Here is a 115,343-nt window from a genome sequence, read left to right as displayed (position 1 = left end):
TTAAGCATCTTCTTAAGGCCAGTCGTAATGAAGCCTGAAGAATCTGCAACGCCAACACCTAGCATAGCAACAAGTACGATGCCTAGAGGTGCGAAGCCTGTGAACGTAGTAACCATATTCGCTAGGAAGCTAGCAAGCGCTTCACCAGTAAGTAGGTTGTTAACTTCAAGAGCAGCACCCGTTTGAGGGTTGATGAGGTCGAATGAAAAGTTCGACAAAAGTGCAGATGCTACCCATACAATAACTAGAGCCCAGAAGAACAGGATTGCTGGATCTGGAATTTTGTTGCCGGCGCGTTCAATGAAGTTTAGAAAGCGGTCCATTCCACTGATTTTCTCAGTCGATGGTGCTTTTTTTACGGCTTGGTTACTCATTGTAACTCCATATGTGATGTTGTTTTGTTTAGGCCTAATATAAGTTTTGACCACGGCCTATTGGTACAGCACATATTCTATTAAAGTCGTTATTAAAAAGCACAAGATTCCATCTAATTTTCCATAAATGGAGACATATTTTGCAAAAATACCATACAACCACAACAATATAAAAACACAAAAAACACCATTTCATATACAGAGTTTTAACTAGCACGCAAACAATGTCCGAGGAGTGAAAATTATCAGTAAAAGGAGTGGCGCAAGCCTTGGCATGCAGTAAACGTTTGCTTAGGGGTCAGTCAAACTCACTGTATTTGGAGAGCATAGTTTCGAGATAAATACTTTGCGCGCGGTTCATACGATCTTGCCATGCAATTGTGACAACAATGTTTTTGAGGGCGCCAGATAAGGCTCCGCTCGCATTAGTGACTTCACATGTCATCGAATATACAGAACCAGATAAACCGGATAGGGGATCTGAACTCGCGATGTTGAGACAGTAACTCGACTGATTTAGTTCCTCAAAAGGAATAAGCCCTACCGCGCCACTAACATTGAGCGCGCGAGTTCGATAATGCTCCATCTGCCTTTCTGCAAAATGCAAAGCTTCGACACTCTGGAGCGCATGATCCGACTTTTGTTCCGCATACACCTGTAATTTAACCAGCCCTAACGACGCAACGCCAATCAGCAGAAAAGAGATAAGTACCTCTAGTAAACTGAAGCCAGAACTCTTAGAAATCATTCCACGAACCTCGCTGCCATTGGTACGTTGAAGGTGGGTCACTTGGGTTCGAATCCGCACGAAAATCCATGTCCATATCGCCCACTATGGTCGTCACTCCCGAGGGGGAATCAAAAATAAGACCACCAGAAGGTAAACCAGAGGCAAACTGAATCCCGACACTTTTTTTGACGACACTGGCCTCATCAATATCTTTGATAAAAGGCGCAAACACGTTATTAGCAGCGAGCGCATTCCAGAAACCATCGACTCGATTTTTCACGTGGCTCTTTTGATAATCGACCAAATGATAAATCACTCCGTTGTAAGCCATGGCTCCATTCAGGGCCAACACACCATCTTGCACAACCAACAGCTGTGACGGATTGATTGTGGCCGCAACCGCAGCGTTGATATGGCAGTTGCCTTCAATCCACAGCCCCTTGGTTTGCCCTGCAGTGAAGTGGTCCATGATCTCAGTGCCGCACTCAGTCGCATTCAATAGCTGAACATGTTTAAACAAATCCGTATCTTGTGATAAATCGACAATGTTTTGATCAGTTTTAGCAACACCAAAAAAGGTGTAAAACGGATTCATATTCGGATCTGGATTAAAGTCTTTTTGGAAAGGCGGTGGATTAGTACCTTGATAGTAATCAGGGGCATAGATTGAATGAGTGCTACCGGAAGCACCTTTCGGGATCTCCGTTTTATAATCACTATGGCATATACCATCAAAGCCAGAAAATGGACCATCAGCACTAGGATCGAGAACCTCTAACCCCAATGCCTGTCCTGAATTACTATGAGTTTCGTTATATTGATAGGTGAACAGGTCAGCAAAAGAGACACTGACACACTCATATTCATTGCCGCTAATTGGGTCTTCTTTTACTGTCGGCTTCAAGCTTAAGGTACCAATAAGCTCAATAGGCCCCGTCGACTGAATCGCCCCACTGCCGAACTGAGATCTTTCTTTTATTGTCTTAAAAAGTGACTGTGCGTTTGAGGATGACGTTACGATGTAAGCACTAGAAATTGCACTATCGGAGATCTCGATTTCTGGCTGATTTTGATAAGGAGAGCACCAATCTGCAAAATCCGCCGGGCGAGCACTCACGTCTTTGATATCAGCAATAGTCTTGTCTAATTCAAGTAAGTAAGAATAAGTACATTCTAGCCCCCCTTCCGAACGCCAATGTTCTTGCCTGCCTTGAACCTCGTTTTGAGCAACTTTGATCTGATGAAAAACACTGCGATACGTGCCTAGCGTCACCACTAAAGCTCCAACTAAAAGAACCGATGTCACCAGCAAGGTCACCACGCCGCGCTGCTTTCTATATATCATCATTGCCAGTTCCTTTGTTTAACGGAAACCGAAACCGATTTGGAAACACCTGCGGTTGGAATTGAGGCTGTGATACTGATGTCAGTAAATGTGCTCTTGATAGAGTTCTGCTCTAATACTTGGGAATTAATGCTGAACTCATCAACATCAATGAGGTTGTCATCGAAAAGTGAGTAACATCCAGTAACCTCATGAAATGTAGGAATTGCCTCCGATACAGTGGTGCCCTTCTCACATATTTGCAGTTTGGGTCCATTTTTTTTGTAAACGATATTTCGATGATCTTTACTTGCGCTCGAACCCTCTCGGAAGTAAACAAAACCAACGGCAACACCACCGCTCACTTGAATGGTATCCGTCGCGCCAGACAACTTGATTGAATAACCATTAGATCCATCGTAGCCCGCTCGTTGAATATCTTCTTTCATCACTTGCATTGTGCTGGTTAGGTTTTGTAGTAGCAGTAACTCGATACCTTTGTCTTTAGCTGTTCTCTGACCGGCGATAAAAACACTGCCCATGATCGAGATCGCGAAGATACCAATCACAGACGCCACCATTAACTCAATCAATGATGTGCCTCGTTGCTTGCTAGGCGCAGCCACAATCGGCTTAACACGCATAATAGCCATATAGAGCGCTCGACTCGCCGCAAACCTTAATTCGCCCTGGGGGACTAGATAACTTAATCAATAAACGGTCGGTTGAAGATGCATTAGGAGAAAGATAGATCGTGCCCCTGGCAGGTCTCCCCCTGACACTCTCAAAGCTGATTCTCGCCCCCGTATAGTTGTGAGAAAACGACACATCTCGAAACGGTTGACCCGATAACATCACCAGCGTTTCGCCAGAGAGATCTTCGGTCGGCTTCAACAACAGACTCCATTCCCCTGTTGATTGCTCCTCATTTTTATCCATAGAAAAATGCACCCAAAGATCTTGATTCCTTTTAACCGATTCAGACTTGGCCTGAATAAGAAAGCCATTCAACTCTCCGGCGAGTCGCTGCATCTTGACGGTTTCAGTAACCGAACTAAAACTCGGGGCAGCCGCAGCTATCAGTATCGACAGCACCGATACCGTTACTAACAGCTCTAATAAAGTAAACCCGCGAGTCATTTCCCAAATTCCTATGTAATTCAGTGCGTAACCGTATTTAATCTTGCAGCGATGCTACCACCAGAGAAGAATGGACAGAGTTATGAAAGGAAACTACTCGCGATGATTCGAAGAAATATATGCAACAGCAACAACATAAGCATAAGAGGGATGACATTGATCGAGTTATTGCTGGCTGTGGTAATCGTGGGGATACTCGGTGCCATTGCCTATCCAAGTTATACCAACCATGTTACCAAGGCTCATCGAGTTACAGCGATGGCCGACATGACCAAAATACAACTGGAGATAGAAACCCTATACACGGGAAACTATGCGTCGGCAGCAGTGAATATTATTTCTGGAGGAACATGCTTGTTTTGTGATACCGATTCTAGCCGATACACGCTCGCTATCTCAGCAAGCAGCAGCACCTATTCAATTCAGGCTGAGCCGCATGCACCACAGACAAGTGATGACTGTTTAGATTCGACGACTGATTTTTTGGAATTGCACCACTCAGGTATCTCAGAGCCAGAAGCGTGTTGGAAATAATGAGGTAAGCCAATCAATCTCATGCGTTACCCTTTTACCCTTTCTACAGGCACAAAAAAGCCTGCACACTGGCAGGCTTTAAAATTTTCAAATCACTATCTAATTACTTAGTTAGGTCATCGAAGAAGTTTTTCACGCCGCTGAAGAAACCTTCAGATTTTGGCTTGTGCTTGCTTGCCGCTTCGCCACAACATGTTTCTTCGAATTCACGTAGTAGTTCTTTCTGACGAGAGCTTAGCTTAACTGGCGTTTCTACCACTAGCTTAACGATTAGGTCACCCACACCGCCGCCACGAACACCTTTCACGCCTTTGCCACGCATACGGAACATACGGCCCGTTTGTGTTTCTTCTGGCACTTTAAGGTTTACACGACCATCTAGTGTTGGAACTTCAACTTCACCGCCTAGAGCAGCCATAGAGAAGCTTACTGGAACTTCACAGTAAAGGTTGTTGCCGTCACGCTCAAAGATGTTGTGCTCTTTTACGTGTACTTGTACGTACAGGTCGCCAGCTGGAGCACCTTGCTCTCCCGCTTCGCCTTCGCCAGATAGGCGAATACGATCGCCAGTATCAACACCAGCAGGGATCTTAACGTTAAGTGTTTTCGTCTTCTGCTTGCGACCTTGACCATGACATGAGTTACATGGGTCTTTGATGATCTTGCCTTTACCGTTACACGTAGGACAAGTCTGTTGAACCGCAAAGAAACCTTGGCGCATTTGTACTTGGCCGTGGCCATGACAAGTGCCACACGTTTGTGCAGAAGAACCCGCTTTCGCGCCGCTGCCGTCACAAGTATCACACTCTACAAGTGTTGGTACTTCAATTTCTTTAGAAACACCACGAACCGCTTCTTCTAAAGAAAGTTCCATGTTGTAACGTAGATCTGAACCACGTTGTGCACGCTGTTGACCGCCACCACGACGACCACCGCCGAAGATGTCGCCAAATACGTCACCGAAGATATCGCCGAAGTCACCTTGGCCACCGCCGCCGAAACCGCCGCCGCCCATGCCGCCTTGTTCAAAAGCTGCGTGGCCGTATTGGTCGTAAGCTGCTTTCTTTTGAGAGTCAGTTAGGATCTCGTACGCTACTTTTACTTCTTTAAACTTATCTGCTGCGGTCTCGTCACCCTGGTTACGGTCCGGGTGGAATTTCATCGCTAAGCGTTTGTACGCTTTTTTAATATCGCGCTCTGATGCATCGCGGCTTACGCCTAATACTTCGTAAAAATCACGTTTTGACATGTTCTAGGTCACCAAAATAATTGCTACTACCGAATGATCACTTCAGTAGTCTGTGTATCAATCTAGATAAAAGTTCTGCCGGCTGAAACGCCGAATAAAGCTATTATCTAGATCGACAAGTCTAAATACAAATTTACGGGCGTGAGAGTTACCTCTGACGCCCGTATATTTAGAAATCGAAAAACGACTTTTCTAAGCTAAAACACGTTAGTTCAAGGAGAAGGCACGGAGCTTACGGATGTAAGTGAGTACCTTCGACGTAGAAATCACGTGTTATAGCGACGAAAAATTACTTTTTGTCGTCTTTAACTTCTTCAAACTCCGCGTCTACCACGTCGTCGTCTTGCTTAGGTTGTTCACCAGCGTCAGCACCAGCTTGTTCAGCTTGAGCTTTCTGTTGAGCAATTTCCATTAGCTTTTGAGCTGCTTGCATAAGTTCTTGAACTTTAGCGTCGATAGCTTCTTTGTCGTTACCAGACTTAACTTCTTCTAGTGCCGTGATAGCCGCTTCGATTTTAGCTTTCTCGTCTGCAGGTAGAGCTTCACCAGCTTCTTCTACTTGCTTCTTAGTGCCGTGAATCATTTGGTCAGCTTGGTTACGTGCAGTTACTAGCTCTTCGAACTTTTTGTCCGCTTCTTTGTTAGCTTCTGCTTCTTGTACCATTGCTTCGATCTCTTCCTCAGACAGGCCGCCTGATGCTTGGATAGTGATCTTCTGCTCTTTACCCGTCGCTTTATCTTTAGCAGATACGTTCAGGATACCATCAGCATCTAGGTCGAATGTTACTTCGATTTGTGGCATGCCACGTGGTGCTGGTTGGATACCTTCTAGGTTGAACTGACCAAGAGACTTGTTGTAAGTCGCTTGCTTACGCTCACCTTGAAGAACGTGGATAGTTACTGCGTTTTGGTTGTCTTCAGCTGTAGAGAACACTTGATCCGCTTTAGTAGGGATAGTTGTGTTTTTCTCGATAAGCTTAGTCATCACGCCGCCCATCGTTTCGATACCGAAAGATAGAGGAGTAACGTCTAGTAGTAGAACGTCTTTAACGTCACCAGCTAGTACACCACCTTGAACAGCAGCACCCATCGCAACAGCTTCGTCAGGGTTCACGTCTTTACGTGGCTCTTTACCGAAGAATTCAGTTACTTTAGCTTGAACCATAGGCATACGAGTTTGACCACCAACTAGGATAACGTCAGTGATTTCGCCTACAGATAGGTCAGCATCTGCTAGAGCAACTTTTAGTGGCTCAAGAGAACGTTGAACTAGGTCTTCAACTAGAGACTCAAGCTTCGCACGAGTCACTTTGATGTTCATGTGCTTAGGGCCAGTCGCATCAGCAGTAACGTAAGGTAGGTTTACGTCAGTTTGAGTAGTAGAAGAAAGCTCGATTTTCGCTTTTTCTGCTGCTTCTTTAACACGCTGCATTGCTAGTGGATCAGCTTTAAGGTCGATACCTTGCTCTTTCTTGAACTCATCTACTAGGTAGTTGATCATGCGGTTATCGAAATCTTCACCACCAAGGTGAGTGTCACCGTTAGTTGAAAGAACTTCGAAAGTCTTCTCGCCTTCTACTTCATCGATTTCGATGATAGAGATATCGAATGTACCACCACCAAGGTCGTATACAGCGATAGTGCGATCACCACCTTGCTTATCTAGGCCGTAAGCTAGAGCAGCAGCAGTTGGTTCGTTGATGATACGTTTAACATCTAGACCTGCGATACGGCCAGCATCTTTAGTTGCTTGACGTTGAGCATCGTTGAAGTAAGCAGGAACAGTAACAACTGCGCCAGTTACTTCTTCGCCTAGGAAGTCTTCAGCTGTTTTCTTCATTTTCTTAAGAACTTCAGCAGATACTTGAGGAGCAGCCATTTTTTGGCCTTGCGCTTCAACCCATGCATCACCGTTATCAGCTTTAACAATGTTAAAAGGCATGATTTCGATATCGCGTTGAACTTCTTCATCTTCAAAACGACGACCGATTAGACGCTTAATTGCGTATAGCGTGTTTTGAGGGTTAGTAACTGCTTGACGTTTCGCAGGTTGACCAACTAGCGTCTCGCCGTCAGTGTATGCGATTACCGATGCTGTTGTGCGTTCGCCTTCAGCATTTTCTAGTACGCGTGGTTTGTCGCCGTCTAAAACAGCAACACAAGAGTTAGTAGTACCTAAATCAATACCAATGATTCGACCCATCAGGCTATCTCCGAAATATAATCTATATTAGTTTTTGCTATACCCACATATGTGGGGGGCGGTAATCAGGGATTCAACCCTAATACACAAAATTTAAGTGCAAATGTAATTTGCTTTCGTATGCACCATAGATAAGGGCTCACGAAGCCTTTTCAAGGGTGAAAAGGGATTTTTTTACATTTATTTTAATAAAAGGAATGATTAGGCACGAATACATATCATTACCGCCTATATAAGTCCCATAACTGGGTTTATTCACCCTCTACTATCCTTTTTTGTAGCAAAGTCTTATTTCTGTAAACTGACTCTCAAAGAGGCTCCCCTCACACAGCAATTCAGACTGCACTATCGTTTGTTGAGTAAAAATAGATAAGGTGACCTTCTCACTCAATAAAAAACGGAGCCACTTGGGCTCCGTTTATCTACTCAGGGTTTCAGCTCAGATTAAATCTATAGCGGAAAGAATCTCTGAATTAAGCTTCTGCTTTTTGTAACTCAGCTTCTTCATTAGCTTCAACGCCAATTTCGTTTTCAGATTTAGCAACGATAGTGTTCACCGCTGTATCACCAACTACGTTTGAAGAAGTACAGAACATGTCACAGATACGGTCAACAGCAGCAACGATTGCTAGACCTTCTGGTGGTAAACCTAGTTGGTGCAATAGAACACCTACCATCACAACACCGCCACCAGGAACACCACCAGCACCGATAGACAATAGCAGGATAGTTAGACCTAGAGTGAAGATATCAGCAGTGTTGATTGGCTGACCAAACGCGTTTGCTACGAACATAGTTGCTAGCGCGATGTAGATAGATACACCAGACATGTTCATTGTTGCACCTAGTGGTACACCGAAACCCGCTACTGACTTAGATACGTTTAGTTTGTCAGTTAGAGTGCGCATTGTTACTGGGATTGTTGCATTCGAACTTGCTGTAGATAGTGAGAATAGAACTTGCTCACGAGTTGCACGTAGGAACTGCTTTGGAGAAATACCTGTGAATGAACCCACCATCATTGGGTAGAAGAAGAAAATCCAGAACACAAGCATTGCAACCACAAGTGCCACATAGCCAGCAACTGACATTAGCGTGTCTGCATCCAGTGTTGCGCCCAGTTGAATCATCAGAGCAAATACACCGTAAGGCGCCAAGCTCATTACTAGGCCGATAAGCTTCATCATGATTTCGTTAGCCATCTTGAATGTCTTGATAGCTGGACCACCACGAGAATCAAGCGCTTGAATAGCAAGACCTGTCAAAATTGCCATGAAGATGATTTGTAGCATATCGCCGCTTGCGAAAGCTTCTACAGGGTTGCTAGGAACGATGTTAACAACAAGAGAGAAGATGTCTGGCGTTTCAGTTGTTGTAAGCGCAATTGTCTCAGAAACCGTACCGGCTAAATTCGCACCTGCACCTGGTTGGAAAATAAGACCAATCGTTAGCGCTGCTGAAATCGCGATGATGGTGTTAATAATGTAAAGACCAAAGGTTTTACCACCAAGACGACCAAATGAACGAATATCTTTTAGCTCAACAATACCGCAAACAATAGATACGTATACAAGAGGAACTACAAGCAATTTGATAAGTGATACGAACATACCACCAGCACCTTCGGCAGCACCAAGTAGATACGTATCAAAAATAGCAATACCGCTGAATAGGTACTGAATAGCAGTACCAATAAGTAGACCGGCGAACAAGCCTACAAAAATTTTACTTGAGAGCGATTTATCCATCGTTCTTCTCCAGTTTGTTGTGTTTAAAATTTATACTTTTATAGTTATATATGCGACCAAAATCGCTATATGGCAGTGGATTTTACATACAAAGATAACAATTAAAAGTATTTATTTACAAAAATATCACAAATGTGACATCAAAACATTCACTCAATCACAACAAGTTTCATAACACAAAACTCTAAATCGCTGATCTGAATGAAATAAAAAGAACGACATTCTTAATGCGGTTTTGATGCTTATTTACGTGGACTCTCAGGCTATAGACATAAAAAAAGAGAGGCATATGCCTCTCTTTTCATTTCACGTAAACCAGTGATTTATTTTGCCGCCACGACTTATTCAGTCAATGCGCCAGTCAATTCAGTTGGTAACGTAATAAGTCATTACTTAGCAACCATAACCATCGCTGGGCGAACCACACGACCGTTTAGTTCGTAGCCTTTTTGCATCACAAACATAACCGTGTTTGATTCATGATCTGGGCTTTCTTGGATAGACATTGCTTGGTGGAATTCAGGGTTGAACGCTTCACCTTCAGGGTTGATCTCTTTAAGACCAAACTTAGCAACTGTATCTACGAACGTCTTGTGCGTTAGCTCAACACCTTCAAACAGTGGCTTAACCACTTCGTTTTCAGCGTCTGCCGCTTGCATTGCACGCTCTAGGTTGTCGATTACAGGAAGTAGACCTTCAGCAAACTTGTTCAAAGCGAATTTACGCGCTTTATCAATTTCTTGTTCGCTACGGCGACGCATGTTTTCAACTTCAGCTTTCGCGCGAAGAACAGAATCTTGCTGCTCTTTCACTTTAGATTCGCTAGAAAGCAGTGCAGCTTCCAGTTGAGCGATTTTTGCTTCCTGCTCATCAGCAGCGTCTTCATTCAGCTCAGCTTCTTCAACTTTCTCAGCTTCAGCGATGATCTGATCTAGCTCTTCTTCGGTTACTTTGTTTTCTTCGTTGCTCATGATATCTCCAGAATTCGTTTTCAATGCAAGTGACAGGCGTGTTTGCGCCCCAAATTGATATAAAACACTCGCATAGACGTTCAACTTGCCTTTATTATGGGGATGAAGAATTTTGATTCAAGCCTAATTCGTTTGGAAACGTTATGAAAAAGCCATTTGAAGTCATCGCCATTATTGGTAAACCTCGAGATCAGCAAGCAATTCAGACTCATAGAGAGCTCTATCAGTGGTTAAGTGCTGAGGGTTATCAAGTGTTTGTTGATGACAGACTCGCCACTATTTTAGACGACATCCCAAAAGAACATTTTTCTAGCCTGATTGAATTAGGTAAACGCGCCGATCTCGCCATTGTGGTCGGTGGCGACGGAAATATGCTCGGTGCCGCTCGAATCTTGTCACGTTTCGACATTTCAGTGATTGGTGTTAACCGAGGCAACCTTGGTTTCCTAACCGATCTCAACCCTGAAAACTTCCAGAGTGCGCTTACTGATGTTCTCAAAGGCGAGTTCATGGAAGAGGAACGCTTCCTGCTTGAAACGGAAATTCACCGTCACGGCCAAATAAAAAGCCATAATGCAGCACTAAACGAAGCGGTACTTCACCCAGGTCAAGTTGCACACATGATCGAGTTTGAAGTCTATATCGACGACAGCTTCGCTTTCTCGCAGCGTTCTGATGGTTTAATCGTGTCGACGCCAACAGGTTCTACCGCCTACTCACTTTCTGGTGGCGGCCCTATCCTGTCATCAAGCCTAAATGCGATCTCACTAGTACCAATGTTCCCACACACCCTTTCAAGTCGACCACTTGTGGTGGATGGCAAGCGTCGTATCAAGCTGATCGTATCGCCTGATAACCGCGGAACTCAGGAAGTGAGCTGTGATGGTCAAATCTCGCTGCCTGTTTCCCCTGGCGATGAGATCCACATTTACCAAAGCCCAAATGTACTCAAACTGATCCATCCTAAGGACTACAATTACTACCACGTTCTACGTAACAAACTAGGCTGGTCGAGTAAGCTGTTCTAAGTAAAAGTGAATAATTTTGAAAGGCTGACGACATTCGTCAGCCTTTTTTATTGCCGATTAAAAGCCCACCATCTCGTCTTTACGCCAATCCACCACATCGTCATTCCCAAGAGGAAGGAACGACCGAGTTGGGAATCTATAGCGGTTTCAGTGGTCTACAGACAAGCTTAATTCTGAGAGCTGTCGCAAAAAATTTTCACCTGCCGACTTTACTGTATAAAGAAACAGTATATACTGAGCTTATATACAGTATTGTTCAGTTATACAGGTAAATAAAAATGCTGGCTCATTTAAGTGTTAATAATTTCGCTATTGTTAAGTCTTTACAGCTAGAACTCTCTAAAGGCATGACAACAATCACCGGTGAAACTGGTGCGGGTAAATCTATCGCTATCGATGCTTTAGGCTTGTGCCTTGGAGGAAGATCCGATGCAGGAATGGTTCGACAAGGTGAAGAAAAAACCGAAGTCAGTGCCGCTTTTTTACTTGAGAACAATCTGCATGCAACCCGCTGGTTAGAAGACAACGAATTGCTTGATGGCAGTGAGTGCATCCTGCGCAGAACCATCTCAAAAGAAGGTCGTTCTCGTGCATTCATCAACGGTAGCCCTGTCCCTCTTTCACAATTGAAATCGCTAGGGCAACTATTGATCAACATTCATGGTCAACATGCGCATCACCAGTTGATGAAAAGCGATTACCAAATGGCCATGCTTGATCAATACGCAGGCCACTTGAATCTATTGAAATCAACACGTAATGCTTACCAAGCGTGGCGACAAGCGGATAACCACTTAAAAGAGTTACGTGAAAATAGCCAGCAAAACCAAGCTCAAAAACAACTTCTTGAATACCAAATCAAAGAGTTAAATGAGCTGTCTATTGGGGAGGAAGAATATGAAGACCTCGAACAAGAGCATAAGCGCCTCTCCAATAGCGGAGAACTGGCCACAACCTGTCAGCAAGCTATCGAGCTTATTTATGAAGGCGAAGAAGTTAATGCGCTTGGTATTCTGCAATCGGCCAATAACTCCTTAATTCAGTTAGCTGAGCTCGATGAAAGATTGGCCGAGTTACCGAACTTGCTTTCTGAAGCCATTATTCAGATTGAAGAAACCAACAACGAGTTAAGAACATACCTAGACAGCATTGATGTTGATCCCGGTCGTATGGCTTACGTTGAAGAACGCTTCTCAAAAGTGATGTCAATGTCTCGTAAACACCACGTGTTGCCAGAAGAGCTATATAAGCACCATCAAGATTTATTACAACAAGTTGAAGCGCTTGATTGCTCAGATGAAAAGTTGGAAGAATTAGCAAACGAGGTAGAAAACCAATACCAATCGTTCGTGGCTAAATCAGAGAAGCTTCATAAATCTCGAACTCGTTACGCAAAAGAGCTCAACAAGCTGATCACGCAAAGCATGCACGAACTGAGCATGGAAAAAGCGCAGTTTGCCATTGAAGTGAACAACACCAACACACACCCTTCTCCATTGGGTATGGATAACGTGACCTTCATTGTTTCGACCAACCCAGGCCAGCCAATGCAGCCGATTGCGAAAGTGGCCTCTGGTGGTGAGTTATCACGAATCTCACTAGCGATTCAAGTAATCACAGCGCAAAAAGTGGACACACCAAGCCTGATTTTCGATGAAGTCGATGTGGGTATCAGTGGACCAACCGCTGCGGTTGTCGGAAAAATGCTTCGCAAGCTGGGCGAATCTACGCAGGTGATGTGTGTGACTCACTTACCTCAAGTGGCCGGTTGCGGTCACCAACAGCTGTTTGTAGCGAAGAACACGAAATCGGGCAAAACAGAGACTCAAATGCACACGCTTGATGAGCAACAACGTGTTTCAGAGCTTGCTCGACTGCTTGGTGGCAGCCAAATTACCGAATCGACGCTTGCCAACGCAAAAGAGCTATTAATCGCAGCTTAGGTTACATATTCAGCAACTTTCTGATAATTTACCGAAAATTCTTGGCAATTTTGCAACTTAATTCAAAATTGCCAGTCATAACAAGCTCAAAGCGCAAGGAGCTTTTTACTTCTTGCTGGAGCTTGTTTATTATCAGGCAGTATTTTAGCGAAGAAAGATCTCAAACTATGCGAATTAAAAAGTGGTTAGTTGCAGTTCCACTTGCACTAACAATGTTGACCGGTTGCTCTCTATTAGAGAAGTTGGTTTATCGAATTGACATCAATCAGGGTAACTATGTTGAACAAGAAGCTGTCGACCAGCTCAAGTTTGGCATGACAAAAACACAAGTTCGTTACGTTATGGGCTCACCTATGCTTATCGAAAATGGCTACCCAGATACGTGGTACTACATTTACCACCACCAGAAAGGTCACAACGACCCTATTCAGAAAAACCTTGTCGTAAACTTTGATGCTACGGGCACTCTAGTAACGATCAATGGTGATTTTGAAGCCAGTGATGAGTTCTTCGAAAGCCTTCGCTAGCTTTCCAGTCAACAAAACCCTCAGCCGATAAAGCTATCAGTCGACAAAGCAAGAATCGCAAAAGCCTGCTCATATGAGCAGGCTTTTTAACATCTGCTAACAAATTAGCTGCTGTGTCTAACTAACAGGCACAAAAAAGCTCGCAGATGCGAGCTCTCTTCTAACTTAAATTTGTTTAGCATTACGATTTAGCTGCGGCCGCTTTTGCTTGTTCAGCACGCTTGCGACGAATCTCTTTTGGATCTGCCAATAGCGCACGGTAGATTTCGATACGGTCTTTATCACGAACCGTCGCATCAAGCTTCACGTTACGGCTGAATACACCAACCTTATTTTTCGCTAAGTCGATCTCTGGATACAATTCCAAAACACCAGACTGCGCAATGATCTCTTCAACGGTCGCGTGCTTGTTCACTACCAAAGTAAACACACGCTGTTCATGCGGAAGTGCAAACACAACCTCTACGTGGATCATATCCGATTCAATAGTCATGGCTTAGTAAACCTGTTTCGCGCGTTGAGTAAAAGCACTGACCATATTACTCGTCAGCTCATTGAAAATCTTACCAAATGCCATTTCAATCATTCGGCTAGAGAACTCAAACTCTAGCTTAAGTTCAACCTTACAAGCTTGCTCATCAAGCGGAGTAAAGTACCAACCACCCTGCAGCTTCTTGAACGGGCCGTCCACCAGCTCCATCAAAATCTCTGCACCATCCGCTAAACGGTTCGATGTAGTAAATGTTTTGCTGATACCAGCTTTAGAGACATCAACCGAAGCCACCATAGTTGAATCTGAAGATTCGATCACACGTGAACCAGAACACCCTGGCAAAAACTCATGATAACGAGCAACATCATTGACCAAGCTGAACATCTGGTCGGCACTAAACGACACTAATGCTGAACGAGTAACCTTTGGCATATAGACTCCTGTTAAAGACAGCGTTACATTAACACAAACTGCAATTTTAATTGTATTGGGCCAGAGCGCAAATAAAAAGGATTCCCCAACTAGGGCGCAATCCGTATAATGAGGCCATTATGGCAAAGAATAAATCAAAATCAAAAGCCGGTAGTAATACCATTGCGCTTAACAAGAAAGCTCGCCACGAATATTTCATCGATGATGAGATAGAAGCGGGGCTTGAGCTACAAGGCTGGGAAGTAAAATCCCTACGTGAAGGCAAAACCAATATCGCAGAAAGCTACGTTTACATCCGAGATGGCGAAGCATTCATCAGTGGTATGACGATTACTCCGCTAACTCAAGCGAGTACTCATATCGTGGCGAACCCAACACGTATTCGTAAACTCCTTATGTCGAGAAAAGAACTCGACAACCTTATCGGTCGTATTAACCGTGAAGGCATGACACTTGTCGCAACCGCACTTTACTGGTCTCGCTCTTGGGCGAAGATTAAAGTTGGCGTTGCGAAAGGTAAAAAGCTGCACGATAAACGTACTGATATGAAAGAAAAAGATTGGGCGAGAGATAAAGCACGAATTATGAAGAGTAATTTGCGTTAATTTTAAGCACTTAAACGCACAGTGCTAGACAGGGTAAGCTTTTCTGGTACTATGCAAATAACACTTGGGGCTGATTTAGGATTCGACAGGAATTTTGAAGTCTGAGGTGCATGCCGTGGGGCGGTTGGCCACGTTAAAAGCCGCAAAAAAATAGTCGCAAACGACGAAAACTACGCACTAGCAGCTTAATAACCTGCTCAGAGCTCTCTTACCCTAGCTTCCGCTCGTAAGACGGGGACCAATAAGAGATCAAACCCAAACTAGCTAGCGCGGATTCTCCCACCTGAGAGGAAAAGCGCGAATTATAATTCAGGTTAGCCTTTAACTAGCGTGTCGGTTCGCAGGTTGCTGGTGAAATTAAAGATCGACTAAGCATGTAGTACCAATGATGAATGATTTTTGGACGCGGGTTCAACTCCCGCCAGCTCCACCAAACGTTTGGAAAGGGCCAACTCGAAAGAGTTGGCCCTTTTTTTATGTCTCAATTAAGGGTGTCTTTTTACATTAGTGAACGTACGCACTATATGATTAGATTTTGTGCATTTCCTCTAAGCCACTCTTTATGCTCTTTATAGTCGGGCATGACTCGTTCAACTTCTTTCCAGAACTGTGGCGAATGGTCATGGTGGATTAGATGACAAAGCTCATGCACCACTACGTAATCAACAACCCTGTTGGGAGCCATGACAATCACCCAGTTAAATTCTAAATCACCGTAAGGGGTACAACTGCCCCATCTACTCTTAAACTCTTTAGTGCGAACAACTCCCGTTTCAACGCCCACCAACGACTCGTAACGCCTTACCTTCTCACGAATCTTCTTATCAGCATGACGCTTATACCAATTCGTTAAAGCTCGGCGAATATAGTGCGTTTGTGTGGATGGTTCGGGAACGGTGACCGTAATACGTCCATTAAGCAGTTTTGTTGGCGCTAAGTCGCCTTTAAGCACTTTTAAGCGGTAATTACGCCCCAAGTATGGCAATGACTCACCTGACACATACTCTCGCATTGTCGCAGGGCTGGCGGTTTGGTATTGCGCTATCTTTTCGACTATCCATTGATGTTTGCTCGCTAAGAGCTTATCTATTTTGTCACGCTCCAGCAGCTTAGGGACAACGATGATCACTTCGCCTTCTTCAACTTTGATTGAAGCGGTTTTTCTACGTGAAGTACGTTCCACCAGCACACTATAACCTTCAGTATGAATCAGCTCAGGTTCACGCTTGTTCATTGCTTTTTGCTTACTCACTTATTACCAAACTTATGCTTAGCGAGATCCATAAAACGTTCTTGTAGCGCATTCACTAGCGCTTTATCACCAAACGGCTGATCGAGCACAGCACGCTTAATCTCTTTCTTCATACGCTTAACTTCATCTTGCTTAGCGAAGAAATCAATAATCTCTGTTGCTTCATCCAGCATCGCGACTAAGGTTTGAGTTGTCTGTTTTATTGATTCATGAAGCGATTCATCAATCACATCGCCATCACTGACATGCGTAACTTCTGAGATAAGAATATTGTAGAAAGCAAATTCCGTTTCCGACAAACCAACATCTTGTGCCGCTTGCTGGTGGGCATTGCCAATATCGTCAGTCATATCTAGTAGTAGCTCTAACTGAAGTGACCATTGACCTGCTGTTTTTTCAATGACATCACGCAGGCGTAAACTCAACGAACGGTAATATTCAGGGTCTTCATCGAGGTTAATGGTAATGTGGTGCTTAATTGCACTCTCAATCTCAGACGCTTTCGATTCATCCGACTTGGTTGGTTTTATCGTCTCTTTGAAGTTCGCCGCGAGTAAATCTACAGGGGGGATTTTCGGGTCTACCCCTGTACTTAGAATATGCTCATCCACCAGCTGGCGAACCTTTTCACCTATTTCTTTCATATCTAAGCCAGCATCACGGTACTTGTTCTTTGACGCATTATGCACCTTACCCAGTAACTTCATATCCGGAATGAAAGGTGCGGCACTGGCGTCAGGCAAAATCACGTTAAGTTGCTTGGCGAACAACTTAAAAGCAAGGTCGAACTGAGCACGGGTCGTTTCATCTTTTAGCGCCAACACGTAATCATCAATATCGTCACTTGGCTCACCGTCTTTAAGAACCTTATTGAAGAAAGACATTGCTCTCGTGTGTTTCGCTTTTAGCTTAGGAATTTCATCTTTCAGGCTTTGGTATGTGCCTTCTACATCATCGCTGCTGAACAAGTCTAACGCTTCAGTAAGATGAGTAGCTAACCCGTGATAATCCACCACATAGCCACAATTCTTACCCTTGTAGGTACGGTTCACACGGGCAATGGCTTGCATCAGTGTGTGGTCTTGTAACTTACGGTCGATATACATGACTTGAGCGATTGGGGCATCGAAACCCGTTAACAGCATATCTTTCACAATAAGAAACGCCGTGTTATCAAACTTTTTGTTCTTCTCTTCGGTTCCCGCTTTATCGATACCAAAAGGCTTTTTGAAATTCTCAATCGCTTTCTTTTGATGCGCTTTGTCGGTGTACTTAGCGATATACGTTTTGTCGTTGTGACCACCTGAAATTATCACCTCAGAAGAAGGCGCACCCAGCTCATCGAGTGTCTTTTTAAAAATAGCGGCAGCATGACGGCTACCCACCACTATCATCGCTTTAAAACCATCGGGGCGAATGTGTTCTTTATAGTGCTTGAGTAAATCTAAACATACCCAACGGATGCGAGCCGGCGCTTCACGAACTGCACGCTCTACCCCGTACTTTTTCTTTATTTCTCGTTGTTCGTCTTCGGTGTATTCTCCAAAGTATTCTTCAAACAGCTTATCAAGTGAATCTCCAGCCACTTCAGACTTAACCTCTCGACCTTCATACAGAAGGCGTACAGTCGCCCCGTCTTCTACAGCTTGGTTGATTTTGTACTCGTCAATATAGCCGCCGAATGCTTGCCCCATCTTCTGGGTTTTAAGCAGGGGTGTCCCTGTAAAGCCTACTTTAGGCGCGTTCGGTAGCGCAGCATTGATGGTCATGGCTAGCCCACCAAACTGTGTGCGGTGAGCTTCATCAGCAAGAACAATTATTTTGTCACTCGGGTTTAGGTCTACAAAGCCTTCCGCTACTGTCGATTGTTTCTCTTGCTCCTTTTCAAGATCGGAGAACTTTTGCACCATCGCAGTCACAAGATCTGAGCTGTCTTTCTTTAAGAGCTCTTTTAATTCAGCCACAGAGCCAGCGTTATAAACGGTTTCACCTTGGGCATCACGGAAGGTATTGGAAAGCTGCTCATCCAGTTGTGTTCTATCGGTAATAAACACCAGTTTGTACTGCTGTAATTCTGGGTCACGGCGCATCTTCACGGCAAGCATAACCATAGTGAGTGATTTACCACTGCCTTGGGTATGCCAAACCACACCACTTCTTTCTTTACGAGAAAGGGCTTTGCGATCTTTGCCTCCCTTCAAGCGTTCGATGACTTTATTCACCGCTCGATATTGCTGATAGCGAGCCACTTTCTTGATGATTTTGCCATCATCAGTTTCATAGATGATGAAGTTTTGCAGAATATCGAGGAAGTTATCTAAGCTAAACATACCTGCTAGCAAACGTTGCTGAGCCGTCACATGGGTCAAAACCTCATAACTGGCTTTGGGCTCTGCTGCTTGCATAAGTTCGACTTGGCTTTCTATATTAGCTTCACTAACAGAGTCATCATCTAATACATCATCAGGGTATTGAACCTCCACCGCAGAACGAAACGTCACCACGTTATCTTGTAGCGACTGGTTCGCTAACGCTTCATCACTGAATGGGTAAGCGTCTTTCCAATCACCATAGTGCTGGCTGCTCGAGCTAATGGTGCCGACTTTGGCTTGGTCACGACAGGTAGAAACCATCAGTTGGTTATACCAAAACAGCTTTTCTGCCCCTTCACCGTCTTGCTGTTCACGTAAATCTGCATAACGGCGAAGCTGGTCAATACCATGGCTCATTGGGTCTGAAATGTATGGCGATTTACATTCAATTACCGCAAGGGGAATGCCGTTCACAAAGCAGATAATATCGGGGATAATTTTCTGGTTAACCCCTTCCACTTTGAACTGGTTGGTGACTAGAAATTCGTTATTGGAAGGCGTATCGAAGTCGATAAGTTTAACGGTTTGCCCTTTGCGCCCTTTACCTAGATCTTGCTCAACCGATAGGTAATTCACCATGGTTTGGTAGAAGGCGTGGTTGTACTCCATTAAGGCAGCAAAGCTAGGGTGAGTCACGTCCCTTGATACTTTGCGTAGGTTCTCGTCGCTTATCCAAGGGTTGATGCGTTTAATCGCCGCTTCTAAGCGCTTCACCAGTATTACGTCACGTAGATAGGCACGCTCTTGGTTCGAATGTTCTGGGGAAAGTGATTTACCTTGCACATAAGTCCAACCGAGCTTCACCAGCTGAGCAATGGCGGGGGCTTCTACTTTATCGAATTCGTTGTTTTTCATATCATTCCTAGCTAAAGCGATGCGACGGGCTCTACCTGTTTGGTTTCTTCGAGGCGCTCTTGAATTCTAGCCGTGATCGCTTCAACACCTTCCTCTGTTAGTAGGCTCTCTAAAGGGACTTCGAAACCATATTTTAAAAAGAGGTTGTCTTGCTCAATCTCAACGGAATCACAGTAGTTAGGGTAGCTGCCTGCCTCCCATTGTTGATAAAAATCGCCCTCTTTTTCAGCCACAGCTCGATAAATCGCTACCCTTAGAACACTTGCCGCTTCACTTACAGGGATTTTCAATTTTAATGCGTCTGGCTGTGCTTGATACTCTTCATCATTCACACCCGAGTCATTAATAACAATAAATTCAACAATGTAATCATTGAGCGTGACGGCGCCGTAGCTACTGAACTGCTTAAACACATAGCGCGTATTGGTGGCGGGTAATAAATCCCACTGCCATTTTTTAAACGGATTTTTCCCCGGCTTATCAAAACGAACAGGATGCCAAAAATAGAACTCTGTATTAACGCTATGCGCTATTTGTTCAAGAGTCGGCAGTAAGCGCTGATAATAGGCCGCCAGCAAACGGTGCGCAGTTCTGACTTGGGTGAACAGATCTTCTGGTTGTGAGTTATTCATGGGAGTTCCTAGGCCAAACCGACAGGGTATCTAAACTGACGGGGGTAAAGTTATGATTGATAAGACGAGGTTCAGACTGAAATACACAGGCAGAAACAAGCTCTTGCTTGATGCTATGTTCAGAAAGTAATGAGTGTTGAAGTGACAATGCGTTAAAACCGTGACAGATAAGATCATGCCACTCAAAGCTATTCGTTTTTAACCCATACAAAGCTAATGCTTCTAACATATCGGTAAGCACTCGTCTGTCTGTGGGGCTTATGCCATCACCTTCGATTAACTTAACCAAGTTGTCCGTTACGGCTTGCCACTTAGTTGCACTAACTGTTTTAAGGCAATCATAGCGTTCGTGAAGTAACTCAGCCCATTGGGTCGCGTTGCTTGCTTCAATACGCCCAATCGCAAGAAAGTGTAGCGGTAGCTCGTTGTGCTCATCCGACTGAATAAAAGAAGCAACCTCTCTTTGCCACTGTTCATAGTATTGGTCACCACCTTCTGGTGGTTTTACTTCAACAATCAAATTACACAGTTCAAAGCGAATCACCAGATCAGGTTCAACTTGGCGAGATTCACCGCCTTCACTTAGCTCGTACCTCGGCCAATAGTCGATAGATTGAAATGCACCAAATTTCGCCTGAAAATCATCAGGCGACAAAGAAAAACAACTCGCTAGGATTTGAGTTTGAACATCATCAGATAGGTAAGCAAAGCGCTCAAAAAAAGTAGACGTGAGCAAATCTTCACGGGCTTTAAACAAACTCGACCAACTGACCGACTCATCCTTGTTGTACTCAATACGCCCCGCTTTTCCGTGAAGAATTGCTTTTAGCATTAGCTGTCTACCTTGACGCGAACTTTGCCTGTGAGGAGATCTTGCATTAGTGCTTTTTTTAAATCTTCAAGTTTTCTAAGCTTTGCTTCTTTTACAGATAACAAGGTATCTATTTTAGATATCGAATCGCCGATAACAATTTGCTCGTTCAATGGAGGTAGCGCAATGAAGTAGCCTTTGATATCTGCTTGGCTAATGTTCTTCTGCCCACTAGAACCACCCCAGCTCAATTCAATTTGTTTACGTACCTGTCTAGAATTGAAATAGTGCAGCAAATATGTTGAATGGATTCTATCGTTATAGTTCAGCCTAAGAATCTTATCAGACATCATCAAGTTTGCCTTTGGAGTCTCATGCACCATGACGCATTTACCAACCAAATCAGCAACACCATTAGCCCGTGTTAATAAAATATCACCACGTTTTATTTGAGCATGTGGCTTAGGCTCTAGATTATTGGGTAACGTTTTTGACTCTTGTTCAAGAAAGCGTCCCCTAGTTACAGCACTGACTTTAATTACCCCCCATTCTCCAGTCGCTGGCGGCGTTTCGACACATGCAGGACTCCAACCTGAGTCAATCTTAGATAGCGATTGAGATAGAGCAACAACATCCCACCCCTTAGGAATCCTACCCACTGGAGAGTCTTTAAATTCCGTATGCGGCTTACCATCTACACCGACACCACGAGTGAGCAGCTCTTGCATCATGCCTGTTTTTAGGTCTTTGAGCTTGTCGATTTGCGCCTGCGTTTTTTCAATCACATCATCGACAGAGGTGAGGATAGCAGCGATTTTCTTTTGTTCTGGAAGCGGGGGGATCAACAGTTCCTGCTCATTAATAATTGTTAAGTTCAATCCAGCCCTACCACTTCCTCCCGAAACGCCTCTAAGTTCATCATATCGACTATCCAAGTTATGATACACAAAGTCAGGTGATACGTTTTTAGCGGTTACTGATATCCCCGCAATAGATTGATTGGTTGTTAACTCTATTTCACTAATAGCGACTGTACCGCGAGTTTTACCCTGCCCAGCAAGAGCCATTAATATTGTCTTTGGTGGGAATAACTTTGCGCTACTATTGCCGTAACCAGACTGTGTTATACGGCCATCAACAGCAAACACTCGCTTCTTATGAACTTCCCCTGAAGACATCCAAGGAATATCCCCCCCTTCCCAATATTCTTGAATTTGAGTACTAGGAGTTCCTCCCGCAGAAGTTTTTGCAAAGTCGCCTATGGACAGTATTTTCCATTTTTCAGGAAGTTTACTCATAGCCCAGCTCCTTCAAATAACCTTGCATTACTTGCTCTGCGCCCGTTACTTGTTCATCTAGTTCATGAAGTGAGACTTGGTATTTATCCCACCAGCGTTCTAGTTGGCTTATTGTTAGGGGAAGAACCTTCGCATCCGCATCCGCTTTCTCTATCACTTCTCGAATCTGCTCTTTGCTTTCAATACTTGGCTTGAAGACGTAGTACTCTTGATCGGCTGAAGGTTCTGCATCTTTCTTCTCGAAGACAACCGACAGGTCAAAACCTTGAATGATCTCTTCTTGAATGTATTCACTCTCCACTTCACGCACTGGCACGCCGCCATGAAGAATGGCGCGCACATCGAAGATTTCTGCTGGAGGTGAAGTATCGGCATAACGGCGAATATTGAGGTTAAAATCGTTCTCGGCAATTTCTGAAAAGTTCACCACTTTTGCGTAGCGTTTAATATCGCATTTGCTTTCAAACGAATGGTTTTCGAAGGTTTCGACAATCTTAGTGATGTCTTGCTCGCGCAGTTTGTTCTGGTTTTTACCCTCTTCAAACTCAAGCTCTGAGTTAATGAACAGGACTTTGCCCTTACGAGCTGCGGCTTTGTTCTTGTTGATGATAAGTAGGCATGCAGGAATGCCCGTACCATAGAACAAACCCGATGGCAGACCAATCACCGCTTCTAGCAAATCATCTTCCAAAATACCTTGGCGAATCGCTTTTTCACTTGAACCACGGAATAGCACACCATGAGGCATAACCACACCGACCATACCTTCGTTGTTGGTGCTGGCGATCATATGTTGAACAAAGGCCAAATCACCCGCATCTTTCGGTGGTGTGCCATAAGGGAAACGACCAAACCCATCACTATCACACTCGTCTTTACCCCACTTTTTCAGCGAGAACGGCGGGTTAGCGATTACGCGGTCAAAGCTCATTAGCTCACCGCCTTCGGTATGCTTAGGCTCACGTAGGGTGTCACCTTTACGGATGTCGGCACTTTGCACGCCATGTAAGAACATGTTCATCTTACAAATTGCCCACGTATTTAGGTTCATCTCTTGCCCAAATAGCGATAGGTTTGATGCGTTCTCACCATTTTTAGCAAGGTGGTTACGAGTTTGAACCAGCATACCGCCTGAACCTGTGGTTGGATCGTAAATACGCATGCCCGCATGAGGCTTTAACAGTGCCACCAGCAGTTGTACCACTTCGCTAGGGGTGTAGAACTCACCGCCCTTTTTACCTGCGCTGTCGGCAAACATCTTGATTAGGTATTCGTAAGCCGTTCCCAGCATATCTGGACGTTCAAAATCTTCATTACGCAGACGGTGCTGGCTAAAGTGAGAAAGCAAGTCACGCAACTTAGCATCAGTCAGTTTGTTCTTAATGTTGAAGTCAATCGTTACCAACACGCCTTCAAGCGCAGAGTTGTGTTCTTCAATCGCTTCGGTGGCTTTATTCAGGCTTTCACCGATGTTGTGCTTTAAATCTTTCAACGCAGACCAACGAGAACTTTCAGGCATGTAAAAAGTATCGTCGTACTCATCTTCATCATTTGCCAGATCGATAGCTTGTTCTTGTGTTTTCCCTTTCCCTAGGTAGTAGGCAATGACTTTCTCTTGCTCTTCTTCAAACGCATCCGACATGCGCTTTAGGAACATCATGCCAAAGATGTAGTCTTTAAATTCAGAAGCATCCATGTTGCCACGAAGAATGTCAGCGGTTTCCCATAGGAAAGATTCAAGCTGTTGAAGGGAGAGTTTGTTGGTCATTAATGTTACCTACAGAATATGAGGTGGTCTCGTACAAAGGTGTACGTTGTCGTATTGGTACGAACAGATATTGACGCGAATTTTACGGGGAAGTGGCTGGTGGGGCAATGAAAGAGTGCAAACATAACAAATCATCGATGCAATCCATGATTTGCATAACATTTCATATGAATATCTATTTTTTATGCAATTAAATACCCGTGATATATGTAAAATATCTATTACGTAAACAAATCATGAGCAGAGCACTATCAACAACGATACCCCGAAGCCCAAATTGGCTACGCCCTCTTTAAAACACTATTTACAGCAGGCTGATTGGACATTAAGTCGCTTGCTAGGATTTATTTTAAAAGCGTTAATTTACATTTTCCTCGTCAGTATGAGTATTACAGTCATCAGTTTTGAATTACTCAATATTTTTGAATATCAAGATGGGTTATCTGATGTATCAACCATCGAGATTATCTTTTTTATCTCATTTCTTGTGTTGCTAAAACGCTATTGGGTATATACAAAACAAACCTCACTTCGCTGGTGGCATATCATTAGCACCCCGTTTTTATGGCACGGAAAATTCATTACGGCTGCGCTACTTTGTGCCAGTACGATTGTTTTTATTGACCTATTCGAAGGTACCGAGCAATTTAAAAACCTGTTATTGCTAGAGCAAAGTTACGACCAAATCTTTTCTTTCAGCATTATATTACTGTGCTTGTATATTGCAGTCCCAAGCAAGGATCTGATTCTAAACCCAGGCTCAGACACCCCATTAGAAACCCCAAATAACGACAACGATACTAAACAAGCACAAACGGACGCTGAGGTAACAAATGCTCAATAAAAAACACGCCATGCTTGCTATTGCACTAGCGATCTTACCAATGGTTTCCAATGCTAAAAAACTCTCTCTGGTCGATAGCTGTGTTGAACTTATCAATATTTATGACTCCAAAAGTTCGAAACGATTGTTAGCGGCACAAACCACATCGCTATCAGAAAGTTTACGCGCTGGATACTGCTTGGGAGTGATTGACCAATATGAAAAATCCGAATATGGCTGCCGTTCAGATTGGTATGAGCGAGCACAGTTTATTGCACGCGAGTCATTAAAAGATAAGCCGTTGCCAGAGCGAAAACTATTGGAGCTATCGTGTGAAATCTAACGATAGCTACACCTCAACCGATAGCTACATCTCAACGCCTGATGCAATTAAGAAGCTATTCAACATAAAGCTAGCCGAACATAAATCATTCAAAGATTTGGTGTACCCACTAGTAAGAAGCAAAGGTTTCTTTGAGGTTAGAAAAGAGCCTATGGCGCTGGGCTCAACAAAGAATAACTTGCTCATTGCAAGTAATAGCCTAACCAAACTCCATAATGCCGTTTTGCTACAAGGATTCTTTGCTGATAGTAAACGAGTCAAAGATATCTTTTCTCATTCTAAAAAACGCATAGAAGCGGCGGACTTTTTAGAAACAGTCGTCATGGGTAGACAATCTATTCTCGCGGTTGGCATTCAAACGACTGCGCTGTCAGAGCTGATCGTAAAATTAAAATCAGAACACATCGACCTGAGTAAGGAAAAGTTACCAAACCCTTTTCAAGAGTTACCGCAACTTTCTCTCAATGGCGTAACCAGTGTAATGCAGGCTCTATTGGCTCAAAGCGCCTTGCTGACACAAGGTGAATCAATGATCATGCACTTTTTCAATCAGGATATAGAAAAAGCCTACCTTGCAGCATGCTCTCTAGGAAATACAACTCCTGCGCTGGCTCAATACCAAACCCTTATCAAGCAGAAATACCTCGAAGCCGTCGAGTTCGATGACCTATTAAATAATTTATTAAATTAGTTGTTGCGAGTGCAGTGCACTCAATCATTCTTGCTATCAGTTCATCAGGGAGAGCAAGAATGACTTCAACTAAACAGCTTATTGATACATTCCAATCTCAACTTCCTTCATGCTATGCAGAGCGAGCTTTCAGTATTGAAGCCCAACTCCGAGCTGGAGCTTTATACCCAAACTTAGGGGGTAAGAAGATCCGCTCTTGTCCGACCTATATTAGGTTTAAGTTGGGTAGAGGGTTCCGGTTTGTTTGGCGTGTTGCTCCTGATGGGCTTTACCCTAAAGCAATCACAACTAGGCAAGGATTTGAGCGAATCATTAAACAAATCCGCAAGGCTAGTTATTAAACAAGGAAATTGACAATGGCTAAGAAAATCACACCAGCAGACAATGCAGCAAACATCCCTAATGCCAACAAGGGAACAAGCGGCACTAACCGTCAGCATGACCAGAATCAAGGTAACCGTGGCAAGCAAATAAACCCGAACCAACAAGGGAAGAAATAGTATGCCGGACTCAAGTGACATGTCTCAAGATGAGCTAGACGTTTGGTCAGACATTAACAACCCAAACAACGATGCTGATATGGATGATTGGTCTGATACACATAACCCAAATAATGATGATTATTTAGGTGATGACTAAGTAATAAGCGGCTCTCTAAGGAGCCGCTTTTTTTAACTTATTCACAAGGTATTAATGGTTAGCCGTTTAGGCTCTCAATAAAAAACCACACATCCCATTACTGAAATGTGTGGCTGTTTAGAACTGTTCTGATACGAACTTAGATAAGTTTAGGCATTACTCCATATCACCTAGCAAGTAATCTTCATCGCTACTCACTACCGCGCCGTGTTTCAGGAAGTTCTTACCTAGGATCATGCTGTATTCGAAACGAGAGCGGTCTTGAAGGTTCACTCTCACCTCTTTCTCTAGGTCGCCTAACTTCACCTTCATTTCTACGACAGGGCGAATGTTCACCTTTTCGCCTTTCTTGGCTTTAATACGCATTACATCAATCACGGGCTTGGTAAAGTCTTGCTTATCGCCTTGGTTGTTTTGATAAGTAAAGCTCACCATGTCTTGACCATCTTTCTTAAATCGTTTGATGTTGACTGCGTTCATTGAGCTCACATCCGCGCCAGTGTCGAGCTTGGCCGGGAACTTCATGCCGTTCACTTCAACGACTTCGATGTGCCCTACTTTAAACAGCGGCTCAGCTTTCAAAAGGTAGTCAGAGCGAGTGTTCACATACACACCGTCTTTTGCCATCTTCTTGCCTAAAATAAAGTACGCTTCTTTCTCATTCGTATTGAGCACATCGATGGCAAACTCTTGCGTACGAACGTTTCCAGACACCGCAAACTCACCACTGACAACCGGACGAGTATCATCACCGACTTTAAGCTTCTTAATAATTGGCTTGGTCACCTTCTGCTTCTCACCATTTACATCCGTAAGATAAAATTCAACGGAAGCATCTTTGCCTTTACCTGTCATTTCAAAACTGTCGACCTTCAACAGAGGCGTGTTGACAGTGAAAGAGGCAACGGCCTTGAGTGGGAAGTCATCAAGGGTGATGTCCTCTTCTGGAGAAATAACCAAAGGTTCACTCTTTTTAGCAACATCACTAAAGCTCTCTGAACCTTCAGAAAGAATATTTTCTGCATTGGTGTCAATCATGAAAAGTTCACTGGCAGTGCTGGTACCAAATCTCAACTGCGACTCACTACTCGAGCGCTCACGTAGGTACACCAGAACGTCTTTGGTTGTGTTTTCATCGAGTTGAACCGGCACATACACCAAAGGCCTTTTCTTACCACTTACGCTTAACATACGAACTAATGGCAGTGTCATCTCTTTCTGCTTGCCATCGTTGTCGAACATATCAAACGTCACTTCACTGTTCTTCTTATCTACATCGATGTCTTTTGCATGCAAAATGCTGTAGCGGTTCTTTAAAGAGAAGGTCGCATTCATCGCCATTCCCGAGATAGAAACCACCTCTTTACGGCCAACCACCGTTGCGTTCTCTTGCTCTTGTAAGTAGTCGTAGCCCGCAAACACTAAAGCGTTATCTGCAAGGAAGGTTTTGCCGATCAATACTGGCGCAGAGAAGTGACTTCTGTCGGTCAGGTTAACGTCTGTTTTTAGCTCTTGGTCTGCAATGGTAAGCGACATTTTTACGGTAGGACGAAGTAAAGGCGTGCTGCTAGTGCGGCTGCGTATCATGCTGACACGCTCTAAAGGCGCTTCGATTAATACCATGTCTCCCGTGCGTGGGTTTTGGACCTTAAAAGACACCACAGCTTCATATTTCGCAAAGGTGCTGCCATCCCAATCATCGTAATCAACATCAGAATTGTTCAACAGGTCTTCGGTTAACGCCGCCATCAACTCTTTGTCTTTGAGGTTTTGGTAATCGGGATTAGAGCTCTTCACATGAATGTCTTCAGCATGCATAGAAGTGGTTTCTGCACCGGTATCAATTTTACCAATGAAAGGAACGTCTTTTAGCCCTTGAACGCTAGATAGGTACACGTTCTCAGTACGGCCTAATACCGACTTACCATCGAGTTCGTAAGTAGGATTTTGAGTGGTGTGTGAAGTATCAGTAGCCAAAGTGTATTGTGAAAAAAGTAGAGTGCTTAAAAGAGTTAGAGCCAAAGGTATCTTTTTCATTAGTTGGTCCGTTGTGATCAGTTCACTAATAATACTGGCGTTTCAGCGAAGAGTTCCCCCACCAGTAATGGTTCTCACAAAACGTTAACGCTATGAGTTTTTCAATGACAAACCGATGACTTTGCGCTGCATTCGCTTATCGATTATTGACTAATGGATACCCAATAACCTTTTCAATGCTCGGTGTTCTATTGGAGAAATGAATACAAAAAAGGCCAACGACAAGCGCTGACCTTAGCTATTCAAAACACACCTGAAGCGAGTTTAACTTGCTAAAACACAAACGGTTCTAGATAAACATAGCACTAAAAAGTCCCGACTGTTTTCTTTGCACAGATAGCCCGAGCTTTTTCTGCGTCCTCACCTTTATTTTTGAGATAGCACTGTCGATAAGATTCGACGTAGCGCTCAAATAACACCTTGGCTTCAGGTTGTGGTTTAGAGAGCAGTTGGTTAACAAACTTTCTTGAGCCGACCTCAAAATGCTGAGTATCGATTGGGCTATTCCAATCCCCTCCCCAGATCATAAATCCGTGATGGGCAAAAAGCTCAACCACATCTTCAGCCATGCCGCGGCGTTCTATTTCATCACGCGCACGAAAGCGAGTACGGTTCACATAACTTGTCGCAGATTGTGAAGGCTTTACCGTGATCTTTCCGTTGCTATCGAACGCTAAGAAAGGATTTTGAACTGGGTTGATGTCTATCGCCACACCATAAGCATGCTTCGACCAACCACCTCCACCTATAATAGGACGAGCATTAAACGCACTGCTGTTGTTCGCGTCCATTGAGGCGTTATCGTCACCTCTGAATTCACGCATTAGGCGAGCGGAATGAAGAGGAAAATTGCGCTGTTTGAGCTCCGAAAAAATTTGTTCAACAGCAGGTGCAACCACATCAAGCACGATCATATTGCCCTGTTGCGTTTCCCCTTTGAAATTAATGAAATCGAAATCCACTTTGGATAGTCGCTCACAACCGACAGGCGCACCACTACTCAAGACATTGTTCTTTTTCATCATGTCGCATTGCCATTGAGATATAGGGGCAACTTGGGCGTTACTCACAGCACTGAGCACAGTGGCCAGATAGCCGACAATAAAACGTTTCATATCAGAGACTCAAAAAAATAGGAGTGGAAATCAACAGGGATTGAAAAATAACACATTAAACAAAACTAAACGCACGCTTTGTTAGCGCGTTTTGTCCCAATAGACAATCTCTCGAACTCGTCCGTTCTGATCCTTATCCGCCTTTCCGCCAATATCAGAAAATTCAGGCAAGCACGACAATGTTGGAGCGTGATACGCAATCAACATCAATATGAATGCGTCATAAATATCGTCTATCGCAACGTCTTTACGCTTGGTATTTGAAACGGCCAACGACAAGCCGTCACACCATTGAGGGGCGAGTTGCTGAATAATAGAAAGCCGTTCCTCTTTGCCTTCTTGCGTTCGTTTGGAAAACGTCAGCGGTTCACCTTTCAATGCTGCAAACACCACCTCAGGATGTGATTCCCTTATCGAAAGGCTTGAGTGAGATTCAATGAGTTCATCAAGCTCGCGAATCTTGGGCACAATTCCCCAAGTCTGTTTAGAAAACTTCTTATCAAGCTGCTCAACATTAGCACTGCACGCCGCAATGTAATCGGTTTGGTAAACCGCCTCTCGACACGGAACAGGAAACACGGAAGAGCCACGTTTGCTGGTGAGGAAACGTCTTGCTGCTTTATCGCATAATCTATCTGGAGTCAGTGAATCGCTAAAGCCAATCGGCATATCGATTAATGTTGTTGATCCCGTAAGATCATCAACCAGCTCTTCGAGGGTCTTCACCACCTTGAACTCAGGTGTTTCATTGCCAGAGACAATCCAAGCGATCCAACCCGCCTTGCAGCCATCAATTCCGATGTATTTCATTGTTTACTCTACCGTTACTCAAAGGATTAAATTAGAGGGTAAATTGCGATCAGTGCCACTCATTGATTAATAGTCGGCTTTTCACACCGCGTACCTGCAAACCCATAGCGTCAAACACCTCTTCGAAATCTCGACACTGTGGTGGAATATTGGGTAAAGAAAGAGCCGCTTCCGAAAAGAACTGTTGTTCAAAATGAGCGGAATCGTTCCACGCCAATTGCCACCATTCGAGAATACGAGGCTTAGACGCACGAAGTTTTTCAGCGGTAGGAACTTTGTCACTTTTGCTTAGATTCTCTTTGCTTGTGGTGGGAAAGAGGTTCCACTTGTCGTTATTCGGCCAATAAGCAAAAGGCAGACAGTGATCAACGTGATACTCGTTTTTTAATGATTTTCCACTCCAAACACTGACAATGTCTGCCTGATCAGCTCTAAGCTGTTCAACTCTTTTGCGTACATCACGAGTATCATGGTTTCGGTCAATCCAGACTAAACAGTCGTGATAGGTCTGTAGTGATATGTTGCGCTGTCGATTTAACTCAAAACGCTGCATCTCCATCACCCATTGATTCACCACCAGCGGTTCAATCCAAGAGTGGTAAATTCTAAAGCACTCCCACAGGCTTTCATCGAGAGTGAAATAGCCAAAGCTTTCTAGGAACTCACTATCAATGACCAGCGATTCTCGGCTCTTACGTCGCTGCTGAGGTGGGAGTATCTCAAACAGCTTATTCTCTTTAGAGCCATGATAAATAAAGGTCACTGGACCCGATTTAATAGTACTGATCGTTTGTGAAAACAGCTTCTGCAATGCTTTGGCTTCCTCGCCTAAAAACATAGTACCAATAGCTAGATCATCGGCACTAAGATGCTTTAGTTTGTTCCAACCATCCGTTTTTACAAATCCGAGGCCTTTACTCGTGTTGCTATTTTGCTGAATCCCAGCGCCTTCTATATCGATATCAATCAAGCGCTTAAACTGCCTAACCCAATACAGAGCGACCAAGCCCAATGGTAGAGAAATTTTCCCATCAGTTCGATCAATCACAGCGCCTGAATGAGCATCCGCAATTCGCAGTAATGTTCTCAACAAAGCCAACTTGTATGTGGCCGACTTGTTGTCATTCACAATAATGTGGCGCACCTTGTTCAAGTCACCGGAGCCATCGTCTGGCAATGTCATCACCACGGTTTGCCACCACACTTCATTGCGGTTCAACCTATCTTGGCTATCATCAACATGACGAACCAACAAGGCGCTGTTTTTTGATAAACGCTCGAGCTCTTCAACTGAGACTTCATAGCCTTGTCGACTGTCTTGAAACTCCCCATGACGCAGAGTGATCACCAGCTTGCCATTTGGAGCTAGCAAGTTAGACAATTTTCTAAATGCACGCTCTCGATGAGACGGAGCGAGATGCATCCAAACCGCACTCACCAATATCAACTCAAAACGCATTCCGAGGTTTTCAGTGCGGCTAAGCGAGGGGAGTGAATCATCAATCCAGGTAACACTTGGGCCTGTATATTTCGAGCCTTGTTCGCGTAATGAAGCACTTGGTTCTATCGCAATAACATCAGCTCCGGCTTTGTGCATCCATAGCGCATCACGACCGCTCCCTGCACCGATATCTAGTACTTTATCGCCCTCTAAAGGCCAGTAAGCTTGCCAGCTTTTATGTACCGTCTCGAACGTAACTGAGTTGTACTGCTGGCAAAGTGTGTGAGCATTTTTATCGTAAAATGGAATCGATGAGGACATATGCGTTATTGGAGTAAGGAGTCTATCTCAATAGTAATGGGGAGCTTGGGCGATTGCTAGCAGCTCATGTAAGTTCAGCCACACCAATCAACATTTATCGTTAGTGACTGTTTTATATCAATATCTACCTAATGAGCTCATCAGGCGAGTCACATCATGAATCAGTTTCGTCAGCACAACAAAAACAAACAAGGTGCAAGCTGACGTGCGAACAGAGATAATTGTTTGAAGATGATTAACTCGCCTAAAGCACCTAGCCGATAAAGACTAATGAACACATACTCACACATAGATACCCCGTTCAACCTGCGCCACACCTGTTGGTTTTGTGGTGAACCTTCCAGTAACCTTGTTGAATTTCCTAAGACAGCGCAGGCTGTTGCCAAGATTGGCCATTCACCGATAGCACTGCCGGCTTGTAATGAGTGTGCGAGAATTAACTATTCAAAGAATCTGACCTCAATTTGGTCTGTGCGCGATCAGATAAAACACACTCTGATAGACAAGTACGCTAAGCACCTTGGCATCGGTGAGAACTGGACAGAGCAAGAACTTATTGATTCTGATTTCTCGGGCTCGACACTTGGCGGGTTTGGGCACAGCGCGTGGAAAATGTATCAAATCGCCAAGCAACGCGTCGATTATAAAGGCTGGCCTTTGTCGGTTGATGACATCCCACTTGAGGTATACGACGAAACCAGTGGCTTTGAGTTTGACGGTACTCGTTATGCCTCAATCAATTCGTGTATAGACTATTTCACCAAGGCTGCAGGCGTAGACAAAGAGCTGTTGTCGCAGCTTGTCGACATCGTTTCATCAGACCGATTTAGCTACGCACTGCGAATCGCTAAGCTGAACAAAAGTGTCTCTAATACCAAGCGCTCGGAGATCGTCGAAGAGGTGCTACAACAAGAGTCTGAACAAGAAGAGATACTGCTTGAGCAAGCTAATTCAATGTTTAACCCAAACGTCGAAGAGGTGAATATTTCAGGCTCAGTTGCGCCTGTATTTGCCATTCAATGGGCGTTAGCTAACAAGGTTGAAGATTTGGCCCACCTATGTGCGCTCGAAGATGAGTATTTCGACTATTTCGAACACCTCGGCGGCCCTGCAGCTTTCATGTCTTATAACGGCCTACAACTCTACTTGGAATCGCGTCAAGATCCTGAATGGGTAGAAAAATCGGATCCAAATAAACAGTATTGGTGATCATGAGCCATTACTGGTGAACACGTGTAAGCTCGATAAGTGTGTCAAATGCCCATTGTTAGTCCTTGTTTTATATAAAGATCTAAAAATAGCCCCCTAACACAGTTAATTGTTGCAATTCGGTTAAATAGAGTGAAAACTTCAAGCATCTAAAACTATTTAATCACTGCCATCTGTGGTGAGTAAGGAGTGAATTGTGCTTGCTGTTCTTCGTATTATTTTGGCTACGGTGTTTATTATTCTCACCACTCTATGTGCTTTTGTTTACTGCTTGTTTAGCCCCAAGAACCCCAAGCATGTGTACGTTTTCTGTCGTTGGTTCAACCAACTCCAAAAGATCATCGGTGTAAAACTGGTGCAGCGCGGCCTCGACAATGCCCCGACACCAGAAAACAGCGTCTACATCTCTAACCACCAAAGCATATTGGACTTTGTGACCGACCCAGGAATGCTAAGACCACGCACTGTTTCATTGGGCAAACGCGATTTGTTGTACGTGCCTTTCTTTGGTCTGCTGTATTGGATCACCGGTAACATCATGATTAACCGTGAAGACAAGTCCAAAGCACGCGATACCATCAAACAAGTGGCGGAAGCGATTCATCAGAGAGATCTATCTGTTTGGGTTTACCCTGAAGGAACCCGTAGTAAAGGACGTGGATTACTGCCATTCAAAACAGGCGCTTTCCGAATGGCGATTGAAGCTGGTGTGCCTATCACCCCGATGTGTACCAGCACCACACACAATAAGATCGACTTAAATCGATTAAACAACGGTATTGCGATTACCGAGATGCTGGAACCTATCGATGTATCCGGATACAAGCTCAGCGATGCAAGGGAGTTGGCCAATCGCTGTCACGCACTCATGGCAGAGAAAATAGCAGAGCTTGATGCCGAAGTGGCTCGTTTAGAGGCGCAGCAAAACCCAGAGTTGGATTCAGACCGCTCTTCTACGAACTAACTCACAACGAACCCACTGAGTTATCGCTCAATTACTTAAAAAGATACTCAACGATCGCAACTCTCATTGCTCTTGTTTTACTTGCTGGCGCTTACCCGCAAAATAAAAACAGGCGTTAACGGCTTTATAGAGCAATGGGAGTAAACGATGGAAGTGATTCACCATGGCGGCAAACATACTGTCACAGGATCTTGTCACGAGCTAAGAGATTCAGGCCAAGCGGTGCTCATCGATTGTGGCTTGTTTCAAGGTTTAGATCTTCAAGGTAAAAAGCTTCAAGGAGAAGACACTCGCCCTCTCGATATTGAATTTGAAATATCCCACCTCAACGCTCTGCTGCTGACTCATACTCACATTGATCATATTGGCCGATTACCTTGGTTACTCGCCAGTGGGTTTAACCAACCGATTTATTGCACGCAAGCCACCGCTGAACTCGCCCCTTTAATGATTGAGGATGGCTTAAAGCTGCAAGGACTCAGTAATAAACAGTCGAAGCTGATACTCAAAAAGATCCATTCGTTAATTGCTCCCAAGCCTTACGGGGAATGGTTTCCAATCACGTCTAAACAGCAAAAAAACGGAAAGGATCATCATAGGCCAAATACTTTGCATGCCCGCTTTCAACCCGCTGGGCACATCTTAGGTTCTGCCTATATCGAGATTCAATTACCCAACCAAGAGGTGGTAGTCTTCTCTGGCGATTTGGGCCCAAGTAACACACCACTACTGCCCGATCCTAAGCCACCACAACAAGCCGACTATCTGTTTATCGAATCCACTTATGGCACCAGTACACATGATGATATTGCGACACGAGCAGAGCGCCTCAAAAGCATCATAGATCGTTCGCTACTTGATGGGGGTGTCATCCTAATTCCGGCCTTCAGTATCGGTCGAACACAAGAGTTGCTGTTTGATATCGAACACCTGATCTTTGAGCATCAGCTCAGCGCCGATATTCCTATCATCCTCGATTCTCCTATGGCAGAGAAAGTGACACGTTCCTATCGACGCTTTAAAGAACTCTGGGGACAAGAAGCAAAGCAACGCCTTGAACTGAAACGCCACCCACTCGCTTTTGAGCAGTGCATTACCGTTGATGGGCATAGAATGCATAAGAAAATCGTTAACCGCCTCAAGTCGACAGGTGAACCTGCGATTGTGGTCGCTGCTTCTGGAATGTGTCAGGGCGGCAGGATAATGAACTACTTATCTGCTTTGCTTCCAGATAAACGCACCGATGTCATTTTAGCTGGCTATCAAGCGCACGGAACGCTCGGACGAGAGCTGCAACAAGGCGAAATGCAGGTTTCTATTGATAACAAAGACGTTGAGGTTAATGCTCAAATTCATGGCATGTCTGGCTATTCTGCCCATGCTGATAAAGAGGATCTCTACCGATTTATAGAGGGTATCGCGACTCCACCGAAAGAGGTGCATTTGATTCACGGCGAGCTAAATACTCAGTCGGAGTTCGCTCAAGAATTACAAGAGCGAGGGTTCGTAGTTGTTTGAAACAGTCATCAAACTAACAACTTTCACTAAGTAATTCTTAAAGCCGCAATTATCGAACCTTCAAAAAACACAGTTTCTTGTATCTGCTAGCTCACACGATGCAGGTGATAGATTCCAATTTACTTATCCCACAACTCCTATATCAGCCGTTTATGCTAGCGGCTTTAACCGCTGCTTTTTTTTAATTTCGTATTTTATTCGCATCTCAAATACCCCTTTTTGTATTAATCACTATTTATTCACTTTGCAAAACACCAGAATTAAAAACTAGTTGCATACCAAGTTAAATGGAATGATTATCGAATTAGCACTAAGCATTAACAAACTCCCTCTATAACTTGCTTTATGTCACAGTAATCCTAATGCGCAGTTAAATAATTTAACACTTGGGTTACAAGTGAAGTATTGTGTTGTTCGAAAAACAATCATAAGCAAAACTAACAGGGAAAATACTCATGCAGTCATTCGTTGATTTTTTGAATGGAATAATCTGGAGCCCAGTACTTATCTACCTATGTTTAGGTGCAGGTTTGTTCTACTCCATCATGACTCGATTTGTTCAAATCCGTCACTTCTTTGAAATGTGGCGCTTGCTACTATCGGGTAAAAGCTCATCAAAAGGCATCTCGTCTTTCCAAGCTCTAGCCGTTTCGCTATCTGGCCGTGTAGGTACAGGTAACATTGCTGGTGTTGCTGCCGCTATCGGTTTCGGTGGCCCAGGTGCAGTATTCTGGATGTGGGTTGTAGCCTTCTTTGGCGCCGCGACTGCTTACGCAGAATCTACGCTAGCGCAAATCTACAAAGAAGAAGACGAAGGCCAGTTCCGTGGTGGTCCGGCTTACTACATTGAAAAAGCAATGGGTCAGAAGTGGTACGCATGGATCTTCGCTATCGCGACTATTTTTGCATGTGGCATTTTGCTTCCAGGTGTTCAGTCAAACAGTATTGGTAATGCTGTAGAAGCTGCATTTGGCTCAGGTGATATGATTGAAACAGCTGTCGGTACATTCAGTTTCGCTAAAATTTTCACCGGTACTGTTGTTGCTATCATCCTTGCTTTCATCATCTTTGGTGGTGTTAAACGTATTGCGAACTTCACACAGATCGTTGTTCCTTTCATGGCATTGGCTTACATCATCATCGCGTTCGTTATCATCCTGCTAAACATCAGCCAAGTGCCAACTGTTTTCGCAATGATTGTTGGTGATGCATTCACACCTATGGCTGGCTTCGGTGCTGCAATTGGTTGGGGTGTTAAGCGTGGTGTTTACTCAAACGAAGCGGGTCAAGGTACAGGTCCTCACGCGGCAGCAGCTGCAAGTGTTGATCACCCAGCTCAGCAAGGTTTGGTACAAGCGTTCTCTATCTACATCGATACTCTTCTAGTATGTTCTGCTACAGCGTTCATGATCATCATCACTGGTGCTTACAACGTTCACGGCGGCGCAGAAGGTGTGTTCCTTGTTCAGAACTTAGCAGCAAACGTTGGTGCGAATGGTCCTGTATTTACACAGCTTGCTATTGAAAGTGCACTACCAGGCATTGGTAAGCCATTCATCGCATTTGCTCTGTTCTTCTTCGCATTTACAACGATTCTTGCTTACTACTACATCGCAGAAACGAATATTGCTTACCTACGTCGTACCATCAAGATCCCTGGCATGATGTTCGTACTTAAGCTTGTTCTTATCACTGCAGTTTTCTATGGCACAGTTAAAACAGCTAACCTTGCATGGGCAATGGGTGATGTTGGTGTTGGCTTGATGGCATGGTTAAACATCGTGGGTATTCTGATCATCTTCTTCATGTCTAAGCCTGCGCTTAAAGCTCTAGCTGACTACGAAGAACAGCAGAAACAAGGCGTAACTGAGTACACGTTCAACCCTGTAAAACTAGGCATTAAAGGTGCTACTTACTGGGAAGAGAAGTACAAACGTAAAACAGGCAAGTCTCCTGAAACAGAAGCTGCAGACACTAAACCTGTAGAGCAACCTTCAGCTTAAGCTTGTGCCTTAACAAATGGATTGCTTTAGCAAATAGCTCGCTTTAACTCGCGCTATTAATAACGCATAAAAAAGGGGTTAGCCATTTCGGCTAACCCCTTTTGTTTTATTCATAACCAATAAACGGCTTATAACAAACTAACTGTTCCCGAGTTAGAGTATTAAGCAGCGATTTCTTGTGTTGCCAGTTGAGGTGCTTTCTTCTCACCGATAGGCAGAACTGTGCGGCCGTATTCGTTGTTGATTACTTGTGCCATTGCAAAGTAGATAGCTGAAGCGCCACAGAAGATACCTTCAAAACCAGCGATAGTGCCGATCAGTTCGCTACCAGTGAAATCACGAGCTGCAAGTAGGAAGAACAAGATAGTTAGTGAACCGAATACTACTTGCTTCGCTACTGGGTAGCATAGAGAACCGATGAACATGAAGCCAGTGAAGATGCCCCATAGAAGTAGGTACCAACCCATGAATGCAGCAGGGCTTGCTGGTAGGCCCATGTAAGGCATTACGATTAAACCAACCAAAGACAACCAGAATAGGCCGTAAGAAGTAAACGCAGTTGTACCGAACGTGTCACCACGTTTGAAACACATTGTGCCCACGATAACTTGGCTCAAACCACCGTAAAAAATACCCATAGCAAGAATCATTGAATCGATTGGAAAGAAACCTGCGTTGTGGATATTAAGAAGAATAGTGGTCATACCGAAACCCATTAAGCCTAGTGGCGCTGGGTTAGCTAGTTTGGTCGACATTGCGAATTTACCTTATTAAAGTGGTTGATTAAAAAAAATCGATAAAATTTGTAAGAAAATTTTAATCTATAAACCGCTCAACTAGGTAATCCAGTTATCGAAAACTAAGATTGTGTAAATGATCTTATGGAAGATTAGTTTCATAACGACACAAATCAATTCACAGAAACTATAAGTAAACAAATTCCCTATCGCGCTATAAAAAAGATGCGAGTAACGAGATGTGAGATTCGAAAAGAGTCTTTAGATTCGAGTAAGCGGGATACGAAGAGCGTGTTGAGATTGAAGTTAGTAATATGCATATGAAAAAGTTGCGGGTAACGAGATGCGGGATGCGAAAAGAGTCTTCAGATTTGAGTAAGCGAGAACCCTTAGCATCAAACTTAGACAATAGAGAGCGAGCTTTTCGTTATCCGTTTACTCGCATCCATATCAACTCATTGAATCGTCATTCCAGAATCGAGGGACGAGATATCTGGAATCTCTTCTTAGACATAAATACCGACGATAAACGCCAGAGATTCCCTATCGCGCTCGTCCCTCACTGTAGGGAATGACGAAGTTTGCTTAGATGCCAGCAAACGGGATGCGAAGAGCATGTTTAGGTTGAAGTAAGTGAGATGAGAGATATGAACTGAAGAACAATAGGGAGCGAGATTTTCGCTACTCGTTTACTCGCATCCCGTATCTAGTCTCTTATTTTTAATCTTAAATTACGCTTGTTGTTGTTTAGACTCTGACACTTGAGATTGAACGTCTGAAGAAGCGTTTTTACTCGCATCGCGCTTGGCTAACAACGTAACGATAATCAATTGAGCGACAAGCGCACCTAACACAACCAACGAGCTACCAGTAAAGCCAGCCACGATAAAGCTCACTAAAGCGATAGAACCGTTCATCAATGCATAAGGCAGTTGTGTCTTAAAGTGCTCAAACTGGTCACACCCGGCACCTGTTGAAGAAAGAATCGTGGTTTCAGAGATCGGTGAGCAGTGATCACCAAACAAGCCACCCGATAACACGGCACCAATTGCGACGAGTAGCGGAGCATCTATTGCAATCGCGGTTGGAATAACCAATGGCATCATTATCGCGAAGGTTCCCCAAGAAGAGCCCGTAGCGAATGAGATGATAGCCGACAGCAAGAAAGCGACCGCAGGTACTAACCAGTATGGAAAGCCACTCTGTGCTTGTTCAGCAATATAAGCCGCTGCTCCTAACTCTTTACCGACAGTACTTAACGCCCAAGCCAGTACCAAGATTATTGCCACTGGCATCATGTTTCCCATGCCTTTTAGGTACACAGAAACGCCATCCGACAGTTTTCTCACGCCGTAGTAAGCCATCAGCGAGATCAAGGTAATCGCGGCAAAGAAATAAGCCGAAGATAATGCTGCTCTGAATGATGAGCCTGCGACCTTTTGGAATGGGAAGCCTTGTGGAACCAACATGGCGCACAACACCACCAACATCACTAACAATGGTGCCCAGACAAAAGAAGCCTTTGCATTTTTATGCGAGAACGCATTGAGTGATTCGTTATTCACGCCAGAGTTAATCCCCGCTTGGCAATCACGCTCGGCTTTTGCCATTGGTCCAAAGTCTAAACCTTTAACGGACACGAGCGGAACGATGAAAATCGCGAGAAATGCGTAGAACTGGAAAGGAATCGCACCGATGAAGGCATCCCAGTCAGACATGTTGACATTCAAAGCCGTAAACTCTTTTTGAATCAGACTCATGATGTAAACACCCCAGCCGATAAAAGGGATAAGGATTGCGACTGGTGATGACGTAGAATCGATGATGAATGCTAGCTTCTGTCTTGAAAGTTTTAGTTTATCGAAAAGAGGACGAAAAACAGGGCCAACAATTAGCGGAGTACCTAAGTCTGAGAAAAATATAACGATTCCACCCAGCCATGCTGACAATTGAGCTTGGCATTTATTGCTTACCCACTGAGTCACTCGCTTTGCAAACGCGACGCCGCCACCGGACTTTTCCATCAAAGCGACAAAACCACCGATGAACACCAACAGCATAATCACACCTGCGTTGTAGCTATCCGTAAGCTGTGGTACTAGGTAGCCTTTGACCATGGTTCCAAAGGTATCAAGAGGATTTAGTTCACTAAACATTCCGGTGAGCATAGCTACACCACTGAGTACGCCAGCAAAAAGGCCAATCACTACATTCCTTGTCGCCAACGACAACACCAAAGTAATCACAATGGGGATGAGTGACGTGATATCTGTCTGTTCCATAGGTAAACCTTAACCCTAAAATAAAGAATAAGTATAATTTAAAAGTGAATATAAATTCACACTCGGCATTTGTACAGGACTTTATTCTCTAAATGGAAAATTAGCATTCAGCTAAGAAGTTTTGCGTTAGATAATCGAGGAACGCAGAGCAGAAACGCAAAAGCCGAAAGCAATCACTTTCGGCTTTGATTCGTCAGTTGAGGTACTTAATTAGCTGAGTAATTATTGACAGCTGATTTCATCCCAGAACCAATTCGATTGAACTGGGCTTTCCCAGACACCAGGGCCGTTTTTAGCCACGAAGCACTTACCGTTATGCGTCACTTTATCGCCATTACTCACTTGGCTAACGCCAGCTTGCCATGTGATAAACACAGATGGGTCAACAACGACAGGTGGCTCGGTAACTGGCGGTTCAACTGGTGTTGGGTCTACCGGAGCAGGATCGACAGGCACAGGATCAACAGGAGTTGGATCAGTAACAACCGGCGGTGTTGGCTCTCCAGCAACCAATTTCCAAGGGCCACCATTGGCAGGGTCATCCCCTTGTGTCCACCATTTCGCTTCATAGGTTGCGCCGTTGTGAGTCACTTGGTCGCCCGCATTGTAAACCTTAGTCGCACTCCAACCATTACCACCGGGATCAGTACCTGGGTCTACCGGATCAAGCTTATCGACCACTTTCACTTCCGGCCAGCTTGCATGAGAGCCATAGAAATTGGTCACACACTTCTCGTAATCGCCCGCCACCAGCGCGGAATAAGCAGTTTGGAAACCAACCAACTCGCACTCAAATGAATACCCTTCTGGGCGATCTGCGTAGTATTTCCAGTTGCCATCCCAGTTGGTGTACAACACATCAGTCGCGCCGTTGAGGTTCAAGCTTCCGTAAGGTGTTTGCTGCCAACAGGTATTGGCTTCATCCGCTTCTACAGGAATTTCATAGTGAGCCGCTAACCCTTCCCAGTAACGAATACGGTTAACTGGTTGGCCCTTGTCTTTATTCTGTTCACCACACTCAATACCACCGTTGATCACGTTGATTGTGGTACCAAACCCATAACCAATACCGGCATCCAGTTCACGTTGAGATGGTGTCCATGTACGGTCAATGACATGCAGCATGGCAGGCTTAGGTGCTTGTGGTGTTAAGAAAAACCAGATAGCTGACGCTAAGTTCAACCAAGAGTCCGCTACCAAGCCCGGATTGTTGAGAAGCACTGTCGCGTCACCATCAAACATCACCTCAGAGAAAGCACCGTAGTTAAAGTGGTAAGAAAGCTGTTTAGCACCACGACCGAAGTAGCCCTGCCCCGCGGCACATGGCCAGCGAGCATTTTGCCAATCGTTCTGACCACAACCAGTGGTGTAGCCTTCTTGACCTTCTGACCAGCCCATTTCACGAACATGTACCAGCGCTTGCTGCCACTCTTCTAGAGCTAATGGGTTATCTGAGGTGTTGTCTATCGCGATGTGACCGCCTGTCTCTTGAGAGAAGTGAGCAAAAGCGGTGATGATGGATTTCTTACAGATAGCATCAGAATCACGGCCATCAGTGTACTCTCCACAGAACGCAGGGAATTTACCAATCGCACGTAAGAAACGAGTGTAAGTGTATTCTGGCGCCGCCATCTGAGTAAGGAAATCCCATTCAGATTGAGGGAACACACGCTCAACCCGCTTTACGTTTTCAGGGTTAGATGGGGAACCGGGTTCAATCGCTTCAACGATGGTGTTCGAACGAGTTTGTAATGCTTGTGACCAGATCGCATACATAGGATCGGATGTTTTTGCTTGTTCAGCAGCTTGTAATGCCGACTTTTCAACAAGGTAACCATTCGGGTTTTGCGGATCAGGTTGAATGTTCAAAGACGCATGACTTTGCGCTGCCAAGGTGCAGCCCAGTACTGTCGCCAAATATTTGATTTTTAACATGATGGATTCTCTTATCTGTCCTTAATAAGTCCATCAAAGAGTATGCGGCGCGTGAGAAATGGCCTAGCTGTTGCTGTGTGAATTTATAAAAAGTGCGAGTGATATTTTTGATATATAGCTCAACACAACAAAGCGTCTCATAGTTTCTTGAGCTGATATCTAGTTTCCAACTCATTTGGTTTCTAGGCATTGTTCATTTGATTTCTAGGTATGGCTCATAAGCCTTTAATGCTATGAGTCAATATAATGAATCGAAAAGAAAAAAGCCCCGAACTGAGTTCGAGGCTTAAGATCTTAATCAACGCTGGTTAAATCTCTAAGAGATTATTCCCACTCGATAGTTGCCGGTGGCTTACCAGAAATATCGTAAACAACACGTGAAATGCCGTTAACTTCGTTGATAATACGGTTAGAAACCTTACCTAGGAAGTCGTATGGTAGGTGTGCCCAGTGAGCAGTCATGAAGTCGATAGTTTCTACAGCACGTAGAGATACAACCCAATCGTACTTACGGCCATCGCCCATTACGCCAACTGAACGTACTGGTAGGAATACCGTGAATGCTTGAGATACTTTGTGGTAAAGGTCAGCAGCGTGAAGCTCTTCAATGAAGATTGCATCAGCACGACGCAGTAAATCACAGTACTCTTTCTTCACTTCGCCAAGTACACGAACACCTAGACCTGGACCTGGGAATGGGTGGCGGTAAAGCATGTTGTATGGAAGACCAAGCTCTAGACCGATCTTACGTACTTCATCTTTGAATAGCTCACGTAGAGGCTCAACAAGGCCCATTTCCATATCATCAGGAAGACCACCAACGTTGTGGTGAGATTTGATTACGTGTGCTTTACCTGTCTTAGATGCAGCAGACTCGATTACGTCTGGGTAGATAGTACCTTGAGCAAGCCATTTAGCATTCTTCAGTTTCTTAGACTCTTCATCGAAGATATCTACGAATACGTGACCGATGATCTTACGCTTAGCTTCTGGTTCAGCCTCGCCTTCAAGAGCGTCAAGGAAGCGTTGCTCAGCATCTACTTTGATGATGTTTAGACCAAACTTGTTGCCGAACATCTCCATAACCTGCTCAGCTTCGTTCAAACGAAGAAGGCCGTTATCTACAAATACACATGTTAGTTTGTCGCCGATAGCGCGGTGAGCAAGCATTGCAACTACAGATGAATCAACACCACCAGAAAGACCAAGGATAACTTCGTCGTCACCTACTTGTTCTTTAATACGTGCAACTGCATCTTCAATGATTGAAGCTGAAGTCCACAGACCTTCACAACCACATGCGTTAAGAACGAAGTTCTCTAGCATTTTTAGGCCGTTCTTAGTGTGTGTTACTTCTGGGTGGAATTGTACGCCGTAGTACTTCTTCTCTTCGTTTGCCATTGCAGCGTATGGGCAAGTGTCTGTTTCAGCGATCTTTGTGAAATCAGCTGGGATCTCAACCACTTTATCGCCGTGGCTCATCCAAACATCTTGAGTAGACTCAAGGTCTGCGAAAAGTGCAGATTCACCAGTCACTTGTACCGCTGCGTAGCCGAACTCGCGCTCAGTAGACGTTGCTACTTTACCGCCAAGTTGCTCAGCCATAGTTTGCATTCCGTAGCAGATACCGAATACAGGAACACCTGAATCAAATACGTACTGAGGTGCACGTGGAGAGTTCTCTTCCGTTACACTTTCAGGGCCACCAGATAGGATGATGCCGTCTGGATTGAATTCACGAATATCCGCTTCTTCTACGTCCCAGCTCCAAAGTTCACAGTAAACACCGATCTCACGAATACGACGAGCTACTAGCTGTGTGTATTGAGAACCGAAGTCTAGAATTAGAATACGTTGGTCATGAATATTTTTAGTCATTGTAAGCAGTCTTATTGGCTATGTGATAAAACGGAGGCGAGTTTACTCACCTCTGATTAACTCTTCAAGAAATAAAGCAAACGTTTTCGTTGGTTATCTGTAACCTCGTGTTTTGAGAAAATCAGAATTTCAGCAAAACAGGCGGTAGATATAATACCAATCACAGTAAGTAAGTGTTCAGTAGTAGCGCTGGAAAAAAGCTTGAGAACAAGGCTGTCTATTCAACAAAGAGTTCTGATAAGTAGTTATTCCACAATCAAAAATTCTAACGAAGTTATCGAGGTTTTTAACAAGCTAGGATGACCAGTTATTTACTACGGTTGGTATATTAATGTGCCGACTCAATCAGCACATTATTCAAACGTTTGGACGTATTATTAACCTAAACGGTAGTTAGGTGCTTCTTTCGTGATTTGAACATCGTGTACGTGAGATTCTTTCATGCCCGCACCAGAGATACGAACAAACTCAGCTTTAGTACGCATGTCTTCAACAGTTGCAGAACCCGTAAGGCCCATGCTTGAGCGTAGACCGCCCATCTGTTGGTGAACGATCTCTTTTAGACGACCTTTGTATGCGATACGACCTTCAATACCTTCTGGAACAAGCTTGTCTGCAGCGTTGTCAGATTGGAAGTAACGGTCAGAAGAACCTTGAGACATAGCGCCAAGAGAACCCATACCACGGTAAGACTTGTAAGAACGACCGTTGTAAAGGATAACTTCACCTGGAGCTTCTTCAGTACCAGCGAACATTGAACCAACCATCACACAAGATGCGCCAGCAACGATAGCTTTACAGATATCGCCAGAGAAGCGGATACCGCCATCTGCGATTACTGGAATACCGTATTCGTTAGCGACTTCAGCTGCATCTGCGATTGCTGTCACTTGAGGAACACCAACACCAGTAACGATACGAGTCGTACAGATTGAACCAGGGCCGATACCTACTTTAACCGCACTAACACCAGCTTCGATAAGAGCACGAGCGCCAGCGCCAGTTGCTACGTTACCACCGATGATTTGTAGATCAGGGTATGCAGCGCGAGTTTCGCGGATACGGTTAAGTACGCCTTCAGAGTGACCGTGTGAAGAGTCGATAAGTAGAACGTCTACGCCAGCTTCAACTAGAGCAGCAACGCGCTCTTCGTTACCAGCACCAGCACCAACAGCTGCACCTACACGTAGGCTGCCGCGCTCATCTTTACAAGCGTTTGGTTTACGTTCTGCTTTGTGGAAATCTTTTGCAGTGATCATTCCAGTTAGTTGGAAGTCATCATTTACAACAAGAACTTTTTCAACACGCGCTTCATGCATTTTCTCTTGAACTTCTTCACGAGTTGCACCTTCTTTAACAGAAGCAAGGCGAGCTTTAGGCGTCATTACTACATCAACTTTCTTAGAAAGGTCAGTAACAAAGCGAACGTCACGGCCAGTAATAATACCAACCAATTCGTTTGTTTCAGTAACAACAGGGAAACCGGCAAAGCCGTGTTTTTCAGTTAGGGCTACAACATCAGCGATTGTCGCGTCAGGGTTTACAGTTACTGGGTGAGAAACCACACCTGCTTCGTAAATTTTAACCTGGCGAACCATTTCAGCTTGCTGTTCAATAGACATGTTCTTATGAATGAAGCCTATTCCGCCTTCTTGTGCCAGTGCAATCGCTAGGCGAGCTTCTGTCACAGTATCCATCGATGCAGAGATCATTGGGATGTTTAGGGAAATATTCTTCGTCAGCTGAGTGCGAAGATCAGCTGTATTAGGGAGAACGGTGGAGTGTGCTGGCACTAGCAGTACGTCGTCGAATGTCAGCGCTTCTTTGGCAATTCTTAGCATTTGCAATATCTCACAATAATAGGAGTAAAAAGAAACAATCCAATCTCATCGTTTCGCCTAATGAGGGCAGCCAATTAAGGAAAATCAAACTGCATTTGGATTAGATATTGCGGACGGATTATACGGCCAACGAAATCGCTTGGCTACACATTTTTGTATTTTTAATTTGCATTTACCCCCTTGCTATGTATTATATTGCCGCTATCTTCCATACTCACGCCCTGTGAGATTCCAAGAAAGACCTTCCTTCAAGGAAAGATAGTGCTTCTATGACTAATCCAAACATCTTTACTGTTTCTCGCCTCAACTCAGAGGTTCGTCTCCTATTAGAAAACGAAATGGGAATAGTCTGGCTCGTTGGTGAAATATCAAACTTCTCTGCACCTGTATCTGGTCACTGGTACCTCACGCTTAAAGACTCTCGCGCTCAAGTTAAGTGCGCCATGTTTCGTGGCAATAACCGCCGAGTCACTTTTAAGCCTCAGAACGGTAATCAAGTGTTAGTCAAAGCTCGCCTGTCGCTTTATGAGCCACGCGGTGACTACCAACTGATCATCGAAAGCATGCAGCCAGAGGGTGACGGTAAACTTCAGCAAGAGTTTGAAAAGCTTAAGATGAACTTGGCGGCGGAAGGCTTATTTGCTCAGTCCAGTAAGCAAGCTCTTCCTGAACATCCAAAACGCGTTGGCGTCATCACCTCTAAAACCGGTGCAGCACTGTTTGATATTCTTGATGTCCTGAAAAGACGCGATCCTTCATTGCCTGTTGTGGTTTACCCGACCATGGTTCAAGGCGAAGAGGCGGCAATTCAGATTGCTCAGGCGATTGGGCGTGCCAATGAGCGCAATGAGTGTGATGTGTTGATCGTGGGTCGTGGCGGCGGTTCGTTAGAAGACCTATGGTGCTTCAATAACGAGATCGTAGCTCGCACAATCGCTGCAAGCCAAATCCCGATTATCAGTGCAGTTGGCCACGAAGTTGATGTCACTATCGCCGATTTCGTCGCAGATATGCGCGCTCCAACACCATCAGCAGCCGCTGAATTGGTTAGCCGTGATAACAGCCATAAAGAACAAGCTTTTGCGTCTAAACGTGCTCGCTTAGTCAGTGCGATTCGTCATGTGTTAATCAAACAAGCGCAATCAACTCAAACATTGAAGTACCGCTTAGAGAAGCAACATCCTAGCTACCAACTGCAAAAGCAGAGTCAGCAGCTTGATGACCTAGATATGCGTTTGCGTCGTGGTATGACTCAATACCTAAAGCAGCATGCACAGCGTGTTGAACGTAAACAGCACCAGCTTCAATTGAACTCGCCAATAAAGCGCCTTGGCGAACAGAAGCTACATCTACAACGTTCAGAGCAAAAGCTATTAGATGCGATGGATAAAACGTTACTAACGACTCGCCACCAGCTCGCTATGGCTGCAGAGAAGTTAGAAACCGTTAGTCCACTAGCTACCCTAAAGCGTGGCTACAGCATTACTCATTCAGCATCGAGCAAGACGGTATCATCGATTAACGATGTCGAAGTGGGCGAAGTGATCACCACCCAAGTTGAAGACGGTGTTATTGAGTCGCAAGTGACCACAAGAGTCGCTAAGAGCGAGCTTTAAGTTCGACTCGAACGTTTAAAATCAAAAAGCCCTATCGATAATCGACAGGGCTTTTTAGTCTCTAACGGCTTAAAAAATCAATGATTCCAACCCTACTCAGTAGTAGAAGGTTCCTTCATGGTTAGCATCCCTTCGGTCACAATAAAGTTGATGATGAAGTCTAGCCCTTGGCTCTCTTTGAGGTTGGTAAACACATAGGGCTTGGTTGGACGCATGCGTTGTGTGTCTTGCTCCATCACCTCCAATGATGCGCCAACATACGGTGCTAAATCGATTTTATTGATAACCAACAGATCAGATCGTGTAATACCTGGGCCACCTTTACGTGGGATCTTCTCCCCTTCCGCTACATCAATCACATAGATAGTCAGGTCAGCTAATTCAGGGCTAAACGTCGCACTGAGGTTGTCGCCACCACTCTCTACAAACACCACATCGAGATTCTTATGTAACTTAGCCAGCTCTTCGACTGCCGCTAGGTTCATCGAGGCATCTTCACGGATCGCAGTGTGCGGGCAACCGCCGGTTTCTACACCAATAATACGATCTGGTTCCAACGCCTCTGCTCGCGTTAGGATCTTGGCATCTTCTTGGGTGTAGATGTCGTTGGTTACTACGGCAATGTTGAGCTTGTCGCGAATCGCCTTACATAGCACCTCTAACAACGCTGTTTTACCAGACCCTACCGGGCCACCAATACCAATTCGAAGTGGTTGCTTATAACTTTCCATTGTCTACTTCCTTATATTCTTTTTACTACACCGTTCAAGCTGACCGCTACGAACGAAATAGTCGTGTGTATTGTGTTTCGTGCAGTGAACTTGCTAATGCCATTGATGGCGAAAAGCTACCTATCATCCAATCTTCAATCTTGCGTGCTTTCTCAATCACCTCGGGAAAGGTGTTAGTGATATTAATCAGTGCCAACTGCCCGTCGGTTTGGCCTAAAGGCACCAATTTGACTCCTGCGGTAACGATATTTTCAAGCCAGCTCCATAAGTAACCTTGCTTGAGGCTTTCTAAATCAATGCACCAATGCTGAGCCGCCATACACATGCCCAACAGTTGGTTTGGGTAACTATCAACAGAGTCCACCAGCGAAATATCGATATCCAAGCGCTTCAACAAGGTGTTCAATGCCTGCCCACGCTGCTTTTCTTCCGCTCGCAATTCACTGGTTTCGCGGCTTGAGTACAAGTAGTTACACCAATGCTCAATTTCATCGAGTTCACCCTTTTCTAGGGCATGATAAAGGCGCTCTAAGATAGGTAATTCCAAGGTCGCGACACTGGAACTGACGATAGTATTAAGCCACTGTTCCATACTATCGCGATTGGTTACCCACCCCGCTTCAACCGCTAACTCTAAGCCTTGCGAGTATGTGAATCCACCAATCGGCAGTGACGGACTGATCAATTGAAACAGACGATAGATGGCAACATTTTCTGTTGTGTTCATAATCGCGCCCTCAGTCTTCTAGAATCGAAAAAGTTCGAGAGCTTACGCGCCTAACAGTAATAATGCGCTAGCTGAAGCCACACCAACCGACATCCATTTAGAGTAAACCGCGCGTCCAACCGATGTACCGATAACCATAAGAGCCAAAGCAGTGATGCTCATGCCTGCTGCAAACTGAGTTAGGTTGCTCGCAGCTTCAACGCCGTGTGCGTAACCATGGAAAAACAACATAGCAATAGAAGCGACTAATACGCTGTTTACACGCTTGGTTGATGGTGAGAATACGTGCCATAGGCAAAGGCTGACGACGAACAGAGAAGCGATAATGGCTGGTTCAACAATTACAGAGAAACCTAAGGCTTGGCCTGCGATAAGCCCAACCACCAACGAAGCCAATCCACCGCCAATCAAAGCGGCTTTTATCTTGGTTGAAAACGACAGTGCGCCAATTAACAGACCAAAAGCGATCAGCATAATCAGGTGATCGATACCTGTCACAGGGTGAGTTAAGCCAGACATAAATGAGTGAGACTCATGAACCGAATGCGAACCGTGCCCCGGGTGAGCGAAAGCCATCGTGGATGTTGTTAGAGAAGCCAGTGTGAAAGTACAAAAGCCAGCAGCTGTTTTAAAGTTCATCGCGAGTTCCTTGCGTTTATAATTATTGATATCGTGGTTGTATCTATAAATGGATGAGTCTCAAATGACTCGATTAATGATGGTGATGATGACCACCAGAGCGACCGCCATAAGCGCCGCCTTCTGGTTCAAACGGTTGTTTTTCGGTCGTCACTGTCGCGCCCAAACCTTCAACCATTTCATCCAAAACATGGTCGTTTTGATAACGAACCCAGCCCGCTTCCACTTGCAGCGGAACATGTCGGTTACCAAGGTGATAAGCAACACGAGTTAACAGATGCGAGTCTTCACAGTAAACGGTCGACACGGTTTCCGGCGCCGCTTTCACTTCGACAGTTAAGCCACACTCACTAGTCAATTGTTCTCCACCACGCAAAATATGACCGCGTGGTAGAAACAATCCAGCATTGCGCCCGTCATCAAGCATCACCTTAAGACGGCTTTTAATGCGACTATCGATCGGCAGACTTAAATAGCCGTCCGGTGCATTTTGTATTTGAGTATTTAGTTGAGTCAGTTCAATCATGCTATTACCTCAATCTCCTTGTGAGATTTATAACGTTCAAATTAGGAGCCCTCAGCCAAGAGCTAAAATACGAGCTTCAGCTAAAGGACTTAAAATAAAAGCCTTCAGCCGAGCTATTAAAATAAAAAATATCTTTGAGCCATTGGCAGTTCTTCAGCCGGCTCACACGTCAGCAGTTCACCATCAGCACGCACTTGATAAGTCTGAGAGTCGACCTCAATTTTTGGCATCCAATCATTGAGCTTCATGTCGGCTTTGCTGATGTTTCGGCAGTTACTCACAACACCAATCAAGCTCTGCAGACCCAATTGTTTGTCGATGTTCTGTGCCTTGGCTTCTTTAGAGACAAACAACATTGATGTGTTCTGACATGCCTTGCCGTAGCTACCAAACATCGAGCGATAGTGAACTGGCTGAGGTGTTGGGATTGAAGCATTTGGGTCACCCATCGGCGCCATGGCGATCATACCGCCTTTCAAAATCACGCTCGGCTTCACACCAAAGAAAGCAGGTTTCCACAGCACGAGATCCGCGAGCTTTCCTGCTTCGATAGAGCCGATCTCATGTGCCATGCCGTGCGTGATCGCAGGGTTAATGGTGTACTTAGCGACATAACGTCTTAGGCGGAAGTTATCGCTGTAGTCAGAATCTTCTTTTAGGTTGCCACGCTGCACTTTCATCTTGTGTGCGGTTTGCCAAGTACGTGTTACTACCTCACCTACGCGCCCCATCGCTTGCGAATCCGAAGCGATCATCGAAAAGGCTCCTAAGTCATGAAGAATATCTTCTGCGGCAATGGTTTCACGGCGAATGCGCGATTCAGCGAACGCGACATCTTCAGCAATTGACGGTGACAAGTGATGACACACCATCAACATGTCTAAGTGCTCATCGACCGTATTGACCGTATAAGGTCGCGTTGGGTTAGTCGAAGAAGGCAGAACATTTGGTTCACCTGCCGCGCGGATAATATCAGGAGCATGACCACCACCCGCACCTTCAGTGTGATAGGTATGAATCACGCGATCACCGATGGCACCAAGTGTCGATTCCACAAAACCAGATTCGTTCAGAGTATCGGTGTGAATCGCAACTTGTACGTCCATCTCGTCTGCAACACTCAAACAAGTATCAATTGAAGCGGGTGTTGTTCCCCAGTCTTCATGCAACTTCAAACCCACAGCACCCGCTGCCACTTGCTCACGCAGTGCTTCCGGTTGGCTAGCATTGCCTTTCCCGAGTAAACCAAAGTTCATTGGGAATTGATCGAGTGATTCCAACATACGATGCATGTTCCACGGTCCCGGTGTACATGTGGTCGCGTTAGTACCGGTGTTTGGCCCCGTGCCACCGCCTATCATGGTCGTAACACCCGACGCCAACGCTTCTTCAATCTGCTGTGGGCAGATAAAGTGGATGTGTGAGTCGATGCCACCTGCCGTGAGGATCGAACCTTCACCTGCTAAAATCTCTGTGCCCGGACCAATCACTATATCGACGCCCGGTTGAACATCGGGGTTACCCGCTTTACCCAACGCTTGAACTCGGCCGTCTTTGATAGCGACATCGGCTTTTACGATGCCCCAGTAGTCCAAAACAATCGCATTGGTGATCACCAAATCAGGAGTTTCGGCACTTGGACGTTGACTTTGCCCTTGTCCATCACGAATCACTTTACCGCCGCCGAACTTCACTTCGTCACCGTATACGGTGTAATCCTTTTCAACTTCTAGCCATAAATCGGTGTCAGCAAGACGCACTCGGTCTCCGACTGTTGGCCCAAACATTTCGGCATAAGCCTGTCTGGATATCGTCGCCATGTTCAATCCTTTGTTATTTTCATTGTTTCCGTGAGAGCGCTTAGAGCTTGCCCATCACTTTCCCTTGGAAGCCGTAGATCTCTAACTTACCGGCGTAACGCACTAACTCGACACTGCGCGACTGACCCGGTTCAAAACGGGTGGCGGTGCCTGCTGGGATATTGAGTCGAAAACCTTTAGTGGCTTCTCGATCAAAAATCAGCGAAGGGTTTGCTTCATAGAAGTGGTAATGAGAACCAATTTGAACAGGACGATCGCCAATGTTTTGAACCTTTACGGACGTCGTGTCTCGACCTTCATTGAGAGTGATGTCACCGGGAGCGGTTTCTACTTTTCCGGGTACGAAGCCTGAATATTGTTTGGTGGAACCAGCCATATTACTTCTCCCTACACGATAGGTTCATGAACGGTCACCAACTTGGTGCCATCAGGAAAAGTAGCTTCGACTTGTACATCTGGGATCATGGAAGGGATCCCCTCCATAACGTCATCGACGGTAAGCAGTGTGCGTCCAAAATCCATCAATTCCGAAACGGTTTTACCCTCACGGGCACCTTCAAGAATGGCACTGCAGATCAGCGCAATAGATTCTGGGTAGTTGAGTTTTAAGCCTTTTTGTTTGCGCTGCTGTGCCAGCATTCCTGCGCAGAAGATAAGTAACTTGTCTTTTTCTCTTGGTGTTAATTCCATTTAGCCACCCGCTGTTAGTGTTGTTTTCTTATTGCTCAAAAAGCATGAGCAGTAAGTGGGATTCAATCACAGCAAGCTTGAAAAAATGTACCGAGGGCCGGAAGGCGCCCCCGGTACAAATAGGGCTAATCGCTAAGTCGCCCAAATCCTTGGTAAATCAGGAGTCGTACCACATAAATGAGAGCGAGTTGCTTGCCAAATCTGACCAAAGGCTTGGAGGATATCCTCACTCCAATTCCCCAAGGCTCGCACCACAATCAATCCTTCTATCTGAGTAGCGCCCAATATTAATGTGGGTTCACTCGACGTTTTTGATGTAACTGATTGCTGTGAAGCTTGCTGTGTAATAGATAAGAGCAAGCTCTGTACCAACTCTAAATCTTGCTTCTCATTTGAGGTGATATAAAAGGTTCCCATCATTGAAAAATCAAGTAACCCCATATTTATCATCAACTTATCGCCACCATGAAAATTAAAACCTTCAGTCAGAAGCCTTTGATTATCAAGATAGATTTCCGTTTTCCCAACAAGGTGACCTCGCTCAAATCCCTCATTCTGTGCAGGTCGTCCAAAACAGTGCATCTCCCACCCCCAAAACTGTGCACCCTTTTCTAGACGAATTTCAGTGTCTAGGCGCACGTGTGCATTGGGGAAAAAGATGTTCTCTTGCGGCATCCATTCCAAGCGCGCACCTTTCTTGACGCGCAGGGTTTGCTTCTGCTTGGCGTACTTATTGTTAGAACGATAGAACTTGGTCGCACCGGGTGTGGTGATCAACGTATGAGCACCGCTTTCTACGGTTGCCTCAATATTAAGAGTGTCACCACCTACCACTCCGCCGGGGGGATGAAGTAAGTAGGTGTGACACGTTTCCCCATCAGGATACAAGGGACGTTGCACCGCAAGCGGACCAGACTGCTGACGATTCTTTAATACGGTTTTGTCACCACGGTCGACAAAGGTGAGGTTTAAGCTCGCCTGCCAACCATCTCGAATATCTTGTTCGATGGTCTCATTCAGAGACAAGGCTTCTACTAAAGAAGCGTTCCTTACTTCATTCGGAGAAAAGAGAGAATTCATACGGTTAGGTACTCCTTAATCAAGGACTCATTGAGCCCTTTCATTTCACCTTCAGCCACCTGACGGCCACGGTCGAGAATACAAAAACGGTCACCGACTTTTCTTGCAAACGGCAACTTCTGCTCAACCAACAAAACCGTGAGTCCCATTTTCGCGTTGAGCATACGAATGATGTCGCCAATCTCTTGCACAATATTGGGCTGAATACCTTCTGTTGGTTCATCCAAGATCAATAGCTTTGGATTAACCACCAACGCACGCCCAATTGCGAGTTGCTGCTGCTGACCACCGGATAAGTCACCACCGCGGCGATGCAGCATCTCTTTCAAGACAGGGAAGATATCGAAAATGAACTCTGGGATCTTACGATCGCCCTTCTCTCGAATCGGCAAGCCAACCTCTAGATTTTCTTGAACAGTGAGCATCGGGAATATCTGACGACCTTGCGGCACATAACCGATCCCTTGGCGAGGACGATCCTCGGCGTCGGTTTTTAGTAACGACTCACCCGATAAAGAGATGTCACCACTTTCAACCTTAATCAGCCCCATGATACATTGCAGCAACGTAGTTTTACCGACGCCATTGCGGCCCATTAACACCGTGCATTTACCCTCTGGGATCTGCATATCCAAGTCCCACAAAGTGTGGCTCTCACCGTAATATTGATTAACTGATTTAACCTCTAACATCCTATTCTCCGAGATAAACTTGTTTAACTTCAGGGTGAGCCTGCACTTGGTCCATGGTGCCTTCTGCTAACACGTGACCTTGATGAAGCACGGTGACATGGCTAGCAATCGAACGAACGAAATCCATATCGTGTTCAACCACGACCACTGAGTGCTTACCTGCCAGTGAGTTAAGTAACTCAGATGTGCGGTCCATCTCTTGGTGAGTCATACCTGCAACGGGTTCATCCACCAGCAACAGCCTAGGGTTTTGCATCAGTAACATGCCGATCTCTAACCACTGCTTTTGCCCGTGAGACAGGTTGCCTGCCAAGTTAGCCGCTTCGTCTTTTAAATGAATCAGCTCAAGCACAGAGGTCAGTTTGTCTTTCTGCTCGCCAGACATCACGGCAGTGAAAGTCGCCCACACTGAACGATCGCCGGCCATCGCCAACTCAAGGTTCTGCCACACGGTTAAACATTCAATTACGGTCGGCTTTTGGAACTTACGCCCAACACCTGCATTGGCAATTTCAGCTTCGTTCATCTTGAGTAGATTGATGTTCGAACCTAACCACACTTCGCCAGTGTCTGGCTTAGTTTTCCCGGTGATGATGTCCATCATGGTGGTTTTACCTGCGCCATTAGGGCCAATGATGCAGCGCAGTTCGCCCTCTTTGATATAAAGATTGAGATCGTTTATCGCTTGGAAACCATCGAAGCTTTTATTAACGCCTTCCACGTACAACAACACGTTGTGACGGGTATCGATGGCAGGATGAATATCGGGTTTAAGGTAATCAAAAACTTCGTCTCGACGAGTGAACTCCTGAACCGACTCTTTTACGCTGTTAAATGTGGTCATGCGATCGCCTCCTTGCCTTTATGTTGATCATCCTTATCTTGTCCTTCGCCTTTTGCATTCGATGCCTTGCGTAGCTGTTGCCATTTTTCGCTAACAAAGCCAATCACACCTTGTGGGAAGTACATGGTTGAAAGAACGAATAGTCCACCGAGAGCGAATAACCACACCTCTGGGAATTCAACGGTAAACCAGCTCTTGGCGTAGTTGATGATCAGAGCGCCAACGATGGCACCAAACAGAGTGGCGCGGCCGCCTAAGGCAACCCAAACCACAATTTCAATCGAGTTAAGCGGTGCAAATTCACCTGGGTTGATGATGCCGACTTGAGGCACATAGAGCGCGCCAGCAATACCCGCGATAACCGCAGACAAAACGAAGACCCATAACTTGATGCCATCGACGTCGTAACCCATAAAGCGAGTGCGAGACTCGGTATCACGAATCGCTAAGGCCACACGTCCTAATCGACTGGTCACGACCATGCGACACGCTATATAGCTAAGGATGAGCGAGATACCCGTCGCGACAAACAGACCAATCTTGACCGCATCACTCTGTAAACTCAGGCCAATGATGTCTTTAAAATCCGTCAGTCCATTGTTACCACCAAAGCCCATCTCGTTGCGGAAGAACGCCAACATCAAAGCGTAAGTTAACGCTTGAGTCATGATCGAAAGGTAGACACCAGACACGCGAGATCGGAAAGCCAAATAACCGAACAAATAGGCCAATGCGCCCGGCACCAACACCACCATTAAGCAAGCAAACCAGAATTGATCAAAGCCCTGCCAGAACCACGGCAACGCTGACCAATCAAGGAACACCATGAAGTCAGGCAAAATAGGATCGCCATAAACCCCACGATCACCAATCTGGCGCATTAAGTACATGCCCATCGCATAACCGCCAAGCGCAAAGAAAGCACCGTGGCCTAAGCTCAATATTCCGAGGTAGCCCCACACCAGATCGAGCGCCAACGCCAACATCGCATAGCTTAGGTATTTGCCCATCAGCGAGATAGTGAAAGTCTCGACATGAAGCGGGTGTCCACTTGGTAACACGGTATTAGCCAGTGGGATTAGAATCACGGCCGCAAGAATGGCAAGGATGGTCAGTTGACCACCTTTATCACCACGCATCGCCGAAAGTACAAATGATTTAGACTGCATGATGTTGTCCTTAACCTTCAGCCGCACGACCACGTTGCGGGAACAATCCGCGTGGGCGTTTTTGAATAAATAGAATGATGAAAACCAGTACTAGAATCTTGGCGAGCACTGCGCCAGCCCAAGGCTCTAAGATCTTATTGAACAAACCAAGGCTTAAGCCTGCGACTAATGTTCCCCACAAGTTGCCTACTCCGCCGAACACCACCACCATGAAAGAATCGATGATGTACGCTTGCCCCATATTAGGGCCAACGTTAGTCAGTTGAGAAAGTGCCACACCCGCGACACCCGCCACGCCAGAACCTAAACCAAAGGTCATCGCATCAACTCGTTCAGAACGAATGCCCATCGCACGCGCCATGCCACGGTTTTGAGAAACCGCACGAACCTGCAAACCTAGTGGTGTCTTTTTCAAAACCATCAACAAGCCTAAAAACACCAAACCACAGAATAAGATGATATAAAGTCGGTTGTAGGTCAGAGATAACATTGGGTTCAATTGAAGTGCGCCAGACATCCATTCAGGCGTGCTCACTGAGCGGTTAAGTGGAGAGAAAATAGAGCGAACGGCTTGTTGCAAGATCAAGCTGATACCGAAGGTCGCGAGCAAAGTTTCCAATGGGCGACCGTAAAGATGACGAATCACGCTGCGCTCAATCGCAATACCGACCAGACCAGACACAATAAATGCAGCCGGAATAGAGAGAATTAGCGCTAAACCGATGTGATTCGGCATTAGTAGTTGCAATACATAGGTGGTGTAAGCGCCAATCATGATCAGCTCGCCATGAGCCATGTTGATCACGCCCATCACACCAAAGGTAATCGCCAAACCTATTCCTGCTAGCACCAACACAGAACCTAAACTCAAGCCGAAGAACACAGTCTCAACACCCGAATAAAGTGCTTGGCTCTGTTGATAATCATCCATCGCTCTCTCTGCTGCCGCCAAGACTTTTGGGTCTTGTTCGCTGTTGAGCAATTGATTCAAGGTTTTGAGTACTACTGAATGTTTGAAGTCACCGACTCGGTCAACCGAAACCACACGATCGTCAACCGTGGCACTCTTATCAAGAGAAGTGAAAATGGCTAACGACAAGTCCATCAACTCAGCGACTTTGCCCTCTGATTCACTGGTTCTCAGCACAGCTAAACGATCAATAATGTCAGAATCTTTGGTACCGAGCAGATCCAGAACCGCTTTATAACGCACGTCTGGGTTACTGCTGTTCAGTCCAATAGAAGCAATTTCGCCGCGCAAGATCCCGCGAAGTTTATTGTTCACGCGAACCTTTTTAAACTGTCTCGTATTCTCGATACTGAGGCTTGATTCATCCCACACAGACTGAGCCGAGGTTGCCGTTTTAATGCTTTGAATTAGGTAAAGCTGTTTGTACTGCTCACTTTGTTTGTCATTAAAGTAATAGAGATCACCGTTTAACCAGCCATCCAAAATAGGTTTCGACACATCTTCCGTTTGCGTCTCAATAACCCAATCAATAGCTAATTCTTTATCCGATGTTTTCTTACCAACTAGCGCCTTGGTAAAACTAGCTTCATCTGTTATTCCAGCAAAAGCCAACTGAGCACTGACAGCCATAAGCAGCAGCGCTTTAAATACGTTCAATAGTTTTTTCATCCCTGCTTCCTTAATCCATCGAGCTAGATTTTGTTATTTTTGCTCGATGGATATGTGGAGAATAATGATTACTTGAAACGTGATCCTTTCGTTAGTTACGCTCCCAAATAAAGCGTTCTTCCCTAATCCGAAAGGCTCAATGTTTCTGACGAATCGATCTAGTTACCGCCAGAACACTTCTTGGTTTCGACGTTAAACGCACCACATGAGAATGGCTTCGACCAGCTAGAGAACAGTTTTGCCGATTCAGGTAAGTAACTCGACCAAGCATCACCCGCAACTAGACCTGTGGTTTCCCAAACGATATCGAATTGACCATCGTCTTGGATCTCACCGATCAGGACTGGTTTAGTTATATGGTGGTTTGGCAGCATGGTTGAGTAGCCGCCAGAAAGGTTAGGAACAGACACACCAATCAAGGCATCTTGCACAGATTCAGGATCGGTTGTGCCTGCATTAGTGACCGCTTGAGCCCACATGTTGAAGCCCACATAGTGCGCTTCCATTGGGTCATTGGTGACACGCTTTTCACTCTTTATGAACGACTGCCACGTTTCAACGAACTCTTCATTGGCTTCGGTATCAACACTCATGAAGTAGTTCCATGCGGCTAGATGGCCTACTAGTGGTTCTGTGTCCATACCTGAAAGTTCTTCTTCACCAACAGAGAATGCAATAACTGGGATGTCTTCAGATGAAATGCCTTGTGCGCCAAGCTCTTTATAGAAAGGTACGTTCGCATCGCCGTTCACAGTAGAAACCACTGCAGTTTTCTTGCCCGCTTCACCGAACTTCTTGATGTCAGAAACGATAGATTGCCAATCAGAATGACCAAATGGCGTGTAGTTGATCATGATGTCTTCTTCTGTGACACCTTTATCTTTTAGGTAGGCTTCTAAGATCTTATTGGTGGTGCGTGGGTAAACGTAATCGGTACCTGCTAGTACCCAACGTTCAACTTCAAGCTCTTCCATCAAGTAATCCACAGCAGGAATTGCTTGTTGGTTTGGCGCTGCGCCGGTGTAGAAAACGTTTTTAGAAGACTCTTCACCTTCATACTGAACTGGATAGAAGAGGATGCTGTTGAGTTCTTCAAAGACAGGCAGCATCGATTTACGTGATACCGATGTCCAACCACCGAACACCACATCGACCTTCTCTTTTTCGATAAGCTCACGCGCTTTCTCAGCAAATAGCGGCCAGTTTGACGCAGGGTCAACCACAACAGGCTCTAGCTTCTTGCCAAGTAAACCGCCCTTTTTGTTCTGCTCTTCGATAAGCATTAGCACGGTATCTTTTAGCGTTGTTTCACTGATCGCCATAGTACCAGACAGTGAATGTAGAACGCCGACCTTGATGGTCTCATCAGCCGCAAGCACGGTAGCAGAAGAAAATGAAAGTGTTGTACACAGTGCAGCTAGCGATAAATTGAACACCTTGTTCATGATAGTACTCCATAATTGTATTTTTGTTATTCAATTACAGAGTTACAAGAAGAGTGCCAAACTTATAAATCAACAAGTTTATTTATAAGCTATTGTATTAATAGAATTTAAAATTAACTCACACCAGTAGAGTGCATAGTAATCATGTAACTATGTTTCATACTGGTGCAGCGGCGATAAGAATGAACCAAGATGACACATTCCTGTTCTTCAGATACAAAAAAGACCCAACACTTTAGTATTGAGTCTCTGGTATAACATCACCGATAGTCGTTCAAACCATGCAGTTTAAGGCTATTCCGCTGGTTGGAATTCGAATTTTACTCTCGATTTAGACTTAAGCTCGTTGCAATCGCCATTGCAAAAATAGCTCGCGGCACCACAGGCTTGAAGCTTCTCAAGTTGGCAGCGGCATTCAGGGCAAAACCCAACTTTAGTAAAGTGAGCCTGACAAGTTTCACAATGATATTTACCATCCCAACCAAGCTCAGACTGACACTTAGGGCAGATATTTTCACTCATTAGCATTTCCTAATTCACTACTCTGTTTACAATCTACTACTGCTGGGATTTAGCTTGCTTGATTTGGTACATGTTCTTATCAGCTTGTGCAATCAACTGGTCTAATCCTTGAGGCTCTTTCTCACAAGAAAGCCCGACACTCACTGAAAACTGCACATCATTGATATAAAGCGCTTGTTGCAGTGCTTTTTCTAAGCTGTGATAGAAGCTAACAACGCTTTCTTGATCATCAAAACAAGAGAACACCACAAACTCATCACCACCATAACGTCCTATCTTGGCACAGGCTGTAGTTGCCTCATCAAGAACCTCAGCAACCGCCAACAACACATCGTCACCGAAACTGTGGCCATAGGTATCATTTATCGATTTGAACTTATCGACATCAACAAACAGACACGCCATCACCTTTTGTGCAAAACAGCGCTTAGTTAACACTTTTTCGGCTTCATTGAACAATGCCCGACGATTCAAACAGTGAGTTAGAGAATCACGATTGGCGAAAAAGTTAAGCTGATTCTCCAGCTCAAACTTCTCTAGTGCGACCGAATACAGAGACGCTAATAGCTCTAAGATCTCGAGCTCAAATTCATGTGGTTCAGAGATGTACTGACTATAAATAGCAAAGGTACCCAAAACATTACCGCGCGACGAGATAATGGGTACCGACCAACAGGCATGCAGATTGGCTTGGCTGGTTAAGGCTAAGAAAGGCGCCCAGTTTGGGTGTGCATTTATATTGGAGACCATCACTGCTTTCTTAAGCGCAGCTGCCTCACCACAGGAACCAATCCCGGCACCAATTCCCACCCCTTCTATCTGTTGATTGTAGAAATCAGGCAGGTTGGGGGCATATTCAAGATGTAGAGTCTTTGATTCGGAGTTGAGCAGTAAGATTGAAGCCATACGCTGACCAAAAAGCAGCTCAGTAAGCTGAATGATCTTATGGTTTAAGTCCTTGCGATCCATCCCAAGGGCAAGCTTCCGAAGCAAACTATTGACTGCTCGGTGGCCTTCTAATAAAAATTGTTGTTCCATTCGCTAAAGCTTTCAATTGTGTAATTGGGTACAGCTTGTTCTTATGCAAGCTTGTTATTGGTTAATAATAACACACTAAGTTAGTACCACACACAACCGAAGATCATAGGTTGATCTTTCGCTTTATCTATTTTGATCAGCGATCTACCCCAAAAAGAATATTTATATCACCACACACCGAAAGCATAAGTTACATGTGCTGCATTTCAATTTTAAATGGTCATTTATATCAAAAGTGACATTTTAAAACAGAATATACAGCACAACCCATTTCGATCTGTAGTCTAAATCATCGAATTACATGCGTCAGCATTTCAATATGCTGGTCATCTAGCTGGGTTAACTTAACGGATAATGTCTTAAGTTCTGAGGTGTTCTCGATGTGAGTACCACCACACGGAATAGACACCAAAGTATCGCTATCCAACTGCCATTCCCAATAGCGAGAGTCTGTTAATGTCTCGCCTTCCAGTCGCATCGCAACTTGTGTCGGCTCTGCAAGCCAGCCCGCAATCATCTGGTTGATGTCAGCTTCAATGCCATCTAGGTTTGCTAGCATGTCTGCAACGTTCAAACCGCGCTTCTTCAGGGTTTTGCCTAAACGATACTTATCGGTACACAGCTCTGGAGTCACAAAGCTCGTCACCTGTGCATAGCTATTGAAATCGTAGCTGCCAAGCGGATCTTTTCTGTCCGCATCTTTACGCCAGTAGCTTTCAGCCAATACTTTATTCAGGGCTAGAAAAGCGATGTGGCCAGCACTGTGACCACGGCTCAAACTGGCTTGATATTCTTTATCAACCGACAACACGACTTCGTCGCTAACCTTAATCATAGAAGCAGATGCGGGTAGCTGGTGGACAACCACAAACGCCCACCCTTCCGTATCACGCTTAACAGGAATATCTGCTGCGATATGAAGCTTGTCAGTAGATTGTTCTATTGCACCAACAAGGCACTCCTCCACTGGATATTGAACGTCACCAACAGTCACAAAGCCTTGGTCTGCCGGATGATCAGGCCAAATATGGCTAACAGGGTGGAAAGGTGTTACGTCGGTGATCAAGTAAGTTTTACTGTCATCACTTTCAACGTACAGCGCTTTAGCATTGAACTGCCAGGCCTGATGACAAAATTTAGTGATGGTTGGTGTGATTGCTGACGCAGGTGTAATCAAATCGCTAGTAGTCATATCGTTCTTCTTTGGGAATCTAGTCTGATTCGTTAAGCCATGATGATAAAAATATATTTTTATGGCTTAACGTGAATTTTGCTTAAAAAAATACCCGAGACAGGCTCGGGTATCAAATCTATTGGAAAGGTTTACTTACGACCTTTAACCATGCTCATCATACGTTTACGTTTGCGTTCTTGAGAAATTGTCAGCTTGTTTGTCTTAGCTTCAAATGGGTTCTCGCTGTTCTGGAACTGAATGCGAATAGGTGTACCCATAATTTCTAGTGAACGACGGTAGTAGTTCATCAAGAATCGTTTGTATGAATCTGGCAAATTACGAACTTGGTTACCGTGGATAACGATAATCGGTGGGTTGTAGCCACCAGCGTGCGCGTATTTCAGTTTCACACGACGGCCACGAACCATAGGCGGTTGGTGATCATCAGTCGCCATCTTCATGATACGAGTTAGCACAGAAGTACCAACACGAGTCGTCGCTGACTTGTAAGCTTCTTGTACAGACTCAAACAAGTGACCAACACCAGTACCGTGAAGTGCAGAGATAAAGTGAATACGTGCGAAATCAACGAAACCTAAGCGACGGTCTAGCTCTTTCTTAACGCGTTCTTTCACGTCGTTATCTAGGCCATCCCACTTGTTTACAGCAATAACAATTGAACGACCCGCGTTCAACGCAAAGCCTAACAAGCTTAGATCTTGATCAGAGATGTTTTCGCGAGCATCGATAAGCAGCAATACAACGTTGGCATCTTCAATCGCTTTCAGTGTTTTAACTACTGAGAACTTCTCTACCGTTTCGTTGATGTTTTTACGACGACGAACACCCGCAGTATCGATTAGAACGTATTCACGCTCATCACGTTGCATTGGGATATAGATAGAGTCACGAGTTGTGCCTGGCATATCGTAAACAACCACACGTTCTTCACCAAGAATACGGTTAGTTAGTGTTGATTTACCTACGTTAGGACGGCCAATGATCGCTAGCTTGATTGGTTGATCTTGAAGACGCTTGAATTCTTCTTCAGCTTCTTCTTCTGTAAATTCAACCTGCTCTTCTTCTTCGTCTTCAAACTCAGTTAGATCGCTTACTTCGCCATTTTCCGCTTTTAGCGCTTCTGCGAATGGGTTAAGAGCAAGGTCAATCAGTGCAGTAACGCCACGACCGTGCGCCGCAGCGATTTGGTACATGTCTTCTACACCTAGTTGCCAGAAGTCAGCACTTGCAGCATCAGGGTCGATACCATCAACCTTGTTTACTACTAGCATTGAAGGCTTTTCTAGTTGACGTAGGTGCTTAGCAATCGCTACATCAGATGGTGTTAGACCAGCACGGCCATCTACCATAAATAGAACAACATCAGCTTCATCAATCGCTGCTAGCGACTGTTCAGCCATTTTAGTTTCAACACCTTCTTCGGTACCGTCGATACCGCCAGTGTCAATAACAATAAAGTCATGCTCGCTAAAATGAGCATGGCCGTATTTACGGTCACGCGTTAAGCCAGGGAAATCCGCAACCAATGCATCACGAGTTCGAGTCAATCGGTTAAATAACGTAGATTTACCTACGTTCGGACGCCCTACTAGAGCAACAACAGGTACCATAACAACCTCTACAATTTCTTCTCTAAATGTAGTTATAGGTAAGCACTTGTTCGCAAGTTTAAACTCTTACCTATAACCACACGGTTTATTAATTTTTAACAACAAAACGGCTCCTGGCTGTTACCAACCAGGAGCCGACTGTGAATTATATCACGCTTTTATTGGCTAATCGTTAGTTTCTTTACATCGCCATTGCGAGTCGTCACTAAGTAGCCTTCAGGCAGTTCAATTGGTGCAACCGCAAAGCCGCTATCATCGACAAGCTGTTGAGCAACAAACTCACCCGATGAACGATCTAACCAGTGCAGGTAACCTTCTGTGTCACCCACGACTACATAACCATTAATAATAGCAGGTGCTGTCAGTAAGCGGTTTTCTAACAATGGAGTGCTCCACAGTTCAGTACCACTACGAGCATCAACCGCAACCACATGGTCTTTGTCGGTAACAACGAACAAACGGCTGCCATCACTTGCTAAATCAATCGCTGACGAGTAGTTACGCTTCCAAATTGGCTTACCAGAACGAAGGTCAATTGCAATCAGCTGACCATTGATACCTACGGTATACAGGGTGCCACCGAGAACAATTGGAGATGCATCAACATCAACCAAGCGATCGATTTCCGTTGCGCCTTTTGGCGTACCTACTGGCTGTTGCCAAATAAGCTGACCACGGTCAACGATAGCCGCAGCTAGACGACCATTTGCTGTACCCCAGAATACACCACCAGAAACCGCAACCGGTGAGCTATCGCCACGGAGTGTTAGGCTTGGCACTTCAGTACTGATGGTCCACTTTTGTTCGCCACTTGCTTGATCTAGCGCGATCAACATACCGCGACTGGTATGAACAATGACCATGTTGCTATCAGTTGCTGGGGATGCAAGCACCTCGCCATTCACTGATACACGCCACAGCTCTTCACCGGTCGATTCTTCCAGTGCGATCACTTCGCCATTTTCAGAACCAACAAATACTTTACCGTAAGCCGCCGTTAAGCCACCCGATAAACGAGCCAGTACGTCTTTCTCAAGATCGACTTTCCACAGCTCTTTACCTGTATCAGGATCAAGCGCTTTAACCATACCTTCACGGCTTGCAACAAACACTTTGTCGTAAGCCAATTCTGGCGTTAGTTTTGAAAAGTAGTGACCAACACCATCACCAACCGACGTAGACCATTCCTGACTAGGAGTGAACTCGCTGTTTACCGTTGGTACTGGAGCCATGATTACGGTGTCTTCTTCACCCGCACAGCCAGCTAGTAGGCCAAGAGCAATCGCACACAACGCCGCTTTTGGAAACATCTTCTTCATTCAAAGCGCCTTATTTAGCTAGGTCGTCAAGTTTGATTTGAAGCGTTTGGCTAGCATCAACAGCTTGCTGTGCTTCTGTGTAAGCACTGTATGCTGCGTCAGTGTCGCCTTTACGAAGTGAGATATCACCACGCAGTTCAGCAACACGGCCTTTCCAAGATTCATCAGTCATAGCAGCAAGATCAGTCAATGCTGCGTCAAATTCACCTTGCTCAGCTTTAATGCGTGCAACACGGTAAGTAAGTAGTGGCGCAAGTGCCGCGTCCTTAGTTGCCGATTTTGCCCACTCTAGCTGTTCAAGTGCTGCTGCTAGCTCACCCGCTTGCACTTGTACTTTTGCTAATTGCATAGCTGCAAGTACTGAGTACTCAGCGTCTTTGTTTGCGTCGATGAAAGCTTGAATATCAGATTGAGCATCAACGCCCTTAGTATCAAGAGCTGAAATTACAGAGGTGTAGCTTTCTGAAGCTGCTTCACGCGCTTCAACGACTGAATCTTGGTAATAACGCCAGCCAAATAGACCACCTAAACCAATAACCGCACCAAAGATTACGGCTTTACCGTTCTCTTTCCACCAATCTTTAATGGCTTCAACTTGTTGCTCTTCGCTATCGTAAAGTTCCACTTCCTGTCCTCTTTAATTCTTTAAACGCCAGCATAGTGCTGACGTTAGTATTCATTATGAGCGTTTGCTCAATGGCTAATTAGATTAGCGCAGCAACTTTCTCTGCAACTTCCGTTTGAGACACGGTTTCTTGCTCGCCGCCAACCAGATCTTTTAGCACAACTGTATTGTCAGCAACTTCGTTCTCACCAAGTACCAGCGCCACAACAGCACCTACTTTGTCAGCACGTTTGAATTGCTTCTTGAAGTTACCACCACCGAAGTGGTTCATTACACGCACGCCTTCAACGGTGTCGCGTAATTGATTCGCTAACTGCATGCCCGCGATCATAGTACCTTCGCCAGCAGCAACTACGTAAACATCAACGCTACGGCGAACTTCTGTTAGCTCTAGCGTTTCCATCATCAGAACCAGACGCTCTAGACCCATTGCGAAGCCAACTGCATTGGTTGCTTTGCCGCCCAGTTGCTCAACAAGACCATCGTAACGACCGCCGCCACATACTGTACCTTGAGCACCAAGGCTGTCTGTGATCCACTCAAATACGGTGCGGTTGTAGTAATCTAGGCCACGTACTAGACGCTCATTGACTTGGTATTCGATACCAACAGCGTCAAGAAGTTCACACAAACCAGCAAAATGTTGCTTCGATTCTTCACCTAAATATTCAGATAGTCGAGGTGCGTCACCTAAGATAGCTTGAACATCAGGGTTCTTAGTATCAAGTACACGTAGAGGGTTGGTGTGCATACGACGTTTGCAGTCTTCGTCAAGCACATCAATGTGTTGCTCAAGGAAAGCCACTAACGCAGTGCGGTAGCTTACGCGATCTTCTTGAGAACCGATTGAGTTCAGCTCTAGGCGAACGTGCTTATCGATGCCTAGCTCACGCCATAGACGTGCTGTCATCATGATAAGTTCTGCGTCAACGTCTGGACCGTCTAGGCCAAACACCTCAACACCACATTGGTGGAATTGACGGTAACGACCTTTTTGAGGACGCTCGTGACGGAACATTGGACCCATGTACCATAGGCGCTGTTCATCACGGTTGATAAGGCTATTTTGAATACATGAACGTACACAACCTGCTGTGCCTTCTGGACGCAGCGTTAGGCTATCGCCATTGCGGTCATCAAAAGTGTACATTTCTTTAGAAACAACATCTGTCTCTTCACCAACTGCACGGCTAAATAGGTTTGTTTCTTCAACGATAGGCATACGTACTTCGTTGTAACCGTATGCGCTCACCACGTTTTTAACTGCGCTTTCTACTTTCTGCCACAGTGGTGATTGAGTTGGAAGGCAGTCGTTCATGCCTCGAATTGCTTGGATATTTTTAGCCACAGTATTTATTCCGTAATTTCTCACGACCAGGTGTTAGTGCGAATAGACAATCACACCCCATCGCGTTGTATTAATCTTCTAAGTTTTCTACATCAATGCGATTTGCTTGATCAAGCACTGACGCTTTTGCACGAATCTTAGCTTCAAGTTTGTCGACAAGATCATCGTTGTCGAAGCGCTCTTTCTGACGCTTACCGTCTTCGTAGAAGGCACTCTTACGTGCACTACCCGCTAGACCTAAGTGAGACACTTCAGCTTCACCAGGGCCGTTAACCACACAACCGATGATTGATACATCCATTGGTGTAATCACGTCTTCTAGGCGCTCTTCAAGAGCATTAACGGTGTTAATAACATCGAACTCTTGACGTGAACAGCTTGGGCACGCAATGAAGTTGATGCCACGCGAGCGAATACGCAAAGATTTAAGAATATCAAAGCCGACTTTGATCTCTTCAACAGGATCAGCCGCTAACGAGATACGCAGCGTATCGCCGATACCTTCGGAAAGAAGCATACCTAAACCTACCGCGGACTTCACAGAGCCAGCACGTGCCCCACCCGCTTCGGTAATACCAAGGTGAAGAGGTTGGTCAATCTGCTTAGCCAGCAAACGGTAAGAACCAACAGCTAGGAATACATCAGACGCCTTCACGCTCACCTTGAATTGATCAAAGTTCAGACGGTCGAGGATATCTACGTGACGCATTGCTGATTCAACAAGCGCTTCTGCTGTAGGCTCTGTGTACTTCTCTTGGATCTCTTTCTCAAGAGAACCACCGTTAACACCAATACGAATCGGAATGTTCATATCACGTGCGCAATCAACAACTGAGCGGATACGGCTTTCGTTACCGATGTTGCCTGGGTTGATACGCAGACAGTCAACGCCGTATTCTGCCACTTTAAGGGCGATACGGTAGTCGAAGTGAATATCAGCAACCAAAGGAACAGAGACCTGCTGTTTGATTAGCTTAAAGGCTTCAGCGGCATCCATAGTCGGTACAGATACGCGAACGATATCAGCGCCAACTTTTTCCAAAGCTCGAATTTGAGCAACGGTCGCGGCTACATCTGTTGTTCTTGTGTTGGTCATGGATTGCACAGCAATTGGTGCACCATCACCGATCGGCACATCACCCACATAAATACGGGTTGATTTGCGACGAATAATAGGAGATTCGTGTTGCATATTAACTCTAAGGTAAGGTTATTCTAGCTACTTTGCCTGAAGTATACCCAGAAAGGTCGACAGGTTCACTTGCAAATGTCATTGATACGCCCTCTGGCGCACCTAGAATCACTTTATATGGCGCAGTTCCTGATAGATTTAATGACTGACCTGCTTTTTTGATGCCAGTCGACAGGGTTTTACCGGTTGCATCTTTTACTTGGATCCAACAATCAGCAGAGAACTGCATCACTAGCTCGTTAGCCACAACTTCAGGAGTAGCACTTGCTTCTACAGCTTCTGCCTTAGCAGCAACTTCAGTAGCGGGTTCTGTCTCTGTTGCTTGTTGTGCCGCAGTTTCGTCAGCTAGAGCAACTGCATCTGAAGTATCTTCCGTATCGCTTATAGCAACAAGGTCATCTGTACTTTCAGCAGCAGCACCTGCTTCGTTTTGTTCAGCTTCAATCACTTCTAAAGAGGTGAATTCAGGGGCAAGTGATTCTTCTACCGCTAGCTCTTCTGAACTTGCAGTATTCGCTAAAGATTGAGATAGGGTGTCTTGCTGTTGGTTCTGCCACCACCACAGTGAAGAGATACCCGCAATTACCGCAAAAATGCTCCAAGTAAGGATCATAATACGGCTGTTGTGCTTCTCGGTTTTGGTCTTACGAGAAAAGCTCAGCATTTCTTGCTCTTGATGCTGAGCATCACCAGCATGATGCAGCGCACTCAATACGACTTTTTCGTCAAGATTGACGTATTTCGCGTATGAACGAATGTAGCCACGCATAAACGTCGCCACTTGATCTGACTCGAATTGGTTTTCTTCAATTTGCTGAATCAGCGTAACGCGAAGTTTTAAGCGATCAGAAATCTGCTTTTGCGTTAAACCAAGAGCTTCTCGTTTGTTCTTAAGCAGCGTTCCCGCTTCCAAAGCTGGAGCGATCGGTTCTTGCGTTTGTGTATCTTGTTCTGTGTTCATAGAGAGTGAACTTCTAAAGTATTATCGCAAGTTGAGGAGAGCGTTTTTTTATTGTCGTTTAAGCTCAATCTAACAACCCACGTTATGTGGAATTTTTCCTGCTATCTAAATCATCAACCCTTAAAGGCGAACATCATTCATTTGTTATGGATGACCTTCTCAGGAAGCTAGTTTATCAAGTAGCCAACCTAAATAGACATATTGGCGATCAGTAGCAAGCGAGCACTTAAATTAATTTAAGATTAGTTAATCATAAGCTAATGCCATTACAAGGCAAAAACACTTTAAACAAAATTTACCGTCAGCTCATGGTTTTGTCCAAAATTTGACGAAAAATGTAAGAAAGCGTGGGCAAGAAGTCCAAAAAATCAAAAACTGTCCCCCAGAAAAGCAACAAGCCAGAAGTAAGACTTCTGGCTTGTTTAGGTTCTAATCGCGTTTTATACCGCTTTTACTTCAATCACACCACCGGCAATCAAGTTCGCTTCAGAGGCTGCTTTAAGCATTTTAGTACGCTTGGTTCTGTCAATAACATCACCGACTAATTGGCCACACGCGGCATCAATATCATCACCACGCGTTTTACGAACCGTTACTGTGTAGTTGTATTCCATCAGCGTTTTTTGGAAGCGATCAATTCGAGAGTTGCTTGGCTTCTTATAAGGCGAACCCGGGTAAGGGTTGAATGGAATCAAGTTAATCTTACAAGGCGTCTCTTTCATTAGCTCTGCAAGTTCACGTGCGTGGTCCATATCATCATTCACATGATCCAATAACACGTACTCAACCGTTACTTTACCGCGGTTAGCATTTGAAGAGGCAATGTAACGACGAACAGATGCTAGGAAGTCTTGGATATCCCAACGATCGTTGATCGGCATGATTTGGCTGCGTAGTGCATCGTTTGGCGCATGCAGAGAGATAGCCAATGCTACATCGATGTTGTCTGTCATTTGGTCAAGGCCAGATACAACACCAGAAGTTGATACGGTTACACGACGCTTAGACAGTGCGAAACCTAGATCATCAAGCATGATTTCTAATGATGGCATTAGGTTCTTCATGTTCAATAGAGGCTCGCCCATACCCATCATTACAACGTTAGTAATTGGACGACGACCGGTTTCTTTTTCTAGGCCGATTTCGCGAGATGCACGCCAGATTTGGCCAACAATCTCTGAAACTTTTAGGTTACGGTTAAAGCCTTGTTGAGCTGTAGAACAGAACTTACATTCAAGTGCACAACCAACCTGTGAAGATACACACAGCGTCGCACGGTCACCATCTGGGATGTATACCGTTTCAACGTCTTGGTCGCCAACGCTCATCGCCCATTTGATTGTACCATCTGAAGAGTGTTGAGCTTCAGAAACAACAGGTGCAACAATCTCACAGCGACGTTGCAGTTTCTCACGTAACTTTTTGTTGATGTTGTTCATTTGTTCGAAGTCATCGACACCGAAGTGATAAATCCACTTCATCACTTGCTCTGCTCGAAACGCTTTCTCATTCAGTTCTTCTGTGAAAAATTTACGAAGACCTTTACGATCAAAATCGAGTAGATTGACTTTAGCTGTGGTCATGATGCCTCTCAATGACGGAACAATAATTAAGGGCGCGAATTGTACAGGCTTTACGCAACTTCAACAAGCACTGTAAAACCCTGTGTTTATTAAGACATTCAAACTTAAGCGATTAAAATTTGAACAACTGTATTTATCAGCCTGAGATTACCCAATTTAAACAAAAGATTCCCGACTACGCTCCTTCGTCGCTTTCAGGAATGACGACTAAATTGATTATCGAGAACGTAAAACTCACTTACAAAAAAGGCCTCACCGAAGTGAAGCCTTTAGAATCATTTGCTGTGTCGCTTATTGAGCTGGGCGTGGGCAAATTTCAGATTCTGGGAAGAAGAACTCGATTTCACGAGCTGCAGACTCAGGGCTGTCGCTGCCGTGTACTGAGTTGTAACGCATGCTGATTGCGTAGTCAGCGCGGATAGTGCCGCATGCTGCTTCTTCTGGGTTAGTTTTACCCATTAGTTCACGGTAACGAGCGATTGCGTTTTCGCCTTCAAGTACTTGAACCATGATAGGACCAGAAGTCATGAACTCTTTTAGTGGACCAAAAAATTCTTTGCCTTCATGTTCCGCGTAGAAGCCGCTCGCTTGCTCTTCAGTCAGACGAACCATCTTAGCAGCGATAATTTCAAGACCTGCTTTTTCGATTCGGTGGTAAATTTCACCAACAAGGTTACGCTTAACTGCATCCGGCTTAACAATTGAGAACGTTCTTTCTAGAGCCATAGGGATTCCTTCACTTCATTTTTTTGTTATTAAATACTGAAATTACTGAGATCTTTCAATCTTAGCTTTATGAATGAGCGGCACAAAATACCGCTCACTCTTATTATTATTTTGCTTGGTCAACAAGAAGACGAGCCAGTGTACGAACACCCATACCCGTTGCGCCTGCCGCCCACTTATCACTTGCTGATTTACGGTAGGTACCCGCGCAATCCATGTGAATCCAACCTTTTTTGTAGTCGTCTACAAAGTAAGAAAGGAACGCAGCGGCTGTACTTGCACCCGGCGTGTAATCGCCCGTGCTGATGTTTGAAAGATCAGCAAAGTTTGAAGGCAACATGCCACGGTGGAAATCAGCAAGAGGCAATGGCCATAGGCCTTCTTTCTCTTGGTTTGCCGCCGTTAGCGCTTGATGAGAAAGCTCATCGTCGAAGCTTAATAGTGCGTGGTAGTCGTTACCCAGTGCATTTTTAGCTGCACCAGTTAGCGTTGCACAGTCGATGATAAGCTCAGGGGTTTGTGCACTTGCGTACATCAGGCCATCAGCAAGCACCAAGCGGCCTTCCGCATCGGTGTTCATGATCTCAACTGTCTTACCATTTTTGTAAGTAATGATGTCGCCAAGCTTCAATGCACGGCCAGAGATCATGTTCTCAGCACAACATAGGATAAGCTTGATACGCTTGTTCAGACCACGTTCAATCGCAAGACCCAAACCACCAGTGATGGTAGCTGCGCCGCCCATGTCAGCCTTCATCGCTGTCATGAATTGCCCTGGCTTGATGCTGTAACCGCCTGAGTCAAAGGTAATACCTTTACCCACTAGACAAGCAAACACTGGTGCGTTTTCATCACCGGTTGGGTTGAAGTCCAGTTGCAGCATTGCAGAGGTGCGCTCAGAGCCACGACCTACCGCATAAATGCCTTCCCAACCTTCAGTTAGGAGATCTTTGTCTTTAACGATTTTTGCTTTTACTGTGCCTGCTGGCGCCACTGATTTGATGTATTCAGCTGCCATCGTCGCTAATTGACGAGGAGCCACTTCTTCAGCCGTTTTATTGATAATGTCACGCGTCCAATCAGTAGCACGGATGCGAGCTTCTAGCTCAGCTTGATCGGCTTCTGAAAGTGCATCCCATTCCAATGCATTCTTTTTCTTTGGTCCACGGTAGCCTTGGTAGAAAGCCCAAACGCTTTCTAGATCCCAACCTTCACCACGAAGTGAAACGAATGCGATACCTTGTCCGTCAAGCGTACGACCAGCACGCTGAACTGCGCCTAGATCGTGGCCTTCACCAATGTGAATTGTCGCTCCCGCTTCTGAAAACGATAAAATAGCTCTTGCTCCCCACTGAGGCTGGGCAGCTTCTTGACTTAAAAATACTGACATCTGTGTAGACATGATTTCTCCTTGTCATGAACCACTTTGAGTGTGTGATTCTGATTATTTTTTATTAGCGCACTGATGTTAGCATTATGTAGGAGGAAAATGTCATTTTGATAAAAAAACGGACCATAAGGTCCGCTTTTTTTAGTAAGAATTGTTAACTTGGCTGCGTTTTATATTGGACTGATACCAACCCGCGACCAAATCATCAGATAAGAGGATTAATCCATCTCATCCATCCAGCACAAAATAATAGCCTCTAAGATTTTCTCATTCGAGTGGTTAGGCTCGTCGTCGAACTCTTCAAGGTCTAGCACCCATTGATGCAGATCGGTAAAACGTACCGTTTTAGGATCAGTATCAGGGTACAAATCACATAGCTCAATTGCGATATCTCGCGAATCAATCCACTTCAAGCTCATAACACTTCCTTATATTTATCAGCGACGCTATGTCACCTTTATGATCTATATTCTAGGCCAGTTTTCTTAGTATGTTTGTCTAAGCAATAGCTCTCTCAGTCATCACTGTATTAGCCATGACTGAGAACAGGTTCTTAGTGGTCTTCAGAAGCCAGGTTCAATGTGTACTTTGGAATCTCTACTACAAGATCTTCATTCGCCACTTTTGCTTGGCAACCCAGTCGAGATTCCATCTCTAAGCCCCATGCTTTATCTAGCATGTCGTCTTCTAGGTCATCACTCTCTTCTAAAGAATCAAAACCTTCACGAATCACAACGTGACATGTCGTACATGCACACGATTTTTCACATGCGTGTTCAATACCAATACCGGCCTTCAATGCAACATCAAGAACCGTCTCACCAGTTTTTGCTTCTAAAACAGCGCCTTCTGGACATAGATCTTCGTGAGGTAAAACAATAATCTTTGGCATGTTTATCTATTCTCTAACTATTAAATATTATCGACTGACTGACCTGACAGTGCAGCACGAATTGATTTATCCATACGACGAGAAGCAAAGTCTTGGCTCGCTTTGTCGGTATTCTTAATTTCTAGTTCAATCGCATCGGCATTATCGCCATTGCGCACTTCAATCAGTGCTTCAATCGCTTGAACAAGTTGTTGTTTGCCTTGCTCATCAAGTAACTCATCGCCATCGGCTTGCATTGCAGCAATTAGGCCTTCAATAACGCGATCCGCTTCTACGCGTTGCTCAGCAAGAGCACGCGCTTGCATGTCTTCTTTTGCAAAAGTCATCGAATCTTTCAGCATGCTAGCCACTTCGTTATCGCTTAGACCGTAAGAGGGCTTAACTTGGATTTCAGCTTGAACGCCTGTGCTCTTCTCCATTGCGGTAACCGATAGCAGGCCATCAGCATCCACTTGGTAAGTCACACGAATATGAGCAGCACCTGCAGTCATCGGCGGGATGCCTTTCAAAGCAAATCGAGCCAGTGAACGACAGTCATCAACCATTTCGCGTTCACCTTGTACGGTGTGCACTGTCATAGCAGTTTGACCGTCTTTGAACGTGGTAAATTCTTGTGCGCGAGCCACTGGGATCGTGGTGTTTCGAGGGATGATCTTTTCGACCAAACCGCCCATGGTTTCGATGCCAAGAGACAGAGGGATAACGTCCAGTAGCAGCATATCAGAGTCAGGCTTATTACCGACTAAGATATCCGCTTGAATCGATGCGCCAATTGCAACCACTTCATCAGGGTTAATGCTGGTTAGTGGCGTACGACCAAAGAAGTCACCGACCATTTCACGTACAAGTAATGTGCGAGTTGAACCGCCGACCATCACGACTTCTAGAACTTCATCTGCATCAACTTCCGCATCTTTTAGTGCACGACGGCATGAAAGCAGTGTTTTCTTAACGAGCGGTTTGATGATCTCTTCAAACTCTTCACGAGTTAATGAACCAGACCAACCTAGTACGTCAACCTCAACGCTTTCAGCTTCAGATAAGCCAATCTTAGCTTCTGTTGCGGCGTCTAGAAGAATACGGTTCTGCTCTGCAGTTAGCTCCGATAAGCCCATTTGCTCTTGGAAATGATCCGCAACTAAATGGTCAAAGTCGTCGCCGCCTAATGCAGAGTCACCGCCCGTAGCTAGAACTTCGAAGACACCTTTAGATAGGCGTAGGATAGAGATATCAAACGTACCACCACCTAAGTCATAAACAGCAATTACCCCTTCTTTACCTGAATCCAAACCGTAAGCAATCGCAGCGGCAGTCGGCTCATTAAGAAGACGTAACACGTGAAGACCAGCAAGTTGCGCCGCGTCTTTAGTACCAGCACGTTGTGCATCATCGAAATACGCAGGAACAGTAATCACCGCACCAGATAGCTCACCACCTAATGTAGACTCAGCACGTTGACCGAGCGCTTTCAGAATATCTGCAGATACTTGAATCGGGTTCTTGTTGCCTTGCTCTGTGCGAATCACAGGCAAACCATTATCACTTTCTTCAAATTGATATGGCAGAGATGGGTATCGCTGTTGAATATCTGACAGTGAGCGACCGATTAGTCGCTTAACTGAGATAATGGTATTTTTAGGATCAGTCTGTGCATTTGCACGAGCTTCATCACCAGTCGTGTATGACTCTGACGTATAGTGAACAACGGAAGGAAGAATACTGCGACCCTGTTGATCAATCAGTGTGCTCGCCTCACCACTGCGCACTGCCGCAACCAATGAGTTTGTTGTACCTAAATCAATACCCACAGCAAGCTTGTGCTGGTGAGGAGCGGCGCTTTGCCCTGGTTCTGCAATCTGAAGTAGTGCCATGGATGTGTCCTTGTTATACGAACTAGCCGATCAGACGATCTTCAACTAACTCGATTTCATTCTTTAATTTTGCAATAAACTTAAGCTTTCTTACTCGGTCTGCAGCTTCTAGCCAAGCCTCACTGTCGAGTTCTTGTTGGATAGCGCTTAATTGTTGTTTATACATTTTGCTAACCTTTCCTTCAAATGCAAACAAAGCATCTTCAGGTTCAGAACTGTCGGCGATATCTTCAAGCTCTTCACGCAATTCCATTTGCTCCATTAGGAACATAGGATCTTGCAGGGTCTGCTGTTCACCACGAATATCCTCACCATGTTGCACTAACAGGTATTCAGCTCGGCTGATTGGATTCTTCAATACCTGATACGCATCATTGATTTGCGCAGCTTTTTGCACGGCTAGCAGGCGATCACGCTCAGAAGCAGTGGCAAATTTATCAGGGTGGAATTGGCGTTGCAGATCTCTAAACTGAGAAGAAAGAAGGCTACCATCCAGTTGAAACTGAAGTGGTAGCCCAAATAATTCGAAATGATTCATGTAACGGTGGTCCTAAGTTTAGGCTCTTCAATCAGAGCCTAATTTTATTCTTCGCTCACTATAAACGCTTAACGATTGAAGCGTTTATACGTTGAAGCTCTCACCACAACCACATTCGCCTTTCGCGTTAGGGTTGTTGAATTCAAAACCTTCGTTTAGGCCTTCTTTTACGTAATCAAGCTCAGTTCCGTCTAGGTAAACTAGGCTCTTTGGATCAATGATGACCTTAACACCTGAATGCTCGAACACTTCGTCTTCTTCGTTAAGCTCGTCAACGAATTCTAGTACATACGCCATACCCGAACAGCCAGTCGTTTTTACCGCTAAGCGTAACCCGATACCTTTACCTCGGTTATCTAGGAAAGCTTGAACTCGGCTTGCTGCCGTATCTGTCATGGTGATGGCCATACTACAACCTTGTGTTTTATATAAATTGAGAACTCAGGGGGAGCACAAAGGATGCTCCCAAATATTGCTTATTTTTTGTGATTACTTAATGAGACGATTAACGCTTCTTTTTGTAATCCGCAACAGCTGCTTTGATTGCATCTTCAGCAAGAATTGAACAGTGAACTTTCACTGGTGGCAACTCTAGCTCTTCTGCGATTTCAGAGTTTTTGATAGCTGCCGCTTCATCAATACTTTTGCCTTTAACCCACTCAGTTACTAGTGAGCTAGAAGCGATTGCGCTGCCGCAACCGTAAGTTTTGAATTTTGCATCTTCGATAATGCCTTCTGGCGTTACCTTGATTTGCAGTTTCATTACATCACCACAAGCTGGTGCGCCAACCATACCGCTACCAACACTTGGGTCTTCTTTATCAAACGAACCTACGTTACGTGGGTTTTCGTAGTGATCAATTACTTTTTCGCTATATGCCATGATAGTTACCTCGAATCCTCTATTTCCGTGAGATTAGTGATGAGCCCACTCAACAGTGTTCAAATCAATCCCTTCTTTATACATATCCCATAGAGGAGACATGTCGCGTAATTTGTTTACCGCTACACGAATTTGTGCAATCGCGTAGTCGATTTCTTCTTCCGTTGTGAAACGGCCGAATGAGAAACGTACTGAGCTGTGTGCCAGTTCATCGTTCAGGCCAAGAGCTCGTAGAACGTATGAAGGCTCTAGGCTTGCTGATGTACATGCAGAACCTGATGATACTGCTAGGTCTTTTAGAGACATAAGCAGAGACTCACCTTCGACGAAAGCGAAGCTAACGTTTAGGTTGTGTGGTACACGTTGGTCTAAGTCACCGTTTACCGTTACCGCTTCTAGATCTTGAACACCTTTCAATAGGCGCTCACGAAGTGCTAGTGCGTGATCGTAATCTTTCTGCATGTCTTGCTTAGCAACAGCACAAGCTTCGCCCATACCCACGATTTGGTGAGTAGCAAGCGTACCTGAACGGAAACCACGCTCATGACCGCCGCCGTGCATTTGCGCTTCAAGACGAATACGTGGCTTACGACGAACGTAAAGTGCACCGATACCTTTAGGGCCATACATTTTGTGAGCTGAAAGTGAGATTAAGTCAACTTTCATCTCTTGTACGTCTAGTGGGATTTTACCCGCAGACTGAGCCGCATCAACGTGGAAGATGATCTTACGGGAACGACATAATTCGCCGATTGCAGAGATATCTTGGATTACACCAATCTCGTTGTTAACGTGCATGATAGAAACTAGAACAGTGTCTTCACGCATTGCAGCTTGTAGCTTGTCTAGATCGATGATGCCGTTTGCTTCTGGCTCAAGGTAAGTTACCTCAAAACCTTCACGCTCTAGTTGGCGACATGGATCAAGAACCGCTTTATGTTCTGTTTTGCACGTAATTACGTGCTTACCTTTCTTCTCGTAAAAGTGCGCTGCACCTTTAATAGCAAGGTTGTCTGACTCTGTAGCACCTGAAGTGAAAACAATCTCACGTGGGTCTGCATTTAATAGGTCAGCAATTTGCTCACGAGCATTATCTACTGCTTCTTCTGCCTGCCAGCCGTAACGGTGTGAACGAGATGCAGGGTTACCGAAGTTACCGTCCATCGTCATGCACTGAACCATTTTCTCAGCAACTCGTGGATCGACTGGGCATGTAGCTGAATAGTCAAAGTAAATAGGCAGTTTCATTTTCTACTCCAATGTAAAAACTGACCGCTAAGAGCGGGCATTAACACCGTGAGGTGCTGCACTAATCGTTGTAGTGCTCGTATTTTTATGTGTAAAACCATTATTAACCGCAAGATCGATATCTTGACGATCAGAAATTTCTAAAACTTCGTTATCTTTCATTAGCTCACCGAGCGTAATGTCGTTTAAGAAGCTGCTGATTCGGGAGCTTAAATCACGCCATAGAGTGTGAGTTAAACAACGACTACCACCCTGGCAATCTGCTCGACCGTGACACTTAGTCGCATCAACTGATTCGTCTACTGCTGCAATCACAGTTCCGACAGCGATGTCGCTCGCTTCAGCACCTAAACGGTAACCACCACCAGGGCCGCGAACACTAGCAACTAAGCCAGCTTTACGTAACTTAGAAAAAAGTTGCTCTAAGTAAGATAACGAGATGCCTTGTCGCTCTGAAATGTCAGCCAGAGGAACTGGGCTTTTTTGCGAATGCAGTGCTACATCGAGCATAGCTGTTACCGCATATCTTCCTTTAGATGTAAGTTTCATATCACACCGTATCCACATTGTTTATGTGGTTGGAATCTTCCCATACCCGACTAAATTGGTCAAGTATTTAGTTGACTATTTTAGTCAGGTATTCACCCTTAGTTTTCACATGGGCTTTATTTATCGTTTTTGCTCTTCTCAATTGAAGTCAAAATGCCACGTAGAGTATTGATCTCTTGCAGCTCTGGACGAGCTCGGCTAAACAGACGACGCAGCTTATTCATCACCTGCCCCGGCTTATCCTTAGAGATAAATTGGGTATCAATGATCACTTTTTCAAGGTGCTCGTAGAACATTTCTAGTTCTTCGTGACGAGGGTACTCATCTTGTGGCTGTGGTTGATATTGGCTAGCGACCATATCAAGGTGGGCGACACGCACTTCGTAGCTCAGAGTCTGTACCGCCATTGCTAGGTTTAGCGAGCTGTATTCAGGGTTAGCTGGGATACATACATGGAAGTGGCACTTCTGAAGCTCATCGTTAGTCAAGCCCGTACGCTCACGGCCGAATACTAATGCTACTGGGTGCTTCTGACCTTCAATTGCAAATTTTTGTCCACACTCACGAGGCTCAAGCATTGGCCATTCAAGTGTGCGTGAACGTGCACTCGAACCAACCACTAAACCACAGTCTTTTACTGCTTCGTCCAGTGTGGAAACGATAGTCGCGTTTTCTGCGATGTCACCAGCACCCGCAGCCAGTGCTAAGGTCTGCTCGTCAACTTCACATTGAGGGTCTACAAGAACTAATTGACTCAAACCCATCACTTTCATTGCGCGAGCTGCTGATCCGATATTTCCCGAATGAGACGTACCAACCAGAACGACTTTTACATTGTCTAACATGCTATATGACACCACTTTAAAAATAATCGCGAGATATTAACACATAGCAAAGTAAAATGGTCAGACCCTTCGCGCAATGTGAAACCAAGAGTTCAAAAAATAACCACTTCCCTTTTGGTAAAACTTTGGTATACTCGCCGCCGCTTTAAATTGTTCTTTAACATCTTGTGGGAAAAACCATATGCATCCAATGCTAAACATTGCGATACGCGCTGCGCGTAAAGCTGGCAACCATATTGCTAAATCTCTAGAAACAACTGATAAGATCGAATCGTCTCTAAAAGGTAACAACGATTACGTTACTAACATTGCTCAAGAAGCTGAGTACATGATCATTGAGACAATCAAAGCATCTTACCCAGAGCACAGCATTATTTCTGAAGAGAAAGGCCTGACTGAAGGTAAAGACTCTGACGTACAATGGATCGTTGACCCACTAGATGGCACCAACAACTTTGTAAAAGGTTTCCCTCACTTCTCTGTATCTATCGCTGTTCGCATGAACGGTCGTACAGAAGTTGCTTGTGTTTATGACCCAATGCTAAACGAGCTATTCACAGCTCAACGTGGCGCTGGCGCTCAACTTAACAACGCTCGTATGCGTGTTACTCAACTAAAAGACCTTCAAGGTACTGTTCTAGCGACTGGTTTCCCATTCAAGCAAAAACAACACTCAGAATCTTTCATGAAGATCATCTCTGGTCTATTCATTGACTGTGCTGATTTCCGTCGTACAGGCTCTCCTGCTCTTGACCTATGTTACCTAGCAGCTGGCCGTGTTGATGGTTACCTAGAACTAGGCCTTAAGCCATGGGATCTAGCAGCTGGTGACCTAATCGCTCGTGAAGCTGGTGCTATCATGACCGACTTCGCTGGCGGTACTGATTACATGACTTCTGGTAATGTTGTTGCTTCAAGCGCACGTGGTGTTAAGTCTATTCTTAAGCACGTTCGTGAGAACGCTAACGAAGGTATGCTGAAATAATTCAGACCTTACGTTAAAGCTCCCTGTTTTAAGGGCGCATAAAAATTCCAAAGCCTCGCTAGATAGCGAGGCTTTTTTGTATCTGTGGTTCAGGGATGCGAGATGCGAGATGCGAGATGCGAGATGCGAGCAGAATAGCGCTTATGGTATTAAGTACAACTCACTTCGACCATAAAATTTGTATTGAGTTTTCCTGCAAAATGCAGCCATAAAAAAACCGCTAGTTGCCTAGCGGTTTTTTTGGTTTAGCGAAACTTGTTAAGCCAAGGCCTAAGGCATTTCGTCAAACTCTTCACCTTCTTTTTCCACTTGTGGTGGCATTAGGTGTTCACGTGTAATACCCAACTTCATTGCTAGTGCAGATGCAACGTAGATAGAAGAGTAAGTACCAACCGTAATACCCAATAGAAGGGCAGTTGCGAAGCCGTGAATCATAGCGCCGCCCTGAACGAACAGTGCGATAACTACGAATAACGTGGTACCAGAAGTGATCAATGTACGACTCAATGTTTGTGTGATTGAGCTGTTCAGTACTTCAGGCGCTTCACCTTTACGCATCTTACGGAAGTTCTCACGAATACGGTCGAATACAACGATGGTATCGTTGAGGGAGTAACCGACTACCGTTAGCAAGGCTGCTACGATGGTAAGGTCGACCTCAATTTGCATTAGAGAGAACACACCAAGTGTGATGATAACATCGTGCGCCAGTGCTAATACCGCACCCGCAGCCAAACGCCATTCAAATCGCACTGATACGTAGATCAAGATACAGATAAGAGAAACTAGGATAGCAAGGCCACCCGCTTCTGTTAGCTCATCACCTACGTTAGGACCAACGAACTCGATACGACGCATTTCAACTTGCTCACCAGTACCATTCTCAATAGCAGAAAGGATTTGGTTACCAAGCGTTTCGCCCGCTACGCCATCACGTGGACGTAAACGAACCATCACATCACGAGCTGAACCGAAGTTCTGTACCGTTGCATCACCAAAGCCTTCGGCTTCTAGTGCACTACGGATATCAGGAAGGTGTGCCGGTTGTTCAAAACCAACTTCAATCAGAGTACCGCCAGTAAAATCTAGACCCCAGTTCAACGATTTCGTTGTTAGGGTGAAGATAGCAGTACCAATCATCAAGATAGAAAAAACAAAGGCAACCTTTGACCAACGCATAAAGTCGATCATTTTGTCTGCTTTTAGAATCTGAAACATATTAATTCCTAGCCTTAGATCGACAGTTTTTTAACGCGTTTGCCGCCATACATCAGGTTCACGATACAACGTGTTCCCACAATAGCTGTAAACATTGAAGTCAAGATACCGATAGACAGCGTTACCGCGAAGCCTTTGATAGCACCAGTACCCACAGCAAATAGAATAATTGCTGTTAGTAGCGTGGTGATGTTGGCATCGGCGATTGTGCTGAATGCGTTCGCGTAACCTTGGTGAATCGCTTGTTGTGGACTACGTCCATCTCGAAGCTCTTCACGTATACGCTCAAAGATCAGAACGTTGGCATCAACCGCCATACCGACCGTTAATACGATACCGGCAATACCTGGCAGGGTCATAGTAGCCCCCGGAATCATCGACATCACACCGATAATCAACACCAAGTTAGCCATTAGCGCAACGTTCGCAATCAGACCAAAGCTGCGGTAGTAAAGCAGCGTAAACAGCATTACAGCAGCCATACCCCAAACCATCGCCATGATACCCATATCGATGTTTTGTTGCCCCATAGATGGACCAATCGTACGTTCTTCTACAATCGAGATAGGCGCAATCAGAGCACCAGCACGCAGTAGAAGTGCCAAGTTATGAGCTTCAGCCGTTGAGTCGATACCAGTAATACGGAAGTTACGACCAAGTGCAGACTGAATCGTCGCTTGGTTAATCACTTCTTCGTGCTTACTTAAGATAACTCGACCTTCCGGTGTTTTACGACCGCTGTCTTTGTACTCTGCAAATACCGTCGCCATTAGCTTACCGATATTCTGACGAGAGAATGCAGACATCTTACTACCACCTTCGCTGTCTAGCGAGATGTTAACTTGAGGACGACCATATTCATCAACACTTGAGCTTGCATCAGTAATACTTGAACCGCCTAGAATAACGCGCTTCTTAAGTACCACAGGACGACCATCACGATCTTGCTTGATTTCGCTACCCGCAGGGGCACGACCAGAAGCGGCAGCGGCTAAATCAGCACTGCTATCTACTTCACGGAACTCAAGCGTCGCGGTAGCACCAAGGATTTCTTTAGCGCGAGCCGTGTCTTGAACACCAGGCAATTCCACTACGATACGGCTAGAACCTTGACGTTGAACCAAAGGTTCAGCAACACCAAGTTCGTTAACACGGTTACGTAGAATGGTAATGTTTTGCTCAACCGCGTAGTTACGGATTTCTTGAAGACGAGCCTCTGTAAAGCTTGCAACCAAAGAGAAACGACCGTTAGATTCAGAATCTACGAACGTCATATCTTGGTGCTTAGATTGCAGTAGCGATTTCGCTTCAGCAAGCTGCTCTTCGTTACGCAGAATCACTTCAACCGCATCTTTACCAGATGGGCGAATCGCACGGTAACGGATTTTCTCTTCACGAAGTTCACTACGGAATGCTTCTTCTTGTTGACCAACCAGCTTTTGCATCGCCGCGTCCATATCCACTTCCATTAAGAAGTGAACACCACCACGTAGATCAAGACCAAGTTTCATTGGTGCAGCACCAATAGATTCAAGCCAATCAGGAGTTGAAGCCGCTAGGTTTAAAGCAACAATAACGTCATCGCCTAGTGCTTCTGTGATGATATCACGGGCACTAATTTGCGTATCTGTGTCGTTAAAGCGAACAAGAATGGAACCGTTTTCGAGAGCAACGGATTTAGTAGAAAGGTTTTCTGCTTCAAGAGCATTGGTGACAGCATCCAGCGTAGACATATCTACAGAGGCGCCGCGCGCCCCTGTAACTTGAACTGCCGGATCTTCACCGTATATATTTGGAAGTGCGTACAACGCAGCGATAGCGATGGCAAACACCACCATCAAATACTTCCATAACGGGTAACGGTTTAGCACAGCGAGGATCCTCTAGCTGTTTATAGAGATTTCAGAGTACCTTTTGGTAGCACTGCTGTAACGAAGTCTTTCTTGATAACTACTTCGTTGTTTGCGTTCAGTTCGATAGCAACGTAGTCGCTGTCTTCAGCAATCTTAGTGATCTTGCCGATTAGGCCGCCGCTTGTAAGAACTTCATCGCCTTTGCCCATAGAAGACATAAGGTTCTTGTGCTCTTTAACACGCTTAGCTTGTGGACGGTAGATCATGAAGTAGAAGATCACAGCGAACATACCTAGCATGATAAGCATTTCGAAACCGCCGCCTGCTGGTGCACCTTCTGCTGCTGCGTGAGCTTGAGAAATAAACATTTAAAACATCCTCTATTTATATTTTCGTAATTGTTTGTCTAATTGGGTTGCATCCCTTTATTTTCAAGCCCCATCACTCGGAAGAGAGATAGGGCTCGCAAAAAAGAAATACTAAGATTCTTTACCTAGTGGTGGCACTTCACGCCCCATTCTTGCGTAGAACTCTGCAACGAACTCTTCAAAGCGGTCTTCATCGATAGACTGACGAATGTCTGACATTACTCGTTGGTAGAAACGCAGGTTATGAATCGTGTTCAGTCGAGCACCTAGGATTTCGTTACAACGATCCAAATGGTGTAAGTACGACTTGCTGTAGTTCTTACAAGTGTAACAGTCACACTCTGAATCTAGTGGTGTTGTATCGGTTTTATGCTTCGCATTACGGATCTTGATCACACCTTCAGTCACAAACAGGTGGCCGTTACGTGCATTTCGCGTTGGCATTACACAGTCAAACATGTCGATACCACGACGAACACCTTCAACTAGGTCTTCTGGTTTGCCTACGCCCATTAGGTAACGTGGCTTATCTTCCGGCAATTGAGGACATGTGTGTTCAAGAATACGGTGCATGTCTTCTTTTGGTTCGCCTACTGCTAGACCACCAACTGCGTAACCATCAAAACCAATTTCAGTTAGGCCTTTAACAGATACATCACGAAGGTCTTCGTACACACCACCTTGAACGATACCGAATAGTGAGTTCGGGTTTTCAAGTTTGTCGAAGTGGTTACGTGAACGCTCAGCCCAACGAAGAGACATCTCCATTGAGTCTTTTGCTTCTTTGTGTGTCGCTGGGTAAGGCGTACACTCGTCAAAGATCATTACGATGTCTGAACCTAAGTCTTTTTGGATTTCCATAGACTTCTCAGCGTCCATGAAGATCTTGTCACCGTTTACAGGGTTACGGAAGTGAACACCCTCTTCAGTGATTTTACGCATTGCACCTAGGCTGAATACTTGGAAGCCGCCTGAATCAGTCAGGATAGGACCGTGCCAGTTCATGAAATCGTGCAGGTCACCGTGCATTTTCATGATTTCTTGACCAGGACGTAGCCATAGGTGGAATGTGTTACCTAATAGGATCTCAGCACCTGTGTCTTTAACTTCTTCAGGTGTCATACCTTTTACAGTACCGTAAGTACCTACAGGCATGAATGCTGGGGTTTCAACGGTACCGCGTTCAAACTGAAGTTGACCACGACGTGCGCCGCTATTAGTTTTTTTAAGTTCGTATTTTAATTTCACGAAGCCTCCAATATGCCAGAGAAACAATCTGACTGTTAATTCAGAACCTTAAGCCAAACAAAAGTTCAGTCCAGTGAGCTCTATGAGGAGCGGTCGCGTATTCCTTGCGAGAGATTAGACAGACACCCTGCCCGACTCCTAGCTTACTGCTAGCACCCGTAAATTCTTATGTATATCGTTTATAACTAGCTTAAATTAGCTTGTTTTCTTATTGATGAACATGGCATCACCGTAGCTGAAGAAACGATATTCGCTCTTCACTGCGTGATCGTATGCGCCCATCACATTGTCGTAACCTGCAAATGCACTCACCAACATAATCAGCGTTGATTCTGGTAAGTGGAAATTGGTAATCAAGCAATCCACCAACTGGTATTCATAACCAGGGAAGATGAAGATTTCTGTATCACCAAAGAAAGGAACGAATTCAGTACCTTTTTTCAATGCATCTTGCGCTGCACTTTCTAATGAGCGTACTGATGTTGTACCAACGGCAATAATACGACCGCCACGAGCTTTTGCTGCAGCTACGGCGTCAACCACTTCTTGCGGGACTTCAACGTACTCCGCATGCATGTGGTGATCATTGATGTTGTCTACTTTAACTGGCTGGAATGTGCCAGCGCCAACGTGAAGCGTCACGTAAGCAAACTCAACACCTTTCTCTTTCATGTCAGCCATTAACTTGTCATCAAAATGAAGACCCGCTGTTGGAGCTGCAACCGCACCTGGCTTCTCATTATAGACCGTCTGGTAACGCTCTTTATCTGCGTCTTCATCTGGACGATCAATATAAGGAGGTAGCGGCATATGACCAACACTGTTCAGAATCTCTAAAACGCTTTGGTCAGATGTGAAATGGATTTCAAATAACGCGTCATGTCGCGCCACCATTTCAGCTTCATACTCATCGTTCTCACCAAGGAACAATTTAGTGCCCGGCTTAGGTGATTTAGAACAACGAACATGCGCTAGAATACTCTTCTCATCAAGCATACGCTCAACCAGCACTTCAAGCTTACCGCCTGATGCCTTGCGACCAAATACACGAGCTGGAATCACTCGAGTGTTATTGAAAACAACAAGATCGCCTGGTTCAACCAAGTCTAAAACGTCTTTAAACGAACCATCAGCTAGGTTACCGCTGTTGCCATCTAATTTAAGCAGGCGGCTTGCTGTACGCTCCTCTTGAGGGTAGCGAGCAATGAGTTCATCTGGTAGGTCAAAGTGAAAATCTGAAACTTGCATGTGTCTAGTCTTGTCTTAGTTGATGAGATTTGTGCCGTTGACGAATCATCAATCGTAGTTGCTGAACAATGGTTACGGTAAGTCAATCATTACCGGAAACACATCGCAAACACGACTAAAAATTTCGCAGTGGGCTAGTATAGGCACACGAGCCGCAATAGCAAGGTTTACAGCAATGGATTATTGTAAAGAGGCGTAAAATAATGCTACTAACTCACCTCCTTAAACTAAAGAATTAGTTGCATAAAACTCACCCAAAAATGCGTCAGATCTCAGTTATTTTTAGGATAAAAAACTATAGTAATAGCAACAAAATAAAAAAGAAGGAGGTTCGTATGATCAAGGTTGAAGATATGATGACTCGCAACCCTCATACCCTATTGCGCTCACACTCACTGGCCGATGCTAAGCACATGATGGAAGCGCTTGATATCCGCCATATTCCGGTCGTTGATTCCGATAGAAAGCTACTCGGTGTTGTCACACAACGAGACGTTCTAGCCGCTCAAGAATCCAGCCTACAAAACATCCCACAAGCTCAATCTTTTACTCTTGCTACTCCCCTCAACGACATCATGCACAAAAGTGTTATGTCAGCAGAGCCACGTGCAGGATTAAAAGAATCGGCTATCTATATGCAGAAACATAAAGTGGGCTGTTTACCTGTCGTAGAAAACCACGAACTAGTAGGCATTATCACCGACAGTGACTTCGTCACCATCGCGATTAACTTGCTTGAACTGCAAGAAGAAGTCGAGCCAGAAGAAGCTGAAGTAGATTGAGGCAACAATAAAAAGAGCCTCATGACATCATGAGGCTCTATTAGAATCAGATTTACTGTTTCTGTTGTTACAGAGGGGTAGCATCACTGCAAAGGTTAGTTTGTCGAGTTCTGAATTGATGCTGAATAACTAGCTGAATATCATCAATCGCTTCCGTCTCAACAATATCGCCATATTCATCACCTAATTGCAGAGACAATCTCCAACCAGAAGCAGCTACACTTCTCTCTTTAAATGAATAGGTTGGATTAAGTAACTCTCTATTGTCATGATAACCTGCCGTTAAGTTAGCGGTCATACGCTGTCTAAAACTACCATTAGATACAACGCTATCACGGGAAATATCAGCAAAACGAGTGGAATAAGAGTTCAAACCACCTTGAAGCCCCTCGCCATCACCTACTAATACTCCTGGAGTGCTACTACGCATGTAACTATTCCCGCCGTAAGTAAGATATGCTTTAGTTGTCGCCTCGCCAGATATGTCGTAATTCAGCGCGAGATCAATAGCAACACCACCAATTTTATCAGAATATGTACCGGCAGCACTTAAGCACATAACGTCATCATCACTACCCACAATCGGACCTTGAAAAAGGACTGAGGATGGAAAGTTTTTCACGGTACTGAACTCTACCGTTAGCCATTCACCAGAAACTAAATCGCGAGATAATAACTTAAGCTTGGCATTAAATGCTTCATCAGCATTCAACATTTCACCACTACCATTTGGGTCTGGGTAAAGGATAGTTCTCCCGTTATAGTTATCAACGTAACCAAAGATATCCCTCTTGAGAGAAATAATATCCACGGTTTGATGACCATTTGATGTATACCATCCGCCATAGAAACTTTCCAAAGCATTGAGGTATTCGATAGATTGCTGAATGTTTGAGACTTTGAATACATCGCCTTTATCTAGCTCTGCATTACGGTCATTGAACAACACTTGTCTACTATGCTCAAAAGCTTGTACAGCATAAAACAGCCACTCTTGAAGTTCAGAAAACTCTAATTCTGCTTGATACGTTTCAACAGTCAATGTGCTGAAAGATAGTGGATTAGCGTACGAGCGCTCTGAAGCCAGATACTCATTTTGGTCGGTTTCCGCGACCAAACGCAAAGCTTCAGCATTTAAAGCAAGTAACCTACCAGCATCATCACTTAAATTAGAAAGTGACTTAGCCATATCAGCTCTAGCCGTTGCCAATTCTAAGGTTAGTTGTTGAATTCGCCCCTTAGCAAAAACATCTGATGTCTCTACCTGTAAACCTTTTATTGTTGCACGCTCAAGCAAAGCCAACTTCTGTGTATATAAGTCAGCCTTAAGAGAACTTCCCTTCAATGCACCTTGTAAGTTCTCGACAGCAGTAAATGTCGATGATAAATCGGTAGAGCCGGTATCATTCAAGAAACGATTTAGTATATCAAGAGAGTGTTGTACTTCTTCAGACAGCAGCAATGTGTTCATATCGAAAGTCGAAGTTCGACTTTCATCAATTAGGCTTTGGAGCTTAAATTCATTAAGACCTAATTTAACCGTGATCTTATCGACCAAATTACTAGTTTGCTGCACCAGCTCAAGACGTGCCACTTCTAGTGCTATGTTGTTTAATACCTCACTATGGACTCTATAAGCTCGTTCAACTTCGCGCTTTGCAGCTTGAATGTTTTTCAACTGATAGCCGATTAAGCTGCCTCTACGTTGACTCTTAGTCTGCTCTTTACAGGAGTTAACAATCAATGAAGAAGGGCAACCTAGAAGAGTTGATAACCTCTCTTTTGAGCGTTGATTTTCTTGCTCAAAATTTCGTGTAAAGACGCCCAACTGATAACGGTAATCAAGGTGTTTTTTTTGAGCAAAATTCAGTGAACTCTCAAGAGAGAGCGTCATTTCATCTAATACTTTCCCTATAACCTCAGTTGAACTGCTCCCAATACTATCTTCAGAGTCATAATCTGGCATCAACAAAACGAAATCATCTGGCAGCCCTAAATAGTTAGCTCCACCTTCGAGCCAGTTGGCTACAGATTTCAATTCAACAACGTTACCTTTAAATTTATCTAGCTCAGACGACAATATTATATGGGTATAGGAATCATCGCCTAACAAACGACGTAACTGCGTCTCTTTTGAAATAACTCGCTCAAGCAGTGAACTAGCATCATATGCAAGCTTAGATTTTTGCTCTACAGAACTCGCCGATACCGACTTTAATTTACTAATTTGTAACTGCTGAGCTAATAACTCATTCATAAACTGATAAGCTAATAAAGCATCTTTATAACCTGTAATTAAACGGTCTTCTTGGTATACAGGTAATGACTGTCCTTTTTCATTTAGGTATCGAGCACTTTTCACATCACGAAATGGCTGCGCACTAGCAAATGATTGAGGGTACTTTTCGATCAATCTCCAATAATCATCAAAAGCGCTTAATAGAATATCTAAAGACTGTTGACGGTACTTTTCCACTGCGGCTGTGCTTGCTCGATCTACCCATAATATTCTAGCTTGGTCAGTTGCACGATTCGCCAAAATAAAATCTGCTGTAGCGCGATCATAATAAATATCAAAAAGTACCGCTTTTAAGCCCACCAAATCAGAAGTTTCGATAACGAGTTTTTCAATCGTTTTAATGGCACCAGCAGCTTGACGTTTTTCTGCATTACCCCATAAAGAGTCGAAGGGCCATCCTTCTCCGCTTTCAGATATTGCAACGATAATATTTCCTGTTTTTGGGTCGAGAGTAAACATACGCTCCAAATAACGAAAAGCTGTTAAATCTTTAGCTTCAGTATCTTTTGCATACTGAGGATATAATTTAGATAACGCTTGTTCGATAGTCGTATATGTTGTAGAAAATTGAGGTACGCTCGACCAACAGCGTTCACCTTCAATAAACTCCTGATAACAACTCTGCCTTAGATTATTCTCATCAAATATAGAGTTTTCATTTTTATCATCTGAAGCGTTAGCAACTCCTGATAATAGTAATAAGGGCGTAAAAAGCCCTACCAAACGCTGTTTAGTATCAATCATAATTATTCTTTTAATTTTATTTTTGATCATTAAGTAAATAACATAATGGTCATTTACTTTACCTAGCTAACAATAATATTTTTTATCATTAGTCGGGTTCACTATCCACACAGGGAATGCAATATCAACTTTTATAAAACCCAATTATCATTAACTTAATTTCGATCACAGTTATCAATAGATGGAATGATAAAAAGAATAACAATTAGAAGAAAATAACCATTTATTATTTTATGCTTCATTAGATTTAACTAATAATAAATTTATTTAACAGTATCAATAAATAAAAGAGCGGCTTTAATAGCCGCTCAAAGATATAAATTAAATACGCTGATAAATGATGTCTCTTAAAGTAACTCAGAAACCACATCAGCAAGTTGATGGAAGGTTTCGCGACGTGATGAGCTTGGTCGCCAAACCAGGCCTATATCTCGGTACGCATGCTGACCAGGAGGATCAATAACCACTAGGTTTTGGTTTTCAAGCAAGCCATGATCGATCGCCATTTGCGGAATAAAGGTGGTTCCTAAACCATTGGCCACCATTTGCACCAATGTGTGTAGGCTTGTAGCGGTAAATGGGTTTATCTTCTCTTTGTCGGTTAACTTACAAGCTGATACCGCGTGCTCGGTTAAGCAGTGTTCGTTCTCCAGCAAAAATACAGACTCGTCTGGCAGGTCATCGTATTTAATCGGAACCCGAATACCATCTGCTTGATTACGACTGATCACCATTCTGAACGGATCTTGCCCAACAACTTTACTCTCCATGTTATCGATATCGACAGGCAAAGCCAGAATCAACACATCTAACTCACCATGACGTAATGCAGCCAATAAGTTAGTTGTCGTATCTTCACGTAACAGTAAATTTAGCTGAGGAAAGCGTTGGTTAGCTTCTTGTACCAAATCGCACAAAAGGAATGGTGCAATGGTAGGAATACACCCGACTCGCAGCTGACCTTGCATCGCATCCCCGTTACATAGGTTTCCAAGCTCGACAAGGTCTTGCCCCTTCGCCAGTAGATCTCGTCCATGCTTGACCACCAGCTCACCCGCTTGAGTAAAAACCAATGGGCTCTTCTTATCCTTCTTTTCATAAAGAGGGCAACCAATTAGCTCTTCTAGGTTTTGAATGCCTTTACTGAGCGTAGATTGACTCACGAAGCAGCGATCAGCGGCATCACTGAAGTGACGAGTTTCGTGAAGAGTAACAAGATAGTGAAGTTGCTTAAGACTTGGCCATTTATTCATGAAATTACTTTGTAATATGAGTAGGATAAGTTACGTAAAGGTCATGAGACCTAAGAACAGGATAAAGAATAAGCTTATCGCTTTTTTCGATTAACTTAATCTATTTAATTCGCTTTTTTCTATAGTACCGATTGTACTATAGTTTGTCGCGTAGAAACGGAGCCCAAACAAAGATGTGTTGGGCCAACTAATTTTTTAGGAGATTCCCAAATGGTACTAGTAGGTCGTCAAGCCCCTGACTTTACTGCAGCAGCTGTTCTAGGTAACGGTGAGATCGTTGATAACTTCAACTTCGCAGAATTCACTAAAGGTAAGAAAGCTGTAGTTTTCTTCTACCCACTAGACTTCACTTTCGTTTGTCCTTCAGAGCTAATCGCTTTCGACAACCGTCTTGAAGATTTCCAAGCTAAAGGCGTTGAAGTAATCGGTGTTTCTATCGATTCTCAATTCTCTCACAACGCATGGCGTAACACTGCTATCGCTGATGGCGGTATCGGTCAAGTTAAATACCCTCTAGTTGCTGACGTTAAGCACGAGATCTGCAAAGCATACGATGTTGAGCACCCAGAAGCAGGCGTTGCTTTCCGTGGTTCTTTCCTAATCGATGCTGACGGTCTTGTACGTCATCAAGTAGTTAACGACCTTCCACTAGGTCGTAACATCGACGAAATGCTACGCATGGTAGACGCACTAAACTTCCACGAGAAGAACGGTGAAGTTTGTCCTGCACAATGGGAAGAAGGTAAATCAGGTATGGACGCATCTCCACAAGGTGTTGCAGCATTCCTATCTGAGCACGCTGACGACCTAAGCAAGTAATTACCTCTTAAGCCCGAACTCAACGCGGGTTAATGGTTGGAAGATTCTCTATAAAGAGACATAAAGCATAAGCTAATAGCGCAAAGCGCACCGCCAATCAGTTAAGAAGTAAAGTCCTATTAAAAGCCCGAAGTTAACGCTTCGGGCTTTTTGCATCTACCCCTTCAATAATGATTTATTCCTCGCTCATATCCGCTATGAATAGGGGTAACCGCAAAGCCAAACTTTACCTCTATTTTCCTCTGCCCCTACCTATTCAGAATCATCCCAAGATTGCTATGATTTCCTTAGTCTCAATTTGAACGAGTAAAATAGCATGAACATCGAAATTGAAGTTTGTATCGATAACCTAGAATCCCTACACAATGCCCTAGCTGGCGGAGCTAATCGTATTGAGCTCTGCTCTTCACTAGCACTGGGTGGGTTAACCCCGAGCTTCGGAATAATGAAGCAAGCCGCTCGCATATCATCAGTTCCCGTGTATGCCATGATTCGCCCTAGACAAGGTGACTTCATCTTCGATAATGACGATATGATGTGCATGCTTGATGATATCCAAGCCGCTGCCGACGCTGGTTTACATGGCGTGGTATTGGGTGTACTTTCCGCTCAAGGTGAAATAGAAATGGTCGCGATGAAAGCACTCACCTCAAAAGCCCACCAGCTAAAGCTTGGCGTGACCTTTCACCGTGCTATCGACCAACTTAATGATTACCCAAAAGCACTAGAACAGATTATCGAGCTTGGTTGTGAACGTGTTTTAACTTCAGGCTTAGCAAGTAACGCAGAACAAGGAAAAGATATTCTGAAGGAGATGGTTGAGCTTACTCAAGGCCGCTTAGACATTATGGCTGGGGCGGGAGTTACCGCTAACAATGGCCGAGATATCCTCAAGCACACTGGCGTTGAAGCGCTGCATTTGTCTGGTAAGTCGACAAGACCGAGCCTTATGACGCAAGCCTCTCAAGCTCAAATGGGGCACGATGACATAGACGACTACTCAATCCCAGTAACGAGCACGGCAAAGATTCAAGCTCTGATTACATCCCTTCACAAATAGACGAACACCGAGAGCTGACTGAACACAAACACAACATGGCTAGTAAAAGCTTGGAAGTCACGTATATTAGTAGAATGAATATAGCGACTCATGGAATGTTATGGCTAAGGATCTGTTCAGCTCTCTTGATTTAAACCTATTACGCACCTTTTTGATTGTTTACCAAGAAAAAAATACCAGAAAGGCAGCTGAGCGTTTATTCGTTTCTCAGCCGGCGGTTAGCCAAGCCCTACAAAAGCTAAGACACCACTTCAACGATGACCTTTTCGTCAAAGTTCATGGTGGATTGCAAGCTACCTCGTTCAGTGAGCAACTCATCAATGAGATAACACCTCACTTGGATGGCTTGATGACGGCAGTGAATGCATCCAATAAATTTGATCCAAACGACATTGACTACCCTATAAAGATTGCGCTATCTCCTGTGGTACTCGCTTGCTTATCCGGCACCTTATACAAAGAACTCATGAGCCAAGCGCCAAACTCGAAACTCGAGCTAGTAAGCTGGTCTACTTCATCTTGTGAAGATATACAGAAAGGAGAGGTTCTGCTAGGGGTTGCTTACGAGCTACCTTTTACATCAAAAGAGATCTATGTAAAAAAACTGGTTGAGATTACAGGCCGATTATTTGTAAGAAAAGATCACCCAATTAAACAAGCTTCAGTCAGTCCCGAAGAATTAGCAGGTTATGAAATAGCATCAATGATATCTCCTGGTTGGAACGACAATTTTAGCCATGCAGCCAACATATTAGAGTCACGTTCAATTCCACACAGTATTGGCTTTCGTTCCGAGATTTTGATGGCAATCATCGATGTCGTAGCGAACTCCGATATGTACATGCCACATTCCAACCTATTCCCCATAGATAACTACCCAACGCTGCGAGCTATAGATGTAGATCTTGATACTAAACATAAGAATGTCAGCGTTTACAGTCATATACATACTAAAAATCGTAATAACCCTCTCATATCCTGGCTTTTCGATGTAATCAAAGCTGCACTACTACAACAGATTAATAAGTAATGCTTATTACAGATATACGAGAACCTATTTAGCTTAAAAATATAACACTGTTTAATATTCACTCCATCGACAGGGAGTCAATCAAATATAAGGATGCAATAATTAAACATTAAGAGCGTTATTTATATGAAATTACTAACTACAGCACTAACCGTTATCGCAATCATTTCTGCTTCATCAGCTTATGCTCAGAAAGACTATTCTGGACATCGTATTGGTTTCGGTATTGTTTCTAGTGAAGTCGATCATCTAGATTCAAATTTCTCTCGAAGCGATTTAGGTAATGGGTTAAAGCTCGAATATGGTTATGACATTAACCGAATCTTTGGTGTGAATATCTCATCAGATACGAGTAAAGAAGATGAAAATTTTGAAGGCTATGGATATGAGACTAAAGTTTCAACCTTCAAAATAGACACAGACATCGGCTATGCATTCTTCCTCAATGGCTTTGATGTAAAGCCATACGGTGCTATTGGTTTTACTCGTGTAGAGGAAAAGATCACGTTAAATACGCCTGACGGTAGTGCAAGTATCAAAGACAACAATACTTCTCTATTGCTAGGCACCGGAGTTAGAGCAAACTTTGATTTCGGCCTATACACTGACCTGCGTTTCAATTTCATCATGATGGATGATTACGATATCGACCAGTTATCTTTAACCGTGGGCTACAAGTTCTAACCTCTCTCGTAATCAGGTACGCTATTTGCTCACAATTATTTCTTATTGTGAGCAAAATAATTAATACCATCGCTTTTCTAATCTTCTGGACGCCAACTCAATGCACTCGCGATAGTACCAATAACTAACGTATCTTTCTCATCATCATTAAGTTCAGGCATCATCTGTAAAGTTAGCATTCCATTCGTCTGAGCCGCTGCTGCCTCTTGTGAAGCTTGTTTAAAGCTATACCCTAAAGGTTTTTCAACTGACATCAAAAGGTCTTTGCTTGAGTGGACAGTTTCGACATCATATTTATTCGACCCAACTCGTATGTAGCCAGCTTCTTTCTTCTCTAAACTAACTTTAATCATCCCAGATTGAGGCTCTAAGACGAACTCTCCTACTTTCTCATTCCTTTGGGTTACAGAGCAGCGATAAGGCTTATTGCCACCGAAATCAACACCCATATAGTTAACTGAAGTCCCACCGCCAGAACAAATTAAGTTCCACACCTGACCATTGTCGTTTCTAGTGATCTCAGCAGCAAGCTCTCCGTCTTTAAAAGAGACAGTATCAAACCATGTTGAGCTTGATGAGTTTCGACTGTATTTGCCTTGATACATACCTGCAATATCAAACGTTCCTTCTTGTCCCAATCCCCAGAAGTCACCATCTGTTTTAATAATAAGTTGCGGTTGCTTACTAACCACTTCTGATTTGTCCATGATGGCAACGCTGCCGCACGCTGTTAACGTGAAAAGGGGAGTTAAAACTAAAAGAAACTTTTTCATACTGATATCTACCTGAAAAATAAATGTGGAGGATAAATTCATCAGGAGAATAAATTAAAGATTGATCGGAATATAGTAAACACTAATGATCCACATCGACATTATCATCATCATATCGGAACAAATACATTAAATAACATAAGGTTAAGTAGGCGCTTATCTATCAAACTCGTTTTGTAAGGCTACGTAAGACAAAGCATTCGCTAAATAACGAAAACAACCACTGATAAGTACACGTTATTACAGAGATAACCAATGCGAATTAGCCTGCTCTTTCAAAGTCCATATAATGATTTCCGTTATCCAGTTAATTCTCTGGGTTCATTCATGGATCGACCTAATGCTAAGGAGAGCAAAAATTACTTCGGTGGTACCATGAAACTAAAAACACTTCTTCTCACTTCGGCTTTATTCTCAACCTCTGCATTTTCAAGTGGTCTTCATTTATCCCCTGAACTAAAAATTGGTTCTTATCATGGCTTCGGATTACAGGCGGGTATTACTGATGTGGCAAATTTAGGCGCTGTTTACCTAAGTTATTCTCACCTTTGGTATGACAGCGATCGATATGATGAAACTGTCGATGCATATCGTATTGGTATCCAAAATATGTTTGGAAGAAATCAAACCCACGGCTTTCAGGCTGAAATTGGTGTGGCAAGCTATGACGGTACAAAAACGCGCTCAGGCGAAGTAGAAGAGAAAACATCACATGGGTTAAGCCTAGGCGGTGCCTATGTTTACCAAGCGACACCAATGCTTGGGTTACGTGCTGGTGTTGATATGAATATTTTTGATCACAATAAAACCTTTGTACCTTACGACACGACGATCAATTTTAATCTTGGTGCAATCCTTAGCTTTTAAGATGTCCCCTACTTCAATGCGTCATCAAGGCTTTGATCGCCTAGGTGACGTACATCTTTACCCTTCACAAAGTAAATAATGTATTCGCAGATGTTTTGGCAACGGTCTCCCACTCGCTCAATCGCACGCGCTGACCACATCACCTGCAAAATATTAGGAATGTTCTTAGGATCTTCCATCATATACGTCATTAACTGACGAATAACCGCCTCGTATTCCGCATCCAACTTATCATCAAGCTTATGAACTTCAGCTGCCGCATCAACATCCATACGAGCAAAAGCATCTAATACTTGGTGAAGCATGGTGATTGCTTGTCGGCATAGCGGCTCTAACGAAACATGGAATTTTTGCTCTTTGGTCGAAGGGATCTCTATCGCGCCTTGAGCAATTTTAGAGGCTACATCACCAATACGTTCCAGATCGGTAATCGTTTTGATGATCGCCATAATCAAACGCAGATCTTTCGCTGTAGGCTGACGCTTTGCAATAATTCGGGTACACGCTTCGTCAATCGACACTTCCATCGCATTCACTTTATGGTCGTCACGAATCACTTTTTTAGCCAATTCAACATCGTCTTTATGAAGCGCCTGCATTGCAAACGAAAGTTGCTGCTCCACTAACCCGCCCATGGTCAATACATGAGTACGGATCGACTCTAACTCGACATTGAATTGCCCTGAAATGTGGCGACCGAAATGCATACCTGCTCCTTGAAAGAAATGAAGAAAGCCATTTTTATAGAGTGACTTAGCTCTAAATGACGCCTCTATAGAGGTTAGCCATATCTACCAGTAATGTAGTCTTCCGTCTGATTTTTCAATGGAGAAGTAAAAATTGAGTCCGTATCTGAGTACTCGATCAATTTTCCCATATGAATAAAAGCAGTATGGTCACTCACGCGCGCCGCTTGCTGCATGTTATGAGTAACAATCACCACGGTGTATTGTGTTTTGAGATCGTTAATCAGCTCTTCAATCGTCAAAGTAGAAATAGGATCCAGTGCCGATGTCGGTTCATCCAACAATAGTACTTCAGGCTCAATCGCGACCGCACGTGCAATCACCAAACGCTGCTGTTGACCACCCGATAAACCAAATGCGTTTTCATGCAGTCGGTCTTTCACTTCATCCCATAGTGCAGCAGCACGCAGAGATCGCTCAACCGCATCATCCAGGTCTCGACTATTGCTGACACCTTGTAGTCTCAAACCATAAACCACATTCTCATAGATAGATTTAGGAAAAGGGTTCGGGCGCTGGAATACCATGCCAACACGACGTCGCAAGGTCGCGACATCTACCTTAGGGTGATAGACGTTCTTGCCATGAAGCTTCACTTTCCCGGAAACCTTGCAGCCCTCAACAAGATCATTCATGCGATTAATACAGCGCAGCAGCGTCGACTTACCGCACCCTGATGGGCCGATAAAAGCCGTCACTTGCCCCTTCGGAATTTGCATTGAAATATCATCGAGTGCTTGACTCTCTTTATAATAAAGATTCAGCCCTTCAATTGAGATAGCAACTTGCTCATCCTTCAGGTTATGAACATCTAGTGGTGCTTGGTAACCCAAGGTTTCATTAATCGAGAACATCTAATCTTGTCCTAAGGTTCGGTATTTTTCACGCAAGTTATTTCGGATATTGATGGCCGTTAAATTTAATCCAACAATCACCGTAACCAATAAAAATGAAGTGGCATACACTAAAGGTCGTGCCGCTTCGATATTCGAGGTTTGAAACCCAACATCATAAATATGAAAGCCTAAATGCATGAACTTTCTGTCTAAATGTAGATACGGGAACTGACCATCGACTGGCAAGCTGGATGCTAGCTTAACAACACCCACCAACATGAGTGGAGCAACTTCCCCCGCGGCTCTCGCGATGGCCAAAATTAAACCAGTGATAATCGCAGGGCTTGCCATCGGTAAAACAATGCGCCAAAGCGTCTCAAATTGAGTAGCACCAAGCGCTAATGAACCATGCCTCACGGAGCTAGGGATACGCGTTAAGCCCTCTTCAGTGGTTACGATAACGACTGGAAGCGTCAAGACAGCTAAGGTTAGTGCTGACCAAAGTAGACCCGGCGTACCAAATGTCGGTGCTGGCAATCGCTCTGCATAAAACAACGTATCAATCGAGCCACCAATGGTATAGACGAAGAAGCCTAAGCCAAAAACGCCATACACAATCGACGGTACACCCGCTAAGTTAATCACGGCAATCCGAATCAAACGTGTTAGTGCGTTGTTTTTTGCATATTCATGAAGATATATCGCAGCAACTACACCAAGAGGCATCACTACGATCGACATGAGAATAACCAACAACACTGTACCGAAAATGGCTGGGAATACGCCACCTTCAGAGTTTGAGTCTCGTGGGTTCTCTGACAAGAACTTCCAAACTTGTTTGCCCCAATGCCCAACCTTTTCAAGGTAGGACATATTATTCGGGTACCAATAATCCAGAATATGGCTGAGCGAAATTTCGACCTGTTCTCCTGTCATATCCTCAACGAGCAAGCTTTCTACATTAAGCTGCGTTCTCAAGTGCTCAAGCTTTACTTCAGCCTCACCTAATTGGCGGTTTAATTCCAGTTTAGTTTGAGTATAGGTTTTAAGATATTCATCGCTCACTGATTCATTGAGTTCAAGCTTACGCTTTTCTAAACGCAAGTTTTCCAATTGCCAGCTTATATTGCGAATTTCTTGGTTCACAACACGCGACGTTTCTTTACGTAACGTATCAGCAAACGCTAAACCTTGTTCGAGCTTTTGGTCTATGTTCGAATCAAATGTGCCAGAAGCGGTTTTAAAACCCACTGGCTTACCAAAGAAATAGCCACCTCGACTTCGTTCAATCACAATCCAATCAAGTGGAGTGGTTGGTTCACGTAAGTTAACATCCAGAATGGAAACAAAGTCCGCAGGGTACAGTTCTCTATTGGCGACTTTGATGCTTAAGCGCTGTATTAGCCCTGTCGACAAATTTTGAGGTGACAAAAGGTCATGGACTTGTGGAACTTGCTCTATCGGGATGTACTTGCGTTCATATAACTGACCAATCAATAAATCTTGTTTCGATACGGTTTCGTCAAGGTCAACTACTAACGATAAGTCTTTGGAATCAACTTGCCATTGGTACAAAGGTGCTGGCCAAAAATAGGTCAAGCCCTTCCAACCAATCAGCAGCATCAGGCCAAGAACAGAAAGCATACTGATGCTCACCGCCCCACCCGTTAGCCATATCCACGGAGAGCCCGATTTAACCCAAAATAATAATGACTTCAGTTTATTGATCATAATCGACCTTGCTCTGACGCGCTGAAACCAAGGTACAGTAAAGATCACGAGATGCGCTAGCCAAACAACTAAAAGCCGTTGATACACATTGAGATAAACCGATAAAACTACAGTGCACGATATTTGTCTCTCAATCTTTGTCGAACCCACTCTGCGACTGAGTTCACCGCAAACGTAAAAATAAACAGCAAGAGTGCAGCCAAGAACAACAAGCGGAAGTGAGATCCCCCCACTTCAGATTCAGGCAGCTCTACAGCAATCGTTGCCGATAACGTCCTCATCCCTTCTAGAATATTCCAATCAAGGATCGGCGTATTACCTGTTGCCATCAAAACGATCATCGTTTCGCCCACAGCTCGTCCTAGCCCCATCATGATGGCTGAAAAGATACCTGGGCTAGCCGTCAATAACACCACATAAATAAGGGTCTGCCACGCGGTTGCACCTAAAGCTAATGAACCATCAGATAAGTGTTTAGGCACAGAGAAAATCGCGTCTTCTGCGATAGTAAAAATGGTCGGGATAACCGCGAATCCCATAGCAAAACCGACCACCAGCGCATTACGTTGGTCAAAATCGATACCATAGCTAGCCAAGAAAGTACGAATATCCCCCCCAAACAGCAAGGCTTCCATACTATTTTCAGCAATAAATACTGCAATCACAGTAATCACCAATACCGGAATCAATATCAGGGCATGCCAACCATTAGAAAAACGACTGGTCACCATCTTCGGTAAGCAGAACCACACAAGCCCAGTCAGCAGTGTGCTCAATGGCAATAACACCATTAACAAGAAAACGGCCGTTAAATGCGTTTCAACAATGGGAGCAAACCAAAGCCCGGCTAAGAATCCGATGATAACGGTCGGAAGAGCTTCCATCAGCTCTATCGAAGGTTTCACCACTCTTCGCATTCGAGGAGACATGAAGTAAGCGGTATAAATGGCTCCGAGTACAGCAACAGGTACTGCGAACATCATCGCGAACAGGGCGGCTTTGATAGTACCAAACGTGATAGGTACTAAACTGAATTTCTCTTCAAAGTCATCATTAGCCGACGTTGATTGCCACACATATTGAGGCTCTGGGTAGCTTTCGTACCAGACTTTTTGCCAAAGTGATGAGAATGAGATTTGCGGATATTCGTTATCGACTTTAGCCACACTGATGGTGCCATCAATCAGCGTCGCCAGATGCAGTTCATTGGCAGACATAGCGGCTAATTGTGGTGACTTCTCAAATGCCCGTTCAAACAAAGACAGTTTTTCACTGGTCGTATAGTGGCTCTGTAAGGTGCCGTTTTTGTAGAAGCTATAGAAGCCCTTCCTGTAAGTATCAGGCAGGATAAATTGAACCTCTTCAGCAAGCTGGAAGTCTCGAATATGGGTTAAGCTACGCTTTTCATCTTTGAGAACATCAAACCACTGAGAAACCTGCCCGTCCTCATGCGTAACCAATAGCGAATAGGCCCCAGACAACAAATCGATACTTTTCACCGAGTGCTTCGCATCATTCAAGCTAAGGTCAATCACTTCACGAACATTAAAGCCGCTATCTGATAACTTCAAAACCACTAAATCCGATTGTGCTCGGAGATATAAGGTTTGACCATCGGGTGTCACTAACAGCTGTTGCTGTATGCCCAACTTATCCGATAGCCATTGGCTCTTCTGAAAAATATACTGACCCGTAATATCACTTTGGTACCACTTCACTAAGACTCGTTGGTCACTTAGCTGAGCGGCAACCGTGATACCACGTCCATTCTTAGCGAACGCGAATTTTTCGATTGTCGCCTCGTTCGAGGATTCGTCATTTAAAAATGGCTCAGGGAGAGTGATTTGCTCGATTTTAGGTTCGGCTTCACTGCCCTTTTGCAGCACAGGCGCACTATACTCAGGGTAGAAAAAAGTAAGGTTGCTTGCGCTATCGGCAAAAGCAAACCAGTTTTCAGATGGGGTGTTTCGAGAAAAGGCAATTGGATTGGCTAAAACATTTCGCTCAAAGTAAGAGTGTGTATTTTGAGACTCTAAATCCCAAAATTTCACCAAACCGTTTTTTTCGATAGTAAATGCATGCTGACCGTATTCATCAACCGATATGGCGATAGCCTTTTCTACAGCAACGCTCTTTACTGCTCGGTCTGTCTCTAAACCAGTATCAGAAAATACTGGTAAAATGACCATCGCCAAGTAAACAAAGATCAATACCAGAGCAGCTAAGACACTGACGGCACCACATGTCACTGAAAAACGGACGAGACGATCTTTCAACCATCTTTTTTTGTCGCGCTCTTTCAATGAAAATTGGGCTGAAGCCATCTGTTTATCTACCTTTTTTTAGCTACTGACATAATATGTACGTTAGATGACAATTATATTACAAGTTACGTTAAACAACTGAAACTAATAACAAGTTTGTTAGCCATATTTCTTAAAGTAAGATCATAAATTTTGTGCATTTTGTCATTCTAACTTAAAGTAATCACCTCTATAGGCAGCTCTCAAGGATTATCATTCGATGGAAAAAGACTATGTTACAAAAGAACTTAGCTGGTTATCCTTCAACGAAAGAGTACTCCAAGAAGCGGCCGACAAGTCAGTCCCCTTAATCGAGAGAGTTCGTTTTTTAGGTATTTACTCAAAAAACCTCGATGAGTTTTACAAAGTCCGATTTGCTGATGTGAAACGAAAGATCTTACATCAAGATCCACAGCAACAAACCAACTCGCAGAAAACCTTACTGACTCAAATGCAGAGTAAAGCAAGTAAGCTCGATACTCGATTTCATGAACTGTATAACGACCTGTTATTGGAACTGGCGCGTAATCGTATTTTTCTGGTCAACGAGCAGCAAATCACCGAAGAGCAGAGTGAATGGATCAAAAAGTACTTTAAGAAAAAAGTGCTGCCGCGCTTAACGCCATTCCTCTTGAACGAAGATAGCCAGTTACTCAATATTCTGAAAGATGAGCAAAGTTACTTAGCCATCGATATCGAGCGTGAGACATCTTCTCAATACGTATTACTTGAAATCCCATCAGAGGCACTACCTCGATTTGTTAAGTTACCAGACACCTCTGGATCACAGCGTACTACTTTGATCTTATTAGATAATATAGTTCGATTTTGTTTAGATGACTTGCTTAAAGGGTTCTTTGAGTATGACTCATTGCGTTGCTTTGCGATAAAAATGACGCGCGATGCCGATTATGATCTTCAAAAGAACAATGAAAATAGTCTATTAGAATTGATGTCTCTAGGTTTAGAGCAACGTCTTACCGCACTTCCGATACGCCTTATCTATGACTCAGAAATGCCAGCTGAAATGCTCAATTTTTTACAAGTCAGACTTAAATTATCTGACTATGACAGTGTCATCGCCGGAGGCCGTTACCACAACTTCAAACATTTCTGCGAATTTCCTAGCCTTAACCGACGTGATTTGGTTAATCGTCCACTTCCCGCGATTAAGTGTGCACATTTCAGCCATTACCCAAACTATTTCGAAGCGATAAAAGCTCGTGACATCTTATTGCATTACCCTTACCACACTTTTAATCACATCACTGAGCTTGTTAGGCAGGCTTCCTTTGATCCCAAAGTAACCGCCATAAAAATAAATGTTTACCGTGTTGCGGAAGGCTCTAAACTGCTCAGTTCGATCATCGATGCGGCACACAATGGCAAAAAAGTAACGGTGGTTATCGAGCTGCAAGCCCGCTTTGATGAACAAGCCAATATTCAATGGACTAAGAAACTTCAAGAAGCAGGGATAAAAGTCATCCATGGTATCCCGAGTTTAAAAATCCACTCCAAATTGCTGCTCATCAAACGAAAAGAAGGCAAGCATACGGAGCATTACGCTCATATTGGCACTGGTAACTTTCATGAAATTACAGCACGCGTGTATACCGATTTTTCTCTGCTCACCGCGAATGAAGACTTGACTCAAGAGGTGAGGCAAGTCTTTAAATATATCGAAAACCCATATCAAAAATCACAGTTCAAGCAACTGATTGTGTCACCAAAGAATACAAGAAAACGTCTATATCAGTTGATAGATCGTGAAATACAAAACGCGATAGAGGATAAGCCATCAAGCATCACTCTAAAACTCAACAACTTGGTCGATCGAGAGATCATCGAAAAGCTCTATCAGGCTAGCCAAGCCAATGTAAAAGTAAGAATGATCATTCGTGGTATGTGCTCTCTTGTCTCTGGCATACCCAACATCAGTGACCATATTGAGATTGTCAGTGTGGTCGATCGTTTTCTCGAACATCCGAGAGTGATGATATTTGGTAATGCTGGAAAGCCGAAAGTCTATATCTCCTCTGCTGACTGGATGACTCGAAACTTTGATCACCGCATCGAGGTTGCTGCCCCAATTTTAGATCCAAAGATCAAGCAAACCATTATCGATATCACCGAGTTTCATTTTGAAGACGGCAACAAAGCTCGAGTGTTAGACCAATCGATGAGCAACCCTTACATACAACCACCAGCAACCCCACTTGATTACCCAACGTCACAACTCTCCACTTACCACTATATTAAACGTATGGAGAAACTTACTCGCAAGAAGTACAAACAAGAGAAGAAATCATGCCGCTAATTGATAACGAACATTCTCGATGTATTGCCGCCATAGACTTAGGCTCGAACAGCTTCCACATGGTGGTTGCCCGAGTATTCGATCAACACCTGCAATTAGTCAGCAGACACAAACAGAAAGTGAGATTAGGTGATGGATTGGATGAACGTAACTTCCTATCCGAAAGCGCTATCGAGCGAGGCCTAGAATGCCTCAAGGTGTTCGCAGAACGACTAGCGGATTTTGAGCTTGATGATGTCAGAGTTGTTGCGACTCATACTCTAAGAAAGGCCAAAAACGCTAAAGACTTCTTAGAACAAGCTAAACCATTGTTTCCTTTTCCAATCGAGATCATTTCTGGTCAAGAAGAAGCTCGAATAATCTATAACGGCGTAGAACACACTCAAACCGCTTCTGAATCAAAGTTGGTTATTGATATCGGTGGAGGGAGTACCGAACTCGTCGCTGGACAAGGCTTTACTCCCCTAATTATGCGCAGTTTACCGATGGGATGCGTCAGCTTCACTCAACGTTTCTTTACTGAAGGAGAGCTAACCTCACAACACTTTTCAGATGCTTATACCGCGGCTGCTCGTCTATTGATGCCACTGATTGAAGAATATAAAAACCCCCCTTGGGAAATAGCTTTTGGCTCATCTGGGAGCGCTAAATCCATAAAAGAGGTACTCATTGGCTTAGGATTCACCGACGGTCTCATTACGCCCCAGCGCCTGTCCTATTTAAAGAATCACTTATGTGAGTATTCATCTTCCGAAACCTTAAGTCTTTCAGGTTTAAGTGATGAGAGAAAGCCAGTGTTTGCTGCTGGTGTCACCATTCTTTCAGCAGTCATGGATACGCTAGACATCAAGGAGTTACATTTTTCTGATGGTGCCCTAAGAGAAGGCGTTCTTTATGACATGGAGGATAGATTTAAAGATATTGATGTTCGCACAAGAACTGCCGAAACGCTGGTCTCTCGATACCATGTTGACGTAGCTCATGGCCAGAAAGTCAAAGTACTCGCACTTGCATTATTGAAACAAGTGCAGCCTCAAGTGACTACTACAGTCACTAATGAGCTGTATGATCTGGTTGGTTGGACAGCATTGCTTCATGAGGTTGGACAAAGCATTGCATTTCAAGGCTATCACCGCCATTCGGCTTATCTGCTTAAGCACACGACAATGCCAGGCTTCAATACGGAGCAGCAACGTCTGATCTCGACATTAGTTCGCTATCAAAGAAAAGCGCTCAAGTTACAAGACTTACCGGAGCTTTCTCTATTTACTCCACAACAAATCACACTGCTGATTCGTATATTGAGACTCGCTATCTTACTTAATCGTCAGCGAAATCAAGCACCTGAACCAAACGTAACTCTAACGATTGAACAACAGCATAACTGGGAATTAAAAGGATCTAACAGCGACTGGTTGACCCAAAACCAACTGCTTGAGTATGAACTCAGAGAAGAGCAACAACGTTGGAACAACGCTGGATGGTCGTTGAAACTAAAATAACGAACAATCAAAATAATAACAGCCTGCGAGATCGCAAGCTGTTCATAGGTTTCTTTTCTACGTTCGTAGTGACCTCAATCAGAGCCCGACTTTCGCCAACTCTTGCTCTGCGAACTCAGACGGTATCGCTAAGTAGCCATCCTTCTCTACCAGTTCTTGCCCTTGCTTTGAGAATACAAAAGTGAGGAACTCTCTCTCAACAGGAGAAAGCGGTTTATCTGGGTGTTTGTTCACGTACACATAAAGAAAGCGTGATAGAGGGTAATCACCGCTCAAGATATTCGCTCGAGTCGGCTCTACATAATCAGAACCATGCTCTGAAATAGGAATAAGCTTTACACCTGCTACACGATAGCCAATACCTGAGTAACCGATCCCACTGATTGATGAAGCGACCGATTGCACAACGGATGCGGAACCAGGCTGCTCATTCACGCGATTTTTAAAATCACCACCGCACAGCGCATTCTGTTTGAAGTAACCATAGGTACCCGATACTGAATTGCGGCCGAACAGTTGGAATCGATGTTTTGCCCATGGTTGTTCGATTCCGAGATCTTGCCAGCTATTGAGAGGCTTAGTCGCTCCGCAGCGTAGAGTCTCGGAAAAGATGCCATCAATCTGACGAAAGTTGAGCCCCTCAATAGGGTTATCACGATGCACAAAAAGTCCAATCGCATCGATAGCAACTCGCAGTGCTGTTGGCTTATATCCGTGCTCCCTTTCAAATGCTTCAATTTCTCGCAGGCGCATCGGTCGACTCATTGGCCCTAGATGTGCAGTCCCTTCGGTTAAGGCTGGAGGAGCAGTAGAAGAACCCGATGCTTGGACTTGAGCGTTAACATTTGGGTAGTAGGACTTGAACTCTTCCACCCATAACGTCGTCATACCCGCTAAGGTATCCGAACCGACCGATAATAAGCTCCCAGAAATTCCCGGAACCTTAGAATAATCAGGAAGAGAATCGACACCCTGTTCGGCATGCACAGGGTTAACTAAAACAAACGCTAATAATGAGCTGACTGGAAAACGCATCCTGCGTATCGAGCAACTCATGATACGGTCAGTCGATTTGGTAAAGTAAAATGGAATCGACTACCGACGCCCACTTCACTTTGAATTTCTAAATGTGAGTCATGGTGACTAAGCGCGTGTTTCACAATCGCTAATCCAAGACCACTACCACCAGTATCACGTGAGCGTGCTTTATCTACACGGTAGAAACGCTCTGTGAGTCGATGTAAGTGTTGTGGCTCAATACCGTCCCCAGTATCGGACACATCCAAACACGCGCCTTGACTGGTCTGGTACCAACGCACCTTAACCGTCGCGCCCGGTGGTGTGTATTTCACTGCGTTATAAACCAAATTCGATATCGCACTTCTCAATTGGTCTTCATCAGCTAATACACGTAGGCTCTTATCAATATCAAACTCAAGCTTGTGTTCGCGGTCACCACTCAAGCTCGCGGCTTCTTTCTCAAGAACCTCAAGCATAGCGGGAACGTTGACCACTTCATCAAGCTCATGCATTGGCGCAGCTTCAATTTTAGAAAGCGTGAGTAGTTGATTGACCAGACTGTTCATGCGATTCAATTGCTCGGTCATCACACCATGAGCTTTAGGCCACATAGGCCCAACGACCATGTCTGGATCTTCCGTCATTTCAAGGTAGCCCTGAAGTACGGTCATTGGAGTACGTAGCTCGTGAGAAACGTTAGCAAAGAAGTTACGACGCATACCTTCTAGCTGCTTTAGCTGAGTAACATCACGTACCACCATTAAGTGTTCACCCTCGGTATACGGCACAATACGCAACTCAAGCATACGCTCCACATTCAGTGGCGAAGGCATCTCTAACGGTTCTGAAAAATCTTGTTTATTAAGATACTTAATGAAGTCCGGCGTGCGGATCAAGTTAGAAATCGGTTGTCCTGAATCGTCCGGCCAGCGAAACCCAAGTAAATATTGAGCGAGCTTATTACACCAAACGATATTACCTTCACCGCGAAATACCACAACGGCATCGGGAAGCGATTCTGCACCGTTACGGAAACGGCGAATAAGATTGGTCAATTCTTTACGCTTGCGACGCTGTCTCTGCTGCATACGATAAATACCGTTGAACAGAGATTCCCAATTCCCAGAACCTGATGGTGGCGTTAGACGCTTCTCATCCCACAACCATGCGGACAAACGCATTTGATTATGTAGATGCCAGCCGAGCTGCAATACCGTGGCAGCCAGCAGTAACCAAGGTAGGTAGCCGAATATCCAACCGACTAAAACCCAAGGTGCGTAAAAAAAAGCCAGCTCCCAAGCCAGCTTTTTCCAGGTTAACTTTTCAACCATTCAGGACTCCGTAAACTGGGTAGCGAGCCACACTAAGCCTTTGTAGAAAAACGGTAGCCCGCACCGCGAACCGTTTGGATTAGCTTGTCGTGACCTGCAGATTCAAGTGCTTTACGCAGGCGTCGAATATGTACATCAACAGTACGATCTTCAACGTAAACGTTGGTGCCCCAGACGTTATTCAGTAATTGCTCTCGGCTGTATACACGCTCTTGGTGCGTCATAAAGAAGTGCAGCATTTTGAATTCTGTTGGGCCCATATCTACTGGACCTTCACTCGCGGTAACACGGTGTGATACAGGGTCTAGTTTAAGACCTTGAACGTCAATCACATCTTCCAATGCGGTTGGGGTTACTCGGCGAATAACCGCTTTCAGGCGAGCTACTAACTCTTTTGGCGAAAATGGTTTGGTAATGTAGTCGTCAGCGCCAACTTCTAAACCGCGAACCTTATCTTCTTCTTCACCACGAGCCGTCAGCATCACCACTGGGATGTTGCGAGTTAACTCTTCACGCTTCATGTGCTTGATAAAGTTTATCCCGCTACCACCAGGTAGCATCCAATCTAGTAATACTAGATCTGGGAAAGGTTCACATAGCTTGTTTACCGCTGTATCGTAATCTTCAGCCTCTACTGCTTGGTAGCCTTTTTGTTCAAGTACAAAACACAGCATCTCACGAATAGGTGCTTCATCTTCAACGACCAGAATCCTTCTCGACATAATTGAATAGCCTTTGTATTTAATCAACGCATTGCATTATCTGAGTTAATTATGACACTTTTGTGACCTTTGAAAACAAATTTTCATATAACTGTCTCAAACGTTTCACTTTACAACTTTTGATACAGAGCTAAGGACAAATCGAATTAGATCTCATATCATGAAGCACTTCCAAAAAGGTATGAGAAAAATTTATGTGGTTTAAAAATTGCCTAGTCTATCGCTTCAACCGTGATATTGATTTCAACGCAGATCAGCTAGAGAAACAACTTGAAGAATTCCGCTTTACTCCTTGTGGTAGCCAAGACAAACAGAAGTTTGGTTGGGTACATGCAATGGGTAGACACGGCGATATGATGACGCACGTATCAGAAAACCGCATTCTAATTTGTGCAAAGAAAGAAGAGAAAATGCTACCGGCTTCTGTGATCAAAGAATCGCTGAACGCAAAAGTAGAAACGCTTGAAGCTGAATCTGGCACTCCTCTTAAAAAGAAAGAGAAAGACAGCCTAAAAGAAGACATCATCATTGATTTGCTTCCTCGTGCATTCAGCCGCAGTAACTTTACTTACGCGCTGATCATGCCAAAAGAAGGTTTCATTGTGGTTGATGCTAGCAGCTACAAAAAAGCAGAAGACGTATTAGCATTGCTACGTAAAACAATGGGTAGCCTACCAGTCGTGCCCGCTATTCCTGAGCAAGCGATTGAAACGACTCTAACCGAGTGGGTTAAATCAGGTGATACACCTCAAGGTATCACAATGCTTGATGAAGCTGAGCTTAAGTCGATTCAGGAAGACGGCGGTATTGTTCGAGTTAAGAAACAAGAACTAGAAGCGGACGAGATTAAGAACCACATCGAAGCCAATAAGATGGTGACTAAACTTCTTATCAACTGGCAAGATCGTATTGAATTCATTCTGGCAGAAGACGGCAGCATCAAGCGCCTAAAATTCAGCGATGAACTTAAAGATGAAAACGATGATATCCCTCGTGAAGACCAAGCTGCGCGTTTTGATGCTGATTTCTCACTTCTATGTGGTGAGTTCAGCGTTTTCCTTCCGAACTTATTTGAATCACTTGGCGGGTTAACTCAACCAAACGCTTAATCTGTGATTTTAAAAGCTCAGATTTCGATGGTATCTGAGCTTATTTCCTAGCAAACTCTTGCTTATATTTATCTCTCTGCCCTCTTCTTAATGTCATTGCTATCTTTAGGGCTATCAACCAAACTCGTTTTAGCGTAAAATTTGCGCCCCTTTGATATCACTTGGTGGTATCAACCTGACTTGAGATCAGATTAGAGAACGAAGCAATGACTACACAAAAACCATTTGTACCTGAACTATTATCACCGGCAGGAAGCCTTAAAAACATGCGCTACGCATTCGCCTATGGCGCAGATGCAGTTTACGCAGGCCAGCCACGTTACAGCCTTCGCGTTCGTAACAACGAGTTCAATCACGAAAACCTACAAATTGGTATCGATGAAGCTCATGCTCAAGGCAAAAAGTTATATGTTGTATGTAACATTCAGCCGCACAACTCTAAATTAAAAACATTTATTCGCGACCTTAAACCTGTTGTCGATATGGGCCCAGACGCTCTTATCATGTCAGATCCTGGTCTTATCATGATGGTTCGTGAAGCATTCCCGGAGATGCCAATCCACCTTTCTGTTCAAGCAAACGCAGTAAACTGGGCGACCGTTAAGTTCTGGTCAACTCAAGGCGTTGAGCGTGTGATTCTATCTCGTGAGCTTTCTCTTGAAGAGATCGAAGAGATTCGCGAACACTGCCCTGAAACAGAGCTAGAGATCTTTGTTCACGGTGCACTTTGCATGGCGTATTCTGGTCGTTGCCTACTTTCTGGCTACATGAACAAACGCGATCCAAACCAAGGTACTTGCACTAACGCTTGTCGTTGGGAATACAAAACAGAAGCGGCAAAAGAAGACGAAAACGGTCAGATCGTTGAAGCAAACCCTACTGGTGTTGAGATTCAAGAAGTAGAAGTTCAAGACGAACGTCCAGACAACACACTAGGTCTTGGTAAACCAACCGACGAAGTCGTTCTACTTTCTGAGTCACATAAGCCAGAAGAGAAAATGGCAGCGTTTGAAGATGAGCATGGTACTTACATCATGAACTCAAAAGATCTTCGCGCGATCCAACACGTTGAACGCCTAACGAAGATGGGTGTCCACTCTCTGAAAATCGAAGGTCGTACTAAGTCTTTCTACTACTGTGCACGTACAGCACAGGTTTACCGTAAAGCGATCGATGACGCTGTAGCAGGCAAGCCGTTCGATGAAAGCCTAATGGGTACACTAGAGAGCCTAGCTCACCGTGGTTACACTGAAGGTTTCCTACGCCGCCACACTCATGATACATACCAAAACTACGAGTACGGTTACTCTATCTCAGACACTCAACAGTTTGTTGGTGAATTCACAGGTAAGCGCCGCGGTGACCTAGCGGAAGTAGAAGTGAAGAACAAATTCCTAGTTGGCGATAGCTTAGAAATGATGACACCGAAAGGTAACGTTGTTTTCACGCTAGAGATGATGGAAAACCGTAAGTCTGAAGCAGTAGAAGATGCGAAAGGTAACGGTCACTTTGTATTTATCCCTGTACCAGCAGATCTAGATCTAGAGTACGGCTTGTTGATGCGTAACTTGAGCGAAGGCCAAGACACACGTAACGCATCAGGTAAGTAACTTTACTTAGAAAACCGAGAAGTAAGCAATGGCTCTGTTAATCACTGACAAGTGCATAAACTGCGATATGTGTGACCCTGAATGCCCAAATGGTGCAATCACTATGGGTGACAGTATCTTCGAGATCGATCCAGATTTATGTACTGAATGTAAAGGTCACTATGAGAAGCCAACGTGTCAATCTGTATGCCCGATTACCAAGTGCATCATCACTGACCCCAACCATATTGAAACTGATGATGAGCTACTTGAGAAGTTTGTTATCATTCAAGGCTTGACCTAAAAGAGAAAAGGTTCAACTTATTGTAAGTTGAACCTTTTTTTTATCCTGACTTTTCGATTGGATAAATATTGCAGAAGAGCTCTTTTTCAAATTGATATTCGAGTCGCTCCCGCCAATTTATCGACTGAGAAACAGGAACTAGATAAAAGTGTTCCCGCCCAGTGTCAGTCACAAATGCCATTCCATACTGCATCAATTCATAGTGAACATCATTCACGAAGCTAGGGTCTAAGCGTTGTCTACCTGTCAGTTGGGTAATGTCATCTCTCGAAATCGAAATACCAGAACTTTCAGCGTTGAACCTATGTCTTAACCATTCTGAAAATTCCTTGGCACAAATCATAGTCATAGTCTTATCCTTGAATTATCTATCGACGGGTATCAGACTCTGATTTCGCATACTGCATATAAGCCGCATCTTTCACCCCAAAACACTCCATCCCTGACCAAACCTTGTCAAATTCGTCATCGCCGTTGCTGATACCGTAATTGATTTTATTAATATCAAACGATATTCTTAATCTAGTGTTTATAAACTCTAGACAAAAGTGTGACATTTCTCCAGTTTCAGAGACGAGAAAGCCAGTGTCGTTACCACTGTAATTAACCTTGATAGATACGATTACTTATTAGATATCAAGGCTAAACATTGACTTGGCATCACTTTAACTTTCTTCTTTTTCTTACTTTTTACGACTTTTTTAGGAGGAGGAACAGGTATAGTTTTCGGAGCCCAACTTGCAAGTTCGTCTCCACAACCATCACCTTTAGGAGGGCTTGCTTGGGCTATGCAGTTTGAACTCCCTTCAGGGCACTTCAAGCGAACATGAAAATGTGAATGATGTCCCCACCAAGGTCTGATTTTTCCAAGCCAAGCTCTATCATCTGCGTCAGAATCTTCTTGATCACAAAGGGTTTGCTTAATCACTGGATGAACAAAAATACGCACCACTTTTTCATCTTTCGCTGCATAACGAATAACTTGAAAATGCTCATCAGTCCAATTCGATTGACGCAATTTGTAGTTAGTAAGATCCACAACGCTCACAGGTTTAGGCACAGCTAACTCGTTTTCTGACAATCTCTTACTCGTTAACCTTAACCATATATCAATATCTAACCCGGTTTGATGACTTGAATGACCGGAAGAAAAGCGCCCTCCTCTAGGAAGAGAAATATCACCGACCAATAAATTAGTATTGAGTTTCTCGCTAGTAGTTACACCTAACCTCTCGATAAACTTTATAGCTTCTGTATGACCATAGTAGCGTTCTCTTTGGGGACGAATGATTTGATACCCCAAACCATTAATAGGTAGAGCCTGTGCTCCATCAAGGCAGCCATTAGCATAACTACCTATTGATGAGGTTGAGTTTCTTGTCGGGATTTTTTCTTCTTCCCATGGGGTTGCCAAAGCAGAAAATGAATAAAACAGGACAACTAAAACAAAAGATAACCTCATAACCGTTCCATGTAAGTGATGCATATTATCTATACTAGTCGGCATTCGAGAAGAGTTGACGATTATTGGTAACTTTTTGGGGATAGACAGAGAGGTATTTGAGGTGGAAGAAGCTGAAAGGGGATTATGAAGTATTTCGCCACCAGAAAGTAAAAAGGCTCTAGTCTTTCGACTAGAGCCTTAAATATGGCAGGGGTGGAGAGATTCGAACTCCCAACACGCGGATTTGGAATCCGCTGCTCTGCCAATTGGAGCTACACCCCTATTTCAGTTTTAAAGAGCTGAAACTCTGAATAAGTGGCGGAGTGGAC

General features: G+C 44.4%; 105 protein-coding genes, 1 tRNA gene and 1 other RNA gene (1 of these 107 running past the window's edge). 29 read left to right on the top strand and 78 right to left on the bottom strand.

All coding sequences use genetic code 11. From position 1 onward, the window contains the following. The 5 genes from BCV39_RS20830 to BCV39_RS20810 all read right to left on the bottom strand — a co-directional run. Positions 1–374 carry the 5' portion of an AbgT family transporter gene (locus BCV39_RS20830; RefSeq protein ID WP_048657876.1) on the bottom strand. It extends 1,189 nt beyond the left edge of the window, so the window shows 374 of its 1,563 coding nt (coding positions 1–374); the start codon lies at positions 372–374; the stop codon falls past the left edge of the window. 298 nt (positions 375–672) lie between these two features. Next, positions 673–1,122 (bottom strand): prepilin-type N-terminal cleavage/methylation domain-containing protein, encoded by a 450-nt coding sequence (locus BCV39_RS20825; RefSeq protein WP_048669197.1) that lies wholly within the window; start codon positions 1,120–1,122, stop codon positions 673–675. Next, positions 1,112–2,452 carry a hypothetical protein gene (locus BCV39_RS20820; protein WP_048663710.1) on the bottom strand — a complete coding sequence of 447 codons (1,341 nt, stop codon included), beginning with the start codon at positions 2,450–2,452 and terminating at the stop codon, positions 1,112–1,114. The genes BCV39_RS20825 and BCV39_RS20820 overlap by 11 nt, the downstream gene beginning before the upstream one ends. Further along, on the bottom strand, positions 2,449–3,081 hold the full coding sequence (locus tag BCV39_RS20815; RefSeq protein ID WP_102432254.1) for a pilus assembly protein PilW: 633 nt from the start codon (positions 3,079–3,081) through the stop codon (positions 2,449–2,451). Before BCV39_RS20815 ends, BCV39_RS20820 begins: the two co-directional genes overlap by 4 nt. Beyond that, positions 3,062–3,568 carry a GspH/FimT family pseudopilin gene (locus BCV39_RS20810; protein WP_048657872.1) on the bottom strand — a complete coding sequence of 169 codons (507 nt, stop codon included), beginning with the start codon at positions 3,566–3,568 and terminating at the stop codon, positions 3,062–3,064. Before BCV39_RS20810 ends, BCV39_RS20815 begins: the two co-directional genes overlap by 20 nt. Before the next feature lie 102 nt (positions 3,569–3,670). On the opposite strand from BCV39_RS20810, the gene BCV39_RS20805 reads away from it, so the two are divergent. Beyond that, positions 3,671–4,102 carry a type IV pilin protein gene (locus tag BCV39_RS20805; RefSeq protein ID WP_102432253.1) on the top strand — a complete coding sequence of 144 codons (432 nt, stop codon included), beginning with the start codon at positions 3,671–3,673 and terminating at the stop codon, positions 4,100–4,102. Between the two features lie 103 nt (positions 4,103–4,205). Here BCV39_RS20805 and dnaJ read toward each other — a convergent pair whose 3' ends face one another. From dnaJ to grpE, 4 genes are all read right to left on the bottom strand, one after another. Further along, complete coding sequence (gene dnaJ / locus BCV39_RS20800; RefSeq protein WP_102432252.1) at positions 4,206–5,351, bottom strand: molecular chaperone DnaJ; 1,146 nt, start codon at positions 5,349–5,351, stop codon at positions 4,206–4,208. A 289-nt stretch (positions 5,352–5,640) separates the two neighbouring features. Continuing rightward, positions 5,641–7,554, bottom strand: coding sequence for a molecular chaperone DnaK (gene dnaK, locus BCV39_RS20795; protein WP_019823919.1), 1,914 nt, complete (start codon positions 7,552–7,554; stop codon positions 5,641–5,643). Between the two features lie 473 nt (positions 7,555–8,027). Continuing rightward, the gene (locus tag BCV39_RS20790; protein ID WP_019823920.1) at positions 8,028–9,302 is read right to left on the bottom strand and encodes a dicarboxylate/amino acid:cation symporter; all 1,275 of its coding nucleotides are present in this window, start codon (positions 9,300–9,302) and stop codon (positions 8,028–8,030) included. A gap of 389 nt (positions 9,303–9,691) precedes the next feature. Next, positions 9,692–10,273 carry a nucleotide exchange factor GrpE gene (gene grpE, locus BCV39_RS20785; protein WP_019823922.1) on the bottom strand — a complete coding sequence of 194 codons (582 nt, stop codon included), beginning with the start codon at positions 10,271–10,273 and terminating at the stop codon, positions 9,692–9,694. Positions 10,274–10,416: 143 nt separating this feature from the next. On the opposite strand from grpE, the gene nadK reads away from it, so the two are divergent. From nadK to bamE, 3 genes are all read left to right on the top strand, one after another. Further along, on the top strand, positions 10,417–11,301 hold the full coding sequence (gene nadK / locus BCV39_RS20780; RefSeq protein ID WP_017066747.1) for an NAD(+) kinase: 885 nt from the start codon (positions 10,417–10,419) through the stop codon (positions 11,299–11,301). Between the two features lie 278 nt (positions 11,302–11,579). Next, positions 11,580–13,244 (top strand): DNA repair protein RecN, encoded by a 1,665-nt coding sequence (gene recN, locus BCV39_RS20775; RefSeq protein WP_017059862.1) that lies wholly within the window; start codon positions 11,580–11,582, stop codon positions 13,242–13,244. A gap of 167 nt (positions 13,245–13,411) precedes the next feature. After that, positions 13,412–13,771 carry an outer membrane protein assembly factor BamE gene (gene bamE / locus BCV39_RS20770; RefSeq protein WP_009848326.1) on the top strand — a complete coding sequence of 120 codons (360 nt, stop codon included), beginning with the start codon at positions 13,412–13,414 and terminating at the stop codon, positions 13,769–13,771. A gap of 181 nt (positions 13,772–13,952) precedes the next feature. On the opposite strand, the gene BCV39_RS20765 is transcribed toward bamE, so the two are convergent. Next, on the bottom strand, positions 13,953–14,264 hold the full coding sequence (locus tag BCV39_RS20765) for an RnfH family protein (protein ID WP_009848325.1): 312 nt from the start codon (positions 14,262–14,264) through the stop codon (positions 13,953–13,955). A gap of 3 nt (positions 14,265–14,267) precedes the next feature. Beyond that, positions 14,268–14,696: an SRPBCC family protein gene (locus tag BCV39_RS20760; protein WP_017106599.1), complete on the bottom strand. Its 429-nt coding sequence runs from the start codon at positions 14,694–14,696 to the stop codon at positions 14,268–14,270. 119 nt (positions 14,697–14,815) lie between these two features. Between BCV39_RS20760 and smpB the strand changes: the two genes are divergently transcribed. Both smpB and ssrA read left to right on the top strand, forming a co-directional pair. Then, on the top strand, positions 14,816–15,301 hold the full coding sequence (gene smpB, locus BCV39_RS20755) for an SsrA-binding protein SmpB (RefSeq protein WP_004735156.1): 486 nt from the start codon (positions 14,816–14,818) through the stop codon (positions 15,299–15,301). A gap of 66 nt (positions 15,302–15,367) precedes the next feature. Further along, positions 15,368–15,734: a transfer-messenger RNA gene (gene ssrA, locus BCV39_RS20750) on the top strand. 87 nt (positions 15,735–15,821) lie between these two features. Here the strand turns inward: ssrA and BCV39_RS20745 are convergent. Genes BCV39_RS20745 through BCV39_RS20720 form a run of 6 tightly spaced genes read right to left on the bottom strand, consistent with a single transcriptional unit; the run spans position 15,822 to position 24,289 of the window. After that, on the bottom strand, positions 15,822–16,553 hold the full coding sequence (locus BCV39_RS20745) for a SprT family zinc-dependent metalloprotease (protein WP_241902290.1): 732 nt from the start codon (positions 16,551–16,553) through the stop codon (positions 15,822–15,824). Further along, a complete protein-coding gene (locus BCV39_RS20740) occupies positions 16,550–19,780 on the bottom strand; it encodes a type I restriction endonuclease subunit R (RefSeq protein ID WP_102431904.1) in 3,231 nt (1,076 codons plus the stop codon). The genes BCV39_RS20745 and BCV39_RS20740 overlap by 4 nt, the downstream gene beginning before the upstream one ends. Before the next feature lie 11 nt (positions 19,781–19,791). After that, positions 19,792–20,412: a hypothetical protein gene (locus tag BCV39_RS20735; protein ID WP_102431903.1), complete on the bottom strand. Its 621-nt coding sequence runs from the start codon at positions 20,410–20,412 to the stop codon at positions 19,792–19,794. Continuing rightward, positions 20,405–21,244 carry a hypothetical protein gene (locus tag BCV39_RS20730; protein WP_102431902.1) on the bottom strand — a complete coding sequence of 280 codons (840 nt, stop codon included), beginning with the start codon at positions 21,242–21,244 and terminating at the stop codon, positions 20,405–20,407. Before BCV39_RS20730 ends, BCV39_RS20735 begins: the two co-directional genes overlap by 8 nt. After that, on the bottom strand, positions 21,244–22,521 hold the full coding sequence (locus BCV39_RS20725) for a restriction endonuclease subunit S (RefSeq protein ID WP_102431901.1): 1,278 nt from the start codon (positions 22,519–22,521) through the stop codon (positions 21,244–21,246). The genes BCV39_RS20730 and BCV39_RS20725 overlap by 1 nt, the downstream gene beginning before the upstream one ends. Continuing rightward, a complete protein-coding gene (locus BCV39_RS20720; RefSeq protein WP_102431900.1) occupies positions 22,514–24,289 on the bottom strand; it encodes a type I restriction-modification system subunit M in 1,776 nt (591 codons plus the stop codon). The genes BCV39_RS20725 and BCV39_RS20720 overlap by 8 nt, the downstream gene beginning before the upstream one ends. 382 nt (positions 24,290–24,671) lie before the next feature. Between BCV39_RS20720 and BCV39_RS20715 the strand changes: the two genes are divergently transcribed. The 6 genes from BCV39_RS20715 to BCV39_RS23230 are packed head-to-tail and all read left to right on the top strand — an operon-like array spanning position 24,672 to position 26,785. Continuing rightward, positions 24,672–25,133 carry a hypothetical protein gene (locus BCV39_RS20715; RefSeq protein ID WP_102431899.1) on the top strand — a complete coding sequence of 154 codons (462 nt, stop codon included), beginning with the start codon at positions 24,672–24,674 and terminating at the stop codon, positions 25,131–25,133. Continuing rightward, a complete protein-coding gene (locus tag BCV39_RS20710; RefSeq protein ID WP_054542203.1) occupies positions 25,123–25,455 on the top strand; it encodes a hypothetical protein in 333 nt (110 codons plus the stop codon). The genes BCV39_RS20715 and BCV39_RS20710 overlap by 11 nt, the downstream gene beginning before the upstream one ends. Continuing rightward, entirely contained in the window at positions 25,445–26,146 is a 702-nt protein-coding gene (locus BCV39_RS20705; RefSeq protein WP_102431898.1) for a hypothetical protein, read from the top strand. Before BCV39_RS20710 ends, BCV39_RS20705 begins: the two co-directional genes overlap by 11 nt. Before the next feature lie 59 nt (positions 26,147–26,205). Continuing rightward, positions 26,206–26,487: a hypothetical protein gene (locus BCV39_RS20700; protein ID WP_017091463.1), complete on the top strand. Its 282-nt coding sequence runs from the start codon at positions 26,206–26,208 to the stop codon at positions 26,485–26,487. Between the two features lie 15 nt (positions 26,488–26,502). Then, the gene (locus BCV39_RS23235; protein WP_198591305.1) at positions 26,503–26,646 is read left to right on the top strand and encodes a hypothetical protein; all 144 of its coding nucleotides are present in this window, start codon (positions 26,503–26,505) and stop codon (positions 26,644–26,646) included. A gap of 1 nt (position 26,647) precedes the next feature. Further along, complete coding sequence (locus tag BCV39_RS23230; protein WP_171329480.1) at positions 26,648–26,785, top strand: hypothetical protein; 138 nt, start codon at positions 26,648–26,650, stop codon at positions 26,783–26,785. A gap of 156 nt (positions 26,786–26,941) precedes the next feature. Here the strand turns inward: BCV39_RS23230 and BCV39_RS20695 are convergent, their stop codons facing one another. From BCV39_RS20695 to BCV39_RS20680, 4 genes are all read right to left on the bottom strand, one after another. Continuing rightward, positions 26,942–28,822: a RimK/LysX family protein gene (locus BCV39_RS20695; RefSeq protein ID WP_102431897.1), complete on the bottom strand. Its 1,881-nt coding sequence runs from the start codon at positions 28,820–28,822 to the stop codon at positions 26,942–26,944. 305 nt (positions 28,823–29,127) lie between these two features. After that, positions 29,128–29,937 carry a M15 family metallopeptidase gene (locus tag BCV39_RS20690; protein ID WP_102431896.1) on the bottom strand — a complete coding sequence of 270 codons (810 nt, stop codon included), beginning with the start codon at positions 29,935–29,937 and terminating at the stop codon, positions 29,128–29,130. A gap of 81 nt (positions 29,938–30,018) precedes the next feature. Continuing rightward, on the bottom strand, positions 30,019–30,747 hold the full coding sequence (locus tag BCV39_RS20685) for a DUF429 domain-containing protein (RefSeq protein ID WP_102431895.1): 729 nt from the start codon (positions 30,745–30,747) through the stop codon (positions 30,019–30,021). A gap of 49 nt (positions 30,748–30,796) precedes the next feature. Next, the gene (locus tag BCV39_RS20680) at positions 30,797–32,509 is read right to left on the bottom strand and encodes a class I SAM-dependent methyltransferase (RefSeq protein WP_102431894.1); all 1,713 of its coding nucleotides are present in this window, start codon (positions 32,507–32,509) and stop codon (positions 30,797–30,799) included. A 270-nt stretch (positions 32,510–32,779) separates the two neighbouring features. Here BCV39_RS20680 and BCV39_RS20675 point away from each other — a divergent pair, with 270 nt between their 5' ends. The 4 genes from BCV39_RS20675 to BCV39_RS20660 all read left to right on the top strand — a co-directional run bounded on the left by BCV39_RS20675 (position 32,780) and on the right by BCV39_RS20660 (position 38,203). Next, positions 32,780–33,718 (top strand): hypothetical protein, encoded by a 939-nt coding sequence (locus BCV39_RS20675; protein WP_102431893.1) that lies wholly within the window; start codon positions 32,780–32,782, stop codon positions 33,716–33,718. A 196-nt stretch (positions 33,719–33,914) separates the two neighbouring features. After that, positions 33,915–34,682, top strand: coding sequence for a 1-acylglycerol-3-phosphate O-acyltransferase (locus tag BCV39_RS20670; protein WP_048663718.1), 768 nt, complete (start codon positions 33,915–33,917; stop codon positions 34,680–34,682). A 147-nt stretch (positions 34,683–34,829) separates the two neighbouring features. Beyond that, positions 34,830–36,200 carry an MBL fold metallo-hydrolase gene (locus BCV39_RS20665; RefSeq protein WP_102431892.1) on the top strand — a complete coding sequence of 457 codons (1,371 nt, stop codon included), beginning with the start codon at positions 34,830–34,832 and terminating at the stop codon, positions 36,198–36,200. A 455-nt stretch (positions 36,201–36,655) separates the two neighbouring features. Then, positions 36,656–38,203 carry an alanine/glycine:cation symporter family protein gene (locus BCV39_RS20660; protein ID WP_048658817.1) on the top strand — a complete coding sequence of 516 codons (1,548 nt, stop codon included), beginning with the start codon at positions 36,656–36,658 and terminating at the stop codon, positions 38,201–38,203. Positions 38,204–38,364: 161 nt separating this feature from the next. Here the strand turns inward: BCV39_RS20660 and BCV39_RS20655 are convergent, their stop codons facing one another. From BCV39_RS20655 to guaB, 5 genes are all read right to left on the bottom strand, one after another. After that, on the bottom strand, positions 38,365–38,958 hold the full coding sequence (locus BCV39_RS20655; RefSeq protein ID WP_017056721.1) for a GPR1/FUN34/YaaH family transporter: 594 nt from the start codon (positions 38,956–38,958) through the stop codon (positions 38,365–38,367). A 713-nt stretch (positions 38,959–39,671) separates the two neighbouring features. Beyond that, complete coding sequence (locus tag BCV39_RS20650) at positions 39,672–41,222, bottom strand: Na+/H+ antiporter NhaC family protein (protein WP_102431891.1); 1,551 nt, start codon at positions 41,220–41,222, stop codon at positions 39,672–39,674. A gap of 222 nt (positions 41,223–41,444) precedes the next feature. Further along, the gene (locus BCV39_RS20645) at positions 41,445–43,157 is read right to left on the bottom strand and encodes a glycoside hydrolase family 19 protein (RefSeq protein WP_102431890.1); all 1,713 of its coding nucleotides are present in this window, start codon (positions 43,155–43,157) and stop codon (positions 41,445–41,447) included. Positions 43,158–43,481: 324 nt separating this feature from the next. Further along, positions 43,482–45,035, bottom strand: coding sequence for a glutamine-hydrolyzing GMP synthase (gene guaA / locus BCV39_RS20640; RefSeq protein WP_019820323.1), 1,554 nt, complete (start codon positions 45,033–45,035; stop codon positions 43,482–43,484). A gap of 377 nt (positions 45,036–45,412) precedes the next feature. Next, the gene (guaB, locus tag BCV39_RS20635) at positions 45,413–46,876 is read right to left on the bottom strand and encodes an IMP dehydrogenase (protein WP_048669208.1); all 1,464 of its coding nucleotides are present in this window, start codon (positions 46,874–46,876) and stop codon (positions 45,413–45,415) included. Between the two features lie 269 nt (positions 46,877–47,145). On the opposite strand from guaB, the gene xseA reads away from it, so the two are divergent. Then, the gene (gene xseA, locus BCV39_RS20630) at positions 47,146–48,492 is read left to right on the top strand and encodes an exodeoxyribonuclease VII large subunit (protein WP_102431889.1); all 1,347 of its coding nucleotides are present in this window, start codon (positions 47,146–47,148) and stop codon (positions 48,490–48,492) included. A 92-nt stretch (positions 48,493–48,584) separates the two neighbouring features. Here xseA and ureG read toward each other — a convergent pair whose 3' ends face one another. The 34 genes from ureG to trmJ all read right to left on the bottom strand — a co-directional run bounded on the left by ureG (position 48,585) and on the right by trmJ (position 80,829). Next, positions 48,585–49,223 carry an urease accessory protein UreG gene (gene ureG / locus BCV39_RS20625; RefSeq protein WP_017062498.1) on the bottom strand — a complete coding sequence of 213 codons (639 nt, stop codon included), beginning with the start codon at positions 49,221–49,223 and terminating at the stop codon, positions 48,585–48,587. A gap of 46 nt (positions 49,224–49,269) precedes the next feature. Beyond that, positions 49,270–49,950: an urease accessory UreF family protein gene (locus BCV39_RS20620; protein WP_102431888.1), complete on the bottom strand. Its 681-nt coding sequence runs from the start codon at positions 49,948–49,950 to the stop codon at positions 49,270–49,272. A 42-nt stretch (positions 49,951–49,992) separates the two neighbouring features. After that, on the bottom strand, positions 49,993–50,589 hold the full coding sequence (locus BCV39_RS20615) for a HupE/UreJ family protein (protein WP_102431887.1): 597 nt from the start codon (positions 50,587–50,589) through the stop codon (positions 49,993–49,995). Between the two features lie 73 nt (positions 50,590–50,662). Continuing rightward, positions 50,663–51,115, bottom strand: a complete 453-nt coding sequence (gene ureE, locus BCV39_RS20610; RefSeq protein ID WP_102431886.1) for an urease accessory protein UreE — start codon at positions 51,113–51,115, stop codon at positions 50,663–50,665. 116 nt (positions 51,116–51,231) lie between these two features. Then, positions 51,232–52,935 (bottom strand): urease subunit alpha, encoded by a 1,704-nt coding sequence (ureC, locus tag BCV39_RS20605; protein WP_102431885.1) that lies wholly within the window; start codon positions 52,933–52,935, stop codon positions 51,232–51,234. Positions 52,936–52,975: 40 nt separating this feature from the next. Beyond that, positions 52,976–53,311: an urease subunit beta gene (locus BCV39_RS20600; RefSeq protein WP_004735120.1), complete on the bottom strand. Its 336-nt coding sequence runs from the start codon at positions 53,309–53,311 to the stop codon at positions 52,976–52,978. Positions 53,312–53,322: 11 nt separating this feature from the next. Then, entirely contained in the window at positions 53,323–53,625 is a 303-nt protein-coding gene (gene ureA / locus BCV39_RS20595) for an urease subunit gamma (protein ID WP_102431884.1), read from the bottom strand. 132 nt (positions 53,626–53,757) lie between these two features. Continuing rightward, complete coding sequence (locus tag BCV39_RS20590; protein ID WP_102431883.1) at positions 53,758–54,705, bottom strand: urease accessory protein UreD; 948 nt, start codon at positions 54,703–54,705, stop codon at positions 53,758–53,760. Beyond that, complete coding sequence (gene urtE / locus BCV39_RS20585; protein ID WP_102431882.1) at positions 54,702–55,397, bottom strand: urea ABC transporter ATP-binding subunit UrtE; 696 nt, start codon at positions 55,395–55,397, stop codon at positions 54,702–54,704. Before urtE ends, BCV39_RS20590 begins: the two co-directional genes overlap by 4 nt. A gap of 1 nt (position 55,398) precedes the next feature. Further along, positions 55,399–56,241, bottom strand: coding sequence for an urea ABC transporter ATP-binding protein UrtD (urtD, locus tag BCV39_RS20580; RefSeq protein WP_102431881.1), 843 nt, complete (start codon positions 56,239–56,241; stop codon positions 55,399–55,401). Further along, entirely contained in the window at positions 56,238–57,410 is a 1,173-nt protein-coding gene (gene urtC, locus BCV39_RS20575; protein WP_102431880.1) for an urea ABC transporter permease subunit UrtC, read from the bottom strand. The genes urtD and urtC overlap by 4 nt, the downstream gene beginning before the upstream one ends. Before the next feature lie 10 nt (positions 57,411–57,420). Further along, positions 57,421–59,049 (bottom strand): urea ABC transporter permease subunit UrtB, encoded by a 1,629-nt coding sequence (gene urtB / locus BCV39_RS20570; protein ID WP_102431879.1) that lies wholly within the window; start codon positions 59,047–59,049, stop codon positions 57,421–57,423. Between the two features lie 158 nt (positions 59,050–59,207). Then, positions 59,208–60,494 (bottom strand): urea ABC transporter substrate-binding protein, encoded by a 1,287-nt coding sequence (gene urtA, locus BCV39_RS20565; RefSeq protein ID WP_102431878.1) that lies wholly within the window; start codon positions 60,492–60,494, stop codon positions 59,208–59,210. 294 nt (positions 60,495–60,788) lie between these two features. Further along, positions 60,789–61,016, bottom strand: coding sequence for a zinc ribbon domain-containing protein (locus BCV39_RS20560; RefSeq protein WP_102431877.1), 228 nt, complete (start codon positions 61,014–61,016; stop codon positions 60,789–60,791). A gap of 36 nt (positions 61,017–61,052) precedes the next feature. Further along, the gene (locus tag BCV39_RS20555) at positions 61,053–62,054 is read right to left on the bottom strand and encodes a sensor domain-containing diguanylate cyclase (RefSeq protein ID WP_102431876.1); all 1,002 of its coding nucleotides are present in this window, start codon (positions 62,052–62,054) and stop codon (positions 61,053–61,055) included. Between the two features lie 289 nt (positions 62,055–62,343). Then, positions 62,344–63,246 (bottom strand): metal-dependent hydrolase, encoded by a 903-nt coding sequence (locus tag BCV39_RS20550; protein ID WP_102431875.1) that lies wholly within the window; start codon positions 63,244–63,246, stop codon positions 62,344–62,346. Between the two features lie 131 nt (positions 63,247–63,377). Next, positions 63,378–64,859: a ribosome biogenesis GTPase Der gene (der, locus tag BCV39_RS20545; RefSeq protein WP_017629857.1), complete on the bottom strand. Its 1,482-nt coding sequence runs from the start codon at positions 64,857–64,859 to the stop codon at positions 63,378–63,380. A 158-nt stretch (positions 64,860–65,017) separates the two neighbouring features. Continuing rightward, entirely contained in the window at positions 65,018–66,178 is a 1,161-nt protein-coding gene (gene bamB, locus BCV39_RS20540) for an outer membrane protein assembly factor BamB (protein WP_048613470.1), read from the bottom strand. A gap of 10 nt (positions 66,179–66,188) precedes the next feature. Continuing rightward, complete coding sequence (locus BCV39_RS20535; RefSeq protein ID WP_048658834.1) at positions 66,189–66,803, bottom strand: YfgM family protein; 615 nt, start codon at positions 66,801–66,803, stop codon at positions 66,189–66,191. A gap of 79 nt (positions 66,804–66,882) precedes the next feature. After that, complete coding sequence (hisS, locus tag BCV39_RS20530; RefSeq protein ID WP_017062514.1) at positions 66,883–68,151, bottom strand: histidine--tRNA ligase; 1,269 nt, start codon at positions 68,149–68,151, stop codon at positions 66,883–66,885. Positions 68,152–68,221: 70 nt separating this feature from the next. Beyond that, complete coding sequence (gene ispG, locus BCV39_RS20525) at positions 68,222–69,343, bottom strand: flavodoxin-dependent (E)-4-hydroxy-3-methylbut-2-enyl-diphosphate synthase (RefSeq protein ID WP_048658835.1); 1,122 nt, start codon at positions 69,341–69,343, stop codon at positions 68,222–68,224. 7 nt (positions 69,344–69,350) lie between these two features. After that, positions 69,351–70,304 carry a cytoskeleton protein RodZ gene (rodZ, locus tag BCV39_RS20520; RefSeq protein WP_102431874.1) on the bottom strand — a complete coding sequence of 318 codons (954 nt, stop codon included), beginning with the start codon at positions 70,302–70,304 and terminating at the stop codon, positions 69,351–69,353. Between the two features lie 440 nt (positions 70,305–70,744). Then, complete coding sequence (locus BCV39_RS20515) at positions 70,745–71,887, bottom strand: bifunctional tRNA (adenosine(37)-C2)-methyltransferase TrmG/ribosomal RNA large subunit methyltransferase RlmN (protein ID WP_017062516.1); 1,143 nt, start codon at positions 71,885–71,887, stop codon at positions 70,745–70,747. A gap of 291 nt (positions 71,888–72,178) precedes the next feature. Then, complete coding sequence (ndk, locus tag BCV39_RS20510) at positions 72,179–72,613, bottom strand: nucleoside-diphosphate kinase (protein ID WP_008222758.1); 435 nt, start codon at positions 72,611–72,613, stop codon at positions 72,179–72,181. Between the two features lie 106 nt (positions 72,614–72,719). Further along, positions 72,720–74,015 carry an aminopeptidase PepB gene (gene pepB, locus BCV39_RS20505; protein ID WP_102431873.1) on the bottom strand — a complete coding sequence of 432 codons (1,296 nt, stop codon included), beginning with the start codon at positions 74,013–74,015 and terminating at the stop codon, positions 72,720–72,722. A 206-nt stretch (positions 74,016–74,221) separates the two neighbouring features. Beyond that, positions 74,222–74,422 (bottom strand): Fe-S cluster assembly protein IscX, encoded by a 201-nt coding sequence (iscX, locus tag BCV39_RS20500; protein WP_004740335.1) that lies wholly within the window; start codon positions 74,420–74,422, stop codon positions 74,222–74,224. A gap of 134 nt (positions 74,423–74,556) precedes the next feature. Then, positions 74,557–74,895: an ISC system 2Fe-2S type ferredoxin gene (gene fdx / locus BCV39_RS20495; RefSeq protein WP_017629863.1), complete on the bottom strand. Its 339-nt coding sequence runs from the start codon at positions 74,893–74,895 to the stop codon at positions 74,557–74,559. Between the two features lie 20 nt (positions 74,896–74,915). Continuing rightward, positions 74,916–76,766 carry a Fe-S protein assembly chaperone HscA gene (gene hscA, locus BCV39_RS20490; protein WP_102431872.1) on the bottom strand — a complete coding sequence of 617 codons (1,851 nt, stop codon included), beginning with the start codon at positions 76,764–76,766 and terminating at the stop codon, positions 74,916–74,918. A 22-nt stretch (positions 76,767–76,788) separates the two neighbouring features. Continuing rightward, positions 76,789–77,304, bottom strand: coding sequence for a co-chaperone HscB (gene hscB / locus BCV39_RS20485; RefSeq protein ID WP_019822106.1), 516 nt, complete (start codon positions 77,302–77,304; stop codon positions 76,789–76,791). Between the two features lie 84 nt (positions 77,305–77,388). Further along, complete coding sequence (iscA, locus tag BCV39_RS20480) at positions 77,389–77,712, bottom strand: iron-sulfur cluster assembly protein IscA (protein WP_010440519.1); 324 nt, start codon at positions 77,710–77,712, stop codon at positions 77,389–77,391. A 97-nt stretch (positions 77,713–77,809) separates the two neighbouring features. Next, entirely contained in the window at positions 77,810–78,187 is a 378-nt protein-coding gene (iscU, locus tag BCV39_RS20475) for a Fe-S cluster assembly scaffold IscU (protein ID WP_004740340.1), read from the bottom strand. 33 nt (positions 78,188–78,220) lie between these two features. Further along, entirely contained in the window at positions 78,221–79,435 is a 1,215-nt protein-coding gene (locus BCV39_RS20470) for an IscS subfamily cysteine desulfurase (RefSeq protein ID WP_017629866.1), read from the bottom strand. A 27-nt stretch (positions 79,436–79,462) separates the two neighbouring features. Next, entirely contained in the window at positions 79,463–79,984 is a 522-nt protein-coding gene (iscR, locus tag BCV39_RS20465) for a Fe-S cluster assembly transcriptional regulator IscR (RefSeq protein WP_102431871.1), read from the bottom strand. Positions 79,985–80,100: 116 nt separating this feature from the next. Further along, positions 80,101–80,829, bottom strand: a complete 729-nt coding sequence (trmJ, locus tag BCV39_RS20460; protein ID WP_048658839.1) for a tRNA (cytosine(32)/uridine(32)-2'-O)-methyltransferase TrmJ — start codon at positions 80,827–80,829, stop codon at positions 80,101–80,103. A gap of 181 nt (positions 80,830–81,010) precedes the next feature. Here trmJ and suhB point away from each other — a divergent pair, with 181 nt between their 5' ends. After that, complete coding sequence (suhB, locus tag BCV39_RS20455) at positions 81,011–81,814, top strand: inositol-1-monophosphatase (protein ID WP_017062836.1); 804 nt, start codon at positions 81,011–81,013, stop codon at positions 81,812–81,814. A gap of 270 nt (positions 81,815–82,084) precedes the next feature. Here the strand turns inward: suhB and secF are convergent, their stop codons facing one another. The 5 genes from secF to queA all read right to left on the bottom strand — a co-directional run bounded on the left by secF (position 82,085) and on the right by queA (position 87,749). Next, on the bottom strand, positions 82,085–83,032 hold the full coding sequence (secF, locus tag BCV39_RS20450) for a protein translocase subunit SecF (RefSeq protein WP_048658840.1): 948 nt from the start codon (positions 83,030–83,032) through the stop codon (positions 82,085–82,087). A 14-nt stretch (positions 83,033–83,046) separates the two neighbouring features. Continuing rightward, entirely contained in the window at positions 83,047–84,903 is a 1,857-nt protein-coding gene (gene secD / locus BCV39_RS20445; RefSeq protein ID WP_080967378.1) for a protein translocase subunit SecD, read from the bottom strand. 20 nt (positions 84,904–84,923) lie between these two features. Next, the gene (yajC, locus tag BCV39_RS20440; RefSeq protein WP_010440492.1) at positions 84,924–85,253 is read right to left on the bottom strand and encodes a preprotein translocase subunit YajC; all 330 of its coding nucleotides are present in this window, start codon (positions 85,251–85,253) and stop codon (positions 84,924–84,926) included. A gap of 111 nt (positions 85,254–85,364) precedes the next feature. Further along, positions 85,365–86,501, bottom strand: a complete 1,137-nt coding sequence (gene tgt, locus BCV39_RS20435) for a tRNA guanosine(34) transglycosylase Tgt (protein ID WP_017056177.1) — start codon at positions 86,499–86,501, stop codon at positions 85,365–85,367. 195 nt (positions 86,502–86,696) lie between these two features. Continuing rightward, on the bottom strand, positions 86,697–87,749 hold the full coding sequence (gene queA, locus BCV39_RS20430) for a tRNA preQ1(34) S-adenosylmethionine ribosyltransferase-isomerase QueA (protein WP_102431870.1): 1,053 nt from the start codon (positions 87,747–87,749) through the stop codon (positions 86,697–86,699). 335 nt (positions 87,750–88,084) lie between these two features. Between queA and BCV39_RS20425 the strand changes: the two genes are divergently transcribed. Continuing rightward, complete coding sequence (locus tag BCV39_RS20425) at positions 88,085–88,531, top strand: CBS domain-containing protein (protein ID WP_102431869.1); 447 nt, start codon at positions 88,085–88,087, stop codon at positions 88,529–88,531. 67 nt (positions 88,532–88,598) lie between these two features. Here BCV39_RS20425 and BCV39_RS20420 read toward each other — a convergent pair whose 3' ends face one another. Together BCV39_RS20420 and BCV39_RS20415 are read right to left on the bottom strand one after the other, a co-directional pair. Further along, positions 88,599–91,574: a hypothetical protein gene (locus BCV39_RS20420; protein ID WP_102431868.1), complete on the bottom strand. Its 2,976-nt coding sequence runs from the start codon at positions 91,572–91,574 to the stop codon at positions 88,599–88,601. Between the two features lie 347 nt (positions 91,575–91,921). Then, the gene (locus BCV39_RS20415; RefSeq protein WP_102432994.1) at positions 91,922–92,827 is read right to left on the bottom strand and encodes a hydrogen peroxide-inducible genes activator; all 906 of its coding nucleotides are present in this window, start codon (positions 92,825–92,827) and stop codon (positions 91,922–91,924) included. A 210-nt stretch (positions 92,828–93,037) separates the two neighbouring features. Between BCV39_RS20415 and BCV39_RS20410 the strand changes: the two genes are divergently transcribed. The 4 genes from BCV39_RS20410 (at position 93,038) to BCV39_RS20395 (ending at position 96,420) form a co-directional block, all read left to right on the top strand. After that, a complete protein-coding gene (locus tag BCV39_RS20410; RefSeq protein WP_048658845.1) occupies positions 93,038–93,646 on the top strand; it encodes a peroxiredoxin C in 609 nt (202 codons plus the stop codon). 316 nt (positions 93,647–93,962) lie between these two features. Further along, positions 93,963–94,706, top strand: a complete 744-nt coding sequence (locus tag BCV39_RS20405) for a copper homeostasis protein CutC (protein WP_102432993.1) — start codon at positions 93,963–93,965, stop codon at positions 94,704–94,706. Between the two features lie 100 nt (positions 94,707–94,806). Then, a complete protein-coding gene (locus tag BCV39_RS20400; RefSeq protein WP_102432992.1) occupies positions 94,807–95,736 on the top strand; it encodes a LysR family transcriptional regulator in 930 nt (309 codons plus the stop codon). A 126-nt stretch (positions 95,737–95,862) separates the two neighbouring features. After that, positions 95,863–96,420 (top strand): porin family protein, encoded by a 558-nt coding sequence (locus tag BCV39_RS20395; protein ID WP_102432991.1) that lies wholly within the window; start codon positions 95,863–95,865, stop codon positions 96,418–96,420. A 77-nt stretch (positions 96,421–96,497) separates the two neighbouring features. On the opposite strand, the gene BCV39_RS20390 is transcribed toward BCV39_RS20395, so the two are convergent. Then, positions 96,498–97,193 (bottom strand): hypothetical protein, encoded by a 696-nt coding sequence (locus BCV39_RS20390; protein ID WP_102432990.1) that lies wholly within the window; start codon positions 97,191–97,193, stop codon positions 96,498–96,500. 375 nt (positions 97,194–97,568) lie between these two features. Here BCV39_RS20390 and BCV39_RS20385 point away from each other — a divergent pair, with 375 nt between their 5' ends. Next, positions 97,569–98,060: a hypothetical protein gene (locus BCV39_RS20385; protein ID WP_102432995.1), complete on the top strand. Its 492-nt coding sequence runs from the start codon at positions 97,569–97,571 to the stop codon at positions 98,058–98,060. A gap of 8 nt (positions 98,061–98,068) precedes the next feature. Here the strand turns inward: BCV39_RS20385 and phoU are convergent, their stop codons facing one another. The 4 genes from phoU to BCV39_RS20365 form a co-directional block, all read right to left on the bottom strand. Further along, positions 98,069–98,767 carry a phosphate signaling complex protein PhoU gene (gene phoU, locus BCV39_RS20380; RefSeq protein WP_009848270.1) on the bottom strand — a complete coding sequence of 233 codons (699 nt, stop codon included), beginning with the start codon at positions 98,765–98,767 and terminating at the stop codon, positions 98,069–98,071. Positions 98,768–98,841: 74 nt separating this feature from the next. Then, the gene (gene pstB / locus BCV39_RS20375) at positions 98,842–99,660 is read right to left on the bottom strand and encodes a phosphate ABC transporter ATP-binding protein PstB (protein ID WP_048663744.1); all 819 of its coding nucleotides are present in this window, start codon (positions 99,658–99,660) and stop codon (positions 98,842–98,844) included. Further along, positions 99,661–101,370 (bottom strand): phosphate ABC transporter permease PstA, encoded by a 1,710-nt coding sequence (gene pstA, locus BCV39_RS20370; RefSeq protein WP_080967680.1) that lies wholly within the window; start codon positions 101,368–101,370, stop codon positions 99,661–99,663. A 110-nt stretch (positions 101,371–101,480) separates the two neighbouring features. Further along, on the bottom strand, positions 101,481–103,697 hold the full coding sequence (locus BCV39_RS20365; protein WP_102432989.1) for an ABC transporter permease subunit: 2,217 nt from the start codon (positions 103,695–103,697) through the stop codon (positions 101,481–101,483). A gap of 199 nt (positions 103,698–103,896) precedes the next feature. Between BCV39_RS20365 and ppk1 the strand changes: the two genes are divergently transcribed. Continuing rightward, the gene (ppk1, locus tag BCV39_RS20360) at positions 103,897–105,993 is read left to right on the top strand and encodes a polyphosphate kinase 1 (RefSeq protein ID WP_102432988.1); all 2,097 of its coding nucleotides are present in this window, start codon (positions 103,897–103,899) and stop codon (positions 105,991–105,993) included. After that, positions 105,984–107,495 carry an exopolyphosphatase gene (gene ppx, locus BCV39_RS20355; RefSeq protein ID WP_102432987.1) on the top strand — a complete coding sequence of 504 codons (1,512 nt, stop codon included), beginning with the start codon at positions 105,984–105,986 and terminating at the stop codon, positions 107,493–107,495. The genes ppk1 and ppx overlap by 10 nt, the downstream gene beginning before the upstream one ends. Positions 107,496–107,573: 78 nt before the next feature. Here the strand turns inward: ppx and BCV39_RS20350 are convergent, their stop codons facing one another. Genes BCV39_RS20350 through phoB form a run of 3 tightly spaced genes read right to left on the bottom strand, consistent with a single transcriptional unit; the run spans position 107,574 to position 110,568 of the window. After that, a complete protein-coding gene (locus BCV39_RS20350) occupies positions 107,574–108,551 on the bottom strand; it encodes a phosphate ABC transporter substrate-binding protein PstS family protein (protein WP_102432986.1) in 978 nt (325 codons plus the stop codon). Continuing rightward, entirely contained in the window at positions 108,548–109,846 is a 1,299-nt protein-coding gene (gene phoR / locus BCV39_RS20345) for a phosphate regulon sensor histidine kinase PhoR (protein WP_019823041.1), read from the bottom strand. The genes BCV39_RS20350 and phoR overlap by 4 nt, the downstream gene beginning before the upstream one ends. Before the next feature lie 32 nt (positions 109,847–109,878). After that, the gene (gene phoB, locus BCV39_RS20340) at positions 109,879–110,568 is read right to left on the bottom strand and encodes a phosphate regulon transcriptional regulator PhoB (protein ID WP_004735064.1); all 690 of its coding nucleotides are present in this window, start codon (positions 110,566–110,568) and stop codon (positions 109,879–109,881) included. A 194-nt stretch (positions 110,569–110,762) separates the two neighbouring features. On the opposite strand from phoB, the gene rdgC reads away from it, so the two are divergent. The 3 genes from rdgC to BCV39_RS20325 all read left to right on the top strand — a co-directional run bounded on the left by rdgC (position 110,763) and on the right by BCV39_RS20325 (position 113,570). After that, entirely contained in the window at positions 110,763–111,677 is a 915-nt protein-coding gene (gene rdgC / locus BCV39_RS20335; protein ID WP_017062534.1) for a recombination-associated protein RdgC, read from the top strand. A 206-nt stretch (positions 111,678–111,883) separates the two neighbouring features. Beyond that, complete coding sequence (gene yegQ, locus BCV39_RS20330) at positions 111,884–113,287, top strand: tRNA 5-hydroxyuridine modification protein YegQ (protein ID WP_048663751.1); 1,404 nt, start codon at positions 111,884–111,886, stop codon at positions 113,285–113,287. A 28-nt stretch (positions 113,288–113,315) separates the two neighbouring features. Then, positions 113,316–113,570, top strand: coding sequence for a YfhL family 4Fe-4S dicluster ferredoxin (locus BCV39_RS20325; RefSeq protein WP_004735061.1), 255 nt, complete (start codon positions 113,316–113,318; stop codon positions 113,568–113,570). A gap of 40 nt (positions 113,571–113,610) precedes the next feature. On the opposite strand, the gene BCV39_RS20320 is transcribed toward BCV39_RS20325, so the two are convergent. The 3 genes from BCV39_RS20320 to BCV39_RS20310 all read right to left on the bottom strand — a co-directional run bounded on the left by BCV39_RS20320 (position 113,611) and on the right by BCV39_RS20310 (position 115,296). Continuing rightward, positions 113,611–113,919: a hypothetical protein gene (locus tag BCV39_RS20320; RefSeq protein ID WP_048658856.1), complete on the bottom strand. Its 309-nt coding sequence runs from the start codon at positions 113,917–113,919 to the stop codon at positions 113,611–113,613. A gap of 273 nt (positions 113,920–114,192) precedes the next feature. After that, positions 114,193–115,032, bottom strand: coding sequence for a penicillin-insensitive murein endopeptidase (mepA, locus tag BCV39_RS20315; RefSeq protein ID WP_048669225.1), 840 nt, complete (start codon positions 115,030–115,032; stop codon positions 114,193–114,195). A gap of 187 nt (positions 115,033–115,219) precedes the next feature. Continuing rightward, a tRNA-Trp gene (locus BCV39_RS20310) sits at positions 115,220–115,296 on the bottom strand. Positions 115,297–115,343: the final 47 nt, after the last annotated feature.

Source organism: Vibrio sp. 10N.286.55.E10 (assembly GCF_002872555.1).
GTDB classification, from domain to species: domain Bacteria; phylum Pseudomonadota; class Gammaproteobacteria; order Enterobacterales; family Vibrionaceae; genus Vibrio; species Vibrio crassostreae.
This window is presented reverse-complemented; position numbering and strand designations above follow the sequence as displayed.

Excerpts from the sequence above, each read along its gene's own strand:
- BCV39_RS20825 (WP_048669197.1), bottom strand. The coding sequence starts at position 1,122 with ATGATTTCTAAGAGTTCTGGCTTCAGTTTACTAGAGGTACTTATCTCT.
- BCV39_RS20820 (WP_048663710.1), bottom strand. The coding sequence starts at position 2,452 with ATGATGATATATAGAAAGCAGCGCGGCGTGGTGACCTTGCTGGTGACA.
- BCV39_RS20815 (WP_102432254.1), bottom strand. The coding sequence starts at position 3,081 with ATGGCTATTATGCGTGTTAAGCCGATTGTGGCTGCGCCTAGCAAGCAA.
- BCV39_RS20810 (WP_048657872.1), bottom strand. The coding sequence starts at position 3,568 with ATGACTCGCGGGTTTACTTTATTAGAGCTGTTAGTAACGGTATCGGTG.
- BCV39_RS20805 (WP_102432253.1), top strand. The coding sequence starts at position 3,671 with ATGATTCGAAGAAATATATGCAACAGCAACAACATAAGCATAAGAGGG.
- dnaJ (WP_102432252.1), bottom strand. The coding sequence starts at position 5,351 with ATGTCAAAACGTGATTTTTACGAAGTATTAGGCGTAAGCCGCGATGCA.
- dnaK (WP_019823919.1), bottom strand. The coding sequence starts at position 7,554 with ATGGGTCGAATCATTGGTATTGATTTAGGTACTACTAACTCTTGTGTT.
- BCV39_RS20790 (WP_019823920.1), bottom strand. The coding sequence starts at position 9,302 with ATGGATAAATCGCTCTCAAGTAAAATTTTTGTAGGCTTGTTCGCCGGT.
- grpE (WP_019823922.1), bottom strand. The coding sequence starts at position 10,273 with ATGAGCAACGAAGAAAACAAAGTAACCGAAGAAGAGCTAGATCAGATC.
- nadK (WP_017066747.1), top strand. The coding sequence starts at position 10,417 with ATGAAAAAGCCATTTGAAGTCATCGCCATTATTGGTAAACCTCGAGAT.
- recN (WP_017059862.1), top strand. The coding sequence starts at position 11,580 with ATGCTGGCTCATTTAAGTGTTAATAATTTCGCTATTGTTAAGTCTTTA.
- bamE (WP_009848326.1), top strand. The coding sequence starts at position 13,412 with ATGCGAATTAAAAAGTGGTTAGTTGCAGTTCCACTTGCACTAACAATG.
- BCV39_RS20765 (WP_009848325.1), bottom strand. The coding sequence starts at position 14,264 with ATGACTATTGAATCGGATATGATCCACGTAGAGGTTGTGTTTGCACTT.
- BCV39_RS20760 (WP_017106599.1), bottom strand. The coding sequence starts at position 14,696 with ATGCCAAAGGTTACTCGTTCAGCATTAGTGTCGTTTAGTGCCGACCAG.
- smpB (WP_004735156.1), top strand. The coding sequence starts at position 14,816 with ATGGCAAAGAATAAATCAAAATCAAAAGCCGGTAGTAATACCATTGCG.
- BCV39_RS20740 (WP_102431904.1), bottom strand. The coding sequence starts at position 19,780 with ATGAAAAACAACGAATTCGATAAAGTAGAAGCCCCCGCCATTGCTCAG.
- BCV39_RS20735 (WP_102431903.1), bottom strand. The coding sequence starts at position 20,412 with ATGAATAACTCACAACCAGAAGATCTGTTCACCCAAGTCAGAACTGCG.
- BCV39_RS20730 (WP_102431902.1), bottom strand. The coding sequence starts at position 21,244 with ATGCTAAAAGCAATTCTTCACGGAAAAGCGGGGCGTATTGAGTACAAC.
- BCV39_RS20725 (WP_102431901.1), bottom strand. The coding sequence starts at position 22,521 with ATGAGTAAACTTCCTGAAAAATGGAAAATACTGTCCATAGGCGACTTT.
- BCV39_RS20720 (WP_102431900.1), bottom strand. The coding sequence starts at position 24,289 with ATGACCAACAAACTCTCCCTTCAACAGCTTGAATCTTTCCTATGGGAA.
- BCV39_RS20715 (WP_102431899.1), top strand. The coding sequence starts at position 24,672 with ATGAGTATTACAGTCATCAGTTTTGAATTACTCAATATTTTTGAATAT.
- BCV39_RS20710 (WP_054542203.1), top strand. The coding sequence starts at position 25,123 with ATGCTCAATAAAAAACACGCCATGCTTGCTATTGCACTAGCGATCTTA.
- BCV39_RS20700 (WP_017091463.1), top strand. The coding sequence starts at position 26,206 with ATGACTTCAACTAAACAGCTTATTGATACATTCCAATCTCAACTTCCT.
- BCV39_RS23235 (WP_198591305.1), top strand. The coding sequence starts at position 26,503 with ATGGCTAAGAAAATCACACCAGCAGACAATGCAGCAAACATCCCTAAT.
- BCV39_RS23230 (WP_171329480.1), top strand. The coding sequence starts at position 26,648 with ATGCCGGACTCAAGTGACATGTCTCAAGATGAGCTAGACGTTTGGTCA.
- BCV39_RS20695 (WP_102431897.1), bottom strand. The coding sequence starts at position 28,822 with ATGAAAAAGATACCTTTGGCTCTAACTCTTTTAAGCACTCTACTTTTT.
- BCV39_RS20690 (WP_102431896.1), bottom strand. The coding sequence starts at position 29,937 with ATGAAACGTTTTATTGTCGGCTATCTGGCCACTGTGCTCAGTGCTGTG.
- BCV39_RS20685 (WP_102431895.1), bottom strand. The coding sequence starts at position 30,747 with ATGAAATACATCGGAATTGATGGCTGCAAGGCGGGTTGGATCGCTTGG.
- BCV39_RS20680 (WP_102431894.1), bottom strand. The coding sequence starts at position 32,509 with ATGTCCTCATCGATTCCATTTTACGATAAAAATGCTCACACACTTTGC.
- BCV39_RS20675 (WP_102431893.1), top strand. The coding sequence starts at position 32,780 with ATGAACACATACTCACACATAGATACCCCGTTCAACCTGCGCCACACC.
- BCV39_RS20665 (WP_102431892.1), top strand. The coding sequence starts at position 34,830 with ATGGAAGTGATTCACCATGGCGGCAAACATACTGTCACAGGATCTTGT.
- BCV39_RS20660 (WP_048658817.1), top strand. The coding sequence starts at position 36,656 with ATGCAGTCATTCGTTGATTTTTTGAATGGAATAATCTGGAGCCCAGTA.
- BCV39_RS20655 (WP_017056721.1), bottom strand. The coding sequence starts at position 38,958 with ATGTCGACCAAACTAGCTAACCCAGCGCCACTAGGCTTAATGGGTTTC.
- BCV39_RS20650 (WP_102431891.1), bottom strand. The coding sequence starts at position 41,222 with ATGGAACAGACAGATATCACGTCACTCATCCCCATTGTGATTACTTTG.
- BCV39_RS20645 (WP_102431890.1), bottom strand. The coding sequence starts at position 43,157 with ATGTTAAAAATCAAATATTTGGCGACAGTACTGGGCTGCACCTTGGCA.
- guaA (WP_019820323.1), bottom strand. The coding sequence starts at position 45,035 with ATGACTAAAAATATTCATGACCAACGTATTCTAATTCTAGACTTCGGT.
- guaB (WP_048669208.1), bottom strand. The coding sequence starts at position 46,876 with ATGCTAAGAATTGCCAAAGAAGCGCTGACATTCGACGACGTACTGCTA.
- xseA (WP_102431889.1), top strand. The coding sequence starts at position 47,146 with ATGACTAATCCAAACATCTTTACTGTTTCTCGCCTCAACTCAGAGGTT.
- ureG (WP_017062498.1), bottom strand. The coding sequence starts at position 49,223 with ATGGAAAGTTATAAGCAACCACTTCGAATTGGTATTGGTGGCCCGGTA.
- BCV39_RS20620 (WP_102431888.1), bottom strand. The coding sequence starts at position 49,950 with ATGAACACAACAGAAAATGTTGCCATCTATCGTCTGTTTCAATTGATC.
- BCV39_RS20615 (WP_102431887.1), bottom strand. The coding sequence starts at position 50,589 with ATGAACTTTAAAACAGCTGCTGGCTTTTGTACTTTCACACTGGCTTCT.
- ureE (WP_102431886.1), bottom strand. The coding sequence starts at position 51,115 with ATGATTGAACTGACTCAACTAAATACTCAAATACAAAATGCACCGGAC.
- ureC (WP_102431885.1), bottom strand. The coding sequence starts at position 52,935 with ATGGCGACGATATCCAGACAGGCTTATGCCGAAATGTTTGGGCCAACA.
- BCV39_RS20600 (WP_004735120.1), bottom strand. The coding sequence starts at position 53,311 with ATGGCTGGTTCCACCAAACAATATTCAGGCTTCGTACCCGGAAAAGTA.
- ureA (WP_102431884.1), bottom strand. The coding sequence starts at position 53,625 with ATGGAATTAACACCAAGAGAAAAAGACAAGTTACTTATCTTCTGCGCA.
- BCV39_RS20590 (WP_102431883.1), bottom strand. The coding sequence starts at position 54,705 with ATGAATTCTCTCTTTTCTCCGAATGAAGTAAGGAACGCTTCTTTAGTA.
- urtE (WP_102431882.1), bottom strand. The coding sequence starts at position 55,397 with ATGTTAGAGGTTAAATCAGTTAATCAATATTACGGTGAGAGCCACACT.
- urtD (WP_102431881.1), bottom strand. The coding sequence starts at position 56,241 with ATGACCACATTTAACAGCGTAAAAGAGTCGGTTCAGGAGTTCACTCGT.
- urtC (WP_102431880.1), bottom strand. The coding sequence starts at position 57,410 with ATGCAGTCTAAATCATTTGTACTTTCGGCGATGCGTGGTGATAAAGGT.
- urtB (WP_102431879.1), bottom strand. The coding sequence starts at position 59,049 with ATGAAAAAACTATTGAACGTATTTAAAGCGCTGCTGCTTATGGCTGTC.
- urtA (WP_102431878.1), bottom strand. The coding sequence starts at position 60,494 with ATGAACAAGGTGTTCAATTTATCGCTAGCTGCACTGTGTACAACACTT.
- BCV39_RS20560 (WP_102431877.1), bottom strand. The coding sequence starts at position 61,016 with ATGAGTGAAAATATCTGCCCTAAGTGTCAGTCTGAGCTTGGTTGGGAT.
- BCV39_RS20555 (WP_102431876.1), bottom strand. The coding sequence starts at position 62,054 with ATGGAACAACAATTTTTATTAGAAGGCCACCGAGCAGTCAATAGTTTG.
- BCV39_RS20550 (WP_102431875.1), bottom strand. The coding sequence starts at position 63,246 with ATGACTACTAGCGATTTGATTACACCTGCGTCAGCAATCACACCAACC.
- der (WP_017629857.1), bottom strand. The coding sequence starts at position 64,859 with ATGGTACCTGTTGTTGCTCTAGTAGGGCGTCCGAACGTAGGTAAATCT.
- bamB (WP_048613470.1), bottom strand. The coding sequence starts at position 66,178 with ATGAAGAAGATGTTTCCAAAAGCGGCGTTGTGTGCGATTGCTCTTGGC.
- ispG (WP_048658835.1), bottom strand. The coding sequence starts at position 69,343 with ATGCAACACGAATCTCCTATTATTCGTCGCAAATCAACCCGTATTTAT.
- rodZ (WP_102431874.1), bottom strand. The coding sequence starts at position 70,304 with ATGAACACAGAACAAGATACACAAACGCAAGAACCGATCGCTCCAGCT.
- BCV39_RS20515 (WP_017062516.1), bottom strand. The coding sequence starts at position 71,887 with ATGACCACAGCTAAAGTCAATCTACTCGATTTTGATCGTAAAGGTCTT.
- ndk (WP_008222758.1), bottom strand. The coding sequence starts at position 72,613 with ATGGCTCTAGAAAGAACGTTCTCAATTGTTAAGCCGGATGCAGTTAAG.
- pepB (WP_102431873.1), bottom strand. The coding sequence starts at position 74,015 with ATGTCTACACAGATGTCAGTATTTTTAAGTCAAGAAGCTGCCCAGCCT.
- iscX (WP_004740335.1), bottom strand. The coding sequence starts at position 74,422 with ATGAGCTTGAAGTGGATTGATTCGCGAGATATCGCAATTGAGCTATGT.
- fdx (WP_017629863.1), bottom strand. The coding sequence starts at position 74,895 with ATGCCAAAGATTATTGTTTTACCTCACGAAGATCTATGTCCAGAAGGC.
- hscA (WP_102431872.1), bottom strand. The coding sequence starts at position 76,766 with ATGGCACTACTTCAGATTGCAGAACCAGGGCAAAGCGCCGCTCCTCAC.
- hscB (WP_019822106.1), bottom strand. The coding sequence starts at position 77,304 with ATGAATCATTTCGAATTATTTGGGCTACCACTTCAGTTTCAACTGGAT.
- iscA (WP_010440519.1), bottom strand. The coding sequence starts at position 77,712 with ATGGCCATCACCATGACAGATACGGCAGCAAGCCGAGTTCAAGCTTTC.
- iscU (WP_004740340.1), bottom strand. The coding sequence starts at position 78,187 with ATGGCATATAGCGAAAAAGTAATTGATCACTACGAAAACCCACGTAAC.
- BCV39_RS20470 (WP_017629866.1), bottom strand. The coding sequence starts at position 79,435 with ATGAAACTGCCTATTTACTTTGACTATTCAGCTACATGCCCAGTCGAT.
- iscR (WP_102431871.1), bottom strand. The coding sequence starts at position 79,984 with ATGAAACTTACATCTAAAGGAAGATATGCGGTAACAGCTATGCTCGAT.
- trmJ (WP_048658839.1), bottom strand. The coding sequence starts at position 80,829 with ATGTTAGACAATGTAAAAGTCGTTCTGGTTGGTACGTCTCATTCGGGA.
- suhB (WP_017062836.1), top strand. The coding sequence starts at position 81,011 with ATGCATCCAATGCTAAACATTGCGATACGCGCTGCGCGTAAAGCTGGC.
- secF (WP_048658840.1), bottom strand. The coding sequence starts at position 83,032 with ATGTTTCAGATTCTAAAAGCAGACAAAATGATCGACTTTATGCGTTGG.
- yajC (WP_010440492.1), bottom strand. The coding sequence starts at position 85,253 with ATGTTTATTTCTCAAGCTCACGCAGCAGCAGAAGGTGCACCAGCAGGC.
- queA (WP_102431870.1), bottom strand. The coding sequence starts at position 87,749 with ATGCAAGTTTCAGATTTTCACTTTGACCTACCAGATGAACTCATTGCT.
- BCV39_RS20425 (WP_102431869.1), top strand. The coding sequence starts at position 88,085 with ATGATCAAGGTTGAAGATATGATGACTCGCAACCCTCATACCCTATTG.
- BCV39_RS20420 (WP_102431868.1), bottom strand. The coding sequence starts at position 91,574 with ATGATTGATACTAAACAGCGTTTGGTAGGGCTTTTTACGCCCTTATTA.
- BCV39_RS20415 (WP_102432994.1), bottom strand. The coding sequence starts at position 92,827 with ATGAATAAATGGCCAAGTCTTAAGCAACTTCACTATCTTGTTACTCTT.
- BCV39_RS20410 (WP_048658845.1), top strand. The coding sequence starts at position 93,038 with ATGGTACTAGTAGGTCGTCAAGCCCCTGACTTTACTGCAGCAGCTGTT.
- BCV39_RS20405 (WP_102432993.1), top strand. The coding sequence starts at position 93,963 with ATGAACATCGAAATTGAAGTTTGTATCGATAACCTAGAATCCCTACAC.
- BCV39_RS20400 (WP_102432992.1), top strand. The coding sequence starts at position 94,807 with ATGGCTAAGGATCTGTTCAGCTCTCTTGATTTAAACCTATTACGCACC.
- BCV39_RS20395 (WP_102432991.1), top strand. The coding sequence starts at position 95,863 with ATGAAATTACTAACTACAGCACTAACCGTTATCGCAATCATTTCTGCT.
- BCV39_RS20390 (WP_102432990.1), bottom strand. The coding sequence starts at position 97,193 with ATGAAAAAGTTTCTTTTAGTTTTAACTCCCCTTTTCACGTTAACAGCG.
- BCV39_RS20385 (WP_102432995.1), top strand. The coding sequence starts at position 97,569 with ATGAAACTAAAAACACTTCTTCTCACTTCGGCTTTATTCTCAACCTCT.
- phoU (WP_009848270.1), bottom strand. The coding sequence starts at position 98,767 with ATGCATTTCGGTCGCCACATTTCAGGGCAATTCAATGTCGAGTTAGAG.
- pstB (WP_048663744.1), bottom strand. The coding sequence starts at position 99,660 with ATGTTCTCGATTAATGAAACCTTGGGTTACCAAGCACCACTAGATGTT.
- BCV39_RS20365 (WP_102432989.1), bottom strand. The coding sequence starts at position 103,697 with ATGGCTTCAGCCCAATTTTCATTGAAAGAGCGCGACAAAAAAAGATGG.
- ppk1 (WP_102432988.1), top strand. The coding sequence starts at position 103,897 with ATGGAAAAAGACTATGTTACAAAAGAACTTAGCTGGTTATCCTTCAAC.
- ppx (WP_102432987.1), top strand. The coding sequence starts at position 105,984 with ATGCCGCTAATTGATAACGAACATTCTCGATGTATTGCCGCCATAGAC.
- BCV39_RS20350 (WP_102432986.1), bottom strand. The coding sequence starts at position 108,551 with ATGAGTTGCTCGATACGCAGGATGCGTTTTCCAGTCAGCTCATTATTA.
- phoR (WP_019823041.1), bottom strand. The coding sequence starts at position 109,846 with ATGGTTGAAAAGTTAACCTGGAAAAAGCTGGCTTGGGAGCTGGCTTTT.
- phoB (WP_004735064.1), bottom strand. The coding sequence starts at position 110,568 with ATGTCGAGAAGGATTCTGGTCGTTGAAGATGAAGCACCTATTCGTGAG.
- rdgC (WP_017062534.1), top strand. The coding sequence starts at position 110,763 with ATGTGGTTTAAAAATTGCCTAGTCTATCGCTTCAACCGTGATATTGAT.
- yegQ (WP_048663751.1), top strand. The coding sequence starts at position 111,884 with ATGACTACACAAAAACCATTTGTACCTGAACTATTATCACCGGCAGGA.
- BCV39_RS20325 (WP_004735061.1), top strand. The coding sequence starts at position 113,316 with ATGGCTCTGTTAATCACTGACAAGTGCATAAACTGCGATATGTGTGAC.
- BCV39_RS20320 (WP_048658856.1), bottom strand. The coding sequence starts at position 113,919 with ATGACTATGATTTGTGCCAAGGAATTTTCAGAATGGTTAAGACATAGG.
- mepA (WP_048669225.1), bottom strand. The coding sequence starts at position 115,032 with ATGAGGTTATCTTTTGTTTTAGTTGTCCTGTTTTATTCATTTTCTGCT.